The 82,484-nt window shown below is 45.4% G+C and carries 75 protein-coding genes (1 of these 75 only partly in view); 36 read left to right on the forward strand and 39 right to left on the reverse strand.

Annotated features, from left to right (window positions below; all coding sequences use genetic code 11):
- On the forward strand, positions 1-1,133 hold the 3' end of the coding sequence (gene uvrA, locus ACHUFN_RS15885) for an excinuclease ABC subunit UvrA (RefSeq protein ID WP_394223416.1). It extends 1,699 nt beyond the left edge of the window; the window shows 1,133 of its 2,832 coding nt (coding positions 1,700-2,832); the start codon falls outside the window, past its left edge; the stop codon is at positions 1,131-1,133.
- A gap of 205 nt (positions 1,134-1,338) precedes the next feature.
- The gene (locus tag ACHUFN_RS15890; protein ID WP_177247920.1) at positions 1,339-1,506 is read left to right on the forward strand and encodes a hypothetical protein; all 168 of its coding nucleotides are present in this window, start codon (positions 1,339-1,341) and stop codon (positions 1,504-1,506) included.
- 71 nt (positions 1,507-1,577) lie between these two features.
- Here ACHUFN_RS15890 and ACHUFN_RS15895 read toward each other — a convergent pair whose 3' ends face one another.
- The 3 genes from ACHUFN_RS15895 to ACHUFN_RS15905 form a co-directional block, all read right to left on the reverse strand.
- The gene (locus ACHUFN_RS15895) at positions 1,578-3,080 is read right to left on the reverse strand and encodes an Hsp70 family protein (protein ID WP_394223417.1); all 1,503 of its coding nucleotides are present in this window, start codon (positions 3,078-3,080) and stop codon (positions 1,578-1,580) included.
- A 76-nt stretch (positions 3,081-3,156) separates the two neighbouring features.
- Positions 3,157-4,392: a S41 family peptidase gene (locus ACHUFN_RS15900; protein WP_394223418.1), complete on the reverse strand. Its 1,236-nt coding sequence runs from the start codon at positions 4,390-4,392 to the stop codon at positions 3,157-3,159.
- An 11-nt stretch (positions 4,393-4,403) separates the two neighbouring features.
- Positions 4,404-4,880: a MarR family winged helix-turn-helix transcriptional regulator gene (locus ACHUFN_RS15905; RefSeq protein ID WP_394223419.1), complete on the reverse strand. Its 477-nt coding sequence runs from the start codon at positions 4,878-4,880 to the stop codon at positions 4,404-4,406.
- Positions 4,881-5,093: 213 nt separating this feature from the next.
- Between ACHUFN_RS15905 and ACHUFN_RS15910 the strand changes: the two genes are divergently transcribed.
- Both ACHUFN_RS15910 and ACHUFN_RS15915 read left to right on the forward strand, forming a co-directional pair.
- Entirely contained in the window at positions 5,094-5,513 is a 420-nt protein-coding gene (locus tag ACHUFN_RS15910; protein WP_394223420.1) for an acyl-CoA thioesterase, read from the forward strand.
- A 22-nt stretch (positions 5,514-5,535) separates the two neighbouring features.
- The gene (locus ACHUFN_RS15915; protein ID WP_394223421.1) at positions 5,536-6,234 is read left to right on the forward strand and encodes a 2OG-Fe(II) oxygenase; all 699 of its coding nucleotides are present in this window, start codon (positions 5,536-5,538) and stop codon (positions 6,232-6,234) included.
- A gap of 58 nt (positions 6,235-6,292) precedes the next feature.
- Here the strand turns inward: ACHUFN_RS15915 and ACHUFN_RS15920 are convergent, their stop codons facing one another.
- Both ACHUFN_RS15920 and ACHUFN_RS15925 read right to left on the reverse strand, forming a co-directional pair.
- On the reverse strand, positions 6,293-7,507 hold the full coding sequence (locus ACHUFN_RS15920) for an MFS transporter (protein ID WP_394223422.1): 1,215 nt from the start codon (positions 7,505-7,507) through the stop codon (positions 6,293-6,295).
- Positions 7,504-8,415, reverse strand: coding sequence for a dihydrodipicolinate synthase family protein (locus ACHUFN_RS15925; RefSeq protein ID WP_394223424.1), 912 nt, complete (start codon positions 8,413-8,415; stop codon positions 7,504-7,506). Before ACHUFN_RS15925 ends, ACHUFN_RS15920 begins: the two co-directional genes overlap by 4 nt.
- A 103-nt stretch (positions 8,416-8,518) precedes the next feature.
- Between ACHUFN_RS15925 and ACHUFN_RS15930 the strand changes: the two genes are divergently transcribed.
- A complete protein-coding gene (locus ACHUFN_RS15930) occupies positions 8,519-9,820 on the forward strand; it encodes an aminotransferase class I/II-fold pyridoxal phosphate-dependent enzyme (protein WP_394223425.1) in 1,302 nt (433 codons plus the stop codon).
- Here ACHUFN_RS15930 and ACHUFN_RS15935 read toward each other — a convergent pair.
- Positions 9,817-10,830, reverse strand: coding sequence for a GGDEF domain-containing protein (locus ACHUFN_RS15935; protein WP_394223426.1), 1,014 nt, complete (start codon positions 10,828-10,830; stop codon positions 9,817-9,819). The genes ACHUFN_RS15930 and ACHUFN_RS15935 overlap by 4 nt on opposite strands.
- A 103-nt stretch (positions 10,831-10,933) precedes the next feature.
- Here ACHUFN_RS15935 and ACHUFN_RS15940 point away from each other — a divergent pair, with 103 nt between their 5' ends.
- Positions 10,934-12,049 carry a linear amide C-N hydrolase gene (locus ACHUFN_RS15940; RefSeq protein WP_394223427.1) on the forward strand — a complete coding sequence of 372 codons (1,116 nt, stop codon included), beginning with the start codon at positions 10,934-10,936 and terminating at the stop codon, positions 12,047-12,049.
- Between the two features lie 70 nt (positions 12,050-12,119).
- Here ACHUFN_RS15940 and ACHUFN_RS15945 read toward each other — a convergent pair whose 3' ends face one another.
- The 3 genes from ACHUFN_RS15945 to ACHUFN_RS15955 all read right to left on the reverse strand — a co-directional run bounded on the left by ACHUFN_RS15945 (position 12,120) and on the right by ACHUFN_RS15955 (position 14,389).
- Positions 12,120-12,617, reverse strand: coding sequence for a DUF3299 domain-containing protein (locus ACHUFN_RS15945; RefSeq protein ID WP_394223428.1), 498 nt, complete (start codon positions 12,615-12,617; stop codon positions 12,120-12,122).
- A gap of 132 nt (positions 12,618-12,749) precedes the next feature.
- On the reverse strand, positions 12,750-13,280 hold the full coding sequence (gene ppa, locus ACHUFN_RS15950; protein ID WP_394223430.1) for an inorganic diphosphatase: 531 nt from the start codon (positions 13,278-13,280) through the stop codon (positions 12,750-12,752).
- 131 nt (positions 13,281-13,411) lie between these two features.
- On the reverse strand, positions 13,412-14,389 hold the full coding sequence (locus ACHUFN_RS15955) for a class 1 fructose-bisphosphatase (RefSeq protein WP_394223431.1): 978 nt from the start codon (positions 14,387-14,389) through the stop codon (positions 13,412-13,414).
- 309 nt (positions 14,390-14,698) lie between these two features.
- On the opposite strand from ACHUFN_RS15955, the gene mpl reads away from it, so the two are divergent.
- The 3 genes from mpl to ACHUFN_RS15970 all read left to right on the forward strand — a co-directional run bounded on the left by mpl (position 14,699) and on the right by ACHUFN_RS15970 (position 17,567).
- On the forward strand, positions 14,699-16,057 hold the full coding sequence (gene mpl / locus ACHUFN_RS15960; protein WP_394223432.1) for a UDP-N-acetylmuramate:L-alanyl-gamma-D-glutamyl-meso-diaminopimelate ligase: 1,359 nt from the start codon (positions 14,699-14,701) through the stop codon (positions 16,055-16,057).
- Between the two features lie 65 nt (positions 16,058-16,122).
- Positions 16,123-16,755: a flavin prenyltransferase UbiX gene (locus ACHUFN_RS15965; RefSeq protein ID WP_394223433.1), complete on the forward strand. Its 633-nt coding sequence runs from the start codon at positions 16,123-16,125 to the stop codon at positions 16,753-16,755.
- A gap of 2 nt (positions 16,756-16,757) precedes the next feature.
- Positions 16,758-17,567 carry a S1/P1 nuclease gene (locus tag ACHUFN_RS15970; RefSeq protein WP_394223434.1) on the forward strand — a complete coding sequence of 270 codons (810 nt, stop codon included), beginning with the start codon at positions 16,758-16,760 and terminating at the stop codon, positions 17,565-17,567.
- A gap of 31 nt (positions 17,568-17,598) precedes the next feature.
- Here ACHUFN_RS15970 and ACHUFN_RS15975 read toward each other — a convergent pair whose 3' ends face one another.
- Together ACHUFN_RS15975 and rraA are read right to left on the reverse strand one after the other, a co-directional pair.
- Positions 17,599-18,840 (reverse strand): ABC transporter substrate-binding protein, encoded by a 1,242-nt coding sequence (locus ACHUFN_RS15975; protein ID WP_394223435.1) that lies wholly within the window; start codon positions 18,838-18,840, stop codon positions 17,599-17,601.
- An 87-nt stretch (positions 18,841-18,927) separates the two neighbouring features.
- Entirely contained in the window at positions 18,928-19,413 is a 486-nt protein-coding gene (gene rraA, locus ACHUFN_RS15980) for a ribonuclease E activity regulator RraA (RefSeq protein ID WP_394223436.1), read from the reverse strand.
- Between the two features lie 341 nt (positions 19,414-19,754).
- Here rraA and ACHUFN_RS15985 point away from each other — a divergent pair, with 341 nt between their 5' ends.
- The 9 genes from ACHUFN_RS15985 (at position 19,755) to ACHUFN_RS16025 (ending at position 27,664) form a co-directional block, all read left to right on the forward strand.
- Entirely contained in the window at positions 19,755-20,273 is a 519-nt protein-coding gene (locus ACHUFN_RS15985) for a phosphatase PAP2 family protein (RefSeq protein ID WP_394223437.1), read from the forward strand.
- A 1-nt stretch (position 20,274) separates the two neighbouring features.
- Positions 20,275-21,342: an MJ1255/VC2487 family glycosyltransferase gene (locus ACHUFN_RS15990; RefSeq protein ID WP_394223439.1), complete on the forward strand. Its 1,068-nt coding sequence runs from the start codon at positions 20,275-20,277 to the stop codon at positions 21,340-21,342.
- Between the two features lie 51 nt (positions 21,343-21,393).
- The gene (gene lptM / locus ACHUFN_RS15995; RefSeq protein WP_394223440.1) at positions 21,394-21,591 is read left to right on the forward strand and encodes an LPS translocon maturation chaperone LptM; all 198 of its coding nucleotides are present in this window, start codon (positions 21,394-21,396) and stop codon (positions 21,589-21,591) included.
- Entirely contained in the window at positions 21,591-22,841 is a 1,251-nt protein-coding gene (gene lysA, locus ACHUFN_RS16000) for a diaminopimelate decarboxylase (RefSeq protein WP_394223441.1), read from the forward strand. Before lptM ends, lysA begins: the two co-directional genes overlap by 1 nt.
- A gap of 35 nt (positions 22,842-22,876) precedes the next feature.
- Entirely contained in the window at positions 22,877-23,707 is an 831-nt protein-coding gene (gene dapF / locus ACHUFN_RS16005; RefSeq protein ID WP_394223443.1) for a diaminopimelate epimerase, read from the forward strand.
- Entirely contained in the window at positions 23,704-24,399 is a 696-nt protein-coding gene (locus ACHUFN_RS16010; RefSeq protein ID WP_394223444.1) for a DUF484 family protein, read from the forward strand. Before dapF ends, ACHUFN_RS16010 begins: the two co-directional genes overlap by 4 nt.
- A 5-nt stretch (positions 24,400-24,404) precedes the next feature.
- On the forward strand, positions 24,405-25,322 hold the full coding sequence (xerC, locus tag ACHUFN_RS16015) for a tyrosine recombinase XerC (protein ID WP_394223445.1): 918 nt from the start codon (positions 24,405-24,407) through the stop codon (positions 25,320-25,322).
- Positions 25,323-25,343: 21 nt separating this feature from the next.
- A complete protein-coding gene (locus tag ACHUFN_RS16020; protein WP_394223447.1) occupies positions 25,344-26,084 on the forward strand; it encodes an HAD-IA family hydrolase in 741 nt (246 codons plus the stop codon).
- Between the two features lie 71 nt (positions 26,085-26,155).
- Positions 26,156-27,664 (forward strand): sensor domain-containing diguanylate cyclase, encoded by a 1,509-nt coding sequence (locus tag ACHUFN_RS16025; protein ID WP_394223448.1) that lies wholly within the window; start codon positions 26,156-26,158, stop codon positions 27,662-27,664.
- A gap of 128 nt (positions 27,665-27,792) precedes the next feature.
- Here the strand turns inward: ACHUFN_RS16025 and cysE are convergent, their stop codons facing one another.
- Positions 27,793-28,599: a serine O-acetyltransferase gene (cysE, locus tag ACHUFN_RS16030; protein ID WP_394223449.1), complete on the reverse strand. Its 807-nt coding sequence runs from the start codon at positions 28,597-28,599 to the stop codon at positions 27,793-27,795.
- 429 nt (positions 28,600-29,028) lie between these two features.
- Here cysE and uvrD point away from each other — a divergent pair, with 429 nt between their 5' ends.
- Positions 29,029-31,200 carry a DNA helicase II gene (gene uvrD / locus ACHUFN_RS16035; RefSeq protein ID WP_394223450.1) on the forward strand — a complete coding sequence of 724 codons (2,172 nt, stop codon included), beginning with the start codon at positions 29,029-29,031 and terminating at the stop codon, positions 31,198-31,200.
- 42 nt (positions 31,201-31,242) lie between these two features.
- A complete protein-coding gene (locus ACHUFN_RS16040) occupies positions 31,243-32,520 on the forward strand; it encodes a GGDEF domain-containing response regulator (protein WP_394223451.1) in 1,278 nt (425 codons plus the stop codon).
- A gap of 25 nt (positions 32,521-32,545) precedes the next feature.
- Here ACHUFN_RS16040 and rarD read toward each other — a convergent pair whose 3' ends face one another.
- The 3 genes from rarD to ACHUFN_RS16055 form a co-directional block, all read right to left on the reverse strand.
- Entirely contained in the window at positions 32,546-33,463 is a 918-nt protein-coding gene (gene rarD, locus ACHUFN_RS16045) for an EamA family transporter RarD (protein WP_394223452.1), read from the reverse strand.
- A 173-nt stretch (positions 33,464-33,636) separates the two neighbouring features.
- Positions 33,637-34,974: a magnesium transporter gene (gene mgtE, locus ACHUFN_RS16050; protein ID WP_394223453.1), complete on the reverse strand. Its 1,338-nt coding sequence runs from the start codon at positions 34,972-34,974 to the stop codon at positions 33,637-33,639.
- An 88-nt stretch (positions 34,975-35,062) separates the two neighbouring features.
- Entirely contained in the window at positions 35,063-35,575 is a 513-nt protein-coding gene (locus ACHUFN_RS16055; RefSeq protein WP_394223454.1) for a thioesterase family protein, read from the reverse strand.
- A gap of 322 nt (positions 35,576-35,897) precedes the next feature.
- Between ACHUFN_RS16055 and recQ the strand changes: the two genes are divergently transcribed.
- A complete protein-coding gene (gene recQ, locus ACHUFN_RS16060; protein WP_394223455.1) occupies positions 35,898-37,739 on the forward strand; it encodes a DNA helicase RecQ in 1,842 nt (613 codons plus the stop codon).
- A gap of 30 nt (positions 37,740-37,769) precedes the next feature.
- Here the strand turns inward: recQ and ACHUFN_RS16065 are convergent, their stop codons facing one another.
- Positions 37,770-38,438: a glutathione S-transferase gene (locus ACHUFN_RS16065; RefSeq protein WP_394223456.1), complete on the reverse strand. Its 669-nt coding sequence runs from the start codon at positions 38,436-38,438 to the stop codon at positions 37,770-37,772.
- A 105-nt stretch (positions 38,439-38,543) separates the two neighbouring features.
- Between ACHUFN_RS16065 and ACHUFN_RS16070 the strand changes: the two genes are divergently transcribed.
- The 4 genes from ACHUFN_RS16070 (at position 38,544) to ACHUFN_RS16085 (ending at position 44,173) form a co-directional block, all read left to right on the forward strand.
- Complete coding sequence (locus tag ACHUFN_RS16070) at positions 38,544-38,885, forward strand: hypothetical protein (protein ID WP_394223457.1); 342 nt, start codon at positions 38,544-38,546, stop codon at positions 38,883-38,885.
- A gap of 88 nt (positions 38,886-38,973) precedes the next feature.
- The gene (locus tag ACHUFN_RS16075; protein ID WP_394223458.1) at positions 38,974-41,817 is read left to right on the forward strand and encodes an EAL domain-containing protein; all 2,844 of its coding nucleotides are present in this window, start codon (positions 38,974-38,976) and stop codon (positions 41,815-41,817) included.
- 129 nt (positions 41,818-41,946) lie between these two features.
- Complete coding sequence (ribA, locus tag ACHUFN_RS16080) at positions 41,947-42,561, forward strand: GTP cyclohydrolase II (protein ID WP_334058690.1); 615 nt, start codon at positions 41,947-41,949, stop codon at positions 42,559-42,561.
- A 166-nt stretch (positions 42,562-42,727) separates the two neighbouring features.
- Positions 42,728-44,173 carry a DUF3300 domain-containing protein gene (locus tag ACHUFN_RS16085; protein ID WP_394223459.1) on the forward strand — a complete coding sequence of 482 codons (1,446 nt, stop codon included), beginning with the start codon at positions 42,728-42,730 and terminating at the stop codon, positions 44,171-44,173.
- 114 nt (positions 44,174-44,287) lie between these two features.
- Here the strand turns inward: ACHUFN_RS16085 and ACHUFN_RS16090 are convergent, their stop codons facing one another.
- Positions 44,288-45,160 (reverse strand): ATP-grasp domain-containing protein, encoded by an 873-nt coding sequence (locus ACHUFN_RS16090; RefSeq protein ID WP_394223461.1) that lies wholly within the window; start codon positions 45,158-45,160, stop codon positions 44,288-44,290.
- A 155-nt stretch (positions 45,161-45,315) separates the two neighbouring features.
- Here ACHUFN_RS16090 and ACHUFN_RS16095 point away from each other — a divergent pair, with 155 nt between their 5' ends.
- The 3 genes from ACHUFN_RS16095 to ACHUFN_RS16105 all read left to right on the forward strand — a co-directional run bounded on the left by ACHUFN_RS16095 (position 45,316) and on the right by ACHUFN_RS16105 (position 48,217).
- Complete coding sequence (locus tag ACHUFN_RS16095) at positions 45,316-46,797, forward strand: methyl-accepting chemotaxis protein (RefSeq protein ID WP_394223463.1); 1,482 nt, start codon at positions 45,316-45,318, stop codon at positions 46,795-46,797.
- 39 nt (positions 46,798-46,836) lie between these two features.
- Positions 46,837-47,355: a DUF6436 domain-containing protein gene (locus tag ACHUFN_RS16100; protein WP_394223464.1), complete on the forward strand. Its 519-nt coding sequence runs from the start codon at positions 46,837-46,839 to the stop codon at positions 47,353-47,355.
- Positions 47,356-47,476: 121 nt separating this feature from the next.
- Positions 47,477-48,217, forward strand: a complete 741-nt coding sequence (locus ACHUFN_RS16105) for a MauE/DoxX family redox-associated membrane protein (RefSeq protein ID WP_394223465.1) — start codon at positions 47,477-47,479, stop codon at positions 48,215-48,217.
- 92 nt (positions 48,218-48,309) lie between these two features.
- On the opposite strand, the gene ACHUFN_RS16110 is transcribed toward ACHUFN_RS16105, so the two are convergent.
- The 6 genes from ACHUFN_RS16110 to ACHUFN_RS16135 all read right to left on the reverse strand — a co-directional run bounded on the left by ACHUFN_RS16110 (position 48,310) and on the right by ACHUFN_RS16135 (position 57,027).
- Entirely contained in the window at positions 48,310-49,290 is a 981-nt protein-coding gene (locus tag ACHUFN_RS16110; protein WP_394223466.1) for a histone deacetylase family protein, read from the reverse strand.
- Positions 49,287-51,128 (reverse strand): GNAT family N-acetyltransferase, encoded by a 1,842-nt coding sequence (locus ACHUFN_RS16115; RefSeq protein WP_394223520.1) that lies wholly within the window; start codon positions 51,126-51,128, stop codon positions 49,287-49,289. Before ACHUFN_RS16115 ends, ACHUFN_RS16110 begins: the two co-directional genes overlap by 4 nt.
- Positions 51,129-51,248: 120 nt before the next feature.
- The gene (locus tag ACHUFN_RS16120) at positions 51,249-51,746 is read right to left on the reverse strand and encodes a YqiA/YcfP family alpha/beta fold hydrolase (protein WP_394223468.1); all 498 of its coding nucleotides are present in this window, start codon (positions 51,744-51,746) and stop codon (positions 51,249-51,251) included.
- Between the two features lie 56 nt (positions 51,747-51,802).
- A complete protein-coding gene (locus ACHUFN_RS16125) occupies positions 51,803-54,901 on the reverse strand; it encodes an efflux RND transporter permease subunit (protein ID WP_394223469.1) in 3,099 nt (1,032 codons plus the stop codon).
- Between the two features lie 21 nt (positions 54,902-54,922).
- The gene (locus ACHUFN_RS16130) at positions 54,923-56,068 is read right to left on the reverse strand and encodes an efflux RND transporter periplasmic adaptor subunit (protein ID WP_394223471.1); all 1,146 of its coding nucleotides are present in this window, start codon (positions 56,066-56,068) and stop codon (positions 54,923-54,925) included.
- Positions 56,069-56,382: 314 nt separating this feature from the next.
- Positions 56,383-57,027 (reverse strand): DNA-J related domain-containing protein, encoded by a 645-nt coding sequence (locus tag ACHUFN_RS16135; RefSeq protein ID WP_394223473.1) that lies wholly within the window; start codon positions 57,025-57,027, stop codon positions 56,383-56,385.
- A gap of 92 nt (positions 57,028-57,119) precedes the next feature.
- Here ACHUFN_RS16135 and ACHUFN_RS16140 point away from each other — a divergent pair, with 92 nt between their 5' ends.
- Both ACHUFN_RS16140 and ACHUFN_RS16145 read left to right on the forward strand, forming a co-directional pair.
- Entirely contained in the window at positions 57,120-59,027 is a 1,908-nt protein-coding gene (locus ACHUFN_RS16140; protein ID WP_394223475.1) for a CHASE3 domain-containing protein, read from the forward strand.
- Between the two features lie 133 nt (positions 59,028-59,160).
- Positions 59,161-59,877 (forward strand): DUF1499 domain-containing protein, encoded by a 717-nt coding sequence (locus tag ACHUFN_RS16145; protein ID WP_394223477.1) that lies wholly within the window; start codon positions 59,161-59,163, stop codon positions 59,875-59,877.
- A 101-nt stretch (positions 59,878-59,978) separates the two neighbouring features.
- Here ACHUFN_RS16145 and ACHUFN_RS16150 read toward each other — a convergent pair whose 3' ends face one another.
- On the reverse strand, positions 59,979-60,581 hold the full coding sequence (locus tag ACHUFN_RS16150) for a LysE/ArgO family amino acid transporter (RefSeq protein WP_394223479.1): 603 nt from the start codon (positions 60,579-60,581) through the stop codon (positions 59,979-59,981).
- A 192-nt stretch (positions 60,582-60,773) separates the two neighbouring features.
- Here ACHUFN_RS16150 and ACHUFN_RS16155 point away from each other — a divergent pair, with 192 nt between their 5' ends.
- A complete protein-coding gene (locus ACHUFN_RS16155; RefSeq protein ID WP_394223481.1) occupies positions 60,774-61,658 on the forward strand; it encodes an ArgP/LysG family DNA-binding transcriptional regulator in 885 nt (294 codons plus the stop codon).
- Between the two features lie 12 nt (positions 61,659-61,670).
- Here the strand turns inward: ACHUFN_RS16155 and ACHUFN_RS16160 are convergent, their stop codons facing one another.
- Positions 61,671-63,215 carry a GGDEF domain-containing protein gene (locus ACHUFN_RS16160; protein ID WP_394223483.1) on the reverse strand — a complete coding sequence of 515 codons (1,545 nt, stop codon included), beginning with the start codon at positions 63,213-63,215 and terminating at the stop codon, positions 61,671-61,673.
- Positions 63,216-63,410: 195 nt separating this feature from the next.
- Entirely contained in the window at positions 63,411-63,719 is a 309-nt protein-coding gene (locus ACHUFN_RS16165; RefSeq protein ID WP_394223485.1) for a hypothetical protein, read from the reverse strand.
- A gap of 319 nt (positions 63,720-64,038) precedes the next feature.
- Between ACHUFN_RS16165 and ACHUFN_RS16170 the strand changes: the two genes are divergently transcribed.
- The 3 genes from ACHUFN_RS16170 to ACHUFN_RS16180 all read left to right on the forward strand — a co-directional run bounded on the left by ACHUFN_RS16170 (position 64,039) and on the right by ACHUFN_RS16180 (position 65,731).
- Complete coding sequence (locus ACHUFN_RS16170) at positions 64,039-64,185, forward strand: patatin-like phospholipase family protein (RefSeq protein ID WP_394223487.1); 147 nt, start codon at positions 64,039-64,041, stop codon at positions 64,183-64,185.
- A 251-nt stretch (positions 64,186-64,436) separates the two neighbouring features.
- On the forward strand, positions 64,437-65,555 hold the full coding sequence (locus tag ACHUFN_RS16175) for a patatin-like phospholipase family protein (RefSeq protein WP_394223522.1): 1,119 nt from the start codon (positions 64,437-64,439) through the stop codon (positions 65,553-65,555).
- A gap of 11 nt (positions 65,556-65,566) precedes the next feature.
- Positions 65,567-65,731, forward strand: a complete 165-nt coding sequence (locus tag ACHUFN_RS16180) for a hypothetical protein (protein ID WP_394223489.1) — start codon at positions 65,567-65,569, stop codon at positions 65,729-65,731.
- A 119-nt stretch (positions 65,732-65,850) separates the two neighbouring features.
- Here ACHUFN_RS16180 and ACHUFN_RS16185 read toward each other — a convergent pair whose 3' ends face one another.
- The 8 genes from ACHUFN_RS16185 to recG form a co-directional block, all read right to left on the reverse strand.
- On the reverse strand, positions 65,851-67,032 hold the full coding sequence (locus ACHUFN_RS16185) for a BaiN/RdsA family NAD(P)/FAD-dependent oxidoreductase (protein ID WP_394223491.1): 1,182 nt from the start codon (positions 67,030-67,032) through the stop codon (positions 65,851-65,853).
- Positions 67,033-67,034: 2 nt separating this feature from the next.
- Positions 67,035-68,066, reverse strand: a complete 1,032-nt coding sequence (locus ACHUFN_RS16190) for an ABC transporter ATP-binding protein (protein ID WP_394223492.1) — start codon at positions 68,064-68,066, stop codon at positions 67,035-67,037.
- Complete coding sequence (locus ACHUFN_RS16195; RefSeq protein ID WP_394223494.1) at positions 68,066-69,586, reverse strand: ABC transporter permease; 1,521 nt, start codon at positions 69,584-69,586, stop codon at positions 68,066-68,068. Before ACHUFN_RS16195 ends, ACHUFN_RS16190 begins: the two co-directional genes overlap by 1 nt.
- Complete coding sequence (locus ACHUFN_RS16200) at positions 69,583-70,617, reverse strand: extracellular solute-binding protein (protein WP_394223495.1); 1,035 nt, start codon at positions 70,615-70,617, stop codon at positions 69,583-69,585. The genes ACHUFN_RS16195 and ACHUFN_RS16200 overlap by 4 nt, the downstream gene beginning before the upstream one ends.
- Before the next feature lie 9 nt (positions 70,618-70,626).
- Complete coding sequence (locus ACHUFN_RS16205; RefSeq protein ID WP_394223497.1) at positions 70,627-71,436, reverse strand: hypothetical protein; 810 nt, start codon at positions 71,434-71,436, stop codon at positions 70,627-70,629.
- 344 nt (positions 71,437-71,780) lie between these two features.
- Positions 71,781-72,254 carry a peroxiredoxin gene (locus tag ACHUFN_RS16210; protein ID WP_394223498.1) on the reverse strand — a complete coding sequence of 158 codons (474 nt, stop codon included), beginning with the start codon at positions 72,252-72,254 and terminating at the stop codon, positions 71,781-71,783.
- 19 nt (positions 72,255-72,273) lie between these two features.
- Positions 72,274-73,041, reverse strand: a complete 768-nt coding sequence (locus ACHUFN_RS16215; protein ID WP_394223499.1) for a class I SAM-dependent methyltransferase — start codon at positions 73,039-73,041, stop codon at positions 72,274-72,276.
- Entirely contained in the window at positions 73,034-75,106 is a 2,073-nt protein-coding gene (gene recG / locus ACHUFN_RS16220) for an ATP-dependent DNA helicase RecG (protein ID WP_394223501.1), read from the reverse strand. The genes ACHUFN_RS16215 and recG overlap by 8 nt, the downstream gene beginning before the upstream one ends.
- A 227-nt stretch (positions 75,107-75,333) precedes the next feature.
- Between recG and ACHUFN_RS16225 the strand changes: the two genes are divergently transcribed.
- Together ACHUFN_RS16225 and ACHUFN_RS16230 are read left to right on the forward strand one after the other, a co-directional pair.
- A complete protein-coding gene (locus ACHUFN_RS16225) occupies positions 75,334-76,392 on the forward strand; it encodes a helix-turn-helix domain-containing protein (RefSeq protein ID WP_394223503.1) in 1,059 nt (352 codons plus the stop codon).
- Between the two features lie 81 nt (positions 76,393-76,473).
- On the forward strand, positions 76,474-77,739 hold the full coding sequence (locus tag ACHUFN_RS16230) for a serine hydrolase domain-containing protein (RefSeq protein WP_394223505.1): 1,266 nt from the start codon (positions 76,474-76,476) through the stop codon (positions 77,737-77,739).
- Positions 77,740-77,824: 85 nt separating this feature from the next.
- Here ACHUFN_RS16230 and trmH read toward each other — a convergent pair whose 3' ends face one another.
- The 5 genes from trmH to gmk form a co-directional block, all read right to left on the reverse strand.
- The gene (gene trmH / locus ACHUFN_RS16235) at positions 77,825-78,532 is read right to left on the reverse strand and encodes a tRNA (guanosine(18)-2'-O)-methyltransferase TrmH (protein WP_394223506.1); all 708 of its coding nucleotides are present in this window, start codon (positions 78,530-78,532) and stop codon (positions 77,825-77,827) included.
- 3 nt (positions 78,533-78,535) lie between these two features.
- A complete protein-coding gene (locus ACHUFN_RS16240; protein ID WP_394223508.1) occupies positions 78,536-78,922 on the reverse strand; it encodes a RidA family protein in 387 nt (128 codons plus the stop codon).
- Between the two features lie 23 nt (positions 78,923-78,945).
- Entirely contained in the window at positions 78,946-81,057 is a 2,112-nt protein-coding gene (gene spoT / locus ACHUFN_RS16245; RefSeq protein ID WP_394223510.1) for a bifunctional GTP diphosphokinase/guanosine-3',5'-bis pyrophosphate 3'-pyrophosphohydrolase, read from the reverse strand.
- Between the two features lie 143 nt (positions 81,058-81,200).
- Complete coding sequence (rpoZ, locus tag ACHUFN_RS16250; protein ID WP_179981967.1) at positions 81,201-81,473, reverse strand: DNA-directed RNA polymerase subunit omega; 273 nt, start codon at positions 81,471-81,473, stop codon at positions 81,201-81,203.
- 170 nt (positions 81,474-81,643) lie between these two features.
- Complete coding sequence (gene gmk, locus ACHUFN_RS16255) at positions 81,644-82,285, reverse strand: guanylate kinase (RefSeq protein WP_394223512.1); 642 nt, start codon at positions 82,283-82,285, stop codon at positions 81,644-81,646.
- Positions 82,286-82,484: the final 199 nt, after the last annotated feature.

The raw sequence follows: 82,484 nt of genomic DNA on the forward strand, positions 1-82,484 counted from the left end.
ACGGCGGTGAAATTATTGCCGAAGGTTCGTTAGACGACATCAAAAACAGTGAACACTCACTTACCGGTAAATACCTATCTGGCAGAGAAAAGATTGACATTCCCGCAACTCGTACACCAGTGAAAGACGACAAGTGGCTTGAGCTTTTAGGCGCGACGGGCAATAACTTAAAGTCGGTCGATTTGCGTATACCTACCGGTGTAATGACCTGTGTAACCGGTGTATCGGGCTCGGGTAAATCAACCCTTATCAACGATACTTTTTACAAGATTGCACAGCGCGAATTAAATAAAGCCACCACGTCTGAGCCAGCCGCGCATAAATCGATGACGGGGTTAGATCAGCTAGACAAAGTGGTGGATATTGACCAAAGCCCAATTGGGCGAACACCGCGTTCAAACCCCGCGACCTATGCTGGTATTTTCACGCCTATTCGTGAAATGTTCGCTGGTACGCAGGAATCGCGTTCTCGTGGTTATAAACCTGGTCGCTTTAGCTTTAACGTGAAAGGTGGTCGCTGCGAAGCGTGTCAGGGTGACGGTGTAATTAAAGTAGAAATGCACTTTTTGCCAGACGTGTACGTGCCGTGTGACGTATGTCAGGGCAAACGCTATAACCGTGAAACCCTTGAGATTAAATATAAAGATAAGAACATTCATGAAGTGTTAGAAATGACCGTAGAAGATGCGCGCCAATTCTTCGACGCGATTCCGGCCATTTCTCGTAAGTTGCAGACACTCATGGACGTAGGCTTATCGTATATTCGACTAGGGCAAGCCGCTACTACTTTGTCAGGTGGTGAAGCTCAGCGTGTGAAATTGGCTAAAGAGTTGTCAAAAAGAGACACTGGCCAAACGCTTTACATCTTGGACGAGCCAACCACTGGTTTGCACTTCCACGATATTAAACAGTTATTAGCCGTACTTCACAGACTGCGCGATCACGGTAATACCGTTGTGGTTATTGAGCATAACCTTGATGTGATTAAAACCGCAGACTGGATTGTTGACCTTGGGCCTGAAGGAGGGTCTGGAGGTGGCCAGATTATTGCAGAGGGAACACCTGAGCATGTGGCACAACAAGAAGTTTCGCATACGGGACGATTCCTGAAACCCATGCTTACTCAAGCTTAAGCTTTCGATGACGCAAAAAGTCGACATTGCGCGCTATCTTTTTTCCGTATTGGTTGCTGTGTAAATTACACAGCAGCATGTAAAAAGTGCGCTTTTGACGACTTGTTGTTCAATTATCGATGCTGGTCAGAGCTTGTTTTGGCAAATCATACGTTACGATGATTTATATTTATTTTGCAGTAAGAATTGCTGGAGCGAAAACACAATGACTCAAACGCCGCCATTAGCCTTAGTTAAAACGTGGTATCACCTACTTTCGTCATCAGAAGACAATGATGTGAAAGCACGGGCACAAGAGATGCTGCTAAAAGCATTCGAGTCACCAGAGGCTATTGCGCTTTATCTTAAAGAGCACAATATCCTAAAGCACTAATTAAAAAAGCCTTAGCGTAGTAGGTACTACTACGCTAAGGCTTAGTGTTTCTTTAAATTTTCAAACGAAGTTTAATCGTGCTTAGCCGCCTGAATTGCTAGCCCTTCACACACCGAATTAAACGCATCGTTCTCTAAACGCGGTAAACCCGTTAACAGATTCTCGTAAAGCGCATCAACCACAATTGGCGATAAGCTCATGCCACCTGTAATCATCACCACTTCTGGTTTCTCACTGCTATTTTCTAAGCATTCCACAACCAAGGCTTTTACTTTATCAAGCCAAGGTTTTAGCGCCTTTTTAAGTGAGTCTTGCGATATTTCCACATCGAAATCATCTTCGATATAGTGAAGCGGCAGGGTAATATTCTGTTTGCTTGAAAGAAGCTCTTTTGCCAAGCGGGCTGAGTTCACTACGCGTGCAGAGAGTTTGTTTTCTTGCACTATTAGTAGGCGCTCTAACTGGGCTGGCTCTTTAATCACTGACATAGTTTGAGAAATGTCTAACCCATAGTCGTCAGAGAAGAAGCGCGTTAGCGCTGGAATGTTATCAACCGCGCACATGTCTGAGAAATACGTTGGCGGAACCGGAAGCCCGTTAATCATTTTAAGGCCCATGCCCATCTCTGGCGCAATGGCTTTAAGCACTAAGCTTTTATCACAATCCATCCCCCCTAAACGTCTGCCCGTTACCGACAGCACATCATCTTTGCGGTCAAGCTGATTAGAGCGTTCAGGGGAAAGCTTGATACAGCAGATATCCGTGGTGCCCCCACCAATATCAACAATAAGCGTTGTAGTATCTCTTGGCAGAGTTTGCTCAATTTTATACGCCGCAGCAATAGGCTCATCCAAAAAGTTAACGCCTGTGAACCCAGCCTTCGTGGCCGCATCGGTCATAATTTGGATGGCTTGGGCGTTACCTTCTTCTCCACGGGTGCCGTGAAATTTAACAGGTCGGCCAATAACGGCGTTATTCACAACCTTGCCCAACTGCTGTTCTGCACACTGTTTAAAGTAGGCTAGCTGCTTTGCGATAATGCCGATGAACGCTTGTTTCTGATCGCCATCTAACGATGCACCTAAAAAGTTCTTAGGCGAGTAAATGAGTCGGCCTTTGTCCGGCATTTTAAGAAAGCGTCTAAACCCCTCTTCACCAAAGGCGAATTTGCCGTGCTCTACTAAGCGAAGCAAAGGGATCTCGTCTAGCGACATTGCATGCATCAACTGCGCAATGGCTTTGCGCTGTAGTGCCGGTTTGTTATGCAAATCGCCACGTAGCGAGTCGATACGTTCGCTATACATCGCCTGCTCTTTCGGGTCTTTTGCCGAATAGTAGCCGTCTTTAGCTTTGTCAATTTGTTCGCTGATCACCCGCTGTAACTGCGCCACTTTCGCTTCAACCATTGCATCAGGAGGCGGAGGCAGTTCATCTTCAAAATAGATGAACACCGAAGAACGAATTTTATTGCCCTTCTTATCTAGCGGGTCCAGTTTAATGTGCTGATGGGCCGTTCCATCAAAATACACAACCTCAGAATTTGATGTACCGTAGTCAATCCCAATCGCAGTCATAGTATGTTCGCTCAAAAAGTTAGAAGCGGATTGTAAGTAAATACGAAAGTGCTTTCTAGCTTTGTATGTAATTGAGCTATATTGCTTTTAATAAGCGTAATGCGGCGTATAGTTCTGGGTCGCTGGCTGTGTGCTCTTCAAAAGAAACCGCTTCTGGAACGAAGTCTTCGCGATATGTGCCGTTAACGTGATACAAACGCTCAAAACCCAGCTCTACGGTTATTGACGAATTAGGTAGCTGAAATTGGTTGATACCGCCAAGTAAGTCAGCCATAGGCGTACCCATCACGGCCTTTGCACCAATAGCGTCGAACCCAATGGCCATGCCTTCGCCCATACTGCCTGTCCAGTGGCCCACAAGTACCACCACAGGCTTACCGTAATAAGGCGTAGTAGGCGTGATATACGCCGTTTGTAGTTCGGCTTCTTGATAAGTTTGCTCAGCTGTTTGTATTTTATAACCTTGATACGCGGTCTTTGTATTCACAAAGTGACCCAAAATTGGCTCTGCTACACCCGTATTGCCGCCACTTGGCGTATTGCGTAAATCAATCACTAAGCCTTCGGTTTCCACAAGCATTTCAATTGCTTCTTCAAACGCGGTAACGGTCTCTGCGTTGCCCAAGTTATTGTTAAAGCGTATGTATCCAACGTTCTCTTGCTTACTCACCACAAGAGGAGCTTTTGTTCTAAGTTGGTTGATGGCCTCGTAACTAGCTGCCAGCTGCACGTTTTTCGTAGTATCTGAGTCAGATATCACCTCTACACTGCGTGCTTGGTTGCGTCGTCCACCCAAGGCAACGTTAACCGCCCAAGTCTTGTGGGCTTGGCTAAGTGGTAAAGAGGTATTGCCGAATACATCGTTAATCGCTGCCTCTACAGGCTTACCATCAATGCTGACAATAACGTCATCAACAGCAAGTGTGCTTTTTGCAGCAGCGCTGCCTGCTTTAATTCGAGTAATAACAAACTGATTATTACGCTGCTCTACCCATATGTCTGAGCCCGTTGGCGTAACGCTGTAATCTGCTTCGTTTAGTGGCGAGACGTTAAAATGTGGGTCAATAAAAAATTGTTTTACCACCTGAAGTACATCTACAAATTCATCTTGGGAAGTAGCCGCTGTTGCAGCAGGTTCATAGTATGCTTTCAACGCGTTCCAATCTGTTGGCGCTGTGTTGAGGTAGGCGTAGTTGTCTTCCACCGTTTGAACAAAGGCCTGCCAACTTTCCTTTGCGTTAAACTCTTGGCTTTGTGCGCAACTGCTTAAGTTGAGCAGCAACAAACATAGTGAAATAAGTCGATAAGCCATAACTGTCTCTATTAAGAATTTGAATGGTGAGGAAATTGTGTATTTAAACGGGCAAGTAACGATTGTTTATTCAGCGCGTGCTCCATGCTTTTCAAGGATGATTCTAGGTTCACCTCTATTTCTTCCCACAGTGCGTCATATACCGCTTCGAAATCTTGCATTATTGCTACTATTTGGGCCGCTTCTTCTTTCGCTTTTGGCGCAATGTCATAAACGCGTTTGCGGGAATCTCGCTTATCGGGGACAGAAACAAAAAAGCCATCTTGGACGCTTTGCTTCAAGCGACTTTCAATAAGCTGTCGCGAAAGGCCAATGTGCTTTGCCAACTCAGTCGAAGACAGCGGGCCTTGTGTGGAGATAGCAAGCACAAGAGAAATGCGATTCGCAGGCAAGCTAATGTTGAGTTTTTCAAACACTTCTTGGCCTTGTATTGCGATTAGCTCGCTAGCGCGCAACAGTATGGCGCCAAACTGGGGACTTCTAATCATCGTCGTGCACCTTGATAAATTATCCTTAAGAGCATATATGAAAATATTTGCGCAATTTTTTGCACAAATCAATCTTTTTTTTAATTCACGTGTATTAGTTAGCGTGAAAAATGCTTTCCAGGTAAGTAACTTGGCTCTGTTAGAAATGACTGAAATACACGCCGCATAATGCTAGAGTGGCATGCAAATAAATAAAAAACCTTACGAACTTATATGAGTAATACAGCACCATTAGTTACGTCTTTCGATGTACGTTTCTGCGAAACAGATGCCTTGCAGCATGTAAGCAACACCGCGTTAGTTGCATGGTTTGAAGCCGCTAGAGAGCCTATTTTCAGAATGTTCACCCCTGAGCTCGATCTTAAAAACTGGCCGCTTATTCTAGCCAGTTACAAGGTCGACTTTTTAGCCCAGATTTTCTACGGCAAGCCCGTTACAGTGAAAACGTATATAAGTCGGTTGGGCAACAGTGCATTCGACGTGTTTCAAGAGTTATGGCAAGACGAGAAGCTCTGCTCAACTGGCGTGACCACCATGGTACACTTCGACTATAAAACACAGCGCTCTGCGCCTATTCCAGAGAATGTGAAAACAGAACTACAATCTCACTTTAAAGAAATACCAAACAAGTAATACTGGGCAGTACGAGGTATCCATGAGCGATTTAATTGAAGTAATAGATGATGTATTGCCGCCAGAGCTTTGCACACAACTAATGGCGCGCTTTGAAAGTAGCCCTAACTTGTCACAAGGCCGCACAGGTGGCGGCGTAGACTTAGATAAAAAGCGCAGCATGGATGTGTCTATAAGTCGTAACCCAGAGTTTAAAGACCTGTTTCAGCAAGTCATGCAGCATACGGGAAAGCAGCTGGTTGCCTACATTGAGAAATACTATTTTGCGCTTGTTGGGCCTATAGGGCTTACCGTTCGTCACCCTAAAACTGGCGAGCCTGTAAAAGTAACCGGCGAGAATTTCGAAGAAGTCGGCAAGCCCAATTTAGCTAACTTGGTGAACTACCTGTTTCGCGTTGGCGATGTAAATGCACAGCGCTACACCGCGGGTAATGGCGGCTACCCGTACTGGCACTCAGAAGTATACCCACAGCTTCAACATAACGATGCATTGCACCGCGTGCTGCTGTTTATGTTTTACTTAAACGATGTGGACGAAGGTGGCGAAACGGAATTTTACTACCAAAACCGTGCGGTTAAACCTAAAGCTGGAAGAATGGTGATTGCGCCCGCTTATTTCACTCACACGCACCGCGGCCAAATTCCAAAAAGCAACGACAAGTACATTCTTACGTCATGGCTTCTGTTTAATCGTGCTGAGCAAATTTATACACAGGGCTAAATATAAAGCAGCGTTGTTAGTGCTAATACGCTTTCGCTAACCTACACATTTACGGCGTTTACTGGGTGTCATGTCGAGAGCTACGTAGGCGCCGAATTCTGAAGATGCCGCCTGGGATAGCGAAAGATACCAGTAATGAAACCAGCAGTATGCCCATTGATGTGATGAGCGGCAATTGAAGTGCAACATCAACCAGTAACCCTGCTACAAAGGCCCCTAATGATGCAAAGCTAATCTTTGCAGCCGCCACCCACATGTAGATCTGCGCAGCACCATGCTTGGGCGCATAGTCGCTGCGTGCAGCTAAAGTGACAGCAAAAAAGACAGCGTTAACAACGCCACATAACCAATATGAAGCAAGCCCCACGGTAAACGAACGACTAAGCGCAACTATTAGAAGGGTAACAAGCAGTACTGCACCTACATTACGCAGCAATAACAATGCTTCGCTGCGAAATGGCCGTAGCATCAAAATAACCGCACCACATAGGCATCCAACACCATAAGACGTCACCATGTATGCCCCACCTTCTGCGCTTTCTTTCCAGCTTTCACTAAGATAAACGGCAACTACGGGCAGTGCTGCTAAGCTAAAAGCGGCACCCGATGTCATCAGTAGCGTGCGCTTCAATGGCCCAGATTGCCCTAAAATATGAATGACTGAAGAAATGCTTGCTGCAGCATGTTCCGCACTTTTGCTGCTATTCATATTTAATGGGAGGAACAGAACTAACAGCCCTGCGAGAATCGCAGTGCTTGTCAACACTCGTACACTTGTGGATATCGCAAAATGTTCAACCAGTAAGGCCGTCATCAAAGGCCCCACTGTAAGACCTAGGCCATAGGTTAAGGTATCCCAGCTTTGTGCTTTGCGGGTTTCGGTAATATCGTCACCCACCAGCTTTACCACCTGGGTACTTAATCCTCCCATCATGAACGAACTGCACATACCGCAAATTAGCAGCGGTAAAATGGTAAGCAGTAAACTTTTTATTTCAAAGCCTGAAATAGCGCATTGAAAGCTGGCAAAAAACAATAGGCAGGCGCTTGTAAGAATAAAGCGTGGGTTGCTAACACTGTCGAGCCACCTTCCATACAGTGGCCCCAAAATATGAGGTGCCGTTAAGCACGCCGCCATTAACCCTGCTGTTGTGCCATCCATCCCTGACGAGCGGGCTAATAGTATGGTTGCAACTGCTGCCCCTCCAGTCACTATTCGAGCGGGAATGGCCGCTAAAAGGTACAGCAGTATGTTAACTTGACAAGTGGTCATGCTAAAGAAAGCGATTCAATCAAGCCTTCAAGCTCTATAAAGTCTGCCTTGCTTATTGGCATTAATGGGGCAGGTAAATTTTCGCGCTCGCAATAGCCTAAAATAGCGGCGGCCGCAGCCACCACCCTAAGTCCACCACCGTTTTTAGAAAACAGTGCCCAAATGCGGTCTAACGATGCAGACATTGCCGCTGCCTCGCTTGCGTCTTCAGACTGCGCCAACGCAATAATTTGCTTAACGGTTTTTGGGAAAATGCCCCCTAAAACCGAAAGCCAAAGGTCGCAGCCTTGAGCCATGCCTGCACTGCCAAAGCTGTCACCGCTTACGCCTATGGCAACGTGTTTTGGAACGATGGCTCTTAGTGTAGCTAAGCGTGCAGTGCCTTCTTGATTGGTATTATTTTCAGTGGTGGCAAAGGGCATGCCTGGTATTTTGATAGCGCCAATATGAGGAAGTTGCGCAATCCTTTTGTATAAAGCGTCACTAAACGTAAAGTTTGTTACGCGTGGGTTTTCATACACACAAATAGGCACCGACGTTTCTCGACTAACGGCTTCATATAGAGTAAACACTTCCTCTTCATTAAGCGGTTGGTAAGACACCGGGGCTAACAGCAGGGCATTAACACCTGCTTGCTGAGCTGCTTCAACATTTTTAAGCACGTCCTTTGTTCTAAGTGCTCCAACACCAACCATTATGGGTACACCGTTGGCATTGTCGACAGCCAAGTTTGCAACGCGACCCAGTTCCTCTCTAGATAAATACGGGTAAAGGCCCGTAGAGCCCATCGCGCAAATTGAATCAACTTTTGCACTCACAAGGTTGGTCATCAAGCGCTCAAGCGCTGAATAGTCAATCTCTTCATTGGAAAATGGTGTTATTGGAAATGCTGATAAACCAGTAAACATTTGCGCCCCGCTTTGTTTAAAATATAGAAAAATGCCCCGCGAAATGGGATAAAGAGCACAACACATTTACCCATGACAAAAAACATATTGGCATAGGACAAAAATGAAAGTCAAGATTTCAGGTGATTCCGCACACACTATTTTTGAATCGGTGCGCCAACTTGCGAAAGAGGGAAACCTAATTGCAGGCGATATTCTGCCCCCTGTTAGAGAGCTAGCCAAGCAGCTTGGGGTAAATCGAAACACGGTGTCATCGGCATACCAGCGACTATCACAAGCAGGCATTGCTATTACGCAAGGGCGGTTAGGTACACGAATTTGCGACGATATCAACGCGGGCGAACAAGAAGGCGCTACCCAAACATCGCTCTTCGATTTGGCCGATGGTAGCCCGCGAAAAAGCTGGTTGCCCGACCTAAATAATGTAGCCTCGCTTACGCCACTTAATCAGTATCTTTACGGTGAAGACACTATTCTTCCCAGCTTAAATACTTATGGTCAAACGTGGTTCCGTGATAGCTGCCCTTCCAACTTTTCATTAACGTTATGTAACGGCGCCATTGATACAATTGAGCGAATGATAGCGGCGCACCTGGTTCCCGGAGACAAGTTTGTTGTTGAAGATCCCTGCTACATTAGCTCGGCCAATGCTATAAGACTTGCGGGCATGCAAGTACTTGGTGCCGCCGTGGATAATGAAGGAATGCGACCTGAAGCATTAGAAGGCGCACTTAAAAAAGGGGCAAAAGCCGTACTCATTACGCCCAGAGCACATAACCCTACAGGCGTTTCTATCACCCAGCAGCGCGCACAGCAGCTAAAAGATGTACTTAGCCAGTATCCCGACGTCATGGTGTTAGAAGATGATCACTTTTCACTGCTAGCAACCACCAAGCACTATAGCGTTATTCCTGAATCTACGCGTAACTGGGCTATATTCCGTTCGGTGTCGAAAGGGCTTGGTCCTGATCTTCGCATGGCCTTTGTGGCTGGCGATGACGAATCAATTAAACGCATTAATTCTCGCCTTGCCCCCGGTATGTCATGGGTTAGTCGTGTACTTCAAGCGCTGGTGCACACTTGCTTAACGAATCCAATATTTCAGCAGCAATTAGCTGACTCAATAGCAAAGTGTAAACATCAGCGCGATGTGCTTGTAGATGCGTTAGTTAACGAAGGCATTGCATTTACCCGCCCCAGCGATGGTCTAAACGTGTGGATTCCAGTTGAAGTAGATAGCAAAGCAGTAGCGTTCACCTTATCGCAAAAAGGATGGTTAGTAAGGCCAGGGAATTCATTTGATGTTGAGGCAAAATCTCATGCTATTAGAGTGAGCATTCAAAAAATAGAACCAGAAACGGCATCAAAATTTGCTCGGGATGTCGCTGCCGTCTTACATCGTTAACACAGATTAGGTGCGTTTACTCTATTACGCCCTTGCTCTTTTGCACTATAAAGATGTTTATCGGCAATTTTTAACATTGTCGATAAACTCTCCGGCTCTTGGAGCATATGTTGAGTGAAATATATGAACCCAGCACTTACCGTAATAGACAATTCAGTATTCCCTGAACAATGAAATACTTCACTAGCCACTTGCTGTCTAATACGCTCAAGCGTGTTAATCGCAACATCTTCATCTGAGTTAAACAGGAATACAAACTCTTCACCGCCCAGTCTAAAAACACTCTCTACAGCAAGTCTTTGCTTAAAAAGTGTTGATAACTTAATTAGCACTTCATCACCTATACCGTGCCCATAGGTGTCGTTTATATTTTTAAAATGGTCGATATCCAGCAGTGCCAAACCTAAGCTCTGCTCACGTGCAATGCGTTTTTGGAACTCATACTTCAATGCTAGTCGGTTGTTAGTATTTGTAAGCGAGTCCTTCAACGCTAGGTTAGTGAGTTTCACATTACTCGTTATTCGATTTTTTTCATAAACGTGGGCAATGCCCCAGACAATGAGGTAGGACAACAAAAAATTAGTGTAAGGTTTAGTGTTCTTTTCAAATTCGATGTCATAAACACTTACTAAAATCCACATGTATATGCCTAAGTACGTAAAAGAGAAGATAAAGCCAGCTTTCACGCTATTTACTAAATAGAAGAGTACAGGCAGCGTCATGCCCCACACCGCAATACCGCTATGTAAATTACTGATAGATGTGGCATAAATAACCAGAAGCATATAACAGAGTGATGTGGTTATTGTATTTGCCAGGGTTAGGCCCACTTTTTGGATTTTGAAAATTACAAAGCAGCAGAGGCAAAATACTAGAGCTTGTACACACGATAGAATTAAAAAACCACCCGTATTGAAATTAATATAGGACGTCAGAAACGCCATCACTGCAATAAAACAGTTTGCCGCGATCACTACGCGCTTTCGAGCAATGTCCCCATCCAAAACCATGCCACTATTCTCGTAATTTTTCTCTATTTATCAGAACACTAGTAAACGTTGTAACGTTTACACGGTATAGTTTAAATGATTTTATATGTAATAAGGATTTTTTATGTGTACACGAATTTTCAACAGCCAAAACAAAGCGCTTCCAGTTACAGGAAGAAACATGGACTGGTACTGGCAACTTTCTAGTAGCCTTTACGCCTTTCCTCGTGGTTTGAAGCGTCAGGGTGTTGATCAGACGTATGCTGACGTGAACAGATTTCGCGAAAACGGCATTGAAATTTTCGAATGGACGTCTATTTATTCGAGCATTGTGACCGTACTGGAATACCCTTCATCGAAAGTATCCTACGCTGCTGCGGACGGAATGAACGAAAAAGGACTGGTGGCAAATGCATTGTATGATGGAGAAACGGTTTTCCCAGACGAAACTACATCTTCAAAACCTCGATTGAGTATCTTGAGATTGGTTCAGTATCTTCTAGACACATGCACCAGCGTTGAAAAGTCCATTGAAGCAATAGAATCGAAGCAATACTTGCTAATTGCTGAAGAAATGCCAGATAGCTCAGCTGTTCCTCCTGTCATGCATATCTGTTTATCTGATGTTTCAGGTGACAGTGCCATCGTCGAATTTAGAGGAGAAAAAGTGTGTATCTACCACAGCCATGAGTATCGCGTTGCGACCAATGAGCCTTCTTATGATGGGCAGCTAATTTTAAATGAGTACTGGCGTTTTCAGACGGGACTCTCTGAGATTAAAAACCCAATGCCATCGATTATGGCAGCCCCAGGAGGTGCATCAGCAGTACAGCGATTCGAGCGAGCGTCGTATTACTTGAACTTCTCGTTGCCAGAAGAGGAAGATTATTTAGCTGTAGCGCAAACCCGCTCTATTATGGGAATGTGTTCACAACCAATTAGCTTTGATATGCGAATGATGAGTCGCGAGACTACTGATGCCAAGCCTCGAACGTCAAGAACCATCTGGACTAATTTAGCCGACCACGAAGGGCTGAAATATTACGTGGCAAATAGCCAAACGATGAATGCGTTTTATTTAGAAATCGATGCTATCGGTACTGAAACGAAACGCGTATTTATCATGGAGGACAGTAGCGTCCACCATACTGCACGCAATAATACTGCCTCGGGCAATGTAGCGGACCAACTTGAACCTTCTAACGATCCATTCGGAAAAACGCTTGTGATTAGAAGCTAACAAAACATTTGAGTAGTGAGCCAGTCAGCCAAACTGACTGGCATTATCGGCAGGCGTGCGACTTATGGTGTTAGAACCCTTCAACCGCCTCGCCTGTTAAGCGGTAACCAACAGATGCGATATCACCTTTCCATCCATCAGTCGACAGTTTACCCGTTACCCAAATTGCATCGTAAATATTATCTATGCGCACGCCCTCTTCAAATTTCACGTACACAATTTGATTAGACGGCGGTGGGGGAACGTGAATACACGCCCCAAAATAAGGGACCAATAAGAACTCTGTTGTAAGTTCGGCCGTACCTTCTAGCGGCACAACAAACCCAGGAATTTTTACGCGTTTACCGTCGAACGTCTCAACAACGGGGGCGTCTGGCTGAAGTTGGCTCATTTCACCGTTATGTTGAACTGAAGGCGGTGCAAGTTCATTAAAACCTTCTGGTACGAGATCTTCCCAATATACCTCTACAGGCGCTTTAACAGGCGCTTCATCTGCCACTGCGTTGAAGGTTACAACCATCATTATTACAGCAAGCAATGAGGTCATGGATGACTTTAGGTGATACATATTGCTCTCTATTTTGGGTATCTGTTTCGCTTTTTTATTTGGGCTACCTAGCCTTCTAGGTTTTTTAGGCCACATATAAAAAGGGCTGGTAGTACACCAGCCCTTTGTAACATCAATTTAAAGCAGCGTGAATTATTCTGCTTCGAAACGCGCGATGCTTGCGGTAATTTCTTCTTTAGCGGCTGCAGCGTCTGCCCAACCGTCAATCTTAACCCACTTGCCATCTTCAAGGTCTTTATAGTGCTCGAAGAAGTGCTCAATTTGCTTAAGAAGAAGCGGAGGCACGTCTGCAATTTCTTTAACGTCACGGTAAATAGTAGAAAGCTTGTCTACTGGTACCGCTAGTACTTTTGCATCTTTACCAGACTCGTCGGTCATGTTTAGTACGCCAACTGGACGACACTTAATTACAGAACCTGCAAGTAGTGGGAACGGCGTCATTACTAGAACGTCAACTGGGTCACCGTCTTCAGACAATGTGTTGTTTACGTAACCGTAGTTTGTTGGGTAGTGCATGCAAGTTGCCATGAAACGGTCAACAAAAAGCGCACCTGTATCTTTATCTACTTCGTATTTCACTGGGTCAGCATGTGCTGGAATCTCAATGATTACGTTCACTTCATCTGGTACATTTTTACCAGCAGAAATAGCACTCAAGCTCATTCTTAGGTCCTTTCACTAATGTATTGAAAACGTTGGCCGTAAGTATACGGTGACCGCAGCAAAATAAAAACGCTTTACGACCCATGTCGTACTAATCTCTTTATTTTTCGTTAAATTTTGCTGCTTTTTCGCTATTTTGTTTTCTCGTTGTAGCTTACGCACATCTCAACTTCTTCTTTAGAGCCGATAATGCACGGTACACGTTGATGAATTTCTTCAGGCATCACTTCCAGAATTCGGCCATTACCAGTTTCTGCTTTACCACCTGCTTGCTCCATTAGGAATGCCATCGGGTTGGCTTCATAGAGTAACCGAAGTTTTCCTGGTTTTGACGGGTCTCTGTTATCAAACGGATACATAAAAATACCGCCGCGACATAGCAAACGATGAATATCACCCACCATTGCCGCTACCCAGCGCATATTAAAGTTTTTGCCTCTAGGGCCATCTTTACCTGCTAGAAGGTCGGCAATGTACGCCTGCATTGCAGGTTCCCAATGACGCTGATTCGACGCATTAATTGAGAACTCTGAAGTTTGTTCTGGCACTTGTACATTCGGATGAGTAAGTAAGAAACCGCCGTGGGTCTTATCAAGCGTATAAATGTGCGTACCGCGCCCCGTCGTCAACGCCAACATAGTAGACGGGCCGTACAGCACATAACCTGCAGCTACCATCTGTGTTCCAGGCTGTAAGAAAGCAGACGGGTCGTCTGGTTTCATCCACTGAGGCGCATGAGTAATAGAGAAAATAGTACCAATTAGGCTATTAATTTCAGTGTTTGACGACCCATCTAGTGGGTCGAAGCTTACTAAATAATTACCGTCTGGGTTACACGGCACAACGTCATCTTCTTCTTCAGACGAAATGGCTTTTACGTAACCAGATTCCCTCAGTGTGTCTTTTAGTATGTGGTTAGAGATAACGTCGAGCTTTTTTTGTGTTTCGCCCTGAACGTTTTCTGAAAGTGTTGAACCGAGAACGCCAGCAAGTGCGCCTTGACTCACGCGGAAAGAAATTTCTTTACAGCCCGCCAGCAGTGTACGAATGAGCAATATTAACTCAAGCGGTGCACCGTCTTGTTGCAGTTGGGAATTTAAACGTTTCATTGAATGTAAGCCTTTTTTTCGTGTGTAGGGTGTTGTGCTAACAGTCGCTCAGTTTTCCTTACTGGCTTGTATCTGAAAGCACACAGGTTTTAACCTGTGGTTAGATTGTAACCGTGTTCTTGGGTAAGTGAAACACGCGAGCTAAATGACATACACACACCATACCAGTTTGCATACAGCGATAGTTGTGGTGTGTAGCGTAATACAAAGGCTTAAAGCAATTAATGAAAGACAAAAATTGAATTATCTATAGGTCATGTGGTTCTGATACAGTACCCCAATAACATGATAATTCATTGAGAATGCGCTATGCATGTACATATTTTAGGCATTTGTGGAAGTTTTATGGGCGGCATTGCCGCTATTGCTAAATCACTCGGCCACAAAGTAACAGGCTCAGATAAAAACGTTTATCCCCCTATGAGTACTCAGCTTGAAGCCTTAGGCATTGAGCTAACCGAAGGCTATTGTGAAAGCCAGTTTGACCCAGCACCCGATATGGTCGTTATTGGCAACGCCATGTCGCGCGGTAACCCTGCCGTTGAATACGTGCTTAACCGCAACCTACCCTACACCAGCGGCCCTCAATGGCTGCTAGATAACCTGTTAAAAGACCGCTGGGTAATTGGTTTGTCAGGTACACATGGAAAAACAACAACCAGCAGCATGGTGGCGTGGATCTTGGAACACGCAGGGCTTAACCCGGGTTATTTAATTGGTGGCGTTCCAGAAAACTTTGGCGTTTCTGCCCGCGTAGGCGAAAGCCCTTTTTTCGTAATAGAAGCCGATGAATACGACAGCGCATTTTTCGACAAGCGCTCTAAGTTCGTCCACTATCGCCCAAAAACATTGATAATCAACAACCTTGAGTTTGATCATGCGGACATATTCGCCGACCTTGCAGCCATTCAAACGCAGTTCCATCATTTAGTTCGCATGGTACCTGAAAACGGACTTATTCTAACGCCAAACAATACGTTAGCTATTGAAGAGATGCTGAAAAAAGGATGCTGGTCTTCTCGTCAATCGCTAGGCAAAGAGTGGCATGCCGAATTACTGAAAAAAGACGGCAGTGAATTCAACGTGATGCATAACGGCGTTATAGCTGGAACGGTGACATGGTCACTGGTTGGCCAGCACAACGTAGACAACGCGTTGATGGCTATCGCTGCCGCCCACCACGCAGGCGTGACCTTGCCAGACGCCATTGAAGCCCTTTCGTTCTTTAAAAACGTTAAGCGTCGAATGGAAGTGAAAGGTGAAGTTAACAACATTACCCTTTATGACGACTTTGCACACCACCCTACTGCAATTGCGACTACACTTGATGGCCTACGCAAAAAAGTAGGTAACGCGCGTATTTTAGCGGTGCTAGAGCCGCGTTCAAACACTATGAAGATGGGCGTACACAAAGATACGCTGGCAAACTCATGGCAAAAAGCCGATGAGGTATATTTGTATGAACCAGAAGGCATGGACTGGTCGCTGGTTGATTCGGTTGCCCATAGCAATGCGCCTACACACTGTTATAGAGATGTAGAGAAGATCGTTCAGAGTGTTTGCAACGTAGCACAACCAGGCGATCATATCTTGGTGATGAGTAACGGCGGTTTCGAAGGTATTCACGGCCGCATTCTCGACGCTTTAAAAATGAAGACCAAATTGTAAAACGAAAATAAGTTATTTTTGATAAACAAGCGTTAGCAACGCTTGTTATCTACTGAGGCAATTCAATGAAACACGACAAGCAAGTTACGCTTGCTATCACGGGCGCATCTGGCGCACCTTATGCGCTAACACTATTGAAATCACTGGTTAATGCAGATTTTCAGGTGTTTGTTTTAATTTCTTCGGCTGCCAAGGTAGTGTTCGCTACCGAAGAAAACGTTAAAATTCCCGGGCGTCCCGACGACGCGGCAGCGTTTTTTACCGAACATTGCAATGCAAAACCCGACCAAATTAAAGTGTTTGGCAAAGAGGAGTGGTTTTCGCCCGTTGCCTCTGGTTCAGCGGCACCGTCGAAAATGGTGGTGTGCCCCTGCTCAACCGGTACCTTGTCTGCCATAAGTATTGGCGCCAGCGACAACCTAATAGAACGAGCGGCTGACGTGGTGCTTAAAGAATGTGGCCAGCTAATTCTAGTGCCGCGAGAGATGCCACTGTCCTCTATCCATCTGGAAAATATGCTAAAACTGTCACAAATGGGTGCTACAATTATGCCTGCAGCGCCAGGCTTTTATCACAACCCGAAGACTATCGATGACTTGGTAGATTTTGTGGTGGCGCGCATACTCGACCACCTAGGTATTGAACAGTCTCTTGTCGCTAGATGGGGCTATCAATCATCGAAGCATTCTGAGGATTAACCATGTTCGCGTTTGCAAACAAGATTTGCGCAGTTGCGCTGAGCTCACTTTTGACATTATGTGTGGCGTCACCCGCGTTTGGATGGGGGCAAACAGGCCATCGCATCACTGGCGCTATTGCCGAGCAGTACTTAAGCCCGCTTTCACAAGCGGCATTAATGGAATTATTGCCGCACGGCTCGCTAGCTGAAGCTTCAACCCACGCAGATGAAATGCGTTCTAACCCTAGCGAATTTTGGCAAAAAACGGCAAGCCCATGGCACTACGTATCGGTACCAGAAGGAAAAACGTATCAAGAAGTAGGTGCTCCTAAACAGGGCGACGCGGTTACGGCCTTGAAGCAATTTACTGAAACATTAAAAAGCGACACTGCCAGTATTGAAGAAAAGCGTTTAGCCCTTCAATTTATTGTGCACATTATTGGCGATCTTCACCAACCACTACACGCGGGTAACGGCACAGACCGTGGCGGTAACGACGTTAAAGTACGCTTTTTCTGGCAAGACTCTAACCTTCATCGCGTGTGGGATTCACAAATGCTTGATCAGCGCAACTTGTCGTATTCAGAGTGGACGCAGTGGCTCACAAAAGCGATTACGGCCAAAGATATTCGCAGCTGGGCAACAACTGACCCAATGGTATGGATTGAAGAGAGTACGGCGATTCGCGACACCATCTACCCTGATGACGCGAACAACATGAGCTACGATTATCTGTACAACCATTTACCAACTGCTAAAAAGCGCTTGCAGATGGCGGGCATTCGCATTGCCATGTATTTGAACATGGTGTTTGAGGAAGCCGCTCAATAGCATATTGTTGAGCTCGATTAGCGTATCTTTGCTAATCGAGCTTGTAAACTTCTAGCCTCAGCGCTTCAAGCCTGTCTGTTGTGCTTGCTACATCAGCCGATTTCATAAAGTCTTTCAATAATGTCATCGCTGATGTTGCGAATTCGTTAGGCACGACCCTATCAAAGTAAGGACTTGTACCTTCAGCAGTATTCAACTGCTTAGTGCCCATATCATTAAAATAATTCGGCACATGCTCACTGCCTTCTAAAGGAGAAAAGCCACCAGCATGCAGATTAAATCGCGATTGCGCCTTGTGTGTTGCCATGAACGTCAAAAAGCGTCGCGCTGCTTTTTGCTTTGGAGAACTCGCTCGAATAAAGAACACATCTAGAGGAGCAAGTTCAATGGTTTCCTGACCGTGATTTAGTTCTGGGAAAGAAAATGTTCTAATTTTAGCCTCTACACTTTCGGGAATACGTGAACTTAAAAAATACCCAATTAACGTAACGCCTGCCAAGCCTCGGTATAAATAAGGCATGGGATCGTACCAATTCATGTTCTCTCCTGTATCCATGAAGTAGCCCTTATCAATTAGAACTTTCCACAGACGAAAAACCTGTATTACTCGCTCGTCTTTGTAAGAAACACGCCCTGATAATAGTTCGTTGTGAAACGACTCGCCATAGAGGCGTAAACTAATAAATTCAAGCCAACTTGTTAATACCCACGGCGCGTCATATCCAATCGCGATGGGAGTAATGCCTTTCTCTTTTAAAGCCTGACACAGAAGAAGAAACTCTTCCCACGTATTTGGTGCAGTGAACCCCAAAGCATCAAATAACTCTGCATTGTAAAAAAATGACCAGGGATAATGCGATACCGGAATGGCAAAGAAGCGACCATCAAGGGAAACTTGAGAGGAGACTGACACCCTAAACGCATCATTGAGTTGATGCGCATGCCAAATGTCACTAATGTCACTTACCCATTCATTGCGAACAAGTTCACGCAACCGCTCGTCGCCATACCAATAAAGCACGTCAGGTCCTTCGCCAGCATTTAGCCACTGAACTACTTGCTGCTTATATTTGTCGGTATGTACACCCACTGCATTAAGAGTAATATCCGGCGCTACTTTGGCAAACTCCTGCTCAATATCAGATATTAAGTAACGTTCGTTAACGTTATCATTTAACCAACCGACAGTAAGAGTCTCTGTTGGCGAAGAGAATGCCGAAAAAGTCAATGACACTGTAAGATATAGAGGGTAACACCCGTAAAATGCTCGCACCAAAAGCTCCTGCTTAAACTGTGTTTGCAGAACTTATCGGGTTTTAAACGCTAGGTGCGCCCTTTAAATTACGCTTTTTTAAGGCACTCAGTCCAGATCGAGGGGTTCCGGAGAGAGAATAACGCCCGTGCTATCCGCGTACAGGTGATCTTCAGGTAAAAATGTAACGCCACCGAAATTAACTGGCACATCTATTTCACCAATACTTTCGCTTTCAGCGTTTACCGGAATTGCGGCAACCGCTAAAACACCGATATCTAATTCAGCAAGATTGTCGACCTCGCGAACACTGCCGTAAATCACAACACCTTCCCAATCGTTATCAATGGCAATTTGTGCAGAGGTGGTATCAAACAATGCGCGACGGCTTGAGCCGCCACCGTCAATAAGCAGAACTTTTCCAGCGCCGGGTTGAGCCAGCACGCGGTCGATAAGACCTCTATCTTCAAAGCATTTGATAGTGGTAATTTCACCACCAAAAGAATACCTGCCACCAAAACTCGCGAAGATAGGATCTACCACGTCTACGCTATCAGCAAACAAGTCGCATAATTCAGATGTGTTGTATTCCATGGTTCTGCCTTACTAAGATTGAGAAGACTAATTGAATGAAAACAAAGCGCTGTCTACGCTTCTAAACCTAGCATAGCATTAAATGTGGCAATGCAAACGCTTGATTTAACGCCTTTCGCCGAATTTTTTGTTTTTACTTGATAAGAGCAAAATTGTGCTTCCTCCTTATCATGTGAGCACATATTTTGCTTAGCTCTTTGTCGTTTTAATCCATTCCTGCCATCTGTTACCAGAATTAGTGAAAACAACAAGCGCTGTCAAAAAAGTTTCTTTTTTTCGTCACCCACTGGTCACAGATTGAATTTAGCCTGTGCAGTAATTAACCGATAGGGGACAAGGCGATGTTGATAAAATCCTTGACCAAGTACGATACTGACTTATTTTATCGCCTGTACAAACTGACGCTAAAAAGAGACTGCCGAAGTATTATTTGGCTGTCGAAAACTGGTGACGGGTACTTATACCTTGTAATCGGCGCGTTGCTTTGGGCTTTTGAGCCTGAGCACGGCGAGCTTTTCCTCTACACAGCGCTGATGGCTTATGCGCTGGAATTGCCTATCTATGTGCTGCTTAAGAAAATGTTCAAGCGCCCTCGCCCTTGCGATTTTCTAATGAATTTAACAGCACATGTCACACCTTCTGATAAGTTTTCACTGCCTTCTGGACATACTGCTGCAGCCACATTAATGGCGTGTATAGTGGCACACTTCTATCCATCTTTTGCGCTACTAGCATACAGCTGGGCAGCACTTATTGGTTTATCGCGCGTGCTATTGGGTGTGCACTACCCTTCAGACGTGATCGCCGGAACGCTTCTAGGCGTTACAATTGCAACATTGAGTATTTCTTTATTGGGGTAGCATGAGATTATTGTATGGTGTGCAAGGCACCGGGAACGGACACATCGCCCGCGCACGCATAATGGCTGCTGCCTTGGCAGAGCGCGACGATATTAGCGTTGACTTTGTTTTTACAGGGCGTGACCCAGAAAAGTATTTCGATATGGAAGTCTTCGGTGAATACCGCACCTTCACAGGTCTGAGTTTTATTACGAAAGGCGGTCGCGTTGACAAATGGACCACAGTGAAAGAAGCAAACGTCTGTCAGTTTCTAAAAGATGTAAAAGCGTTTGATACCAGCGGCTACGACTTACTGGTAAACGATTTTGAACCTGTCACCGCCTGGGCAGCGAAACGGCAAGGTCTTGCATCTATTTCGATTAGCCACCAAGCGGCTTTTGCTTATGATGTTCCGAAAAGTGGCAACACTATTTTCGATGCCTTGTTAATGAAGGTGTTTGCACCAACCGAACTTCAACTGGGTGTGCATTGGTATCACTTCAATCAACCAATTATTCCGCCCTTCGTAGCTGAAAAGCCAGTTATAACCTCGGGTAATGGGCATGTTCTGGTTTACTTGCCATTTGAAGAAGTGGAAGACATTCAACAAATGCTTGAGCCACTAAGCGACCAAGTGTTTGAGTGCTTTCACCCAAACATTGCTGAAGCAAAAGAAGCAGGCCATATTCATTGGCACCCAACGTCTAAAAAGCACTTTCAAAAAGCCTTGCAGCATGCCAACGGAGTTATCGCAAATGGTGGGTTTGAGTTATCCAGTGAAGCGTTGCAATTGGGCAAAAAACTGCTTATTAAGCCGTTGCATGGTCAGTTTGAGCAACTTTCTAATGTGCTTACATTAAACAAATTGGATTTGTGCCAAACACTTTTCCAACTCGACACCGATATTGTGGAAGAATGGTTAGAAGCACCAGAAAACGAAGCTATTGCCTTTCCAGATAACCCCAATGTGCTTATTGATTGGCTTAAAAATAAAGACTTTTCTGACACCCAATCCCTATGCGATGCCCTTTGGAAAAACGTCCGATATGGCGATAAAACGCAAGAACGCTTATTGGCTCTTGCAATTTAACACCGCAATGCGATGATAGCGGCATTTGTCGTATTCTTCGCGGGATTTTTCGTGCTTAAAAAGTCAGTTGTTTTCTTGCTAACACTCACAGCATTATGTGGCTGTGGTTACAAAGGGGCCCTTTACATTCCTGAAGCGCCTGCACAAAACACTTCAGCTGAACCAGCGCCTTCTGATGCATCAGAAACCGATACGTCATCGAGCATCCAAAATGTATCGCCCGCAACTACTTCTGGAGAGCTGAACTAGTGGATCATTTCGCCTACAGCCAGGGCCAACTGCACGCTGAACAAGTACCTGTTGCAGATATTGCAGCCCAACACGGAACACCCGTTTACGTTTATTCACGTGCTACTTTAGAGCGTCATTGGCACGCTTTTGACGATGCCATTGGTGAGCACCCTCACCTTGTATGTTATGCCGTTAAAGCCAATTCAAATATTGGTGTACTTAGCGTACTAGCTAAGTTGGGCTCAGGCTTCGATATCGTTTCAGCTGGCGAACTAGCGCGCGTTATCGAAGCAGGCGGAGATGCTAGCAAAGTGGTTTTTTCAGGCGTAGGTAAGAAGCATGAAGAAATTCGCTATGCCTTAGAACAAGGCATCATGTGCTTTAACGTTGAATCTGAACCAGAGCTTCACCGTATAAACCAAGTAGCGGCCGAGATGGGTGTAAAAGCGCCAATCTCTTTGCGTATAAACCCAGATGTAGATGCCAAAACTCACCCTTACATTTCTACGGGTTTAAAGGCGAATAAATTCGGCATCGCCCGTGAGCGAGCGATTACCACCTATGAATTGGCTGCATCATTACCTAATTTGAACGTGGTTGGCATGGACTGCCACATAGGCTCTCAGCTTACCGTAATAGGCCCGTTTGTTGATGCACTTGAGCGCTTACTACTGCTAATAGATGAATTAGCAGAACGCAACATCATTATAGAACACTTAGATGTAGGTGGCGGCTTAGGCGTAACTTATAACGAAGAGCAGCCACCACACCCGAAAGTTTACGCACAGGCCATGGCAGAAAAAATGGTGGGTCGCGAAAACTTAAAGCTTATTTTAGAGCCAGGTAGAGCAATTGCCGCAAACGCCGGTATTTTGGTAACCGAAGTTGAATTCATCAAAGAAGGTGAAGAGAAAAGCTTTGCAATTGTCGATGCTGCAATGAACGACCTACTGCGCCCCGCGCTTTACTCTGCATGGCAAAAAATTATTCCTGTAAAGGAAGAAAGTACCACTACGCCACGTACCTACGATGTGGTTGGCCCAGTGTGTGAAACGGGCGACTTTATTGGAAAGGATCGTGAGCTTGCCATTGAGCCAACCGACTTACTTGCCGTTAGAAGTGCTGGTGCCTATGGTTTCGTTATGGCGTCAAACTACAACAGCCGCTGTCGCCCAGCCGAAATTATGGTAGACGGAGACAAAGCAATTGTGGTGCGTGAAAGAGAAAAACAAAAAGATCTCTGGCAAGGTGAGTACAAACTTCCGTAAACTAGAGACAAACTAACAAGATAGATGCGCGTTTAATGCAGGTTCAATTTTCCAAAATGCACGGTTTGGGTAACGACTTCATGGTTATTGATAACGTTACTCAAAACGTCTTTTTCTCTAAAGAGAAAATTCAACAACTGGCTAACCGAAACTTCGGCATTGGCTTCGATCAGCTGTTGATGGTAGAACCGCCGTACGACCCTGAACAAGATTTTCATTATCGTATTTTCAACGCCGATGGCTCAGAAGTAGAGCAATGTGGCAATGGCGCACGCTGCTTCGCACGCTTTGTTAAGCAAAAAGGCCTTATTAATCGCAATAAAATTGTAGTAAGCACCAAAGCTGGGAAGATGGTGCTTTATTTAGAAAAAGACGGCCAAGTTACAGTGAACATGGGTAAGCCTGAGTTCGAACCAGCCAACATTCCGCTTAAAGCCAATAAGCAAGAAAACACCTACATATTGCGAGTGGGCGACAGTACCTTATTTATTGGGTCGGCGTCCATGGGCAATCCTCACTGTGTGATGGAAGTTGATGATATAGATACCGCTAACGTAGAAGAAATTGGCCCACTTGTTGAAAAGCACGAACGTTTTCCCGAGGGCGTAAACGTAGGGTTTATGCAGATTATTAATGAATCTCATATAAAGTTGCGCGTATTTGAGCGAGGCTCAGGTGAAACGTTAGCCTGTGGTAGCGGAGCCTGTGCGGCAGTTGCAATTGGCCAGATACAGGGTAAATTAGGTAAAGACGTACGGGTGGACTTACCCGGAGGCAGTTTACGTATACGCTGGCCTGGCCCAGATAACGTGTTAAAAATGACAGGGCCTGCCGAACACGTATATGACGGACATATAAATCTATGAGCGAATTATCAGGGCAATCTAGCGCCACGCAATTGGTTGAGCCATTTAACGACACATCGGAATTGTCGAGTACTGATGTGCGCGCGTTCTTGTTAGACAACCCCGAATTCTTTGCCGAGCATCCGGATCTTCTTGAAAAAATTAAGCTTCCTCATGAACAAAAAGGCAGCGTTTCACTTGTTGAGATTCAAAGTGAACAACTTAGAAAAAAAGTTCGGCACCTCAATTTAAAGCTTAATCAACTAGTCACCATTGCTAAGCAAAACGAAAAGATTTATCGCGTTTACACCGACTTAAACGTGCAGCTTTTGCGTTGCGAAAGTGTTGCTGAAGTACAATTCACCTTAGAAGATGTTCTTCAAGAAAGGTTGCAGCTGTCATCTGCTGTTATCAAGAGTTTTAAAGGCCCGCATGCCATTCCTGAGCTGCAGCAACGACTCTTTACTGAAAAGCGTTTTAAAGATACTAACTTCTTTTTTGGACGCCTATCACAACACGAACGCCAACTGCTTTTCGGTGAAAGCCCTGCGGAATCTGTGGCGCTCATGTTGCTTGGCGATAATCGTGAACTGGGCATATTAGGTATTAGCAGTAGCGACGCCAGCCATTTCACCCCAGACATGGACACCCTACTACTTCAACAGCTTCAGCAAGTGCTTAATATCATCTTGCCTGAAATGATGGGATATTAAGTGCCGTGTCTACGGACGCATTAATAAGCGAACCCTGTCAGCAATGGCTAGATAAGTTTCTGCTTCACCTTCAGGTGGAGCGAGGGTTATCCCTTCATACCATTAAAAATTACCAGCGCCAATTAACCGAAGTCGCCAAACTGTTAGGCCTGTATGAGTGGTCTGGTCTAACTCCAAGCGATATAAAGCGGGTAATGGGTGATGCCAAAATGTCGGGGCACAGCCCACGCAGTATTGCATTACGACTATCAGCACTTAGAACTTTCTGCCAATATCTTATCGATCATCAACAGCTTTTCAGTAACCCTGTAGAAGGTATTCAAGCGCCTAAACAAGGAAAGCCTCTGCCTAAACAGCTAAGTGTTGATGAAATGCAGCAGCTTTTAAATAACTCCCCTGCAAGCAGTGATGATGAAGGTATGCAGCTTAGAGACATAGCCATGTTTGAGCTTTTGTATGGCTGCGGACTGCGTTTAAGCGAGCTCACTGGCCTTAACTTAGCTGACTGTTTGAAAGACGGCACGGTGAAAGTAATGGGTAAAGGCAGTAAGCAGCGCATCCTGCCTTTAGGGAGACAGGCGCAAAAGGCATTAAACGCGTGGCTGAAGGTACGCCCTGCCTATGCGTCGCCTTACGAAAGTGCAGTATTTGTGAGTAAGCGAAAAACCCGCATATCCAACAGGCAGGTAGCAAACCGGCTCGATAAGATGGCAAAAGAGCAGTCTGTGTCACAAAAAGTAAGCCCCCACAAATTGCGCCATTCTTTCGCTACGCACGTATTAGAGTCCAGTGGTGACTTGCGCGCGGTACAAGAGTTATTAGGCCACGCAAATCTATCGACGACACAGGTTTATACGCATCTCGATTTTCAGCATCTTGCCAATGTGTACGATGCCGCACATCCTCGCGCGCACAAAAAATAAGACAAATTAAAAGGTTAAACAATGCAGTTTTTTAGGTCTATCAACAAAGTCGAAGCCATGACATTCGACCTTGATGACACCCTTTACAATAACGAACCTATTATTCGACGTGCCGAACAAGCGCTTCAGTCTTATATAGCAGAGCATCATCACCAGGCAGCTACGTTAACATCACGAGACTGGCTACAGCTTAAACGTGCCGCCATTGCTAAAGACCCTCGCCTTGCGTCCGATATGGGGCAGCTTCGTCGTGTTGTGCTAACTGCAGCCTTATCGGGCACACCTGCGAATAAATTATCTACTGCCCCCACACAAGATGCGACATTACATGCTGCTGTAGACGCTTGTTTCAACCACTTCTACGACGCTAGAAGCGACTTTTCATTAGCAGAAAATGTGCATGACACTCTTGATAAACTAAGCCAACGCATGCCACTTGTAGGTATTACAAACGGCAATGTGAATGCACAAAAGGTGGGGTTAGACCGCTATTTTAAAACCATATTGCACGCCAGTGTAGATCGCCCCATGAAGCCTCATATCAATATGTTTAACGAAGCAGCGTCACTTTTGAAGGTAAAACCTGCCCATATATTGCACGTTGGCGATAACATAATTAAAGATGTTTTAGGCGCAATCAATGCAGGCTACCAGTCAGCGTGGTTCGCGTGCAATCGTCCCATGCAATTGCCACTTGAGCCTGCATCGGTACTTCCTCACGTTCAGCTTGATACGCTAGAAGAGCTTACCCAATTTATTTAATTTTTAGGTGTATAGATTTCGGCCCTCGCCCGTTATACACTGAAAGTTGATGTCGTAGTTTTTGTAGCCTCATGGAAAAGCCAGCTGTCTCGAAGTCAAGGTCGCAACGTGCGTCCACAGTAGATCAGTCAACCTCGAATGTGCATGAACATACCGAGAACGCTGGTTCGTTCTGGCCGTATAAGCCACTGACTGGTTTATATCGCGATGCCTTTCTTATCTTATCTTGGCTAGCAGTGTGGCAAATTGGGCGCATTGTAGAATACACCGAACACGCCAGTGTTTGGTTCCCTGCTGCTGGTTATACGCTTGCATGCTTTTTAGTGCTAGGTTGGCGTGCGTTGGCCCCCGTTATGGTAGCCGCCATAATCATTACTATTTGGAATGGCCATAACTACGCGCTCGCGCTTAGTAACATTGAACTTGCTTGGGGCGGCTTATTATTTGGTGTTGCACACATATTGCCATACTTCGCAGGGGCAAGTGTCGTTGGCCACCTATTAAGAAAGCCCGACGTTTCTATACCTCAACTCATTGTATCGTTTTTGATCGTTGGATGTGTTTCTTCATTAGTTGCCACACAACTGGTAATAGGCTCTCTTGTGCTAAGTAATCAAATGTCAGCGGCTGATATACAAGAAGCTATGCTGCCCTTCTGGATTGGCGATATGGCCGGTGTGGTGGTTCTTGCGCCACTATTTGCGGGCTTCTTAGTGAAAGTATGCACAGATTCAAAAATCGACCTTTTGGCCTTTTCTAACTGCGCCGCGTCAGATTTACCTAGTTACTTTAGAAAGGTAGCGATAAATTTGGCACTGATATTCTTTGTTATGCTTCTCGCCAAGCTCACGCATTCACGTGACAGTGCCTTTGCCATATTTTTTCTTGCCATTACACACATGTGGATAGCATGTACTGAAAGTACAAAACGCAATGTGATAAGTCTTGCAATTAGCAGCCTGTGTATCGTTTTGTTGGTACATCTTTTCGCCTTAATGGACTATGTAAAGGTGTATCAGTTTGCGCTAAACGTTATTGCTGCTAACGCTTTATTTGGCATTGCTATTCCTCAATTACAAGCAGACAACGCTTCGCTAAAAGACCGTGTTTTTGTAGACACCCTCACTAAAGCCTACACGCGAGAATACCTCGTTCAGCGCAGCGCCCTTGAAATAGCGCAGAGCCTCGAAACAGGCAATACGCTCTATTTCGTCATGTTTGATTTAGACAAATTTAAGCGCATCAATGACGAATTGGGTCATGTTGACGGCGACAACGCACTACGGCGCTTAAGCCAAGTTACAAAAGATGCGTTGCGAAAAACCGATGTATTCGCCCGTTTCGGAGGCGATGAGTTTGTGTTGCTGTTGCCAAATATCAGCGAGCAAAACGCCCTCAATTTGGTCAATAGAGTACGGGAGGGTATAAACGCCATCACCATTTCAAACGTGTCTTTGTCATCAAGCTTTGGCGTAACCAAGCTGCAGCAAAACGATTCGCTTGAGACTCTCATTCAACGCGCAGACCATGCGCTGTACGCGTCAAAAGAGAAAGGCGGTAACACCATTACGCTGGAATAAAGGGGTCAGAGTACTTTAATTTTTCGAGAAGCCCGAAGAAGAAATGTACTCTGACCCTAATTTTTGTTCTGACCGGCTGGGGGTATAATGTACTCTTAATAATGTACTCTGACCCCAATTTTTGTGGATTATACGAGTGAGTTATCTTCTAGTACGTTTTGGCGCATTGATTCACAAGGGCTTTGACAAACCGGTCTTCCAACGACTTTTGCTGGAACACCCACCACTGTTACATGAGCAGGCACGCTATTAAGCACAACACTTCCCGCCCCCACTTTTGAACCTTCACCTATTTCGATGTTACCAAGAATCGTGGCGCCTGCACCAATTAGCACGCCCTGGCGAATTTTGGGGTGACGGTCGCCTGACTCGTTACCCGTACCACCGAGCGTTACGCTTTGTAAAATAGATACGTTGTCTTCAACAACGGCAGTTTCACCTACCACGATACCCGTCGCGTGGTCGAACATAACGCCTTTACCAATGCGAGCCGCGGGGTGAATATCAACGCCAAAGCTTGCAGAGTTACGGCTTTGCAAAAATAGAGCTAGCTGATGACGACCGTGAACCCAAAGATAATGGGCCATGCGGTGCACTTGAACAGCGTGAAAGCCTTTGAAGTGAAGTATGGGCGTAAGAAAATCGTTAACTGCCGCATCGCGCGCTTTGATCGCCAAAATATCAGCAATGGCTGCCTCACTAATGCCCGGCTCTAGCAAATACGCTTCGTCGAACACCTCTCGAATCGCAAGGGCTGGCATAACGTCATCGGCCATTTTATTAGAAAGAATAAAGCTTAATGACGATTCAAAATTGTGGTGCGCAAGTACACTGGCATGCACATAGCTAGACAGCAAAGGCTCGTTGTCAGCAACACGTTGCGCTTCTTGTTTAAGCGTCGACCAAAAATCGATAGGCGTAGTAAGTGTGGTCATGAGCCTGCCTCGTAAAAATAGAAAGTCGTGTACTGTTAATAATGCGCACATGCTGAGTAGTAAGTTTTCGCTATAGGCAAAACTCACTACGCGTTTAGGCTTTAACAATTAGAATTAGGTAGAAAGTGTACCTGAGTTTGACGTGATGCAATACCAGTGTGTTACCGCTCAATCGCGTAATTCGATCAATTTATCGAATTAATTCGTTATAGCTAATAACTTGTGCATCTCGTTTTAACACCTTTTCTTATGTTTAGTAGAACGGTGAAGGTGCATTTTTCTTTCAATAAGTCACAGCAACACCAGCAAGATAAAAGCGCGGTTTGCTGACACTCGCACACGTAAAACTGGACTGTATAAATTAACAGGCAGATGGCATAATAGCGCGCTGCGAAATGTATAAAACTATCAACTAACAGGTACCACATTATGGATGTATCTCGACTGCTAGACGAGCTAAACGATAAACAGCGTGAAGCAGTAGCAGCCCCATTATCGAACGCGCTTGTATTAGCAGGTGCAGGTAGTGGTAAAACCCGCGTGCTCGTGCACCGTATAGCGTGGTTAATGGAAGTCGAAAACATCGCCCCTTTTTCAATTTTGGCAGTGACCTTTACCAACAAAGCGGCAAAAGAAATGCGTGGTCGCATTGAGTCTTTGATGGGTCGCAGCCTGCACAATATGTGGATTGGTACCTTCCACGGGCTTGCCCACCGTTTATTGCGCGCGCACCATGCAGAAGCTAATCTGCCCGAAAACTTTCAGATTATCGATTCAGACGACCAGTACCGTTTAATTCGTCGCATTCTTAAAGCAATGAACTTGGATGAAAAGCATTGGGCTCCACGCCAAATTCAATGGTACATCAATGGCAACAAAGACGAGGGTTTGCGCCCTCAGCATATTGAAACCCATGGCGATCATATTCAAAAGACCATGCGCGAAGTGTACGCCGCTTATCAAGACGCGTGTGACCGTTCTGGCTTAGTTGATTTTGCAGAACTGCTTTTACGCGCTCACGAACTATGGGCGAAAAACCCTGAAGTGCTTGCTCACTATCAGCGCCGCTTCCGCGCTGTGTTAGTTGACGAATTCCAAGATACTAACAATATCCAGTATGCTTGGCTTCGTATGTTGTGCAGTGGCGAGAACAACAACATTATGATTGTTGGGGACGACGATCAGTCGATTTACGGCTGGCGCGGCGCAAATGTAGATAACATTCAACACTTTTTGAAAGACTTTAATGAGCCTACCACCATTCGCCTTGAACAAAATTATCGTTCTACTGGCAACATTCTGAAAGCGGCAAACACGGTAATCGACAACAATACTGGCCGTTTAGGTAAAGAGTTGTGGACTGAAGATGCGCAAGGTGAACTCATTTCTGTTTATGCGGGTTTTAATGAGCTAGACGAAGCCCGCTTTATCGTATCGAAAATAAAAGACTGGCTTAACCAAGGCAATGCCCTAAGCGACACAGCAATTCTGTACAGAAACAACGCCCAATCGCGCGTGCTAGAAGAAGCCTTGCTGCACGAAGGGCTAGCCTATCGCATATACGGTGGTTTGCGATTCTTCGAACGACAGGAAATTAAAGATGCACTAGGCTACATGCGCATGGTAAGCCACCCGCACGACGATGCCGCCTTTGAGCGTGTTGTGAATACACCTAGTCGCGGTATTGGCGAAAAAACCCTTTCTCAGGTGCGCGATACTGCGCGAATGCATAACTGTTCAATGTGGCAAGCATGCCAGCTGCTGATTAACGAAGGGGGCTTTAAAGGGCGCGCGCTCAACGCTATGCAAAGCTTTGTTTTGCTAATCACTGAGCTTGAGCAAGCCACATTAGATGAGCCGCTCGACCAGCAAGCCGATAAAGCCATTCGCCAGTCTGGTCTTTATGCTATGTATCAGGCAGAACGCGGCGAAAAAGCCCAAGCACGACTAGAAAACTTAGAAGAATTGGTTACTGCCTGTAAAACCTTTGTCGTTCCTGAAGAAGCCGAAGAAATGACGCCACTTGCCGCATTTTTAGCTCATGCATCGCTTGAGTCTGGCGAGACACAGGCCGATACCGATCAGGATGCGGTTCAAATGATGACCATTCACACCGCAAAAGGCCTTGAGTTTCCGCTGGTCTTTATGGCTGGGGTTGAAGAAGGCATGTTCCCTAGTCAGATGACTAACGACGAGCCAGGTCGAATGGAAGAAGAACGCAGACTTTGCTATGTTGGAATGACGAGAGCGATGCAAAAGTTGTATATCACTTATGCAGAAAGTCGTCGATTATATGGTCAAGACAAGTATCATACTGCTTCGCGCTTTATTCGTGAAATGCCTGCTGACTGCGTTGAAGAAGTTAGGCTGAAATCGACCATTTCACGGCCCGTGCACAACCGCTTTAGCCAAGCGACATCGCATGCAAGTTTTGAAGAAACCGGCTTTAGCCTAGGCGAGCGAGTGGTTCATCGCAAATTCGGTGAAGGGATAGTACTGAACTACGAAGGGAGTGGTGAGCACGGCCGAGTTCAAGTAAACTTCGACGAATTTGGCAGCAAATGGCTAGTACTTGCTTACGCTAAGCTGGAGAAAGCGTAAAATTTATAACAGGCAAGGCAGCCTAAACCTAAGTTGGAATGTATGCAGCAACATGTGCTGATCATCGAAAATGGTGAAGGCAACCTTGAACTTATTGCGAAATTAGTACGTCGTGCGGGCCTTACGTCCGTAGGCGCAACGTCCCTGACAGAAGGGAAAGCACGGTTTTCGCAAAATATTCCCGAAACGTTCTTGTGTGCGATTGTTGCGTACTCATTACCGGATGCCCCAAAAGGTGAAGCAATCGACTTTACGGTAAGGTCTTTCATTCCTACCATTGCAACCACAGAAAGCTTAGACAACGATATTCGCGATAAAATTCTAGAGCGCGATGTCGTCGATTATATTCCGAAAGAAAATTCTCAAAACTACGATTACTTAAACCGCCTTATTAGTCGACTCGAGAAAAACAAGTCTACTGGCGTGGTCGTGGTGAGCACGAATCGTGTACTGCGTTCAAAGACTGTTTCATTGCTGCAGCGCCATAACTTTATTGCTTTTGACAGGCTAACAGCTACCGATGCAATGCATTGCTTGGCTGAGAACAATAACGTACGCCTAGTCATTACCGACAACACGCTACCTGACATGACAGGTACACATTTCGTAGCGAGTTTAAGAAAAGCTTTTTCCAAAGAGCAACTTGCGATTATGGGAATTGCGGGGGGCAAAGGCATGCTGATGTCGGCGCATTTTATTAAAAGTGGTGCCAATGACTTTTTACGCGTGCCTTACTGCCATGAAGAGTTTTTGTGCAGAGTAATGCAGAACGTTGAATACATTGAAAGCGTGGAAGAAATTCGCCGCGTAGCCAATACAGACTATCTAACGGGCCTGCCGAACAGACGTCATTTCTTTTATATGGTCACCGTGCAACACCAAAAGCTTTCAAGGCATCACGCCCTGGCCCTCATCGATTTAGACTTCTTCAAGTCGATAAATGATACCCATGGTCACGATGCCGGCGACACGGTTTTAAAAGCCATGGCAGCGCTCATCGAATTTTATTTTCCAGATGAAATTATTTCTCGGTTTGGCGGCGAAGAATTTTGTATTTATATGCCATCCACACCACTAGATGAAGCGTGTAAACGCTTAGAAGACTTCAGAAAAGTGGTAGAAGCCGAAGTGATTCAGCTTCCTAAAACCGATATCAAAGTAACCTGTAGTATTGGCGTAAGTGGCGCCCACACACAGCTTGTTGATAAGCTATTAAGCTTGGCCGACAAACAGCTTTACGCTGCCAAGAACAGCGGGCGAAACCAAGTGCATTGCGAGCCGCCTCATACGCCTTTTCAAGAGCAAGTATCACTGCTGTAGCGGCCCTTCCCTATGCGTTTGGCCGTTATTGCTCCACGCTTAGTTTCTGTGCTTTGCGCTGACTGCGAAAATTTACCAGTGAATCGGCGCTAAACAAAATGAGTGCCACCCAGACAAACCCAAAGGTAACAAGACGCGATTCTTCAAGCGGCTCGCCATATAAGTACACCGCCAAAATAAACATAAGCGTTGGGCCTATATACTGAAAAAAGCCCAACGTTGAATACATAATGCGTCGCGCAGCCGCGGTAAAACAAAGTAATGGCGCAGTGGTAACAATACCAGCGGCCAAAATAAGCGTATTTAGCGTGGCGTCATTGTTTAACAAGTTGCTGTATTCAGAGCCAAAGAATACCCAATAAGCGATGGCCAACGGTGAGAGCATAAGGGTTTCAATGAAAAGCCCAGGAAGCGAGTCTACTGCGACTTGTTTACGCAACAAACCATACACACTGAAGCTTCCAGCAAGCACTAACGCAATCCAAGGCACATGACCGTAAGAAAATATTAAAATTGCCACGCCAATGACAGCTAGCCCTACAGCAACGCGCTGCATGTTACGTAGTCTTTCGCCCAAGAACAGCCGCCCTAGGAAAACGTTGATCAACGGGTTTATATAATAGCCTAAGCTTGCATCAAGAATATGGTCGTTGTTAATAGCCCATATGAACAAAAGCCAATTCGCGCCCAAAAGCAGCCCGGCAATGAATAAAATCTGCATTACCCGTTTATTGCGAAGTGCGGCCCCTACTTTCGGCCATTGTTTAAATGCAGCAATAAGCCCCACTAACAGTACAACAGACCAAATCACCCTGTGCATGAGTATTTCAGCCGCGGGCAATACCATTAGTTGTTTGAAGTAAACAGGCGCAACGCCCCACATACTGTAGGCAGCAATAGCACAAATAACACCGACTTGGGCGGCACTGGCTGGCTTAGACAAAGCTAGCTCCATAGACATTCAGGGTAAGAAGGCGCGTATTGTTCATCAGGATTGACGAATATACAACCTTTACCACATTCCAATGCGGCAAAGGAAACATGATTAACGATATAGTTATGAAATACGCCACACTGAGCTTTATTATTCAGTGTGGCTAATTAGAAAATACAGCACTAAAGCAGGAACAGCGTACCCAAACCTAAGAAGGCCACAAAGCCAACAATGTCTGTCACCGTAGTTAAAATGACCGAGCCTGATAATGCCGGGTCTATTTTTAATTTGTCTAGAATAACCGGCACAAACACCCCAGCAAGCGCCGCCGCCACAATGTTAAACAGTATGGCTAAACAAATAACTAGGCCTAGCATGGCGTCAGTGAACCAGAAGTAGGCGACAATGCCTATAACCAGCGCCCAAATCACGCCATTAACACCACCCACTTTAAGCTCTTTTACCATTAACGCCCTAAGGTTTGCAGGCGTTACCTGCCCTAGCGCAAGGCCACGCACAATAAGCGTTAAGGTTTGGCTGCCCGCAATACCACCCATACTTGCAACCACTGGCATTAATACCGCAAGCGCGACAACTTGTTGCAGCGTACCTTCAAATAACCCGATAAACCATGACGCGAGAAACGCGGTGAGCAGGTTAATGCCCAACCACAAGGCACGATTTTTAGCGCTTTTTGCAACAGGCGAGAATAAATCCTCGTCCTCATCCATACCGGCCGAGGCCATCACTTGGCGTTCATAGAATTCATTGACCAACTCACTTGCTGACGTCACATCTAAACGCCCCAGTAGCTTATTATTTTCATCAACCACGGGCAATGACGCCAACCCCGAACGCTGAACAAGAAGTGAGGCATTCATTGTATCGTCAGCCCCTTGAATGGTCGTGACATTTTCTTCTGAAAGGTCAAACAGTGACACATGATCTTGCGCGGTAAAAAGATGACTAATTTTGACTAACGCGGAAAACTGTCCAGAACGGTTCACTAAGAAAATGCTGTCGCAATGCTGGGGAATATCACGCCTTAACAAGCGTAACCCTTCGCGCACTTTAGCGTTTGAAGGTAACACTAATTGCTCGTGATTAACCCAGTGCCCTATTTGATTGTCGGGAAATTGCGTGGCTTCTCTGAAGTACTTCCGCTCTTTAGAATCAAGAGATTCATAGGCCATATCCACCAAACGTTTTGGTAATGAGTCAAGAAGCTCAAGTAAATCTTCAGCGTCAATGTCTGCAAAGATTGACGTCCACTCATTATGGGGCGTGTTATCGATAAGTATTTCACGGGGGTCGCTACGCATTTCAACAAGCACGTCGAGTTTGCGGTCGCGAGGAATGCCTTCCCAAACAGCCAAACGTTTTTCGACGGGCAGAGATTCTAGCAATGAGGCAATATACACCTCATCTTGACCCGCTAAGGTGGCCAACAAGGTTGCAGGATCGTCACCCATACTGTCGGTAACAATCTCTTCAATTAAATCTGGTAATGGCTCAGCCATGCTACACCTCCCGTAAATACCACACACATCATTTGCACAACGCAAACATTGGCGTTAAGGGACAATGCAAAGCTCATCACAAAGATAACTACCCCAGCATGTAAGTACCTGTGCCAAAGGCAATATGATCGCCTTTTTCGTTGTGCAATTCCATTCTGCATACCACCAGCTTACTGCCCTTGCGTATAATTGACGCGGTAGCAATAAAGCGTTCTCCCCTACCCGGCCTTAAGTAGTCAACACGCATATCGACAGTGCCCATGGTAGGCAATCTAACTTGGAGGTCCGCCAGGTGTTCAGTCGCGGTCTGTTTAATGGTTTCTACAATTGAAACTAAACCACCGATGGTGTCTAGCATAGTCGCTGTTACACCGCCGTGTAGAATTTTTTGCATTGGATTGCCAGTAAGTGAGGGTTGCCAATCAAGATGCAGAGAAATCTGCGCATTCAGACCTTCACCTTCAGTGATAAATTCCAAGCCCAGCAACTGGTTAAACGGCATAGTATCACGAAAAAGTGCAATGACATGATTGATCATAACGTCGTGGTCTAACTTTCTTTTGCTCTTAATGTTGTCATTATCGGAAATATGCTTGTCCATTCACTGTCCTTGAAAAAGTTAACCGTCAGCTGCGTAGGCAAATCTCCCACACACCCTCAGTTTGTCTATCGTTTTGGTTCATAACCTTACTATTGAACACAAGCCTTACGAAATTCTTCCAACCAATGTTAGTAAATTAAGGGAGGTTATAAATAGGACGGTTTTAAACGTGCCCACCGCTTTTAAGCCGTGCTATGGCTGACGAAATAACGTTCAGCAAAATAATCTAAGTGACTGACAAGCAAAACTATCGCTGAATTTTAGTCTAGTTTTTTAAATTGCCCCGTGAAGCCATCGCCAAAAACGCGTAAAATCCTGCGCCATGACAACTGCAATAGCTCCATCAGAATTAGCGCCAGAAGTGCAACGGGTTAAAACACCAGAAAGCATTTTAAAAGATGTATTTGGTTACGACGCCTTTCGCGACGGTCAAGGCGAAGTGATTCACCGCGTGTGTGAAGGTAAAGACGCACTTGTTCTTTTGCCTACAGGTGGTGGTAAATCGCTGTGCTACCAAATTCCTGCGCTAGTACGAAGCGGCACCGCTATTGTTGTGTCGCCGCTTATCTCATTGATGCAAGACCAAGTTGAGCAACTTAAGGCGCTTGGGGTGAAGGCTGCCTATCTGAACTCAACGCTAGAAGCCGATGAACAGACACGCATTAACGATGCATTGCAAGCGGGGAAACTCGACTTGCTTTACGTGTCGCCCGAGCGTTTGATGCAGTATTACTTTCAGCAATCTCTTGCCCATGCCGACATTGCCTTATTTGCGATTGACGAAGCCCACTGTGTTTCCCACTGGGGGCACGACTTCAGGCAAGATTACCGTGCACTGGGCCAGATTAAGTCGCGCTTTCCCAGCATTCCAGTTATTGGGCTAACCGCTACGGCAGACTCAGCCACGCAGGCGGATATTTTGACCCAGCTAAACCTTCACGAGCCACTAGTTTATAAAGGCAGCTTTGACAGACCGAATATTCGCTACCGCGTTATGAGTAAGTACAAAGCGTTTGATCAGGTGGTCGCCTACGTAAAACAGCAAGAAGGTAGCGGTATTATTTACTGTAACAGCCGCGCGAAAGTCGATGACTTGCACGCGAAGCTTTTCAGGCAAGGATTTCGCTGCGCGGCTTATCACGCGGGTTTGGATAACGACGAACGAGAATTCGTACAGCGCCAGTTTCTTAACGACAAAATAGACATTGTCGTTGCCACCGTTGCCTTTGGTATGGGCATTAACAAATCGAACGTGCGCTATGTGGTACACCATGACGTGCCGCGCAGTGTAGAGAGTTATTATCAGGAAACCGGGCGCGCAGGTCGAGACGGTCTAGAGTCTGAAGCATTATTATTGTTCGATGAAAAAGACGCAGCCCGCGTAAAACAGTGGATAGAGCAAGGCGAAATTGCCGAGCGCAACCAAATAGAGTTGCAAAAATTCGCGGCCATGGAGGCCTTCTCAGAAGCACAAACCTGCCGCCGACAAGTGTTGCTCAACTACTTCTCGCAATTCAGTGACAGCGCCTGTGGTAACTGCGATATCTGTCTTGACCCGCCAAAAATGATAGACGGTTTAGTGATTGCGCAAAAAGTACTGTCGTGTGTGCTGCGACTTTCACAACAAGCGTCTAGCCAATATGTTATTGATGTGCTGCGAGGCAAACAATTAAGACGCCTTCAAGAAGCAGGACACCACCAACTTTCTACCTACGGCATAGGAAAAGATAAATCGGATAGTTATTGGCACAATATTATCAACCAGCTTGTACACAAAGGGCTTATTAGGGTTGATATTACCGCTCACGCCGCCTTAAGGCTAACCGAAGCCGCGCGCCCCGTTTTAAAAGGCGAAGTTGCCGTACAGCTAGCGGTACCGCGACTTGAATTTAAACCAGACAAGAAAAAGGCTAAACACGCGCCTGCCAACTACGACCGAACTTTGTTCACTCGCCTTAAACACCTGCGTAAAGTACTGGCTGAAGAGAATGAAGTGCCGCCATATGTGGTGTTCAGTGATGCCACCTTGGTTGATATGGCGTGCAAGCTTCCCACAACGCGCAACACCTTATTAGATGTAAGCGGTGTAGGCCAAACCAAACTTGAACGTTATGGCGAGGCCTTTATTCAGTTAATCGACGACTATATCAATCGAGATCACTAAGCCGAATTAACCCTAGGTGCAAAATGTTCGCTAGGCGTAAGCGTACTCACCGCCTTTTTCTAACGCCGCTTTATAAGCGTCTCTTGCATGCACGCGCTTAACAAAGCCTTGAATGGCAGTAAAATCTTTAGCGCGACCGCTGGCAACCAAAGACTCTAGTGGAAATATCATTTGTACATCGGCACCGCTAGGCCCATCACCAGCAAACCATGTATTTTTTGCTAGATAAGATTCTACATAGCGTAAGCTTTGTGCCAAGTTAGGACCGTAGTAAGCATCTAATATTCCATCGACCAACTTATCTGTAATGGGTTTGATAAAGAAAGGCTTAGATCCTTTTTGACGCGCCTTTTCAAGCACCAAGTTAGCCACCAATGGGGGCATCAATGATCCTTCAGCAAAATGTAGCCAAAACCAATACTGCTGAAGCGCCTCCGGGTCTTGCGGTACTGAGAACGCGTCGCTTGCGTGATGACGAACAAGATATTCAACAATAGCGCCAGATTCAGCAATAGCGCCATGAGGAGTAGTGAGTATGGGAGAGCGACCTAAAGGATGAACTGCGCGAAGTGAGTCGGGCGCTAAGTTTGTTTTACTGTCTCGTTGGTAGAATTCTATGTTGTACTCTACGCCCAGCTCTTCAAGAAGCCAAAGAATTCGCTGAGAGCGAGAGTTATTTAAATGATGTAGTGTTAGCATACCCCGTCCTATATACGCCTAGATTAACGCTATTGTTTTTGTGTTGTAGTATATACACTTTTTAAACCAAGCGGGTTTACAAAAACCTGTAAAATAATGAGTTATATGCAGCCTTTTACCATCAGAGATATTCAACAACACGCCGTGGTTAACGAGCAAAGCGTTGAAATTCGCCTTGCCCTGCCGGCAACGCCGTTAAAAACTCAGCAGTGGGTGCAACATTTTTGTGCGCTATTTGGTTTCTCGCTGTCTGAGACGGATTGGGGAGCAGACCGCTTTCAAGCCATCGTAACCTCACAATCACAGGATGCATCGCAACCTTGCAATACCCATTTTCAATGCATGCTATGTATAGAATGGCTTTGCGAAGCTATTTGGCTTGAGCCCGTAGGAACACAGCAATCGCCAAACACGGTTTATCAATACCTTCAGAACGCAAGGCAATAGTCTTACCTTCTTCTTTCTGTTTGGCTTTTGGTACTTACTAGTATTATTCTATGGAAAACACATAATTAGCGCTTCAAGGAAAAAGCTAGTGCCAATCTCCCGGCTAACAAAGTACGTATTAGCGTTGCTCATGGGTTGGGTAGTATGTAGCACAAGTATCTTTGCTAAAGCGTACCTAACCGTTAATGAATCTTTCGAAAGAGATATCATTAATCATTACGCCCGAGTATCCCTTGCCCCAGAAAGTGCAACCTATTTCGATGTTTTAACAGGAATTTCAACCAAGTCACCCTCGCCTTCAGTGGTCGCAAATGAGCGAATTTGGTATTCAACTGAACTAGTTCATACTGGCTATAGCCCAATCCCATTGGTGTTAAATATCGACCGGCTAAACGTTGACGATTTACATATATACCTTCTGGATGACAGTCAGCGAATTATCAAGTCTTACCGCTATCAAGCGGGAAAAGGCGATCATTCTTTAAGACAACCTCTTCCTAATATTAGGTTTGCTTTCACCCTACAGCCGTATCAAGACGCACGGCTTTTGATAGCGATAAAAGATGAGGGGCTAAAGTATTTCCCTATTTCTTTATGGAAGCGCGATCTTCTTGCTCAGCACGATACCAATATGCTGATGTTGCTGGGTGCGGTATCGGGTGTGATGGCCCTAATCGCCTCCTACTTCCTGTTTTCGTATCTATACCAGCGCATTCCCACTCGGTTCTGGTTGACCATGTCTTCACTTGTGTTAATTGCACTGCTGTTTATTACTGAGGGGGGGTTAGCATTTTGGCCAAGCTTAACCAATGCAAGCGAGCAGTTTTATGCGGTATGTTTTGGCGTTCTCTTGCTTTGTATAGCCAAAGTAACTCATCATTTATTTGAGCGTATTCCTCTTATTTTACGTCTTCTTAATTATTGGGCCCCCATTTTAGCGGTAGCGTATTGCCTGACTGTGGGTGCGTATACAGCCACTATCACATTATTACTGCTCACTGCTGCGATGGGGCTCTATCACGTTTTGCTTGCCCTAGTATTTAAAGACAAAGACAGCAGCGTGGTGAGCACGACGTTTATTCTGGCTTGGCTGTCATTCTTTGCATTTTACGCCATTGTTACGCAAAACCTATTTGGCGACCTCATTTACACCATTGATGTGGCTATGGGCATGCTCCTTTTTGTCACACTAGGGTTCTTATGCTTTGGATTCGCCGTCATCACTAAAGAAGATGTGCGCAATCAATTCCAACTTTCAACGCAAGCTGAAACCATTTCCAATCTTAATTACTTCTATGATCTTTTCAGAAACTCAGCTGAAGGGCATTACACATCCACATGGGACGGTAAGTTAATCTCGGTAAATCCTGCCATGTGCAAGGTGTTTGGCTACGAGAGTGAAGAAGAAATGCTTACTGAGGGCGCAAGCACAAGAATTTTTTACCAGTCGCCAGAAGACCGACAGCTTTTGCTGGGTGAAATATCACAAAATGGCCATGTTACTGGGAAGGAGATTCGAGGAAAGCGCAAGGACGGCAGTGAATTTTGGTTCTCAATTTCCTGTCAAATTAGAGAAAACGAGGAAGGCAGCTACCTTTACGGTTCCATTATTGATATTTCCGAAAAGAAACAGTCAGACTTGAGCCTTCAATATCTAGCAACTCACGACTCTCTCACGGGTGTATATAACAGACGCCAATTTGAAGCCACGTTTAAAGAGGAAGTAAACAGTGAGCCAGATATGCCTGTGTGTTTGCTGTTTTTAGACCTCGACCGATTTAAAGTGGTTAACGACACCTGCGGGCACAAAGCAGGAGATGTCCTGATTAAGGATGTAGCCCGCCTCATTGAAAATACGTTACTTCCCAATGCTCAATTAGCAAGGCTTGGCGGCGATGAATTTGGCGTTATTTATTCCCTCGTCGATGCAGACACTGTTTATCTGAATGCGGTTAAAATACTTAATGCGGTTCAAACCTATCGCTTTATGTGGGACAACCGCATTTTCAATCTTGGCGTAAGTATAGGTATGGTTGTGTGCGACGATGCCACGGTTAGCTCTGGTCAGTATTTGAGTATGGCAGATGCGGCGTGCTATTTCGCTAAAGAGCAAGGAAGAAATCAAGTTCACAAATACAATAAAGATGACGAGAGCATGCAGCGTTACCAGCGCGAACTTGACTGGGTGTCTTCTATTAATAACGCGTTGGAAGAAGGTCGCTTTGAACTTTACTACCAGTCGTTACGCCCTTTAAGCAAAACCAACGACGGCCACTATTACGAAGTGCTTCTGCGACTTCGTGAGCAAGACGGTAAGCTAGTTGAGCCTGCTAATTTTTTACCTACCGCTGAGCGATTTGAGATGAACGTAAGCGTAGATAAATGGGTAGTAACCCACACCTTTAAGTGGCTTTCTGAAAACCCTGAACATCTAGAAGAACTTAAACACTGCAGTATTAACCTTAACTGTCATTCATTGGCAGACAGAGACTTCACCCTTTTTGTTCTAAATGCTTTTGAGACCTTTAAAATTCCGTATAACAAAATTTGTTTCGAAGTGATTGAATCGGTAGCCATAATACGAATGGAAGACACGTTGGCCTTCATGCGCACCTTTAATCGGCTTGGTTGTTCCTTTGCGTTAGATGATTTTGGCAGCGGCTTCTCGTCGTACAGCTACCTTAAGAGCTTACCCGTAAGCCAAGTAAAAATAGACGGTATGTTTATCAAAGATATGCTTAACGACAGCGTAGATACCGCCATGGTGGCATCAATTAACGATGTAGCAAAAGCGATGGGCATGCAGACTGTTGGCGAGTTTGTTGAAAATGAAGCAACGATGGCTCAACTAGGCAAGATGGGCGTAGACTTTGCCCAAGGGTTTGGTGTAGCAAAACCCGCACCTTTAGCAGCGTTTCAGCCTTTGCAATAACCCCTCTTGATACAAACGCTATGAAAAAAGTGATAGCTCGAGCGTCAACTCGCGTATAATAAAATGGTATACTTGCAAAAAGAGAAGTCATCCCCACTTATTGCCTACTGTCCAAAGTGTAGAAGTAACATGAGTAGCAAACAGCCTAAATACGAATATGTCAGTACCGCAAAATTACCCACACGAATGGGTGATTTTAAAATACACGGTTTTGTAGAAGCCAGCGGGCAAGAGCACGTTGCACTTTCTTACGGAGAGTGGAAAGAAGATGACGTGGTTCCAATTCGTATTCATTCAGAATGCTTAACCGGTGATTCTTTATTTAGCACGCGCTGTGACTGTGGTTTTCAGTTAGAAAAAGCCATGCAAAATATTGTCGATAATGGCCATGGTGTATTGCTTTATTTGCGCCAGGAAGGTCGAGGTATTGGTCTTTTAAACAAAATTCGCGCTTACAACCTTCAAGATAGCGGCATGGATACCGTTGAAGCTAACGAACACCTTGGTTTTGATGCAGACCTTAGAAGCTACGATATCTGCAAATTAATGCTCGATACGTTAAACGTGAAGCATGTAGAGCTAATGACCAACAACCCGAAAAAGTTAGCGGCATTAAAGGCGCTCGGCATTGATGTTGTTGCAAGAAAGCCTATTGATCACGGTATTACGAAAGACAACAAGCATTACCTAAAGACTAAAACCGAGAAGCTTGGTCACGCCTTCGACCCACATGTATTGAAGTGAGTGATTTTAAATCAATCTTTCCCCTAAATTGTCGAAAACGCCCACGCTACCGTGGGCGTTTTCTATTCAGCTTCGGTTAATCATGATTTGGTTATAACGTACACAGACTTACCACATTGCGCACGAAATGCGGCTACTGTGCTGCATTGCAATGTAAGGAGAATGTATGAAAAACATAACCTTATCAGTGATTATTGCTCTTTCGACTTCAGCGGCTCTGCCTGCTGTCGCGCAGTCTACAAGCAACGTCACACAAGTTTCTACCTCAACAGGCCAGTATTCTGATGCCGAGTTAGATAGTGTGCTAGCGCCAATCGCGCTATATCCTGACACACTGCTCACGCACATTTTAATTGCTGCTACTTACCCTTTAGATGTTGTTTCAGCCGATCGCTGGCGGCAAAGCAATAAACATTTAACACCTGAGCAAGTCGAAAACGCCTTGGCCAATGTTCAGTGGGACGCAAGCGTAAAAGCATTGGCGTCATTCACTGATTTACTCAATACCATGGCTAACGACCTTCAATGGTTACAACAACTTGGCGACAACGTACTGATTGATCAAAGCCGCGTGCTTGACCGTGTACAGGTACTGCGCCAACACGCGCTTAATACAGGTAACTTAGTGACAAACGATTACATTGAAGTGGAAAGAGAGCGTGAGCGCAGCAGAGAGATTATCTACATAGAGCCTCGCCAACGGGAAGTGGTGTATGTTCCCTATTATGACCCCCACATCGTTTACGGGCATTGGTGGCACGCATCAACACCTGTGCACTGGCGCCATCACGTAAGCTACCACCACCATAGTAATGTTTTCTGGTCACCCAGAATTCGTCTGTCTACGTTCTTCTTTTTTGGCAGCGTGCATTGGCATAATCGCCATGTGGTCATTCATCGCGAGCCTGTTCGCCGCTACTATCACGGCAGCCCTAGAAAACGGGTGATTAGCAGAGACTACCGACGCTGGGAGCACAGCAGCGTGCATCGCCGTGCTCGCTATTCTAACCGTGTCATTCATAGTGCACCGGCGCGCTATGAACATGTTGGTGTTACCCGTGCATCGCAGGGTTTAACTAAACGTACAACGCTTTCAAGCTCATCGCCTCATCGCGTTGACTCAGTTAATCGCGTTAAGACATCGCGAACTATTGCACGCAAAGAGGTGACACCGCTTCGAGAAAACCGACTACAAAACACACAAGGTACGGTAAAGCGCAAGCAATCTATTGAGCACGCGCTAAAGCGCAATCAAACGGTAGTTAGAAACAGTCGCCCAACGAAAGAAAATACGTTAAAGCAGCTTCAGCGTACAAATCAATCGAAGGTATCGTCGACCTCGAAATCCATTCAACATGGTGAACAAAAGGCCCGTATTTCGCGTGCGCCTAAGCATGATTACAGCAAAAAGCGTATTGAAAAAACAAGCCCGCAAAAACGGGAGTATTCACAGTTTAACAGCAAGCCAAAGCGCGTTGAGCGGGCAGGCGACCTTTCAGCAGGTAAAGTTCGAGCAAACTCAACAAGAACAGTGAAGCAGACCCGAAGTGATAAATCTCAACGTCAGGTCTCTCGCATTGAGCGGCGTGTTTCAAAGGCGAATAGCTACTAGCATTGTTGCACATGGGATGACACAAACGTGCTCTCATTGTGTCAGGCTGTAAGCGTTAAGCTGGAGCATAATCTTTATCGGGAAAAGGCCTCGCAAATACGTTAATTGTGAGGCCTAACGCTTAGCCTCGTGCAGCGTCACTAGCGCTTCTACAAAACGAAGCGCAGACTGTTCATCTAAATTGAAATACAAAGAAGGCTCTATTAGCTCAAGCTCCATAATTGCCCAGTCATCGTTTTGCCTCACTAAATCCACACGAGCGTAAAGCGCTTTGCAAGGCATAGCGGCAAGCGCCTGCTTTGCAATGGCTTGTTGTGCACCGTCTATTTCAACAGTATGTAAGCTTCCTCCGTGCTCTTCTTGAACGCGGAAATCCCCTTGTTGCGGCACCTTTTTTATGGCATGGCTAAATGTCCCATTAAAATAGAACAGTGAATATTCCCCTTCTTCAACAACACTGTTTAAAAAGGGTTGTATCATAAAGTTACGTTGCTTGAAGGTATCAGAAAGTATTTGCTGCTTGTCTTTCCACGAGGCCTTTGAAAGCTTAAAAGTATCGTCGGCATTGGCGCTAAGCACAGGCTTGACAACTACCGAATCACAATTAAAATACGAAAATGCCTCTTCTATAACAGCGTTATAAAAAGTATCTCCCCACATCGTATCTACAGTGGCTACACCTTTTTTTTCTAAGTCTCTAAGATAGTATTTTTCTATGTTCCATTTTATTAGCACTAGTGAATTAAGCAAGGTTGCACGCGACGCTTCAATTCTATCTAAGCAAGCTAAAAAAGCCTTAGCGTGTTGTTGATAATCCCATGTGCTTCGCACTATTACATAGTCAAACTTATCCCAGTTTACCGAATTGCTATGCCAAGACACTGTTTCCACATTCCATCCGCAATCATTGAAGTGGGGGATCAAGAGTTCGTCGTAAACAAAGAACCCTTCGAGATTGTCGGTAGATAGGAAAGCTATAGCTGGCATGTTTGTGATCCTCGTCGCATTAATCTTTGTACACAGTGGCTATTTTTAGACGAAAGTTAAATAGCGCAAAAAACCAGCGCACGTAAACTACGCGAAATTAGCACAGCCCATACTTTTAACCTACACTTTGCCCTAAATACTTGATGGAGATTGGCATGCAGTATCCTTGGCTCCTTGAAGGTCATAAAATCTTCCGTGTCGTACTTATCATTCAACTACTTGCAGCTATCGGCATTGGCCTATTTACAGGCGAGCTTCTGCCGGCTTTTATACTTGGCATCCCCATGGCCGTGGTGCCCTTGGTATTAAGTTTGCAAAATCCGTATTCAGCAATAAGCCGTCACGCCATGGCAATAGGCGTGCAGCTACTCGCAGCACTGCATATTCACCAGTCCTTCGGGTTGATTGAAGTGCATTTTGAAATTTTTGTTCTCTTAGCGTTTCTCTCGTGCTTCAGAGACTGGAAAATAGTAGCTACAGGTACAGCCGTTGTTGCCGTTCATCACATTTCATTTTTCTTCTTACAAGCGGGCGGCGCACCACTGTTTATATTTGAGGAAGGCCATGTCACCTTCCCTATCTTGCTCATGCACGCCGCATTCGCGCTATCGGAAGGTGGCGTGCTTATGTACATGGCAAAGCAAAGCCACCAAGAAGGTGCAGGTGCGGCCGAGCTTCGTATGGCTATCGATGCCATGCAAAAAAGCGACGGCAAACTTGACTTATCTGTTGAACTTAACCGTACACACAAAATAGTAAGACCGTTTGCCGAACTTATCGCACAGGTCAAATCGTTGATTGAACTTGCTTCAAACCTTACAGACGAAGTGGTAAGAGGCTGCGATAAGATGGAGCTGGCGGCAAACAACATGTTTGAAATAAGCAAAAACACCGACCAAGAAATTGCTATGGTGTCGGCGTCATCGGAAGAAATTGCACAAACCATGCAGCTGGCAACCGAGCAAACCACGCTTGCAAGTGACAAGGCATCTGAGGCACAAAATTCATCACAAACCACGCGCGATTCTATTTCAAATACTAGCCGTACTATTGATTCTTTGCGCAATACATTAAATGAAGCGTCTAAAACAAATAAAGCGTTGAACGAGCAGTGTTCGCATATCTCTGATGCTATGCGCTCTATTACCGCTGTTGCCGAGCAAACGAATTTACTGGCATTGAATGCTGCCATTGAGTCTGCGCGAGCCGGCGAGCACGGACGCGGATTTGCAGTCGTCGCAGACGAAGTGCGCACCTTGGCTATTCGTTCGAAAGAAAGTGCCGACCAGATAACCAGTATTACTGAACAGCTGGTTTCACAAACCGCCAGCTCGGTTGAGCAGATGCACACCTGTATTGAACTGGTTGATGAAGCGGTAGTGTCTAGCAATAACTCAACGTCTGCAATGACAAACATTATGCAGCAAATTCGCGAAGCCAGTGAAAGTATGACGGAAATAGCCACCTCTGCCATCGAGCAAGAATCAGCGTCATCGTCTATTGCGCAAAGCACGGCGCGCTTAAGCGAATTTACTTCTGAAGAACTTGCTACCGCTGAGTCTCTAGCTGGTGAGGTTGAAGTGTTGTCGCAGATATCTCAGCGTATGCGCAGTGCCATTGAACGCTTTAAGCTGTAACCGCAAGGCTTCAGCTAGATACTGCGAGATTGTTGCCAAATGCAAAAAAAGACCAGCTGGCTACTCCTTGTGCTGTGGGCGGTAAGTTTACTCACCGCCCTATTGGTTTATGGGCAACGCCAGCTTTCAGCTTTCGACCCCAATGGTGAATTACTTCACCGCACCACAGCACCTGACTTTGACGCGTCGCTCGTTGCACTGTTAAAAGAGCAGAACATTGATGCAGGGTCTGTTATTCACGTTAGCAGTAAGTCGCGCTGCTACTGTGAAACACTTACAACGCCACACCAAACTCAGCTTATAAAGCGACTGGGAAATGATTTTCATCAGGCTAGCCTGAATATAGAGGACGTACCTGAGCTTGGCGCTATACTTGACGCAGTGCCCGCGCTTATAGTCTTAGACAAGCAAAATCAACTTCGTTATTTAGGCCCTTACGCTACCGGGTACGGCTGTTTCACAGGTAAAAACCTTGTTAAGCAGGTTGTAGGCTATACCAACCAGCTTCCTTATAATGGTGCGGTTATCAATACTGACGCGACAGGTTGCTTCTGCTAGATCGCTGGCACAAATTATGTAACCCATCTTTGTACATCGTAATCTTACTAAAACCTGGGAAAAACTGAGTATATTTTGCGCATCTCTAACCGCTTTGGGAAAGGTTTACAAGGAGTCCAACATGTCTAAACGCGCGACGCTATATCGCATGGTCACCCCCGATCACATCTGTCCTTTCGGGCTTAAATCAAAAGACTTGCTAGAGAGAAAGGGCTATAACGTTGACGATCATCACCTATCAAACCGCAGTGAAACTGACGCATTTAAAGAAAAACACAATGTTAAAACCACGCCGCAAACCTTTATAGATGACAAGCGTATTGGCGGTTATGACGACTTGAGAGATTACTTCAATTTGAAACAAGAAAGTGAATTTGGGTCGCGCTATACCCCCATCATTGTGATTTTTTCCTTAGCCGCACTCATGGTAATTGCACTTATGCTAAAAGGCGCTCTACCAGCGGGGCTTGAGACATTTATAATGAACTTTATCGGTATCACCATGGTGATACTCGCACTACAAAAGTTACAAGACATTGTGGCTTTTTCGAACCAGTTTATTACTTATGACCTTCTAGCGATGAAGCATGTTAGGTACGCTTATATTTACCCTTTTGCAGAAGCGTTTGCTGGCCTTGGTATGCTTGCAGGGTTGCCCGCGCTGTTGGTATCGCCAGTTTCTATCTTTATTGGCGGCATAGGGGCAGTGTCAGTGATAAAAGCCGTATATGTTGATAAGCGAGAGCTTAAATGCGCCTGCGTTGGCGGTAATTCAGACCTTCCTCTTGGTTTTATTTCACTTACCGAAAACCTTGCCATGTTGGGCGCGGGTCTTTACATGCTTAGCACGTGGCTGGCCTAAGAAACATAAAAACTGGTGCGCTGTTGGCGCAAGGGCGCTGACTGCCCGGTCAGCCTAATTAACCACAGTGCGAGCTAGCAGTAACACCGCGCTTACTGGGCTGGTTCAATAGGACGGCTCATGCCTTTAAGGTGCGACACCACACTTCGCCCCAGCGCACTTAAGTTATAGCCACCTTCCAGCATGCTTACGATGCGACTTTGGCAGCATTCATCGGCAACGGCGCGCAACTGTTGGCTAATCCAAAAATAGTCATCCTCAACTAAACGTAAGTGCGCCATAGGATCTTCCGCGTGGGCGTCGAACCCTGCTGAGATGAAAATAAGTTCGGGTTGAAAGTTGCGCAACGCGTTAAACCAGTGCTGTACTTTTTCTCGAAACACTTCCCCCGTGGCTCCTGCCTCTAATGGTACCGATAGAATATTACTGGCCAAAACGGGGGAGCCGCTATGAGGATAAAACGGGTGCTGAAAGCTGCTGCACAGCATGATGCGCTGGTCGCCAGCCACAATGTGTTCGGTACCGTTACCGTGATGCACGTCAAAATCAATAATGGCAACGCGCTTTAGCTCGTAGTTTTGAAGCGCATAACGCGCTGCTATAACAATGTTATTAAAAATACAAAAGCCCATTGCGCTGTCGTATGTTGCATGATGCCCTGGTGGCCTGGTTGCGCAAAACGCTTGTCTGTCATCGCCTTGCATTACCCAATCAACGGCGTTACACCCTGCTCCTGCCGACTCTAGCGCAGCATTTAAACTGTGGCGCATTAAGCCTGTATCTTCATCTAACCAAGCTACGTTATCTTTGTTTTCTGAATACAGTGTTTTTTCGTGATCGCTAAAAATTGATTGCGCTGCTTGCTCGAAAACACTTTTTACATAGTAAGGGTCGTGGGCCAATTTAAGATACGCTTCAGCGATAGGCGTAGCGTCGGCGTGCTCACACACCATATCCAGCCCTGAAGACAGCAGTTGGTCATCTATGGCAAATAAACGGTCTGGTGACTCGGGGTGCTCTTTACCTAAATCGTGTTTCGTGCCGTGTTTACCGCGGAATATTCTGATTGTCATGAGAGTGATGCCACATCCAGTACTAACTCTATGTCACTGGGGTCGCCAGTGAACTTCCTTTTGAATTGCGCTTGCTCAAATATGGCAATCATTGGGCTGTTGTCGCCGCGAACATAAGCCATCATCTTGGCAATGCCTCTTTTTTTCGCAACGTTGATAAGCTCGTTTAACAAACGACTTGCCATGCCTTTGCCTTGCTGCGTTTCTCGAGTAACAAATGCCGCTTCACAGGTATTATCATTGGGGTTGAAGTAAAACCGCCCGACTGCGTGAATAGTAATGCGAGAGCCCTCTTGCCTGACAATGCACAAGGCTGCATCTGAGCTTTGATCTACCGACACTAAATTACACGACTTTTCACGCGACATTTGTTTGGGGTCGTAGTTATAGCGAAGTCTTAACGTTTCCTTAGTATGGGAATAGAAGAACTCTTGCAAACGCCGTTCATCTGCGGGGTTCAAAGGACGCATGTAGAACGTCTCGCCTTGAATGTTGAGTTTTTTAAGCTGAATAGCACCCAGTTCAGGGATGTCAGTTGGATACTTTTCTTGATAATGGGGCACCCAATAGTGCTGCCTCACTTCTTCAAGTAGGCTTGCCCGAAATTTTGGGTGCGCAACACGAATAAGCTCAAGCGCTCGTTCTCGAATGCTCTTCCCTTTAAGCGACGCAATGCCGTATTCGGTCACCACATACTGTACATTGCCGCGCGAGGTCACTACGCCTGCACCTTCGCTTATACGCGGAGTGATTCGGGAGATAGTTTCATTTTTCGCGGTGGACGGCAGCGCGATAATGGCTTTCCCGCCTTTGCTGATAGAGGCGCCAGTGACAAAATCTACCTGCCCGCCTATACCACTGTAAAAGTCATAGCCCAACGAATCGGCCACCACTTGCCCAGTTAAATCCACTTCTAGCGCGCTGTTTATGGCAACCATGTTGTCATTCTTCGCTATATTAGTGGGCTTGTTGACGTAGCTACTTGGGTAAAACTCAATGTGTGGGTTATTGTCTATCAAGTTATATAATTGCCGAGTACCAATGGCGAAACTGGTGACAATTTTTCTTGGATGAAAGGTTTTCTTTCTATTGGTAATGGCACCCGACTCTAATAGCTCAATAATGCTATCGGTAAGCATCTCGCTATGAATACCTAAGTCTTTGTGATTGCATAAATACTTCAACGTGGCGCTGGGTATTTTTCCAATACCAAACTGCAGCGTTGCGCCATCATCCACCAGCATAGATACATACTGTCCAATTCGTTCCGCAACCGAATCGATAGGCGGAGGTGCAACTTCTACCAGCGGCTCTTCGGCCTCGATACAGGCAGTGATTTCGCTGATATGAATGTAAGAGTGCCCAGCAGTTCTTGGCACTTGCGGGTTAATTTGCGCAATAACTTTCTTGCTTTGCCTAATTGCCGACATGGCAATGTCTACGGCAGGACCTAACGAGCAATAGCCAAATTCATCTGGAGGGCTGACATTCACTAATGCGGCATCGAGTGCTAACGTGCCATCGCTGAACAAGCTTGAAATTTCTGACAGGAAAACAGGCGTATAGTCGGCGCGCCCTTCATCGACAGCTTTGCGCATGGCTTCGCCACCAATAAAGAAAGTGTTCGCTTTAAAGAGGTTCTTATACTCGTCTCTTACCCAGCGGGTATCGCCCAAAGCCAACATATGCACCAGCTCGATATCACTAAAACCGTCGCTGTTATCAATGAGGTGTTGCACTAACGCATGTGGTACTGCAGCATTTCCGCCAACAAAGACGCGGCAACCAGACTTTATCAACGACGACCATTGTGGAGCTTGCGGTAAACTAGATGTCATTTCCATCGGCCCTGTTTTTAGCAATGACTTCATCATGCCATAAAATCAGTGGCTTTCCTGCATTCGCGTGCAAGTGAGTTATAAGCGATTGGTCGTAGGCAACTGCTTGGCAAGCACGCGTTAGTATCGAAACTTTTCTAACCAATTCCTGAAAAATGGCGAAATTACTGACTTGCTGTTTGCTAAACGGTGACCGTCGTTAAGCAATAACAGTTGGGCTTTTTGATGCCGCGCATACTTTAAGCTATTTTCAATAGGGACAACGTCGTCATTCCAGCCATGCACCAAGCTGACATAGCCGTCGTAGGGAAAGCGCTGAATTTTATAGTTTGGCAAATATAGCGCCGGGGCCATAAGAAACACGCCTCTGGCCGAGATTTGACTTGCGGCGGCCAATGACACATAGCCCCCCATGCTAGACCCAACCAAAACAACGTCATTGCACTTTTCTGCTATGGTTTCTTTAAGGCGCACCAAACGTGCTTCGGGGCAGTCGAGATCTTGATAGTCAATACTCTCAACGCCAAAACCCATATCGTTCGCTACATTAGAAAGCGTTGTTATTTTACTTCCCCATGGACCGCTTTCTTTACCGTGGGAAAAAACAACGGTAGTCATTACCAATATCCCTATTCAAAAATGATAGTTTTCTCCCACTTTAGCGCACTTGCTCGTTACTTGTCTTCCCTGTGAAAGAGTTTTTCAACTACTACATAAAACATAGGTACAAAGAAGATAGCTAAGAATGTAGCCGCGAACATGCCACCCATTACCGCAATACCTATCGCATTTTGGCTGGCTGCACCTGCACCGCTTGCTAGCGCCAACGGTGTAACCCCTAAGATAAACGCCATCGACGTCATTAAGATGGGGCGAAAACGCTGAGAAGCAGCATTTGAAACTGCCGTCATCAAGTCTTCGCCGTTTTCATATTGTTCTTTGGCGAACTCAACAATAAGAATGGCGTTTTTCGCCGCCAAACCCACGGTTGTCAAAAACGCTACCTGTAAGTAAACGTCGTTGGGCAGGTTAAAAATAAATGCGGCAGTTACTGAGCCCAGTATACCCAAAGGCACCACTAACATGACGGCGAAAGGTACAGACCAACTCTCGTACAGTGCAGCCAAGCAAAGGAAGACAATTAATACTGAAAGCGTATAAAGCATGGGCGCTTGCGAGCCGGCTTCCTGCTCTTCATAAGACAACCCTGCCCATTCAATGGCAAACCCTGGGGGCAGTTGCTCAACCAACTTCTTCATTTCTGCCATTGCTTCGCCAGACGAAACACCTTCAGCGGCACTACCTTGAATATTTACCGAAGATACACCGTTAAAACGCTCTAATTTAGGCGAACCGTAAACCCATTCAGTGGTAGAGAAGGTGTTAAAGGCCACCATTTCACCGTCGCTGTTTCGAACAAACCATTTGTCTAAGTCTTCTGGCGTCATACGGTGAGGCAGATCTGCCTGCATGTAAACACGCTTAATGCGGCCTTTATCAATGAAGTCGTTTACGTAGCTAGAACCCCACGCTATTTGAAGCGCGTTGTTAATCTCACTTAAATTCAAGCCAAGTGCCGATGCTTTCTCGCTATCAATGTTAATTTTAAACTGCGGTACATCGCTTAACCCGTTGGGGCGAACACCAGCCAGTTTTGGGTTTTGTGCTGCCATTCCTAAAAGCTGGTTACGCGCATTCATTAGCGCTTCATGACCATTACCACCACGGTCTACCAACTGCATATCAAAACCGGTCGCGTTACCTAATTCCATAATTGGCGGTGGCACAATAGGAAAGGCAGAAGCATCTTGAATTTGGCTGAAAGCACCAAATGCTCGGCCCATTACTGCGAACGCAGAGTTGCTTTCATCGCGTACGCTCCAGTCGTTAAAGTTTAAAAACGCCATGCCCGCGTTTTGCGCTTGCCCTGCAAAGCTAAAGCCTACTACCGCGAACATGCCGTTCACCGCTTCTTGTTCTTCCTCAAGAATGTAATCTTCAACCTGTTTAATAGACTCAAGGGTACGCCCAGCGGTTGCGCCTGGTGGGGTGCTAACCAGCACCATCATACGGCCTTGATCTTCATCTGGTAGGAATGCACCGGGAAGTTGATTGAAAATAAACGCCATTCCTCCAACCAATAAACCGTATACCACGAAGTATCGCTTGAAGCGTTTCGCCATGTGGGTTGTGGTTTTTTGATAGCGGTCGCGGCCTTTATTAAAAGTACGGTTAAACCAGCCGAAAAAACCTTTGTTTTTGTCATGGTCTTCAGGGTGCTTTTTCAGTAGCGTGGCGCACAATGACGGAGAAAGAACAATAGCGACCAATACCGAAAATGCCATAGCCGACACAATCGTTATTGAGAACTGACGGTAAATAGCGCCCGCAGAACCGCTAAAGAAGGCCATGGGAATAAATACCGTTGAAAGCACAGCAGCTATACCGACAAGCGCCCCTGTGATCTGAGTCATCGACTTTTTAGTGGCTTCAGCTGGCGACAACCCTTCCTCTTCCATTATACGTTCAACGTTCTCTACCACCACGATGGCGTCATCTACCAGTAGACCGATAGCGAGCACCATCGCAAACATGGTTAGCACGTTAATACTAAAACCAAATGCCAGTAACACGGCGAACGTACCCAACAATACAACGGGAACAGCAATGGTAGGAATTAAGGTGGCACGCCAATTTTGAAGGAACAGCAGCATAACCAAGAAAACCAAAACTACGGCTTCAATTAACGTATGTACTACCGACTCGATAGATAACTCGATAAATGGCGAGCTATCAACCGGGTAAACCACTTTTACCGTATCGGGTAAATTAGCGCGCAGCTCTTCAACTCGGGCTTTCACCGCTTTGATGGTGTCTAACGCGTTTGCACCAGAGGCTAAGCTAATCGCCATACCAGATGCAGGTTTGCGGTCGTAGCGAACAATTACATCGTAGCTTTGTGCGCCCAACTCTACTCTGGCTACATCGCGCACGCGAACCTGTGAACCATCGGTGTTTACACGAAGTACAATGTTCTCGAAATCTTCAACGGTTTGAAGACGACTTTGGGCTTGAATTGTTGCGTTTATTTGCTGGTTTTCAATGGCGGGCATACCACCTAATTGCCCCGCAGACACATCGGTATTTTGTACTTGCACTGCCCCTTGAACGTCAGTGGGCGTAAGGTTGTAGCTGTACAGTTTGTCTGGGTCTAACCAAATGCGCATTGAACGCTGCGCACCGAAAACACGCACATTACCAACACCGTTTACGCGGGAGATTGGGTCGCGAAACTGGGAAACGAGCAAGTCACTCAGGTCGTACTGCGTCATCGAGTCGTCTTCGGAATAAAATCCCACTGCCAATGCAAACGCACTGTTGGCTTTGGTAACGGTTACCCCTTGTTGCTGCACTTGAGTGGGAAGCAAGGGCAACGCGCTTTGCACTTTGTTCTGCGTTTGTACCTGCGCAATGTCTGGGTCGGCGCCAGGTTCAAATGTTAGCGTTATCGACATACTGCTATTTGAGCTGCTTGCCGAGAAATACCGCAAGTTGTCAATGCCAGTAAGGCTTTGCTCAATCACCTGTGTAACAGAGTTTTCAACGGTTTCTGCTGATGCACCAGGGTACGATGCAGAAATGGTGACAGAAGGCGGAGCCACCTTGGGATACTGCTCAATAGGCAGTGACGTGATAGCCAGTACACCCGCCATCATAGTGATAATTGCTAGCACCCATGCAAACACGGGCCTGTCTATAAAGAAACGAGCCATATTAACTAAATCCCTTGCTTGCTAGCGTGAGCCGCGTGATGATGGTTGCCATTCAGACGGATTGACTTTCGCGCCAGGCTTCACTTTTTGATAGCCCGTTACAATCACTTTTTCGCCCTCACTTACGCCACTTAGCACCACGTACTGATCGCGATAAATCTTTCCAATTTCTAGTGTTCTGCCTTCCACTTCGTTGTTCTGATTAACCACGTACACCGACAGCGAACCATTTGGCTGGCGGGTAGTTGCGCGCTGAGGCACTAGCAATGCGTTCTCGCGACCAGTTATCACGTGGCCCTTAACAAAAAGCCCAGGAAGAAGCACGCCTTCAGGATTGGGCATTTCTGCACGAAGGGTGACAGAGCCTGTTGATTCATCTACCGTTACTTCAGAAAACTTTACGCTTCCGGTCTGGTCGTAACGCTTGCCTGTTACTTCATCCACCGTTAATTCAACATCCATCGAGCCTTGGCTTCTCATTGACTGGCGTAAGGTGATAATTGATGCACCAGATTCCTGCATGTCGATAAAAACAGGGTCTAGCTGCGTGATGGTTGCTAACTGCTGCGCTTGGTTTGTGGTAACAAGCGTACCTTCCGTTACATAAGAGCGACTAATGCGACCGCCAATAGGCGCATACACTTTGGTGTAGCCCATATTAACTTTTGCTACATCTACCGCGGCTTCTGCCACACTAATTGCAGCTTGTGCTTGTTCTTTTTGCGCGATTACGTCGTCGTATTCCTGCTTACTTACTGCATTTTGCGCCACTAGATCATCATAACGACGGGCTTTAGCTTCCAACGTTTTTAAGTTTGCTTGTGCACTTTTTAAATCTGCTTTCGCACTGTTCAACTGTGCTAAATAGCGGGCTTCGTCGATTTGATAAAGCTGCTGGCCTTTTTCAACGTGCGCACCTTCTTCAAACAAACGCTCAGTGATTACGCCATCAACCTGAGGGCGTACTTGTGACTGACGAGACGGACTTACGCGGCCGGGCAACACCATTTCATGTACTACAGGTTTCTGTTGTAGCGTGATTACAGAAACGGATGGCGCAGGCATACCCTGCTTCGCGCCTTGCTGTGATTGCTCACTTTCGTTTGAGCATCCAACAACACCCATCAGTGCAATCAATGCAGCGGTAACATAAAAAATGCGACTCATAAATTCTCTATTTCCCAATAACTTTTCACAGAACACGGCCTTTGCTCTGCAACTTCAAAACAACAGTAAAGCTTTTTACTTTTCAATATGCCGAATCATAGAAAGCCTATGTAGGCTTTTAACAATGTTGATCTGTAGTGATGTGTCGTGATTGAGCATTCGTTTATACGAATATATGCCCTTATAGGTCATATTGTGCGCACGTATAGATAAAAATAAAAGCGAATGTAGTTGAAATTACAGATGTTGTCGGTCAATCACCGAACCTTTTGTCCATAGCGTGAAGAAAGCAAAATTACACACAACCATTGGCTTCATTTAAACGAATAGTAACGCTGGAGCAGCTGGTAGGCGCGAATAACAGACTGCGCCTTTTGTTGAGAGCCCCCTTTATCGGGGTGTGCCGTTAACAGCGCTTTTTTGTAGGAACGCTTTAATTGTAGTTCAGAGAAATCAATGTCACGCTTTAGCGCTAAGGTATGCAACGCCTCTTCTATGCTTTGTTCATCGAATGTACAGGGCAACCCAGCAAAACGCTGCCAAAAACCCTCCAGCATTTTTTCTACATCGTCTTCCGTAACGTTTAAGTTCTCTAGGTCTAGATAGTACTGCGCTAGTTTGTCTGCTTCTCTCAAATCTGAGCGAGAGTCTAAAACTGTGTCAGTGTTATTCGAAGGTTCTACTTTCCTAACCAACTTTATCTTCAAGGCATGTATTTCAAGCTCACCTACTAACTCTCTTCGATAAATATCTTGTAGCTGATAAAGGCAGTGAAAAAGCAAAAAATGCACTGCAAACATAGAATGCGTTTGCTTTAGACAGTTTTTTTCAAGCAAACCAATTGAAGGTTTTTGCAAAAACTCAATAAGGCCGTACTCGCTCACCCCTTTTTCAAGAAGGTCTCTATTAAGATAGAGGGTGTCAATTACTGCCTCTATAAATGAGTCGCGTTCTCTCAATTTGCCTCCTTGTGTCACCTTTACTCATGAAAAACCGTCTACTACTATCTTATTAAAATTCAAAAGACAAAGCTAAGTAAGCACTAAACTTCATGGATTCTAGAATTAATTTGAGCAGAACGCTTAACTCTTACTTACTGCTAAGTATTGGCGTGCTTATTATCAATCTCAGTGTCTTTTTATTTGGTCGCCAAGCCAGTAACGAAAGAGAAGTGTGGGTAACACATACTCACGAAGTGCTAGATCTTAGTCATCAGGTTTTCACTAGCATTCAAAACGCGGAAACGGGCCAACGAGGCTATTTACTCACATTAGACAAGCGATACCTTGCACCATACCTTCTTGGCAAAGCCAACGTAACTAAGCAACTGACTGCGCTTAAGACAAAAACAAGCGATAACCAACAACATCAACAGCTCTTAGAAGAGCTTGGTGAGTTGATATCGAAAAAATTAACTGAACTTCAACAAACCATAGATTTAGCTGAACAAGGAGAAGTAAACAGCGCTTTGGCAGTGGTAAAAAGCGATATTGGCCAGGCATTAATGGAAGATATCAGGGGGAAGCTGGCACAGTTTAAAGCAACGGAACGAGCGTTGCTTTCAATTAGAAAAGACAAGCATGAAGAGGCTAAACGCTATCAATTTTATGGCGTGGCCTTTGCGGCACTCCTTCTGACAGCTATTGTTTTTACCACCGCTGTAATTTTTAAATTTCGAATAATAAACCCCATCAAGAAACTCACTCAAAAAGCCGTTATTTATACCGAAAAGAAGAACACCGGTTTTCACATTGATAAGTCAAGCGAAGAGGTGGAACAGCTCTCTTTAACACTCAACGAGATGTCGCGCAGTATTACTGACTCTTTATCAGCTTTAGAACAAGCCAAAGAGCAAAGTGAAAAGCATGCCAAAGTAAAGAGTACGTTCTTGGCAAACATGAGCCATGAGATAAGAACGCCACTCAATGGCGTTTTTGGCACACTTCAGCTTTTAAACAAAGAACTCAGCACTGAGAAAGGCAAGAGCCTGTTAGACCGAGCTATTTATTCAGTACGTTCCCTTAACTCCATTGTTAACGACATTCTTGATATATCAAAGCTTGAAGAGGGTAAGCTCACTATAGAAACCGTGCCATTTAGTCTTTCAGAACTTATGGAAGTTGCGCTTACCGACGTATCTATAACCGCACACGCAAAGGGAATCGCATTTTTATTTTACAACGAGTGCGAGCATGATGAATGGTTAGGCGACCCCGTTAGAATTAAACAAATTATCGACAATCTGGTAAGCAATGCCATTAAATTCACCGATGAGGGCGAAGTCGTACTAACCGTTTCTGAGTCAAATGCCCCTGAAGGCATACTGATTAAAGTGAAAGATAGCGGAATTGGCATGACACCTGCCGAGCAAAACAGGCTTTTTGATCGGTTTGAACAAGCGGACACCTCTATAACTCGAAGATTTGGCGGAACGGGTTTAGGCATGTCGATAACTCAACAGCTAGTAAGCATGATGGATGGTGATATCTCACTTGAAAGCGAGCGCAACAAGGGCAGCGAGTTTTCCGTATTCATACCGCTCAAGACCACTGAGCTAGCACTTGAGAGCGTGGGTCAGAGCGATATTGAACCAATAACTTTGAAAGAAAAAAAAGTACTTATTGTTGAAGACAACGAAATCAACATGTTAGTTATCAGCGAAGCTATTCGCGACTTAGGCACAGAGCCAACCGCAGCTGAAAACGGGCAGGAAGGCGTAGATGCATTCAAAAACAATGACTTTGATCTTGTTTTAATGGATATCCAGATGCCCGTTCTAGACGGAATAGAAGCGTGCAAAATAATGAAATCTGTTAGCCCGCACGTCCCTATTCTTGCTTTGACAGCAAACGTTATGACCGAAGATAAATCCACTTATATAGCGTGTGGATTCGATGCTGTTATCGGAAAACCTTTGGATTTATCAGAGTTCTATGCCGTGCTGTCAGATTTCGCATAAATAGAAAATTATATCCTATATATGCCCTATTTTAGTTCTATGTTACATTCAATGAAGAACAAAACGTTCATTTGAACCAATATATTCCAACGAACGTTATAATTAACCTACAAAAATAATATTTGGAGTTCACTTGAAAGCACTCATTGCCCTAACCAGTATTGTTGGTTTTCTTATGGTGGTGTTACCCGGGCCGCTATATCAATATGCCGGTGTTAGCTTAGGCACCGCGTTTACGTCACTACGATTCGGCGTGTATGTAGGCGGCGCGGCGTTAATACTGATTATTTTGCAGGTTCTAATTAATCGAAAAAACGTGGGTTGGGGTAGCACCTTTTTATGTGCCGTTCTGGCTTTAGTTGCCGTTGGCATGCCGGTTAGCATGATGAGTAAAGCAAGTGCAGTACCTCCCATTCACGATATCACTACTGACGTAACGAACCCACCTGAATTTGTCGCCATTGCGCCGCTTAGAGAAGGCGCGCCTAACTCTGTCGCTTACGAAGGCGGCGAGGTTACGAAGCAGCAGCTTGAAGCCTACCCTGAAATTAAAACACAACTTCTTCCACAACCTGTGAATGAAGTTTACATGGCAGCGGAAAAAGCCATTGAGGCATTGGGATGGGAGCGTGTAAGCGAAAGCGCATTACCCAATACCTTAGAAGCGACAGATACTACAGCTTGGTTTGGCTTTAAAGATGACGTAGTTGTTCGATTAACTGCCAAAAGTGACGATACGCTTGTTGATGTGCGCAGCAAATCACGAGTAGGAAAAAGCGATTTAGGCAAAAACGCGGAGCGCATCGACGCCTTTATGGTAGAGCTTAAGAACCAACTTGGTTACCACTAAGCCCAATATTTACTACTAGTCAGAAACTAAAAGCCCGTTTGTGTTCAACAAACGGGCTTTTTTAGAGCCTTCAATGTTCTAATTGGCAACTGCAATTTTTGCTACAAACTGGCCAACTGAATGCTCACCATTCCCAATACAGCCGCGTTTAGACGGTTGAACCAGCGCCAAAAATTAGGGCGCTGCATGTGATGTGCAAAGCGTGCTGTTAGCGTGCTAAGGCCTATAAACCATACTATTGAGGCACCAATTGCACCGCCCACAAACCACCACTTATTCTCTTGCCATTGACTGGCTAAGTTGCCCATAAGTAATAAAGTATCTAAGTAAAAGTGCGGATTTAGCCAAGTTACTGCTAATGCAATTAGCATTGCCTTTTTAAACGACAACTGCTTTTTCGCCATTTCAAGTACCAGTGTGTCGTTTGCCAAGGATGACTTTATTTTGTTAAATGCAATCCACAGCAAAAATGCGACGCCAGCCCACTTTGTAACCGTCACCAACATTGGGTATTCCTGCAACAGCAAGCCAAAACCCATCGCACCTAAACTAATTGAAATGGCATCACTTAGAATAAACAGTAATACGAACAGCGATGTCCACTGTCGTTTCATGGACTGCTCAATTAGAAAGCTGTTTTGTGCGCCTACTGCGATAATCAGGGTACCGCCCATCACGAAACCACTCGTTGCTGCCGCCAACATGATAAATGCCTCTTAATTAGGATAAATAAACAGTTTCAACGCTAATGCCGCCGCCTAATTTTTGGCTAAGCAATAACATTGGTAAGAATTGACTTGATTTTATACACCTTGAGCGAATAAATTAAATTAATGATATTTGTTTTAAATAAACAAAATTAATATTTATAACGTTCTCTTCACAGGCTGCAAAAAATGTTGGATTACGATGCACTGCGCTGTTTTTATGAAGTGCTTCGCTACGGCGGGTTTGAAAAAGGCGCTCAAGCGCTTAACCTTACTCAATCAGCGGTATCACAAAAAATAAAGCGCTTAGAGAAAAGCGTTGGCGGCCCAGTGATGGTGCGAACCAAACCTCTTCGCGCCACGCCTTTAGGTAAGGAACTGCTTGCGCACATTCAAAAAGTGAGCGTTTTAGAGGAAGCTCTGAATATTCAAAGCGGCTTAGAAGCAGTGGCTGCTCCAATTAGTGTTGCGGTAAATAACGACGTGCTCGCAACATGGTTTTCACAAGTCATGGCAGCGTTTAGCGATAAGCGAGCAAACCCCGTGCATATAGTGAATGCCGATCAGACGCAAACACGAGATATTCTTCAACAGGGCCGAGTCATGGCTTGCATTAGCCAAACCGGTACGCCCGTTACAGGAGGGCAATCGGTGAGACTAGGCACCATGCGATATCAGCTTTATGCCTCGCCTCGCTTTATTAAACGGCACCTTCTCAAAGGAATATCTGCTGAGAAGGTCATGAACACGCCGGGCTTACTGTACGACGAACACGACGTAACACTGCTGACCGATTATCAAAGAGAGTGTTTGAATATCGCCCCTACTTTTACCACCTGCCATTGGTATCCGTCTTCTCACGGATTTGTCAAAATGGCGCTAGATGGCGTGGTATGGGCTCTGCTCCCCACGCTGCAAGTAGAGCAAGAAGTTAACGAGGGAGATTTAATACCGCTGTTTCCTAAAAAAGAGCTAGGAGTTCCGCTATTTTGGCATTGGACAACGTTAGAGTCTGCGGCCTTGGACGATTTAACCAAAGCCGTTAAGCAAATAGCAAAAGTTCAGCTGAAATAGCGGCTACACAGCTTACGTAGAGGCTAACTCTGCGTTTTTATGTTTCTCTTTAACGCGATACATCTGCTTATCAGCTTTATTCAGCAGTGTGGTGAGATCTCTACAAGGCCTGTTGGTGATATATGCTCCAACACTGGCTGTAACGGGAATAACGGCATTATCTGTTCTGATATCCCTCTCGACCAAGCTTGCTTCGATGCGCGCGGCTAAGCGTTCAGATTGCCCTTCACTATAGCAGTGACTAAGTATTACAAACTCGTCTCCACCAAGACGGCCTACCGCATCTTGTTCTCTACACCGACTAAGTAAAATTTTTGCGATAACTTGCAATACTTTATCTCCGCAGTGATGTCCATATTGGTCATTAATGTCTTTAAAGTTATCAACATCGATAAAGAGGAGCGTTAAGTAGCCGCCTTCTTTATTGTAATTAGACAGCAGACCCTGCGCTATTCCCTCCCATCCACTGCGGTTTAACACATTGCACAAGGCATCCGTAGAGGCGCGTTTAAATGCATTGAGTCTATCATCATCTAGTTTTTTCACTTTTCGAGATGTTGCGATTGCAAAAATAAATGCTTCTATAGTCACGCCAACAACAAGGCCATACTGGAACAAGAAGTTAGAAACATCAAAGAACACTAGCCGGAAAAGCATCAAAACTACCATTACCGCAATGCCAGCCAACACCAAATTAGAACAATGCACTTTACGGTACGACGCATAAACACAACTAGATAGCGTAAAGCTCATGGTTATCAGTGTAATAGCACTGAGCATAATATTTACTCTCACCGCATCTGAATTTGGCAGAATAATTTGTATCACAGAAAGCGCTAGCCCAGCGCTTGCCAAACCTAATATTAACTGACGCAGCCAGCCTTTTAACAAGGCTTTAAAATCGAGCAGATGATCAAGAAATTTCACGCCGGCGAACACGGTTATGCCTGCGAACAATAAATGAAGCTTAAAATTTGTAAAAATCGTAACTAGAGGAAAGGCTATATTCAAAAGCCCCTCTTGCAGTGAAAAGAAAATAGCAGCGCTTAACACATAAAAGCTATATGAATAGAAACCATAGTTTCGCATGCTGGTTCCAAGCATGCCCACATACAAGGACAGTGCTAAACAAAAACCAATAAACAAGCTCATTGTGAACGTGTGAATTGACTCAAACTGCTGAAAATTAGCAAGCGAACTTACGGTTAAGGATATAGGTCGCTCTACCTGCGAGCTAATATCTAAATAAAGCTGTTTATGGGTATCATCAATCACGTACGATTTAAATGCGCCGGGCAGCGCAGGAATTTTTTGCATATCGGCGTCGTACAGCTGATTGTAGGGTATGTAATTACGAGGAAAGTATAAAACATGTGGCGAGCTTACATCACAGTAGAGGCTAAGCCGCTGTGAACCCGCTTTTAGCGTCACACTAGTTGAAGAAGACGCGTTGCTATTTGGCTGTGAAGAACACGCCGCAAAGGCATACGCACTGGTTAGCAGTAGAAGAAGGCCTATCAAGCAACGACATAAAATAAGCAACACACTGCTTGCCATAACCTAGACTTCCTTCTGAAACTGTAGCCATGCGCTTTTAGAAAGAGAGACTTTCACATGCGGCTGACTTATGAAGATAAGTGCTTCACTAGTACCAAGAGCTCAATTGTTACAGTTTAGTTTAAAAAATCTAAAAGCACCTTTAAAAAGCCAAATAAATGATAATCTGGTATTAGAGCGTGTTAGCTCAACATGCTAACGTCTTTCTATCGCTGGAATTTCAATGTAGGCGTCGGGGTCTGACTCTTTTAACGCGGCTAATTTACGCTTTCGCGTGGCCCGCTCATCTATGGTTTCACCGAATACTTGAACATGTAAATCAGCAATAAGCGCCTGCCCTTGCTCTTTACTGATGAGCCCCATTAGCTCTCCAGCACGCATAAACCCTTGCGTTCGATATTTATCGGCGTCAACGTTTTTCCCATCTTTGCTTGCGGTGTACAGGCTTATCAGCTGTTCTCTGCACGCATTTATAAACTTGGTCCTATCTCTTTCGTCGCGCATTTTCTTTTCCTTTAGTGGTATTCCTTTACGATCCACCTTAGCGACTTTTTGGCAGTGTGAAAAGATTGGAGCGAGATAGACTTACATCATGTGAAGGGTTTACACCTTGATTCACTATGATTAAAACGAGAACTATTTACGCCGGAATTCTTCATGGTATAGGCCTCGCTGTAACTGCGTATTTAAACTAAAGCGAACATTGGTAACTTTCTATTTTAATGACGTTTATTCTATTTTCTTCTTATTCTTTAATGCAAAATGAATGTTAGATTGTACAACTTGCTAAAGTTGCTATTTCAAAATTATGAGGGAAATAAAGTTGAAAGCATATGGAGTTTTTGAGGGCGGCGGTGTAAAAGGTGTCGCTTTAGCTGGAGCGTATAAAGCAGCCTTGGAAAACGACGTCGATTTTATCGGCTTCGGAGGTACATCAGCCGGGGCTATCGTAGCTCTTCTGGCTTCTTAAAACATTGATGTTAATTCAATTGAAGACATTTTAATTAATGAAAGTTTTGCTTTATTTTTCGAAGAGCGAGGAACTGCTCTAAATAGTGCAAAAGAGCAAGTGACATCGAACATAAATATTATTTTAAGCGCAAGAAAAAGAGACTTGTTTAAAGTCATTGGGGCATTAAAAAAACTTAAAAAGCTTCAAGAGCAATTTCCAAGATATGGCGTTTCTGATGGCTCTCAGTTGAAAAAAGGTTAAGTGGTATAATTCTTCATAAATATCCTCATCTTAAAGAAGAATTCACCTTCGAAGATTTAAACTCTCTATCTGAAGAATGCCCCAAAATTAAACCATTAAAGATCGTCGCTTCAGACTTAGCGACGGAGAGAGGTATTGTTTTTTCTTTTGAGTCCACGCCCAATATGCCAGTCCTTGAAGCGGTAAGAGCTTCAACAAGCTACCCTTTTGTCTTTGAGCCATTAGTGGGAGAGTTTGAAGGATTGGATTCTCCGGCAGTGCTCGTTGATGGTGGACTAAGTTCTAATTTACCAAGTTTTTTATTCCACTCTGAAGTACAAAGCACGCACTATCCAACACTAGCGTTTGATATAGTTGTAAAAAATCAGAAAAAGACTGAAGTCATGACATCCATGTCATCTTTTGTAGAAGCAATTATTAGCACCTCGGTTACTGCAAGTGACAACTTAATTCTTGAAGTTATTCGTGGTGTTTACCATATTCCAATTGCAATTGATGATTCTATTGAGACATTTGATATAGATTTAACGCAAGAAAAAAGAACAATTGCATTTTTATCTGGATACGCCTCTTGCAATGAAGCATTGGCTAATAATGAGCTAATAAAACTTAGCAAATGTATTGATGGAGATGTACAAGATGAGCTCGAATTAATGTACGGCTCACCAGCTCTTTACACTCCTGTACTATTTCATATTAAAGAGCAGATTGGAGCAATCTTAAGTGATAGTACAACTGACACTAGAGTTAGTTTATATCTACCAACACCAAATAACTCTATAATTTCACTATACTCAGCTGGTTTCGAAGAAGCGCCTAAACATCACTTTTCGTTAAATGAAGACAAAATAGTTTGCAATGCATACAATGAAAATAAATTCGATTGGAATGATATAGAAAAACAAGATGAACGCTTCGTTCTTGCTATACCAGTAGAGAGCTCTGGTCACATTGAAAGTCCACGTGACAATGTAATCGCAGTTTTATGTGTTGATTGCAAAGTAAAATTAATAGATAAGTTCGATATATTTGACGATTCTGGTGATTTATCAAACAATGTATTTAGTGTACTAGACCTTTGGGTCCCAATTCTTAAAAAACTAATTGGTCCAACGTACTTAAGTTAAAGGAGAAGTTTATGACTTTACGAATCAAAGGTGCTTCTAAGGAGCATGCTAAAGCAATGAGGAAACCTGGTCGCTCTCCACAAGGTAAAGATTTTTTTGATGCAAACCGTATCGAGAAAGCGCTGTTGAACCTCAAAAGAATTGTCGAACAAAAAGATGAGAAACAAGTTGCTTAATAAGTGACTAAAAATTTTAAAAAAGGCTTCAGACTGAAGCCTTTTTTTAATGAGAATGAGTTAGATAGTTTGTCTTTACTATAATTTAAGTAATCTTCGCTTTAATTACTTCAGATCACCTAAACCACCTGCCCTGCTGCCCAGCCGCTGCTCCATGCCCACTGGAAGTTAAAGCCACCCAACCAGCCAGTAACATCGACAACTTCGCCAATAAAATACAGGCCTTCGACGTTTTTGGCCATCATGGTTTTAGATGAAAGCTCGTTAGTATCTACGCCACCAATGGTCACTTCTGCAGTGCGATAACCTTCAGTACCATTTGGTTTTATTTGCCAGTTTTCTAACGTATTAGCAATGGCATCACATTCGGCATGCGAAAGCTGCTTAACGGGCACATTGCGCCAGTTGTGATACTCGATAAAGCTTTGAACCATGCGCTTGGGGAACACTTTGTTAAGGCAAGTGGCAAGTAATGCGTCAGGTGTGTCGCTGCGAGCACTTTGAAGCAGTGCCGTGGCGTCTTCATTGGGAAGCGTGTTAATACTTAGGCTGTCGCCCGCTTCCCAGTAGCTTGATATTTGCAGCATGGCAGGGCCGCTTAAACCGCGATGGGTGAACAACATGGCTTCTTTAAACGTAGTGTCGTTACAGGTGGCGTATACGTCCACGGCAATACCGCTAAGCTCAGCCAGGGTCTCTTTGTCTTTGTCGTGTAGCGTAAAAGGTACCAGCGCGGCGCGGGTCGGTAACACGTTAAGGCCAAACTGCTGTGCAATTTTGTAACCAAACGGGGTGGCCCCCAGCTTTGGCATGCTTAATCCGCCTGTGGCAATTACTAGTGACTCACACTGGTAATTGCCATTAGATGTAGATAGTAAGTACCCACTCTCAAGCTTTTCTACACTTAAAATTTCACAGCGCGTGGTAATGGTTACCCCCGCCTTTTCACACTCTTTAAGCAGCAAATCAACAATGTCTTTGGCACTGTCATCGCAAAATAATTGCCCAAGGGTTTTCTCGTGATAGGCAATGCCGTACTCAGCCACTAAGCCGATAAAATCCCACTGGGTATACCGGCTAAGCGCCGACTTACAAAAGTGCGGGTTTTGAGAAAGGAAGTTTTCAGGCGCAGCATACATGTTGGTGAAGTTACAGCGCCCCCCACCAGACATAAGAATTTTTCGCCCCACTTTTTTAGCGTGATCCAGCACTTCAACGCTGCGCCCGCGCGCGCCTGCTTGTGCGGCACAAAAAAGCCCTGCAGCACCTGCGCCAATAACTATAACGTCGCGTTTAATCACACTTAACCTCGGGGGAAAACAGCTAGGGGATGGGTTGTGATCAGTTGTACAAAAGCGCGAGCTCCAGGCTTTATGGCGTTCTCGTGGCTCACCCGTACCTTAAGCTCATCGCCAGTATCTAAGGCCACCGCGTAAAGTCGACTCTCACCCTCATATCGCACCCAATCAACAGTACAGTTTGTTTCGCTCAATGTAGCATCTAAACTTAAATCGTCAGGGCGCACCAATAAGTCTACATTACCACTGGCACCTTGAAGAGGAGTGCCCGGCACGTTGCCAATTTGAGTTACCACAGTTTTATCGGCGTTAGCAGCACTATTGTCAAAGGTTGCGCTTAAGAAGCTGGCTTCACCCATAAAGCGGGCCACAAAGCGGCTGGCCGGTGACGAATAACACGCTTCGGGTGTGTCTAATTGCTCTAACACCCCTTTATTTAAAATACCGATTCTGTCGCCAACGCTTAGCGCTTCTTCTTGATCGTGCGTTACCCAAATAGCAGGAACACCTGCGTTTTTAAGGGCATCGCGAATTTCCCAGCGCAAGCTGTCTTTTAGCGCAGCATCTAAGTTTGAAAGCGGTTCATCAAGTAAAACAAATGACGGTTCGTGCGCGAGGGTTCGGGCCAGCGCAACGCGCTGCTTCTGACCACCCGAAAGGCGTGCAGGCTTGGCGTCGCGGAAGTTATCAAGGCCCAATAGTTTTAACCAATGGTCGGCAAGCTTAGTATCTTTTAAGCGAAAGCATACGTTTTGCTGAACGGTAAGGTGAGGAAACAGTGCAAAGTCTTGAAACACCATGCCCACGTTACGCTTTTCGGGCGGCACATGTTTGCTCGATGTACTTTCCCACTTACCTAGGCTCATTGCACCTTCTGAAATAGGGATAAGCCCTGCTAATGCCTGCAAAATAGTGGTTTTACCACAGCCAGTTGGCCCTACCAGCATCAGAATTTCGTCTTGTCCAAGCTCAAGATTTAACTTGTCGACAACGCGGGTAGACCCATAATTCACAGACAAATTATTTACACTAAGCATTACGAACGATCTTCCTCGGTAACGGTAAATTGGGCTTTTCTTTCGCCCGACAGCATAAGAATTAACCCTACGCCAGATAATAAAACAAGCAGCAGCCCTGGTACGGCAGCACGGCCAAAATAGCCCGCCTCATATACCCGCCACATGTAGGTAGCTAAGGTTTCAAACCCAGTTGGGCCTAACATAAGGGTTGCAGGCAATTCCCGCATGGCTTCTAAAAATACTAAGGCGGCGCCTGCAATCATACCACGAAGGGTAAGCGGCAGCGTAATACGCATGAAGGCTTCGCGAGGGCTAGCCCCAAGCACACGGGCTGCTTTTACCAGCCCTGAGTCAATGTTCTCAGCGGTACTTCTAACACTTCCCACGGCAAGTGGAATAAAGCGCAGTACATACGCCATCACCAACAGGCTTAAGGTTTGGTAAAGTGTTGGAAGTTGAAGGCCCACGTAAACCAACGCCGTACCCATAACAATGCCAGGAACACCAAAACCAAAGTAGGTAATTCGCTCCATAAATCGCCCTGCTTTACCCGCAATAGCCGCATGCGCCACAGGAATAGCCAGTAGCACCGCAACGATAGCGGCAATGAACGAGGCATGAGCAGAATTCCATGCATAGCTTAATTCAAAGCCCCCCGCGCCCTCGCGCACTAACCACAGCGTGAAGATAGCAAGAGGAAGCACAATAGCCATGAAGACCACTGGCAGGGTTGAAAGTAACATTAGGTTACGCTGCCAACGAGCTGGGAACAGCGATAAATGCTTGCCCGGGCGTTCTTGCGCCCCGCTAATGCGGCTTTCTATAAATAGAATGAGCCCAACGATAACCATTAGCTGTAAGCTCAGCATGGCCGCTTGGCTTAAACCAAACGCGTTGTATTCAACAAAAATAACCCGAGTAAAGGTGTCGAAGCCCATAATAGCGGGCGTACCAAAATCAGATAGTGCGTACAGTGCAGCAAGCAGCGCACCGGCTGCAATACTATTAACCACGCGAGGTAACACTACTCGCCACAAGCTAGCGCCTAAGGTTAACCCTAACGTGCGCGCCGCATTCACAAGGCTTGCATCTAAGCTTAGTAAGCTAGAGCGAGTCGTCATCATAACAAAGGGATAGGTGTATAGGCTCATAACCAGCGCTGAGCCCCACAGTCCGCTTATAGGCGGCGTGGTAATGCCCAATACGTTTTCAATTTCGCCGCCACGGCCAAACGAAAAGTACATGGCAAATGCGCCAATGTAGCTCGGTAGAGCCAAGGGTGCGGCAAGCAATATCAGCCAGAAACGCTTGAGTGGCATTTGCACGTACGCGGTAAAAAACGCGAGCGGTACGCCAATGAGTACTGAACCAATAATGGTCAGCACTACCAGAGATACTGTATTGCCTAAGACTCGCAAATTGTGCGTATCGAATAATTGAGCGCTATCTTGGGCTAGAGAAAACAAAACGCCGACGGGCAATAAAGCGATCAGCGCTATAAGTAGTGCCGGTGGATACGACTTTGGCCATTTTGTCACAGTACGCCAACTTCCCTCATAAGATTAAGTGTAGGGCGCAAGTCGGCTAGTTTTCGCAAGTCCAATTCAGGTGGAGAAAGCGTATTTAAGCTGGCTAAGCCTTGTGGCTGTGATACACCTTGTACAAGAGGAATTTCATACGCCTCGCGAGCAAGATAAGACTGCACTTCATGAGACAGCAAGTATCGAATGAAGTTAACTGGCAAGTCGCCGTCGCTCAACGCGACAATACCCGATGCATTAACCAAACAACCTGCATCGCTCTTTGTATAAGCCAGCGCCACGTTTGCATCGGGCTTGCCAGACTGAAGACGAAGTGTGTAGTAATGATTAGCAAAGCCAATATCTACTTCACCACGTTCAACGCCCATCACTACACCAAGCTCACCCGCGTATTTCTTCGAGTGCTTGTTAATGCCTTTAAGCCACGATTTAGTCGCTTTATCGCCTTCTAAAATACGCATAGCGGTAACAAAAGACTGAAACGACGAGTAAGCCGGCGCCCAACCAATTTTTAAATCGCTATCGGCAAGTGCCATTACGCTTTCAGGAATTTGCTCTGGCTTAACACGTTCAGTGTTATACGGCAGCGTTCTAACGCGGCCAGTTACCGGAGACCACTTAGGATATTGAAAGTCTTCGCGAAGCTGCGAGGTAAGATCGACTGGCAACGGTTTTGCTGCACCAGCATCAGTCACCACACCAATTGAACCTGTGTCTACGGCCCAAAAAAGGTCGGCGCGTTTTACGCCAGCTTTAGTCTCTGCAACTATGGTGTTCGCCAGTGCTGCTGACCCGCCACGTCTTACTTTAAGATTCAGCTTAGGGTTACGCTTTTCTATGGCTTTAAGAACATTCTCGTACAAGCCGCCTTCACCACGGCCTAAATACAAAGTGAGATCACCTTCTAATTTAGGCAATGACTCAACTGACACGCTGCTTGTTTGTGCCATGGCGTGAGCAAAGCTAAGCGGCAGGCCAGATAAAGCGCCAGCTGCGGCTAAGCCTTGTAAGAATGTTCTACGTTGCATACACCTTCCTTAAAATACGTCTTTGCGGCTTTGTTCAACGTCAACAAGAATTGTGCGAGCGCGATCAAGTTTAGCCTGCATCGATTCTACCACTTTACGTACCGCGTCTACGCCTTTATCTTTTGAGATGGCTTGTGGAAGCGCTACGTTAAAGTCTTTTTCTAGGTCTTCGACCAAAGCAGCGTCTTTTGCAATCAAATCGCCTTCAACACCTTCAAAGCGTTGCAAGTAAGTGTCGTGAACAAGGGTTATTGCGACTTCATGCAGCTGCTCTGCATACTTGGCAACAACACGGTCAAGACGTGTTTTAATATCATCGATTATTTCAGGGCCTGTTGTAGGTTCATTTTTAGTTGTTTGAACCTTATCTACCAAGCCTTTCTTTTGATACTGGGACGCAAGTTTAACTGCGCCTAACGCCTGCCACAAGGCATGATTAAGTTTCTCTTGCTCCATGCGGACATCCTTTACAGGCTTGCCTTCATCGATAGCAACTTTAACACCGTAAATACCCTGCCAAATAGAGGCGTAAATAGGAACATATTGGGTTTCAATTGCTGAGTGAAAGTCCACTTCTTCCCAGAATTCAATAAGCGCATCGGTCTTCAACGACTTATCTTTTGCTTCATACGCATCAACAACACTGCCAAACTTACTTTCTAGCCAGTGAACCTCTTCCGTATATTCGTTGATATGCGCGTGAAGGTTATTCACGTGATCGCCAATTGCACCGTTTGCAAGGGCAGCGGTCGATAGCATCGACAAAGTTACGGCAGAGGCCAGTACCAAAGCACTCATTTTCTTCAGTGTTGTTGTCATAATTATTCCTAAAACGTTTATCTTTCACGCAAATGATACTTATTATCATTATGCTAGTAAAGGTAACTGGGCGAGCCTACATGTGAAATAACGTAGAGCGCTGCACCTTGTTATATTTGTGCGCCTTGCAGCAAATATGCGCCTTTACCTTCACTTTTTTGCTAAACACATTGTTCTTCAACGCAATTCGTAAATTGCGAGATCATACTTGCATGACATTTTAATGAAATTAAGCGCTAAGTATATGCATATGTGAATTAACGAATATTCACGGCTGCTCAGATACAAAAAAGCCCGCAATCTGCGTTGCGAGCTTTTATAACTGATTACGCTTTTGGTATAACTTACAAGCTATCCAACATGGATTGTGCGTCACTCACATCAAATCTACCTGGATCTTCCACGTTTAGTTTGGTCACTTCGCCATCTTCAACCAACATAGAATAACGCAGAGAACGCATGCCACCAAAGTTCCCCGTGTTCATATCCATTCCAATTTGCTTGGTAAAGAAACCATTACCGTCTGCCAGCATAATGATGTCTTCGGCGTTGCTTACTTTTCCCCATGCATCCATTACGAATGCATCGTTCACGCTAAGACAAATAATGCTGTCTACACCTTTCGCTTTTAATTTGTCGGCTAGGGCAACATAGCCTGGCAAATGAGCTTGCGAGCACGTTGGTGTAAATGCGCCAGGTACAGCAAAAAGTACAACTCGCTTGCCTGGAAATAGTTCATTAGTGCCTGGGTTCGTTATTTCGCCGTTTTCTAACAGGCTAAAATCTACCTCAGGCAAAGTGCCTCCAACTTGTATCATGCTACTCTCCTAGATTTCTTTAACACAAATAAACATCAAATCTGTGTTTTTTGCTTTCAATAGCCATTGATGCCTTAACCCCTGCCAGCACGTCTGCACTATTTGGGCGTTTAACTACCACCCGGTGCGTAGCTAGCTTCAGTGCTGGCGGTAACAGCGCATCTGCGTCTGGGTCATGACCAAGCAGTTGCTGAAACAGCCGCATTTCTTTTTTCACCAAGGCTGACTTCTTCTTATGCGGGAACATGGGATCTAAATAAACAGCGTTCACATTCTCACCCGTAAAGTATTGCATTACCTCAGCACTATTTCCATGCTGCAGTGTCATTTGAGCTGCAAGTTCTGGAAAGCTGAGGGCTAATCTTCGAATACCGTCTTCAAGCAACGCCGCGACAACCGGCGAACGCTCAATCATAGTAACTTTGCAGCCTACGCTCACCAGCACAAACGCATCGCGCCCTAAACCCGGCGTTGCATCTACTACATGCCACTGCTCGTTGCCTTTAAGGCCAATCGCTTTAACAATAGCCTCTTTCCGTCCACCGCCATGTTGCTTACGATACAAACTGGCGGGTGAAGCAAAATCCACCTCTACAGGGTGCACTTTTTTATCTCCTGCATCAGCAAGGCCAAGCACACCATTTTGCACCTGCAAATACAGGCCTTCTGCGGGCTTTTCACTACTGCTGATAACAGGAAAGCCCCACTTGTCGCTTATCGCATTAATTAATGCGGCGTCATCGCTAGTGGCGCTATCGAACATTATTAAAGGCACACTCTTAAGCATGACCATACTGCTCCTTATGCCCTATCCATCTGTTAATGATAGCTTGAGCGTGAGAGGGATATTTGTCCCAAAGGGTATAGGCTATTTCTTGTACCTTTGGAATTAAGGCGGCATCGCGCACTAAGTCGGCAATTTTAAGCTCTGCCATACCAGTTTGCTTAGTACCCATGAATTCACCTGGGCCACGAATTTCCAAATCGCGCTGAGCAATGTAAAAACCGTCATTAGACTCGCGAAGCACACCTAAGCGCTGCGTGGCCGTTTTTGACAGTGGGCTTTGGTACATTAACACGCATTGGCTTTCTACTGCACCACGCCCTACCCGACCGCGCAACTGGTGAAGCTGAGCCAAGCCCAAACGTTCAGGGTTCTCAATGATCATGATGCTGGCATTAGGAACATCTACTCCAACTTCTATAACCGTGGTAGCTACCAATAAATCCAGTTTACCGTCTTTAAAGTCGGCCATAACCTGCGCTTTTTCTGCCGGTTTTAGCCGACCGTGCACTAAGCCTACCTGTAAATCGGGTAATGCGGTTCGCAGGGTTACGGCGGCGTCTTCTGCAGCCTGACACTCCAATACTTCCGACTCATCAATAAGCGTACACACCCAATATGCTTGTCTGCCATTATCTTTACAGGCCTGACGCACGCGCTCTATGACATCGGCGCGGCGAGTATCGGGTAGCACTACCGTTTGCACTGGCGTTCTGCCCGGCGGTAACTCATCAATAACCGACGTATCTAAGTCGGCGTAGGCTGTCATGGCTAAGGTCCGCGGTATGGGCGTTGCCGTCATGATCAGCTGATGAGGATAGCGGCCCTGTTGCTCGCCTTTATCGCGCAGCGCTAAACGCTGATGTACACCAAAACGGTGCTGCTCATCTACAATCACTAACGCTAGCTGCTGATAGTTCACGCTTTCTTGAAAAATAGCGTGCGTACCCACTAACATTTGAATGTCGCCGGCTTCTAAACGCGCCAAGACTTCATTGCGAGCCTTACCTTTAAGCTTTCCAGCAAGCCAGCCTACTTCAATACCTAGCGGCTCTAACCAGCCGCGAAAGTTATTGGCGTGCTGCTCTGCCAACAATTCAGTTGGTGCCATTAACGCCACTTGATGCCCAGCACCAATGGCCGATAGTGCTGCCAGTGCCGCTACCAGCGTTTTACCTGAGCCAACATCACCTTGTACTAGGCGCATCATAGGTCGCGCGTGTTTCATGTCTTTTTGAATATCTTCTACTACTCTTGCCTGTGCCCCGGTGGGTGAAAACGGCAATTGAGCTAGCATTTTATCGATAAGCGGCTGATTCACATCTATGGGTATGCCTGGCTGTGCATCAGATAGCTTTCGCACTTTCAAAACGCTTAAGTGGTGCGAAAGCAATTCTTCAAGAATTAACCGGTATTGTGCAGGATGCAACCCTTCTTCCATTTCGTGCACGTCGACATCAGGCGGCGGTCGGTGCACCAAGTGTAGCGCCTCGTTCAGGCTAATCTGCTCGTCGTAAATGCCCTCGGGCAACAAATCGGCCAATGCGCCTTTATCTAAAAGCAGTAGTGCTTGGTCGGTTAAATTGCGAAGGGTTAACTGCTTAACGCCATCTGTGGTGGGGTAAACCGGCGTTAGCGATTCTTCGGTAGGGGGCGCATCTTCATCCACTAGCTTAAACTCGGGATGCATCATTTCAATGCCCCACTTGCCTGTGCGTACCTCACCAAAGCAACGTACTGTGTTACCTGGTGTCATTATTGAGCGCTGCACGGCACCAAAATGAAAAAAGCGCAACATAATGGTGCCTGTGCCATCGCTAAGCTTCACCACCAGCATACGTTTCTTACCGTATTGAATGTCGGCGCTCATTACCTCGCCTTGCACGCTCACATGAGTAAACGGGCGGCACTCAGCCACGCTATAAATGCGGGTTCTGTCTTCGTAGCGATGGGGAAGATGAAACAGAATATCTTGAAGGGTAAACAAGCCAATTTTATTAAGCTTTTCTGCCACCTTTGCGCCTACGCCTTTGAGCGCAGTGATCGGTGTAGTGGCCAGTGCTTGCATTAAGCGACATCCTTCTTTTATTTATTGATACAAGCGCTAAACGCTTAAATTTAAACGAAGTGTAAAGGATTGCAAGAAGGTTGGCGAGTGTGCTTTAGGTCAGTTATAAATGGAAGCTTTATAAAAGTGCTAATACACGTGTTAATCGGCGCAATCAAACTGCGGTTGCTTTCTTTTTCAATAACTTATAACTTTCCCACAGTTCAAAGTTTATAAAATCAAGCACCATGATCAGTTTGACACATTTAGAAATAGTCGATTTAGCGCTTCGCTTTGTGGCAACGGGTCAACTCATCCTCTTAATGTTTTGGTTTGCTCACAGTAAGCCGAGTGCTCAAAAACGTGCTTATCAATGCTTTCTACTTTGTATCATCAGCTACATATTACTCACGACCCCAATCGCTAATGAAGACTACGGTTGGTTGCGTCGACCGTTGTTGCTGATGACTGACCTGACGGCTTTTGCTGTCTGGTTTCTTACTTTAAAGATTCTCAAACCAAGTAAGTCTTTGCATGACTACACCAAGTGGGTGACGTGGCCTGTTGCGCTCTGGTGTACTTGGTTAGCGTATTTTTTTCTTTTTACCCCTGCCAAAGGCTTTTATCACGATGTCAACCACGTTATTGGCTTTACTATTTTGGCTTTTGTGGTGCTTAGTTGTATACACGGTTTTTTTGACGATCTCGTGGACGAGCGACGACGTGCTAGGTTAATTATTATTGCAGGTTGCAGTATTTATATGGGTGTTCTGACCCTGTTTGAGTTAGCTTTTATCTCAGTGAAAGACAATTCAATATTCAGCCTGCTTAATGCTCTTATCATTGCCCTACTCTCTGGTACTTTTACGTTTCACTATATAAAACGTGGTAACAGGGGCGATGGTACTGCTGAGAGCCGCTTAGCGGTAGCCGTAAGCGCCTCAAATGCCTCGCAAGAAATATCTCATTCAGGTCATACAGGGAAGCTAGCGGCGTTGATGGAATCAGGCATCTATAAGCAACCTTCATTTTCTATTGGCGCTTTATCAGACGCGTTAGAATTGCCAGAACACCAACTTCGAAAAGTGATTAATCAGGAACTCGGGTTTAGCAATTTCTCACATTATCTAAATAGCTATCGCATCCCCGAGGTGTGTCGAAAGTTAGAAGACCCTAAACAACGTCATGTTCCAATATTGACGTTAGCACTTGAAGCGGGTTTTAACTCAATTGCTCCATTTAACCGCGCCTTCAAGCATCATTTAGGCATTACACCAAAACAATACCGCGAACAGTTTCAAAAATGATCATGTTTTTTTAAAAACGATAAGAAAAAGTCATTAATTTTCAGTTAACTAGAACACTTAAAATTCATAAGGTTCTAGTTAATGAAATACAAAATCACAATCGTCATTGCCGTAATAACCTGCTTATTGCTGTACCTTACGCTTCCCATTTATCAATTCTATGCGCACAAGTATAAAGCTCCCATGGTAGTGCCGTGGGGCTATCTATCAATTCCCAACAACGCACCACATCAAAGTGCAATATACGACCAAGATTACACGCCCATCGCTGAGAAGGCGCAGTCTCTTTTACACAAGCATAGGGAAACTATAAATGCACCTGGGCTTTCCATCGCCATAGCAATGAACCACTCTCTGATTTGGACAGCGGGTTTTGGATGGGCTGATATTAATAGCAATACTCCTATGACGCCTGATACGTTAGTTCGAATAGGAAGCAACTCAAAAGCACTAACTGCAACAGGTTTAGCACGTATGGTTCAATCTGAAATGATTTCACTTGATGCACCGCTTGATTCCATTTTGGCTGAGCTTCCTAACCCACAATGGGCAGAAATAACCCCTCGCCGGCTCGCTTCCCACAGTGCAGGTATTCCACACTATAAAGAAAATAGCGATCTCTACGGTTTGTATAAGTCGATAACGTTAAATGGGCACTTCGAAAACGTTTATGATGCTGTTGGGTTGTTCGATGACAGTGCCCTGCTTTTTCCGCCAGGAGAACAGTTCCATTATTCGAGCCTTGGAACGGTTTTGCTGAGCGCAGCAATGCAAAGCGCTACAGACGTAACTTATCAGCAGTGGATACAGCAACAGGTGCTAACACCTCTTGCTATGAGCGCAACGCTGCCAGAGCAAAAAAACATGAAACGTCAGAAGCTTGCGACTTTCTATTGGCAGGATAGAAGTAAACAGCGCAAAGTCCGTGAATGGAGGTATGTGAATTTAAGCCATCGGCTTGCAGGAGGTGGTTGGCTTTCTACTTCTGAAGATTTAGCAAAGCTCGGACAAGGCTTTATCAATAATGAGTATATTATGCCCTCAGTACGTAAAGAGTTTTGGACGCCTCAAATGCTGAATAATGGCAAACCCAACGAGCAAAATTATGGCATTGGTTGGCGTATTCATACTTTGTCTTTAAGCGATGGAGAAGAAATAAGTTATGCTCACCATGGCGGTGTTTCTCGTGGCGCACAAAGCTTTTTAGTGGTGGTTCCAAAATATAAGCTGTCACTCGCTATTAACATTAATAGTAATACTAAAGAGTTTAGCGAGTTTGGAAGTGTGGTTGGCGACATAATTCGCCTTTTTATTGGCAAGAGAAAAGAGCAAATAAACGCTGTTTAAGACACAGAGATGTTGAACTATTAATACTAGTCGGTGTTATTGATAAATATATAAATAGCACCGATAACGTCTTGATAACTAGCAGTTAATCTGCTTCTAGTGCGCTGGCTTCCGCTTGGGTAATTTGCATTTCTTTCCACCAGCTATCGTCGGCGTCCACTTCGCCAAGTGCGTTGATGGCTGGCAATGACAAACCTTTGCGCTGGCAAAGCTTGTACAATCGCGGGTAACCATTTTGAAATGCCAATGCTTGGCACTCTTCTTCTGGCAACTGCTGTGTGTTGTACATACCGGCAATGGTGCGCTGGCGCTGGGCTTCGTATAACACTAAAGCCGCGGCAACCGATACATTTAGCGACTGCACCATGCCCATCATTGGGATAACGATGTCGTGATCGGCAATGGCTTTCGCCTCTTCAGAAGCACCGTATTTCTCTTGACCAAACAAAATAGCAGTAGGCTTGGTGTAATCAATATCGCGAAAATCCACCGCAGTATCAGACAAATGCGTAACCAACACCTGCATGCCTTGGCCTTTTAATTCAGCCATGGCGTCGCTGATATTGTCGTGATTGGTTTGGCGCACCCACTGCTGACTGCCCATGGCCGTGCCGCGACGAAACTGGTATTTCTTTTCCCACACAGTGTGAACGCGATGGATACCAACGGCATCACAGGTTCTCACTACAGCAGAAACATTATGCGGTTTGTGTACATTTTCAAGGCAAACCGTAAGGTCGGTCTGCCTTCTTTCCAGCACTTGTCTTATGCGCTGGTAACGCTCAGGTGACATGGCTTACTCCGGCAGTTCCATAACACCATCAATTTCAATTTGTGCACCTTTAGGCAGCGCTGTTACCTGAACGGCAGCGCGTGCTGGGTAAGGCTTGGTGAAATAGCGGCTCATAATTTCATTAACTTTGGCGAAGTGACCAAGGTCAATTAGGAAGATGTTCACTTTCACTAGGTCGTTCGTTGTTCCGCCTGCCGCGTCACACACCGCTTTGATGTTTTCAAAAACCTGTACGGCTTGCGCTTCAAAATCATCAGAGACCATTTCCATGGTTTCTGCTACAAGTGGAATTTGGCCTGAAAGATAAACGGTAGTACCTGCTTTTACCGCTTGGCTGTAAGTACCAAAAGCAGCAGGAGCCTTATCGGTCTGAATAATAGACTTAGACATAGTGATTCCTAAATTAGTCGTAATTAGTGTCGTGATTGACTATGACGAGACACTCTTTGAACTTCCGGCATGGTGCGAATTTTCTTCATAACACGAGCCAAATGCACACGGTTGTGCGTGGTAAGTTCAAGGTCAATAAAGTAGATATTACTCTCTTTTTCTTCAGTTTGCAGACCAATGATATTGGAATCGCACCCTGAAATAGTGTTCGTTAATGTTGCCAGTGTGCCTTGATGATTAAACAACTCAATGCGAAGCGAAGCTTTAAATTCGCCTTGCGGGTTGTCGTCCCATTGCATTGGCAGCACACGCTGTGGCTCTTCTCTTGTAAGCTTGCGAATATTGTTACAGCCAGTTTGGTGAATAGTCATACCGCGGCCAGGGCTTAACACCGCAACAATTTCATCGTCGGGAATTGGGTGACAACAACGGGAATAATGAACAAGCAGACCTTCTGTGCCGCGTATAGCCACGTTACCTTTTTTGTCTGACAGGTCGCTTGTGCTTTCGCCCAACAAACGGCGTGCAACAATAGCGCTTAATTCGTTACCTAGGCCAATATCTACCAACAAATCATCAAAGTTGTCGTGCTTAGTTTCTGCCACAACACGTTCAATATCTTCGTTTGGAATATCGTCTAACTTAACCGTACCAAGTGCATGACGCAGTAAGCGGTTACCCATATTCACAGCTTCTTGAGAATGCTGTTTGCGTAGATACTGACGAATACGTGTACGCGCACGAGCACTTACCACAAAGTTCAACCAATTAGCGTTTGGCTTAGCTTTAGGAGACGTAATAATTTCAATCGTTTGACCGTTCTCTAGGGGCTTGCTCAAACTAAAGTTGCGACGCTCAACGCGCACACCCACACAAGTGTTCCCCACATCGGAATGCACGGCATAGGCAAAGTCGACCGCCGTTGCGCCCATAGGAAGTTCAATAATGCGCCCATCTGGCGTAAACACGTAAATTTCATCAGGGAAAAGGTCGGTTTTTACCGACTCGATGAATTCGAACGATGAACTGGCAGATTGCTGCAGCTCTAACAAGCTTTGCATCCATTTACGGGCGCGAAGCTGAGCGGTAGTGCCGCTATCGCCAGGCTCTTTGTAAAGCCAATGTGCGGCAACACCCTTGTCGGCCATTTGGTCCATTTCCTGCGTACGAATTTGTATTTCTACAGGAATACCGTGCGGGCCAATTAATGACGTGTGCAGCGACTGATAACCATTGGTACGAGGAATGGCAATATAGTCTTTAAAGCGATTTTCGATGGGCTTGTATAGCCCGTGCATTGCACCTAGTGCGCGGTAACAATTGTCTACCGTATTTACTACAATGCGAAACGCATAAATATCCATTACCTCATTGAACATCAGTTCTTTGTTTTTCATTTTTCGGTAAATGGAGTACAAGTGCTTTTCACGGCCTAATACATTCGATTCTATTTCGTAGGCATCAAGACGGGTATTTAGCTCTTCACGAATGTTTTCGATAATTTCTTTTCGATTTCCTCGGGCCTGTCTAACCGCTGATTTCAACGCGCGATGACGCATAGGGTACATCGCTTGAAAACCCAAATCTTCAAGCTCGTTTTTAATATCGTGAATACCCAAACGATGGGCAATAGGCGCGTAGATTTCTAAGGTTTCTAGCGCAATGCGGCGACGCTTATCTGGTCGTAGCGACCCTAACGTACGCATATTGTGCGTGCGATCGGCAAGCTTTATAAGGATAACCCTGATGTCTTGCACCATGGCCATCATCATTTTTCGGAAGTTTTCAGCTTGTGCTTCTTGTTTGGTACTAAATGCTAATTTGTCGAGTTTGCTCACGCCCTCAACAAGTTCAGCCACCGTATCGCCAAAGGCCTCAGCTAAATCTTCTTTGCCGTAGTGTGTATCTTCAATAACGTCGTGAAGTAGTGCAGCCATAATCGTTTCGTGATCAAGGTGCATATCGGCAAGAATACCTGCCACTGCCACAGGGTGTGTGATGTACGGATCGCCACTTGAGCGCATTTGGCCGTCGTGGGCCTCTTGAGCAAGAACAAAAGCATCTTGAACCAACTGAACGCGTTCGGCTGGTAAATACTCAACAACTTTCTGCTTTAAACCTTCAAACAAATACACAGTAGAGCGCGACCCTTATCTAACGTTACAACCCTAAGAATACGTTTAATTGTGCGAGAAGCCAATACGCCAAAAGTAAAGCGCCAGTGCTTTTTTCAAAGCACTGGCGCTAAAAATCAGGTAAAAGCCCTTAAAAGTGGGAATTACTGATCAGATAAGATGTTTGCTACTGATGCAAATTCAGCATGTTCTTGCTGTTCTTGAGCTTGAAGTTCTGCTTGTTCAAGCGTTGAAGCAGTAACCAAACCTTCTTCAATTTCACGAAGCGCTGTAACAGTTGGCTTATCGTTTTGAACGTCAACCATAGGATCTTTGCCTTCAGTGGCAATTTGACGTGCACGGCGTGCAGCAACAAGCACTAGGTCAAAGCGGTTACCAATTTTATCTACGGCATCTTCTACAGTTACGCGAGCCATGTATTTCTCCGAAAATTAGGTTGAGCAAGTTATTCAAAAAACGGCCGCGTAGTATACACAGATACACTGCGCGATCCTAGCATTTTGTTTGAAATTGAAGCAGTCAGATCGTTGTCATTGCCCTTTGATCTTATGCTGTTAAAACAAAACACCTTTTTATATGGTTAAGCTTACGCGCTACCGAGCAGTTCGTCCAATAACACTTGGTGACGCATTTGCTGTTTAGACGTACGAAGGCGCTGTGCAGTAACGATGGATTCCAGATCGTTTAGCGCGGTCGCAAAATCATCGTTAACAATAACGCTATCAAATTCATTGAAGTGAGACATTTCAGCCACCGCTTGCGCCATGCGTCCAGCAATCACTTCATCTGAGTCTTGGCCGCGATTATTCAAGCGCTGCTCTAAAACATCAAGTGACGGTGGAAGAATGAAAATGCCACACGTATCTGGCATAAGTTTTTTGACCTGGCGAGCACCTTGCCAATCGATATCCAAAAACACATCAATTCCACGGTGCAGGGTTTGTTCTATTGTGACACGTGAGGTGCCGTAATAGTTACCAAATACCTCGGCGTATTCGAAAAACACGCCCTGCTCTATGAGTGCTTCGAACTGTTCTCGGCTAACAAAATGGTAATGCACACCGTCTATTTCGCCTGGTCGAGGCTGACGTGTTGTATGAGACACAGACACCTGCATCGGCGTAGCTGCGTTGCCTTCATACTTTTCCATTAATGCCTTTATAAGGCTTGATTTTCCAGCCCCAGAAGGAGCTGCAAGAATAAATAAATTACCGAGTAGTGAAGCCATAGGTTATTAAAATTCTATCAGAATGTGGTGATTTCAAGTTGCGATGATAGCATATTAAGCGGTTGTGCCGTACCTTTCATTGTTTGGCCAATCGACACCACAGCAACTCACGACTTGAAAATATTGGGGTCAGAGTCTGAGGGATCCCCACGAATTTAATTTCATACGGTTCCAGCCCAGGCCTTGTCGGTAATGGAGC

The sequence above is a fragment of the Alteromonas gracilis genome, from assembly GCF_043642145.1.
GTDB classification, from domain to species: Bacteria; Pseudomonadota; Gammaproteobacteria; order Enterobacterales; family Alteromonadaceae; genus Alteromonas; species Alteromonas gracilis_B.

Coding starts and splice junctions, on each gene's coding strand:
- ACHUFN_RS16230 (WP_394223505.1), top strand. CDS start 76,474: ATGAAATACAAAATCACAATCGTCATTGCCGTAATAACCTGCTTATTG.
- dapF (WP_394223443.1), top strand. CDS start 22,877: ATGCAGGTTCAATTTTCCAAAATGCACGGTTTGGGTAACGACTTCATG.
- ACHUFN_RS16115 (WP_394223520.1), bottom strand. CDS start 51,128: ATGACATCTAGTTTACCGCAAGCTCCACAATGGTCGTCGTTGATAAAG.
- ACHUFN_RS15940 (WP_394223427.1), top strand. CDS start 10,934: ATGTGTACACGAATTTTCAACAGCCAAAACAAAGCGCTTCCAGTTACA.
- ACHUFN_RS15900 (WP_394223418.1), bottom strand. CDS start 4,392: ATGGCTTATCGACTTATTTCACTATGTTTGTTGCTGCTCAACTTAAGC.
- ACHUFN_RS15915 (WP_394223421.1), top strand. CDS start 5,536: ATGAGCGATTTAATTGAAGTAATAGATGATGTATTGCCGCCAGAGCTT.
- ACHUFN_RS16130 (WP_394223471.1), bottom strand. CDS start 56,068: ATGAGTCGCATTTTTTATGTTACCGCTGCATTGATTGCACTGATGGGT.
- ACHUFN_RS16120 (WP_394223468.1), bottom strand. CDS start 51,746: ATGACTACCGTTGTTTTTTCCCACGGTAAAGAAAGCGGTCCATGGGGA.
- ACHUFN_RS15895 (WP_394223417.1), bottom strand. CDS start 3,080: ATGACTGCGATTGGGATTGACTACGGTACATCAAATTCTGAGGTTGTG.
- ACHUFN_RS16095 (WP_394223463.1), top strand. CDS start 45,316: ATGCAGTATCCTTGGCTCCTTGAAGGTCATAAAATCTTCCGTGTCGTA.
- recQ (WP_394223455.1), top strand. CDS start 35,898: ATGACAACTGCAATAGCTCCATCAGAATTAGCGCCAGAAGTGCAACGG.
- ACHUFN_RS16100 (WP_394223464.1), top strand. CDS start 46,837: ATGCAAAAAAAGACCAGCTGGCTACTCCTTGTGCTGTGGGCGGTAAGT.
- ACHUFN_RS16150 (WP_394223479.1), bottom strand. CDS start 60,581: ATGTTGGCGGCAGCAACGAGTGGTTTCGTGATGGGCGGTACCCTGATT.
- ACHUFN_RS16090 (WP_394223461.1), bottom strand. CDS start 45,160: ATGCCAGCTATAGCTTTCCTATCTACCGACAATCTCGAAGGGTTCTTT.
- ACHUFN_RS16210 (WP_394223498.1), bottom strand. CDS start 72,254: ATGATACAAGTTGGAGGCACTTTGCCTGAGGTAGATTTTAGCCTGTTA.
- ACHUFN_RS16160 (WP_394223483.1), bottom strand. CDS start 63,215: ATGGCAAGCAGTGTGTTGCTTATTTTATGTCGTTGCTTGATAGGCCTT.
- ACHUFN_RS16240 (WP_394223508.1), bottom strand. CDS start 78,922: ATGTCTAAGTCTATTATTCAGACCGATAAGGCTCCTGCTGCTTTTGGT.
- ACHUFN_RS15930 (WP_394223425.1), top strand. CDS start 8,519: ATGAAAGTCAAGATTTCAGGTGATTCCGCACACACTATTTTTGAATCG.
- ACHUFN_RS16180 (WP_394223489.1), top strand. CDS start 65,567: ATGACTTTACGAATCAAAGGTGCTTCTAAGGAGCATGCTAAAGCAATG.
- uvrD (WP_394223450.1), top strand. CDS start 29,029: ATGGATGTATCTCGACTGCTAGACGAGCTAAACGATAAACAGCGTGAA.
- ACHUFN_RS16070 (WP_394223457.1), top strand. CDS start 38,544: ATGCAGCCTTTTACCATCAGAGATATTCAACAACACGCCGTGGTTAAC.
- ACHUFN_RS16200 (WP_394223495.1), bottom strand. CDS start 70,617: ATGCAACGTAGAACATTCTTACAAGGCTTAGCCGCAGCTGGCGCTTTA.
- ACHUFN_RS16040 (WP_394223451.1), top strand. CDS start 31,243: ATGCAGCAACATGTGCTGATCATCGAAAATGGTGAAGGCAACCTTGAA.
- ACHUFN_RS16065 (WP_394223456.1), bottom strand. CDS start 38,438: ATGCTAACACTACATCATTTAAATAACTCTCGCTCTCAGCGAATTCTT.
- ACHUFN_RS15970 (WP_394223434.1), top strand. CDS start 16,758: ATGTTCGCGTTTGCAAACAAGATTTGCGCAGTTGCGCTGAGCTCACTT.
- ACHUFN_RS16215 (WP_394223499.1), bottom strand. CDS start 73,041: ATGCTTAAGAGTGTGCCTTTAATAATGTTCGATAGCGCCACTAGCGAT.
- mgtE (WP_394223453.1), bottom strand. CDS start 34,974: ATGGCTGAGCCATTACCAGATTTAATTGAAGAGATTGTTACCGACAGT.
- cysE (WP_394223449.1), bottom strand. CDS start 28,599: ATGACCACACTTACTACGCCTATCGATTTTTGGTCGACGCTTAAACAA.
- ACHUFN_RS16205 (WP_394223497.1), bottom strand. CDS start 71,436: ATGACAACAACACTGAAGAAAATGAGTGCTTTGGTACTGGCCTCTGCC.
- ACHUFN_RS16110 (WP_394223466.1), bottom strand. CDS start 49,290: ATGACAATCAGAATATTCCGCGGTAAACACGGCACGAAACACGATTTA.
- ACHUFN_RS15965 (WP_394223433.1), top strand. CDS start 16,123: ATGAAACACGACAAGCAAGTTACGCTTGCTATCACGGGCGCATCTGGC.
- ACHUFN_RS15935 (WP_394223426.1), bottom strand. CDS start 10,830: ATGGTTTTGGATGGGGACATTGCTCGAAAGCGCGTAGTGATCGCGGCA.
- ACHUFN_RS16105 (WP_394223465.1), top strand. CDS start 47,477: ATGTCTAAACGCGCGACGCTATATCGCATGGTCACCCCCGATCACATC.
- gmk (WP_394223512.1), bottom strand. CDS start 82,285: ATGGCTTCACTACTCGGTAATTTATTTATTCTTGCAGCTCCTTCTGGG.
- ACHUFN_RS15920 (WP_394223422.1), bottom strand. CDS start 7,507: ATGACCACTTGTCAAGTTAACATACTGCTGTACCTTTTAGCGGCCATT.
- ACHUFN_RS15910 (WP_394223420.1), top strand. CDS start 5,094: ATGAGTAATACAGCACCATTAGTTACGTCTTTCGATGTACGTTTCTGC.
- ACHUFN_RS16010 (WP_394223444.1), top strand. CDS start 23,704: ATGAGCGAATTATCAGGGCAATCTAGCGCCACGCAATTGGTTGAGCCA.
- ACHUFN_RS16155 (WP_394223481.1), top strand. CDS start 60,774: ATGTTGGATTACGATGCACTGCGCTGTTTTTATGAAGTGCTTCGCTAC.
- ACHUFN_RS15955 (WP_394223431.1), bottom strand. CDS start 14,389: ATGAAACGTTTAAATTCCCAACTGCAACAAGACGGTGCACCGCTTGAG.
- ACHUFN_RS16165 (WP_394223485.1), bottom strand. CDS start 63,719: ATGCGCGACGAAAGAGATAGGACCAAGTTTATAAATGCGTGCAGAGAA.
- rraA (WP_394223436.1), bottom strand. CDS start 19,413: ATGGAATACAACACATCTGAATTATGCGACTTGTTTGCTGATAGCGTA.
- trmH (WP_394223506.1), bottom strand. CDS start 78,532: ATGTCACCTGAGCGTTACCAGCGCATAAGACAAGTGCTGGAAAGAAGG.
- ACHUFN_RS16020 (WP_394223447.1), top strand. CDS start 25,344: ATGCAGTTTTTTAGGTCTATCAACAAAGTCGAAGCCATGACATTCGAC.
- ACHUFN_RS15905 (WP_394223419.1), bottom strand. CDS start 4,880: ATGATTAGAAGTCCCCAGTTTGGCGCCATACTGTTGCGCGCTAGCGAG.
- mpl (WP_394223432.1), top strand. CDS start 14,699: ATGCATGTACATATTTTAGGCATTTGTGGAAGTTTTATGGGCGGCATT.
- ACHUFN_RS16055 (WP_394223454.1), bottom strand. CDS start 35,575: ATGGACAAGCATATTTCCGATAATGACAACATTAAGAGCAAAAGAAAG.
- ribA (WP_334058690.1), top strand. CDS start 41,947: ATGAGTAGCAAACAGCCTAAATACGAATATGTCAGTACCGCAAAATTA.
- ACHUFN_RS16225 (WP_394223503.1), top strand. CDS start 75,334: ATGATCAGTTTGACACATTTAGAAATAGTCGATTTAGCGCTTCGCTTT.
- rpoZ (WP_179981967.1), bottom strand. CDS start 81,473: ATGGCTCGCGTAACTGTAGAAGATGCCGTAGATAAAATTGGTAACCGC.
- ACHUFN_RS16125 (WP_394223469.1), bottom strand. CDS start 54,901: ATGGCTCGTTTCTTTATAGACAGGCCCGTGTTTGCATGGGTGCTAGCA.
- ACHUFN_RS15945 (WP_394223428.1), bottom strand. CDS start 12,617: ATGTATCACCTAAAGTCATCCATGACCTCATTGCTTGCTGTAATAATG.
- ACHUFN_RS15990 (WP_394223439.1), top strand. CDS start 20,275: ATGAGATTATTGTATGGTGTGCAAGGCACCGGGAACGGACACATCGCC.
- ACHUFN_RS16025 (WP_394223448.1), top strand. CDS start 26,156: ATGGAAAAGCCAGCTGTCTCGAAGTCAAGGTCGCAACGTGCGTCCACA.
- ACHUFN_RS15925 (WP_394223424.1), bottom strand. CDS start 8,415: ATGTTTACTGGTTTATCAGCATTTCCAATAACACCATTTTCCAATGAA.
- ACHUFN_RS16190 (WP_394223492.1), bottom strand. CDS start 68,066: ATGCTTAGTGTAAATAATTTGTCTGTGAATTATGGGTCTACCCGCGTT.
- ACHUFN_RS16085 (WP_394223459.1), top strand. CDS start 42,728: ATGAAAAACATAACCTTATCAGTGATTATTGCTCTTTCGACTTCAGCG.
- ACHUFN_RS16140 (WP_394223475.1), top strand. CDS start 57,120: ATGGATTCTAGAATTAATTTGAGCAGAACGCTTAACTCTTACTTACTG.
- ACHUFN_RS15985 (WP_394223437.1), top strand. CDS start 19,755: ATGTTGATAAAATCCTTGACCAAGTACGATACTGACTTATTTTATCGC.
- ACHUFN_RS15890 (WP_177247920.1), top strand. CDS start 1,339: ATGACTCAAACGCCGCCATTAGCCTTAGTTAAAACGTGGTATCACCTA.
- ppa (WP_394223430.1), bottom strand. CDS start 13,280: ATGAGCTTGAGTGCTATTTCTGCTGGTAAAAATGTACCAGATGAAGTG.
- recG (WP_394223501.1), bottom strand. CDS start 75,106: ATGCAAGCACTGGCCACTACACCGATCACTGCGCTCAAAGGCGTAGGC.